We start from the raw sequence: 112799 nt of genomic DNA, 5'->3' as shown, positions 1-112799 counted from the left end.
TAGACCGCCTCCTGCGGCAAAGTCGCCCCGCTCAGCGACGAGACCAGCGCGGCAGCGACTGCGACATCGGCCGCCGGCTCGTTGACGCGCAGGCCACCCGCGACGTTGAGATAGACGTCGTGCTGGCCGAGCCTGAGGCCTCCATGCGTCTCGAGCACCGCCAGCACCATGGCGAGCCGGCTGTTCTCCCAGCCGACGACGGCGCGCCGCGGCGTGCCGAGCGCGGTCGGGGCGACCAGCGCCTGGATCTCGACCAGAACCGGCCGCGTGCCCTCCATGCCCGCGAAGACGGCCGCGCCCGGCGCCGGCTGGTCGCGGCCGGCGAGGAACAGTGCCGAGGGGTTGGTGACTTCCGACAGGCCCTTGCCGGTCATCTCGAAGACGCCGATCTCGTCGGTCGCGCCGAAGCGGTTCTTCTGGCCGCGCAGGATGCGGAAGGAATGCGCGCCTTCGCCTTCGAAGGAGAGCACGGCGTCGACCATGTGCTCGACCACGCGTGGTCCGGCGATCTGGCCGTCCTTGGTGACGTGGCCGACGAGGATCAGGCAGACGCCTGACGTCTTGGCATAGCGGATCAGCGCCTGTGCCGAGCCGCGCACCTGCGTCACCGTGCCCGGCGCACTCTCGACCTCGCCGGACCACATCGTCTGGATCGAATCGATCACCACCAGGGCAGGGCGCTCGCCCTGATTGAGGGTCGCGACGATGTCCTCGACATTGGTCTCGGCCGCGAGATCGACCGGCGCCTCGGCCAATCCCATGCGCTCGGCCCGGAGCCTGACCTGCCCGGTCGATTCCTCGCCCGAGACATAGACGACGCGCCGCCCGCCCATCGCCAGCGCGGCGCAGGCCTGCATCAGCAATGTCGACTTGCCGATGCCGGGGTCGCCGCCGATCAACAGCACCGAGCCCGGCACGAAGCCGCCGCCGGTGACGCGGTCCAGTTCCCCGATGCCGGAGACGATGCGTGGCGCATCCTGCGTCTCGCCCTTCAGCGTCTCCAGCACGAAGACGCGGCCACGCGCCCGGCCGCCTGAGGAGGGGCGGCCGCCGCCGGGAACGGGTGCCGCCTGCGCATCCTCGACCAGCGAGGACCATGTCCCGCAGGCGTCGCACTTGCCCTGCCAGCGGTGATAGACCGCGCCGCAGGACTGGCAGTGATAGGTCGGACCGCGCTTGGCCATCGCTAGATTGTCATTCCGGGGCGCGGCACAGCCGCGAACCCGGAATCCACGACGGGCCGCGACTTATTCCGAAGGCGGTGGCAACCGCTCGCCCGGTCGTGGGTTCCGGGTTCTTCGCTGGTGCGAAGCCCCGGAATGACAAGGGAATGCCCCACCTTCTACAGCCCCACATAACGCCGGTGATAGCGACGGCCGAGGCTGGTCAGTATCTCGTAGCCGATCGTCTTGGCGCCGCCGCCGACCGTCTCCAGGTCGAGCGGGCCGCCGATCAGGGTCACGCTCGCGCCGCGCCTGGCCGCGTCAGCCGGCGCCTCGGTCACATCGATGATGATCAGGTCCATCGAGACCGAGCCGACGAAGGGGCAGGAGACACCGTCGATCAGCACCGATCCGCCGGTCGATGTGTCGGTCCAGCTGCCGTTGCGCGGGTAGCCGTCGGCATAGCCGAGGCAGATCGTGGCGAGCTTGCGCCTGCCCTTGGCCGTCCAGCGCCCGTTATAGCCGACTTGCGTGCCGTCCTCGACCTCGCGGGTCTGGATGATCGTCGCCTCCAGTCCCACGACCGGCTTCATCGGGTTCGGCTGCCCGGGCGTCGGATTGCCGCCATAGAGCGCATAGCCCGGTCGCGTGAGCTGGTAGGACGGGCAGTCCTTGAGGAAATGGCCCGACGAGTTCTTGAGCGAGGCCGGCACATCCGGCAGCGCCGCGGCGATCTCGGCGAAGGCGGCGATCTGGCGGGCATTGGCCGGATCGGTCTCGTCCTCCGACGAGGCGAAATGGCTCATCAGCAGTCCGATTCCCGCCGCCGCGATCACGCCCGAGCGCTCGCGGGCGAGGTTGAGGCCTTCGCCCGGCCAGAGGCCGAGCCGGTTCATCGCGGTGTCGACATGCAGCGCCGCCGGCCGGACCTGCGCGCCGGTCTGCCGGAACGAGGCCCATTCCAGCAATTCCTCATGCGAGCCCAGCACCGGCGACAGCCCATGCGCGGCGAAGGTCTCGGCGGCGCCGGGCAGCAGGCCGTTCAGCACATAGATCGTGGCGTCCGGCGCGACCTTGCGGGCGCGGATGGCTTCAGAGATGTGGGCGACGAAGAAGCTCTTGCAGCCGGCCTTGGCCAGCGCCGTCACGGCCGGCTCGATGCCGATGCCGTAGGCATCCGCCTTGACCACGGCTCCGGCCTCTGTGCCGGCACGTTGTCCGAGCAGGCGCCAGTTCGAGACCAGCGCGTCGAGATCGATGGTGAGGGTCGCGCCGAAGGCGGCGGAATCAGGCAGGTCGGCAGGCATCATTCACGGTCCGGCAGGCGCATCTCATCGGCGCGATCCGAGAAGCGTGTCACATCCGCGTCGAACTGCAAGGCCACCGCGCCGGTCGGGCCGTGACGCTGCTTGCCGATGATCAGTTCGGCGACGCCGTGCATGGCTTCCATCTCGAGCTGCCACTTGTTGTGCTCTTCGGTGCCGGGGCGCGGCTCCTTGCCCTTGAGGTAATACTCCTCGCGGTAGACGAACATCACCACGTCGGCGTCCTGCTCGATCGAGCCGGATTCGCGTAGGTCGGAGAGTTGCGGGCGCTTGTCGTCGCGATTCTCGACCTGACGCGAGAGCTGCGAGAGCGCGATGATCGGGACGTTGAGCTCCTTCGCCAGCGCCTTCAGGCTGGTCGTGATCTCGGTCAGCTCCTGCACGCGGTTCTGGCTGTTCTTGGACGAGCCGGAGAGGAGCTGCAGGTAGTCGATGAACAGGACGTCGAGCCCCTTCTGGCGCTTCAGGCGCCGGGCGCGGGCCATCAGCTGCGCGATCGAGATACCGCCGGTCTGGTCGATATAGAGCGGCAGCTTCTCGATCTGGGCGGCGACATCGGTAAGGCGAGCGAAATCGCCCTCGGTGATGCGGCCTTGCCTGATCTTGTAGGAGGAGATGCTCGACTGCTCGGCGACGATACGGGTCGCGAGCTGGTCGGCCGACATTTCGAGCGAGAAGAAGCCGACGATGCCGCCGTCGACCGACTTGATCGAGCCGTCCTCCTGCCGCTCGCCGCGCCACGCCTTGGCGATGTTGAAGGCGATGTTGGTGGCGAGCGAAGTCTTGCCCATGGCGGGGCGTCCGGCGAGCACCAGCAGGTCCGAGCGCTGCAGGCCGCCCATGCGCTGGTCGACGTCGCGCAGGCCGGTTGAGATGCCGGAGAGACCGCCGGCGCGCTGGTAGGCGCTGGCCGCCATGTCGATCGCGAGGCGCAGCGCCCCGTCGAATTTCTGGAAGCCGCCCTCGTAACGGCCCTTTTCGGCAAGCTCGTAGAGCTTGCGCTCGGCATCCTCGATCTGCTCGCGCGGCGCCATCTCGACGGGCGCGTCATAGGCGACGTTGACGAGGTCCTCGCCGACGCCGATCAATTGCCGGCGCACGGCGAGGTCGTAGATCGTGCGGCCGTAATCGGCGGCGTTGATGACGGTCGTCGCCTCGGCCGCGAGGCGGGCGAGATACTGGCTCGGCGTGATCTCGCCGAGATCGAGGTCGTTGACGAAGGTCTTGAGCGTGATCGGCGTCGCGATCTTGCCGGCGCGGATCATGCTCGACGCCAGCTCGTAGATGCGCTGATGGATCGGCTCGAAGAAATGGTCCGGCTGCAGGAAGTCGGAGACGCGATAGAATGCGTCGTTATTGACCAGGATCGCGCCCAGCAGCGCCTGCTCGGCCTCGATATTGTGAGGCTGGACGCGGAATTCCGCCTCGCGGTTGTCGAGGCGGGCGACGAGAGCTGTAGCGGTGGCCATGGCCGTCCCGATAAATCAATGCTGACTGATAATTCAAGCCGACAATCAGCCGCGGAAGCTTGCGCTCCGGCATGGCTGAGTCGGGCAGAAAAATTACCTTAACATTCTGACAATCGGCGCCAGCAGGCTTCGGTTCCATCCACCACTTTGCACAGCCTCCGAAATGAAAAAGGCGCCGTGTTGCCACGGCGCCCTTGACTCGATTCGGGAGCGATAAGGCTCAGAGCTCGACGTCGCCGGCCTCGGCCAGCGCCGCGCCGACCTCGAGGCCGAGATCGTCGAGATCGAACTTCTCCTGGGCCGTGACGTTCTCGCCGGCAGCCTGGCGCTGAGCCTCTTCGGCCGAGCGGGCGATGTTGACGGTGATCGTGACCGAGACTTCCGGATGCAGCACGACCGGGACGGTGTGCAGGCCGAGCGTCTTGATCGGGGTGTTCAGCGTCACCTGGCCGCGCGAGACGTTGAAGCCGTCCTTGGTCAGGGCTTCGGCGATGTCGCGGGTCGAGACCGAGCCGTAGAGCACGCCGGACTCGCCCGACTGGCGCAGGATGGTGACGCTCTGGCCGTCCAGGCGCTCGGCGACGGCGTCGGCCTCGGACTTCAGCTCGAGGTTGCGGGTCTCGAGCTCGAGCTTCTGGCTCTCGAAGCGCTTCTTGTTGTCCTCGGTGGCGCGCAGCGCCTTGCCGCGGGCGAGCAGGTAGTTGCGGCCGAAGCCGTCGCGAACCTTCACGATGTCGCCCATCTGGCCGAGCTTGGCGACGCGTTCGAGCAGGATCACTTCCATGGGTCTTCTCCTTGTTTTTGTCTTCAGACGTGGGTTTCAGGAATGGTTAGGCGGAGGCGGCAGCGCGGCCCGCTTGCGTAGGCCGAGCAGCGTGTCGATGACGCCCGCGATCGCGAGCAGCGGCGTCAGAACGGCCTGCATCACGACGAGGGCGACATAGATCGAGATCAGCATCGGCAGCCGCCAGGGACGGCCGCGCGAGATGTCGTGCAGCGTGGCGAGCCCGCTGAACATGAAGGCGGCGAGCAGCGCGCCGGCCATGGCCATGGCGGCGACGCCGATGAAGCCGCCGGTCGTCGCGACGAAACCCGTGGCGATCAGCAGCAGAAGCGCCTGACGCGGCAGCGTCGTCGACGGGATGAAGGGCCAGGGCCGCGGCAGACGGTCTGACATCTTCACGGTGCGGGCTGCGAGCCAGAGATTGGCGGTGATGGTGGTGACGAAGGAGGCGCCGATGCCGAGCGGAACGGCCGGGGCCAGGCTCTGCGCGAGTTCCTTGACCTGCACGTCACCGGGCAGCGCGATCAGCTTACCGCGCACCATCTCGTTCAGCAGGTTCTCGATCATGCGGGCGATCACCGAGCGATAGGTCTCGTAATCGGTGGTCATCACCAGCGCGCTGCCGACGGTGGCGAGCGCGGCGGTGGCCGCGATCCAGAGCAGCAGGTTGCCGAGCGGATACCATTCGACCCGGCCATCGGTGTCGCCGCGGGCAAGAAGTGCGAGATAGGCGATCCACCAGGCCGGCAGGCCGATGATCAGGGCAAAGGCGATGCCGCCGGTGGGGGCGAGCGCAATCGCGACAGCGAGCGCGCCCGCAGCCGTGGCGAACAGCCCGGAGCGGTGGTTCCAGCCCAGCGATGCGATGAAGATCGGGAGGGGAGCGGCCGAATACAGCACGGCAGCCAGCGGCGATCCGGTGATCACCACTGAGAAGAGCAGGGCCGAAACGAGGCCCGCGCCGATGCCGACAATCGGAATCATAAGTCCGTCCTGCTGTCCCGCTGCTCGCAAGCCTTGCGGCTCGGCAGGGTGAGAGGCTTCTGGCCTCAACGAACCCGAGGGAGTTTCACCGACGGGCGACTGGTTGATCTTGAAAGCGAGAACCGGAGGCGCGTGAGGCGCCTCCGGGATTTATCGGTATCCGGAACCGGTGAACGGCTCAGCGGATGACGTAGGGCAGCAGGCCGAGGAAGCGGGCGCGCTTGATCGCCTGGGCGAGCTCGCGCTGCTTCTTGGCGGAGACCGCCGTGATGCGGGACGGAACGATCTTGCCGCGCTCGGAGATGTAGCGCGAGAGCAGACGCACGTCCTTGTAGTCGATCTTCGGGGCGCCTTCGCCCGAGAAGGGGCAGGACTTGCGGCGGCGGAAGAAGGGGCGACGGGCGCCAGCGGATGCAGTCGACATTCTCAGGCCTCCGCTTCGGTGGTTTCGGTCGCTTCGTCGTCACGACGCGGACGGTCACGGCGCGGGCCGCGATCGAAACGGTCGCCGCCACGCTCCGGACGGTCTTCGCGGTCACGCTTCTGCAGCATGGCCGACGGACCTTCCTCGAGCTCCTCGACCTTGACGGTCATGAAGCGCAGGACGTCTTCGTTGATGCGCATCTGGCGCTCCATCTCCAGCACGGCGGCGGAGGGAGCCTCGATGTTCAGCAGCGTGTAATGCGCCTTGCGGTTCTTGCGGATGCGGTAGCCGAGGGACTTGACGCCCCAGTACTCGACCTTGCGGATGGCGCCGCCATTCGCTTCGATCACGCCCTTGAAAAGCTCGACAAGAGCTTCGACCTGCTGCGCGCTTACATCCTGCCGCGCGAGCAGCACATGCTCGTACAATGCCATATGTGGCCTTCCTTGTTTCACCCTGCTTCGCCCGGCGCGGAGCCCTCCGAGCCCTGGATAAGGCCCGACAGGATTTCATCGAAGGCGGAGACACGGGATGACGGTTCGGGAAACGAGCCTGCGCCGATCCTTGCGGACATGCGCCATCCGTTCAGCCTCCGGCCGAACAAGCAGATGGCGGTGGTTACAGGGTCCGATGCGTCATGGCAACCGGAATCTGGTGTGGAAGACCGCCCATCCGACGGAAAAGATGGGCCTTGTGCTTGACTTGGCTGCTAAACCGATGTGACAGCCCCGTCATAATACATAAGTAGTGAAGAACGAGGCGTTCCGCGCATGACCACAGCCTTCATCTTCCCGGGCCAGGGTTCGCAGGCCGTCGGCATGGGCAAGAGCCTGACCGACAACTTCGCCGTCGCGAAGGCGGTTTTCGACGAGGTCGATGCGGCCCTGTCGCAGAAGCTCTCCGCCGTGATGTGGGAAGGTCCCTCCGAGGAACTGACCCTGACGGCCAATGCCCAGCCGGCCCTGATGGCGGTCAGCCTCGCGGTCGTGCGCGTGCTCGAGGGCGAAGCCGGGCTCGATCTGAAGCGCGATGCTGCCTTCGTCGCTGGCCATTCGCTCGGTGAGTACTCGGCGCTGGCCGCCGCCGGCACCTTCACGATCGGTGATGCCGCCCGCCTGCTGCGCATTCGTGGCGACGCCATGCAGAAGGCCGTTCCGGCTGGGCAGGGTGCCATGGCGGCGCTGCTCGGCGCCGAGCTCGATCTCGCTCGCGAGATCGCGGCCGCCGCGGCCCAGGGCGAAGTTTGTGAAGCGGCCAATGACAATGGCGGCGGCCAGGTCGTGCTTTCCGGTGCGAAGGCCGCGATCGACCGCGCCATCGCGCTGGCCGGCGAGCGCGGCGTGAAGCGCGCCATGCTGCTGCCGGTTTCCGCGCCCTTCCATTGCGCCCTGATGCAGCCCGCCGCCGACGCCATGCGCGACGCCTTGGCCAAGGTTACGATGCAGGCGCCGGTCGTTCCGGTCGTCGCCAATGTCGGCGCCGCGCCGCTGAGCGACCCCGATGCGATCCGGGCCTCGCTTGTCGCGCAGGTCACCGGCACGGTGCGCTGGCGCGAATGCGTGCAGGCGATGGCGGTTGCCGGGGTCGCCGATTTCGTCGAGGCCGGCAGCGGCAAGGTGCTGGCCGGGCTGGTCAAGCGTATCGTCGCGGGCGCCGCGCCGGTCTCGATCGGCACGGCTGAGGACATCGCGGCCTGGAAGGCCCGCAAGGCTTGATATCGTCGCATCAAACCGAGAAGTGGTTCCCACTTTCGGTCTGATGCGGAGTGCAGAAACCCAGGACGGGCTGCAGCGGCAGGATGCCGAACAAGGGGAGCGAACATGTTTGATCTGACCGGCCGCAAGGCCCTGGTCACCGGCGCGACCGGTGGTCTCGGCGGAGCCATCGCCCGGACGCTTCATGCGCAGGGCGCCAGCGTCGCGATCTCGGGGACGCGCGCCGAAGCGCTGGAAGCCCTGGCGGTCGAGCTCGGCGAGCGCGTCGTGATCGCGCCCTGCAACCTCTCCGACAAGGATTCGGTAGAGGCCCTGGTGCCGACCGCCGAGGAGAAGCTCGGCGGGCTCGATATCCTCGTCAACAATGCCGGCATCACCCGCGACAACCTGTTCATGCGCCTCAAGGACGAGGACTGGGACAGCGTGCTCGCGGTCAATCTGACGGCGGCGTTCCGCCTGTCTCGCGCCGCCGTGAAGTCGATGATGCGTCGGCGCTATGGCCGAATCGTCTCGATCGGCTCCGTCGTCGGCACGACCGGCAACCCCGGCCAGGGCAACTACGCTGCCGCCAAGGCGGGCCTGATCGGCATGTCCAAGGCTCTTGCCGCCGAGGTCGCCAGCCGCAACATCACCGTCAACGTGGTCGCTCCGGGCTTCATCGAGTCGCCGATGACGCAGGCCCTCAACGACAAGCAGCGCGAGGGCATTCTCGCCGGCGTGCCGATGGGCCGCCTTGGCGAGGGCGCCGATGTGGCCGCGGCCGTGGCCTTCCTCGCCAGCACGGAGGCCGGTTACGTGACCGGGCAGACGCTCCACGTCAACGGCGGAATGGCAATGATCTAGGGGCGTTAGCGCTCATTCTAGATCGGTTTTGATAAGTCTGCGGCGCACTCGCCAGCCCGTAAAGGGTGTGTTAACTAGCGCCGTCGCGCTGCCGCTGGGCGATCCGAGGGGACTTGACGAAACCTCGGTTGTTGCGTTTGTGCAGGCTTCGAGCTTTCCGGATCGCGGACATCGTCAGGTGGCGCGGCGGCTCGGAATGAGATCCCTCCACCGCGTCGCATCCCTGCGATGCGTTTTCAGTTTCTAAGTCTAAGGAAAAGACCCATGAGCGATGTTGCCGAGCGCGTGAAGAAGATCGTGGTCGAGCACCTCGGCGTCGAGGCCGACAAGGTCGTCGACGGCGCCAACTTCATCGAGGACCTGGGCGCGGACAGCCTCGACACCGTCGAGCTCGTGATGGCCTTCGAGGAAGAGTTCGGCGTCGAGATCCCGGACGATGCGGCCGAGACGATCGTGACCGTCGGCGACGCCGTGAAGTTCCTCTCCGCCAAGAGCGCCTGATCGGCCCTCAGGGTCGGTCCACGCAGAAAGAGCCATGGCTTCTCGCAGTTATCCGATGCGGCGCGTCGTCGTGACCGGGCTCGGTATGGTGACGCCGCTTGCATGCGGCGTCGAGCCGACCTGGTCGCGCCTTCTGGCCGGCGCCAGTGGCGCTGGCCCCATCACCAGTTTCGACGCCAGCGACCTGCCGGCGCGGATCGCCTGCAACATCCCGCGGGGTGACGGCAGCGACGGGACCTTCAATCCCGACCAGTGGATGGAGCCGAAGGAGCAGCGCAAGGTCGATGACTTCATCGTCTTCGCCATGGCGGCGGCCACGCAGGCGTTGCAGGACGCCGGCTGGAAGCCTGAAAGCTACGAGGATCAGATCCGCACCGGCGTCGCCATCGGCTCCGGCATCGGCGGGCTCGGCGGCATCTACGAAGCCTCGCTCCTGCTCAAGGAGCGCGGCCCGCGCCGCCTCTCGCCCTTCTTCATCCCCGGCCGCCTGAGCAATCTGGCGGCGGGCTACGTCTCGATCGAGCACGGGCTGAAAGGTCCGAACCATGCCGTCGTGACCGCCTGCTCGACCGGTGCGCATGCGGTTGGCGACGCTGCCCGCATGATCGCGCTGGGCGATGCCGAGGTCATGGTCGCGGGCGGCGCCGAATCGGCGATCAACCGGATCGGCATTGCCGGCTTCTGTGCCTGCCGCGCGCTCTCGACCGGTTTCAACGATACGCCCGAGAAGGCCTCGCGCCCCTATGACAGGGACCGCGACGGCTTCGTGATGGGTGAGGGCGCTGGCGTGCTCGTGCTCGAGGAGCTCGATCACGCTCTGGCTCGCGGCGCGCGCATCTATGCCGAGATCGTCGGCTACGGCATGTCGGGCGATGCCTATCACATCACCTCGCCCTCCGAGGATGGCGATGGCGCCTATCGCTGCATGCAGGCCGCGCTGGATCGCGCCGGCATCACGGCTGGCGATCTCGACTACATCAACGCCCATGGCACCTCGACGCCGCTCGGTGACGAGATCGAGCTGCGCGCCGTCGAGCGCCTGCTGGCCAATGCGCCCAAGCGCCCGTCCATGTCCTCGACCAAGTCTGCGACCGGCCATCTGCTGGGGGCTGCCGGTGCGATCGAGGCGATCTTCACTGTGCTCGCCATCCGCGACCAGGTTGCGCCGCCGACGATCAATCTCGACAATCCGTCCGTCGAGACCGAGATCGACCTGGTGCCGCATGTCGCCCGCAAGCGCGAGATCGACTACGCGCTGTCGAATTCCTTCGGCTTCGGCGGGACCAATGCCTCGCTGGTGATGCGGCGCTATCGACCCGAACAGTGAGCCGCTGCGAGATAGCGCGGTTTCGCCATATTCTTGGGTAGAGTCTGTAGCCGATGCGGCCGAATGCGTGATTCCGCGTTCACAGCCGCGAGGAAACCGGCTCTAATGCGACCGTCCGGCTTCGGTGCGGTCGCCTGCCCACTCCGGCAGGCGCGGTCAGGTTGCACCGTGCCGAGATCATCTACCCAGTGCTGCGAGCGTCTTGATCGTGAATGATACGCCCCGCGTCGCCCCGAAGAGTCCGAGCGAGGCCCTCAAGCCCGTAGCGCCGCCGGCGCCGCCGCCGAAGGTCCGTCGCCGTCGGCGCAGCCCTTTCCTGTCTATGCTGAGTGGTCTGTTCACGGTCGCGCTCGTCGGCGCCGGCGTGGTCGGTGCCGGCATCGCGATCGTTTCGAACCAGAGCAAGGCGCCGGGGCCGCTCGCCAGCGACCGCACCCTCATCATCCCCAAGGAAAGCGGGCTCACCGAGATCACGGAGCTGCTGCAGCGCGAAGGCCTGATCGAGCATCCGCTGAGCTTCCGCATCGCGGCCATCGTCAGCGGCGACTGGCACAAGCTGAAGGCGGGCGAGTACCTGTTCAAGGCGCGCGTCAGCCCGCAGGAGATCCTCGGTGTCATTTCCAGCGGCAAGTCGGTCGAGTATTCGATCACCATCCCCGAGGGGCTGACGAGCGAGCAGATCGTCGAGCGGCTGCGGAACAACGAGCTTCTGACCGGCGATATCGCGGAAGTGCCCAAGGAAGGCTCGATCCTGCCCGACACCTATCGCTTTCCGCGCGGCTTCTCCCGGAAGGGCATCCTCGACGTGATGGCGCGCAGCCAGGTCGCGGTTCTCAGGAATATCCGCATTCCCGCCGGCCTGCCGATCAAGACGACCGACGAACTGGTCATCCTCGCCTCGATCGTCGAGAAGGAGACCGGCCGCGCCGACGAGCGCCCGCGTGTCGCCGGCGTCTTCATCAACCGCCTGAACCAGAAGATGCGGCTGCAATCCGACCCGACGATCGTCTACGGCCTCGTCGGCGGCAAGGGTACGCTCGGCCGGCCGATCATGCGCAGCGAGATCACCCAGGCGACGCCCTACAACACCTATGTCATCAACGGCCTGCCGCCGGGTCCTATCGCCAATCCCGGCCGTGCCGCCATGGAGGCGGTGGTCAATCATTCGCGGACCAAGGACCTCTACTTCGTCGCCGATGGCAGCGGCGGCCACGCCTTCGCCGAGACCCTGGAGCAGCACAACCGCAATGTCGGGCGTTGGCGCCAGATCGAGACGACGCGCTCGCAGCAGCAGGGCGGCAAGCCGCCCGCGGACAGCGTCGACAAGGTCGAGCCCCCGGCCGGCCCCGACAATCGCACCGAGGCGCCCGCCACGACGCAGCCTGCGGCCGACAATGCCGGCTCCGCTGGCGTTCCGGTCGCCCAGCCGGTCGGAACGGTGGCGGGCACGCGCGCCCGCGCCTTCGACGCTTCGGAAGGCACGACACGGGACCCGCTGCTCAACAAGAGCTTCGACTTGAACTCGCCGAAGCAGGTTCCGCAGCTCAAGCCCTGATCTGCCGGCCGGAAGGCTCTCAATCCCCATTTTCCGGCAGCGGGCCGCTTGCTGTCGCGGATGCGCGCCACTACGGTCCCGCCCGATCTTACACGAAGGCGGCAGGGGCAATGGCCATCGAAAGCATGACGGGGTTTGCCCGTGCGGCAGGAACGGCCGGGGTTCATGGCTGGGCCTGGGAAATTCGCAGCGTCAACGGGCGTGGCCTCGATCTGCGCGTCCGTGTCCCACCCGGTTTCGAGGTCCTCGCCGAGGCGGCCCGCAAGCGGCTGGGCAGCGCCTTTTCGCGCGGCACGCTTCACGTCAATCTCGCCGTCACCAGCGATGCCGGCCCGCCGCGCCCGCGCGTCAACGAGGCGGTTCTCGCTGCGCTGCTTGAGGCCGTGGAGCGGCTGCCGCCCGCCGCCGGCATCAACCCGCCATCCTATGACGGACTGCTCGGCATCCGCGGCGTCGTCGATTATGCCGACGAGGCGCAGGATGCGCTGGGCGCGGTCGAGGCGCCGGCTCTGGCCGGCCTCGAGGCCGTTACCGACGCCTTGAAGGACGCGCGGGCCGCCGAAGGACGCGCGCTTGAAACGATTGTCCTTGGCCATCTCGAAACCATCGCCCGGCTCGCCGGCGAAGCGGAGCATCACCCCGCCCGCAGCAGCGAGGCGATCCGCGCCCGGATCGCGGCGCAGGTCGAGACGCTTCTGGGAGCCAATAACGGCTTCGACCCCCAGCGCCTTCACCAGGAGGCCGCGCTGATCGCGGTGCGCGCCGATATCCGCGAGGAGATCGACCGCCTGCAGGCTCATGTCGTGGCTCTGCGCGAGCTCCTGTCCAAGGGCGGCCCGATCGGCCGCAAGCTCGATTTCCTGGCGCAGGAATTCGGCCGTGAGGCCTCGACGCTTTGCGCCAAGGCCAACGATCCCGGCCTGTCGCGCATCGGGCTCGAGCTGCGCACGGTCGTCGACCAGATGCGCGAGCAGGTTCAGAACGTAGAGTGAGCCCGATGGCCGATACCCTTCATCCGGCCCGCCGCGGCCTCATGCTGATCCTGTCCTCGCCCTCGGGCGCCGGCAAGACGACGCTCACCCGCAATCTCAAGAGCGAGAACAATCTCGACCTCTCGATCTCGGTGACGACCCGCGCCAAGCGCCCTTCCGAGATCGAGGGCGTGCATTATCGCTTCATCGATCGCACGGCCTTCGACACCATGCGCCAGCACAACGACCTGCTGGAGTGGGCCGAGGTCCATGGCAACGGCTACGGCACGCCGCGGAAGGAGGTCGAGGCTTCGCTGGCGGCGGGGCGCGACGTGCTGTTCGACATCGACTGGCAGGGCACCCAGCAGATCGTGAAGAAGGCGCGGGCCGACGTCGTCACCATCTTCATCCTGCCGCCCTCGATGGCCGAGCTGCGCTCGCGCCTGATCCGCCGCGCCGAGGATGCCGAAGAGGTCATCGTCAAGCGCCTCGCCAATGCTCGCGACGAGATCGCGCGCTGGAGCCAGTACGACTACGTCATCGTCAACCACGATCTTCAAACGGCCTATGAGCAGATCAAGGCGATCCTGACGGCCGAGCGCCTGAAGCGCAGCCGCGCCGTCGGCCTCACCGATTTCGTCGACCAGCTCCTGACCGAACAACTGCCCTGATCAGCGGGCGCCACAACCCCTGTCATTCCGGGGCGGCCGGAGGCCGAACCCGGAACCCACGACTGGGTGAGCCCTTTCAGCCGCATGATCGCCAACACTCGCCCAGTCGTGGGTTCCGGGTTCTTCGCTAAGCGAAGCCCCGGAATGACGAGGATGTACCTAGCGCTGCGCGGCCAGCGCGTTCGCCAGCCTGACGAATCCCGAGACCGGGATCTCCTCGGCTCGCGCCGTCTCAGCGAGGCCCGCGGCTTCGATGATCGGCGTCGGGTCCGGCAGCACGGCCTTCAGGCTCTGCCGCAGCATCTTGCGCCGCTGTCCGAAGGCGGCGAGCGTCACCCGCTCCAGCAGGCGCCGGTCGCAAGGCTCCGGCTGCGCGCGTGGTATGAGCTGGACAATCGACGAGGTGATCTTCGGCGGCGGCACGAAGGCACTGCGTGGTACGTCGAACAGGATCTTCGTCTCGCAGCGCCAGTTCGACAGCACCGCGAGCCGGCCGTAATCGGCCCGCTCGTCCGGCGTCGCGACGATGCGCTCGGCGACCTCGCGCTGGAACATCAGGGTCAGCGAATCCCACCAGGACGGCCAGGGCTCGAGGCTGAGCCAGCCGACCAGCAGCGGCGTGCCGATATTATAGGGCAGGTTGGCGACGATCCGCGCCCGCCCGCCGCCGAGATGGGGCGTCAGGTCGACCGCCAGCGCATCGCCGTCGATGACCTCCAGCCGCCCCGGATAATACGCCGCGATCTCGGCAAGCGCCGGCAGACAGCGTCGGTCGCGTTCGATCGCGATGACGCGGCCCGCGCCATTGGCCAGCAGCGCCCGTGTCAGCCCGCCGGGGCCGGGACCGATCTCGACCACCGTCTGGCCTTCGAGTGGCCCGGCCGAACGGGCGATGCGGCTCGTCAGGTTGAGGTCGAACAGGAAATTCTGGCCGAGCGCCTTCTGCGCCATCAGCCCATGGCGCTCCACCACGTCGCGCAGAGGCGGCAGGTCGTCGATCTGACTCATGAAGCGGTGTCCGCGAGATTGCGTTCGGCCATCCGGGCGGCGAGTTTCAGCGCGGCGCAGAGGCTGTCCGGTCGCGCGATGCCCTGGCCTGCGATGTCGAAGGCCGTGCCATGGTCCGGCGAGGTCCGGATGAAAGGCAGGCCCAGCGTGACATTGACGCCCTCGTCGAAGGCGATCGTCTTGATCGGGATCAGGGCCTGGTCGTGATACATCGCCAGCGCCGCATCGTAGCCGGCGCGCGCCCGCGCATGAAACATCGTGTCGGCGGGGTAAGGGCCGCGAGCGTCGATACCTTCGGCCTGCAGCTGGGCGATGGCCGGCGCGACGATCGCCTCGTCCTCGTGACCCATCGTGCCGTTCTCGCCGGCATGCGGATTGAGCCCGCTGATCGCCAATCGCGGCCGGGCGACACCGAAGCGGCTGCGCAACTCCGCCGCGACGATCCGGCCGGTTTCGACGATGAGCGCCGTGGTCAGCAGCTCGGGCACCCGGCGTAAGGGTTCGTGGATCGTCACCGGAACGACGGCGAGCTCCTCGCACCAGAGCATCATCACCGGGCGCGGCGCGATGCCACCCTGAGCCGCGAGATGCGCGAGGTATTCGGTATGGCCGGGATGCTTGAAGCCGGCTTGGTAAAGCACTGATTTTGCGATCGGATTGGTCACGACGGCGGCGGCCTCGCCGGCCCGGACGGCCGCGACCGCCCGGTCGATCGAGCCGATCGTGCCGCCGGCCGTCGCCGGATCGGGCTTGCCCGGAATGGCCCTGCCTGCCCCGGAAGCGAGCGGGATGACGGGCAGCATCTCGGCAAAGGCGGCGCCGGCATCGCCCCAGTCGCAGACGCCGAGCGGCACGCTCCAGCCGAGCCGGCCGGCGACAGCGGCGAGATGGTCGGGGTCGGCGATGCAGGCGAAAGCAGGAAGCGCGCGCTCGTGACGTTCAAGCCAGGCACGCAGTGTCAGCTCCGGCCCGATCCCGGCCGGATCTCCTTGTGTCAATGCGAGCGGCGTTGCCGGCAAGACGAACTCCGCGGCCTGAAGGGAGGGCCGACCCGCTGATCCGGGCCGGCGCTGCGACTAGTTCGAGCTGACACCGTCGCTCGACGAGCTCGAGCTGAGGTTCTGCGAATAGCTGATCTCGCCAAGCGTGCGCAGTTCGAGGCGGAACATGACTGTACGCGTGTCTTTCGTCGATCCGGCCTGGCGATCAGCATAGCTCTGCGAATAGCTGATGTCGAAGACCGTGCACTCGTCGGTATAGTTGAGGCCGAACGAAGTCGACGCGGTCTGGAACGGACCCGTATTCGGGTAGATCGGCACCGCGGCCACGGCCGGAGCCGCCAGATAGGATGCGTAGGCATCCCGGTAGCGTTCGCGGTCGTACTTGTACTTGTCGAGGTCGAACAGCACGCCGGCGCGCAGGCGCCAGTTCTCGGCCACGCGCAGCGAGCCGTTGAGCGACAGACCCTCGCGGCGCCGCGAGATGCCGAGATCGGGCTGCGGCTCGTAGCGGCCATAACCGACCGAGGCGGTGATGATGCTGTTGGCATAGGTCGCGGCGGCGTCGATCCGCTGGGCCTCGAAGGTCGTCGCGTTGAGGCGGGTCGCGCCGGTCAGGAAGAAGCCCTTGAACGGCGAGAGCTGGGCGCGGGCGACATAGTCGGAGTTGCGGGTTTCGAGGCCGGAATTCAGGCCGGTATTGAGCATGTCGCCGCTGGCGAAGGAATTGCGTCCGCCGAGCTGGAAGGACTGGCCGATGAGCAGGTTGGCGAACGCCTCCTTGCCGAAACGGCCGGTATAGAGCGCGCCGACATTCGCGCGCGTCCCGCCTTCGACGCGGTCGAAGCCGGAGAACTTGCCGCTCCATTCGAACAGGTTGTTGGCGTCGAAGACGAGGCTCTGCGCATCCTCGTTGGCGACGCGCAGGCTGTTCGTCTCGTTCGGGCGGGCAACCACCTGGGCGACCGGCTCGATGATATGGGTGCCCCAGCCGGTCTTGGCGACGAACGGGTAGCGGTACATCAGCCCGATCGCCGGCATGACCCGGCCGAAGACCTCGTCCGAGGTGTCGGCGATGGTCGCGACGCGCGCGTTGATCAGCCCGGTGGTGTCGGGGTTGACCGAGAAGATATCGGCCCGCACCGAGGCGTAGGGCGTCCACATCTGGCCGAGCGGGTCGATGAAGTTGCGCCGCCAGGCAACCTGTGCCGTGGCCCGGGAGACATTGCCGGCCAGCCCGCGCACCAGGCAGTGATTCTTGTCGTAAACGGCGCAGCCGTCATAGAGCGAATAGCTCGGCGTCGTGATCAGGTAATTCTTCTGCTGCGGCAGCTGCGTGAAGGCAGCTGTATCGCGCGTCAGGCTCGTGACGTTGGCGGTGAACGAGAGCTCGCCACCCAGGAAGGACGGCTTGTGGACGCGCTTGTCGTAGTCCAGCACCGGCAGCACGACGGGCTGCTGCTTCTGCCAGTCCTGGTAGTTCAACGGCTGGAAGTAGTAGCCGCGCAGGTCGAACCAGGCGCTCTCGCTCTGGCCGTTCAGATAGGCGGTCGAGATCGCTTCCTGCAGATAGGTGGTGGTGCTGAGGCTCTCGTTGCGAATGCGGTAGTTCTTGTAGAACCAGCGATCCGTCGACATCGAGGCGTTCCAGCCCACCGTCCAGCGCGGGTTGATGAAGAACTTGCCGTTCGTCTCCACCGAGCCGCGGAACTCCTTGTCGCGCGGGCCGAGCGGGCTCGGCAGGAAGGCGTTCTTGTCCTGTTGGAAGATGCCCGAGGCCCGGATCGTATAGGACCCGTTCATCAGGCGATGCCGCCATTCCGTCTGCCCCAGGAAGCCCTGGCGGCTGAAATAGGTCGGCGTGAACGTCAGGTCGTAATTCGGTGCCAGATTGAGGAAATAGGGCAGGCCGACGCCATAGCCGAGCGCCGAGGTGTTGATGAATTTCGGCGACAGGAAGCCGGACTTGCGCTTCACCGTCGAATCCGGGCCCGACATATAGGGGATATAGGCCATCGGAATGCCGGCGAATTCGACCCGGGCATCCTCGTAATAGATGGTCTGCTCGGACTTCTTGTGGATGATCCGCGCAGCGCGGACCTGCCAGAGCGGCGGCCGCTCCGGGTTGTCCTTGCAGGGCTCGCAGGCCGTGTAGATGCCCTTTTCGAAGACGAAGGTTTCGCCGTCGGTGCGTTCGGCGCGCGGTGCCGAGAAACGGGTCTTGTCCGGGTTCACGACGCGCAGCGAGTCGATGAAGCCGTCGCGGAAATCGTCGGTCAGGTTGAACTTGTCGCCGGTGATGACCGTGCCGTTGGATTCGGTGATCCGGGCATTGCCGATGGCGGTGACGCGCTTGTTGCCCTGGTCGTAGATGACGCGATCGGCCTCGATCGTCCGGCCCTGGTACAGGATCTGGACGTCGCCGACGGCCGCGACCGTCTTCTTGTCGTTGTCGTAGACGAGTTCGCGCGCATCCACGACCATCCGGTCCTGCGGCTTGGCCGCAGCGGCGGTCGGAGGCTTGGGCTGCGCACCGGCCGCCCGATTCTGGGCGTGGGCCGGCCCGGCCAGCAGATAGGCCAGGCTGGAGGCGAGAGCCGTCGCCGCAGCGAAGTGCGCTAGCCGGTTCACACCCGGACCCATCTCGTAAACTCGAAATTAACCATAGGCACAGTACGTTTCACCCATCTTCCTGATGGAGGAGGGCGAGTGCTCCCAGCATTGCCCCCAATGCTGCAGGCAACCACGCCGCGACGATCGGATTGACGATTCCCGACGATCCGAGTTCCTCCGACAGTTGTGTCGCCACATAGAGCACGAACCCCGCGGCGACGCCACCTATCACCAGTTTGGTCACACCACCAAATCTGAAAAATCTTAAAGAAACGGATGCTGCCACCAGCACCATCGCGATCAGCAGCAGCGGGCGCGCCATGAGCGATTGGTAGCGCAGCTCATAGGGCGTCGTGTCGAGCCCGGCGCGCTGCGTCCGCTCGATCACCGCAGGCATGGACCAGAAGCCCACCGCGTCAGGTGGGGTGAAGCTCTGGCGCATCTGTTCAGGCTCCAGCGTCGTTGCGAGCACGTAGCTCTTATAGCTCTGTGGCTCTTCCGTGGCGGAGGTGGAGCGCGCGTCGCTCAACTCCCAGTGCCCCGGGCGCAGCACGGCCTGCCGGGCGTCGATTCGCTCCTTGAAGCTGCCGTCGGGATTGAAGATGAAGAAGGCGACCTGGGACAGGCCGTCCTCGTCGGGCAGGGCGCCGGCGGCGCGGATGATCGCCTGGCCGTCGACGCTGCGCTGCCTCAGCCAGATTTCCTTGGGCAGGCCGGATTTGCCGCCCGAACGCACGAACAGGCGTGTTTCGAGGGCCGTGGCCTTGCGCTTCAGCTCGGCGGCGACGGGGTTGTAGATCATGATCGAGACGAGCCCGATCACGCCGGCGACCGTGGCGGCGGGTTGGAGGAACTGCCAGGCCGAGACGCCGACGGAGCGGGCGACGACGAGCTCGAGCTTCCGGCTCAGCGTCAGCAACGCGAACATGCCGCCGAACAGCGCGGCGAAGGGGAAGATCTGCTCGGCCACGGCCGGGGCCCGGAACAGGGCGAGCTGCACGATTCGCGGCGTCGTCGCGATCGGGGAATCGCCGGCGCGGCGCATCAGCTCGACGAAATCGAGCGTCCCGATCAGGAAGAAGAAGGTGCCGAAGACGCCGACGATGGCGCGCGCGAAGCGCTTCGTCAGATAGCGGCCGAAGGTCGTGAGCAGCAGCATCAGGCGCGCCGGAAACGGGCCGCGAGGTTGACCAGCGGCGTTGTGAGGGGGGCAAGGAGGCGGGCCAGCATCGGCTGGATCCGCGCGCCGTAGAAGATGAAGCCCGTCGCCAGGACGATGGCCATGATCGGCAGGATGTAGAGCAGCGCGGCGGCAAAGGGCGAGCGCACGCTCGCGGTCCAGGCGGCATAGGCCGCGATGCGGGTTGCGCCGACGATCATGACCGCCGACTGGATCGCCAGCGCCCGGCCCTGGCGGGTGGTGCGCGCCTCGCCGATGGCGGCGAACGCAATCAGCATGAAGGCGAACGGATAGAGCGGGGACGACAGCCGGTTGTGCAGTTCAGCCCGGAAACGGCCTTCCTGGATCTTGTAATAGGCCTCGTTCGTGTCCTGCCGGAGGAGCTCCCAGGTCGAGCGCTCGCGCGGCTTGTAGATCACCTTGTCGCCGTCGCCCTCGCCGGGGCCGCCGCTGGAATCGCCGGTCAGCGCCGAGAGGTTCAGGGCATAGCGCTCGAAGGAGATGATCGAGGTCGTGCTGGTGTTCTTGGTCTCGCGCTGGATCGTGCCCTTCTCCAGCATGAGGAAGCTCTGGCCCTCGGCTTCCACCGTCCGGCCGCGCTCGGCGAGATAGATCGAGGGCTGCGACGGGTCGCGGCGATCCTGCATGAAGATGCCGACCAGCGCGTCGCCGGCCTTTTCGCGGTAGTGGAAGGTCACGCCGGAATCGAGCGAGACGAACTGGCCTTCCTTGACGACATTGGCGACGAAATCGGCGCGGATCAGCGTGATCAGGTCGCGCAGCATGCGGAAGCTCGCCGGCATCACCGAGATCGTCATCCAGGCGACGATAAGCGAGGTCGCGATCGTCAGCACGATGAAGGGGCGCGTGATGCGCTGCGGTGCGACGCCGGCGGCGTTCATCACGATCAGCTCGGAATCGCCGTTGAGTCTGTTGAGCGTGTAGAGCGTCGCCATGAACAGCGCGACCGGCGCGATGCCGGCGATCAGCGCCGGCAGCGAAAGCAGCGTCACGGTCAGGAAGATCAGGACTGTCTGGCCCTTGCCGGTGATGAGGTCGACCTCGCGCAGCGCCTGCGTGACCCAGATCACGCCGGTCAGGCCGAGCAGGAGCACGATCGCCGCGACCGCCGCGATCTTCAGGATGTAGCGATCGAGGCGGTTGAGAAGCACGCGTCGGTTCCGGAGCTGGAGAGCTTGCGCCCTCCGAGGTGGTTCGTCGGACACACCCTATGGTATAGGCGCGGCGAGGGCGCAAACGGGAATCGTTTGTCGTCTGCCGTCTAGTGTCCTTCCCCTGTCATTTTCGCAAGATTGTGAGCGGATCATGTCGCAGCGCCTGAAGCTCGAGATCAAAGCCCTGGATGCCGTCGAGGGGCAGGATCTCGTGATCCTCGTTTCGGATGCGCTCGCGGTGCCCGGCGCGGCGCTGCAATGGACCGGCGAGGGCGCCCAGCCGCTGCTGACGCGGGCTGCCGCTGCCGAACGTTTCAAGGGCAAGGCGCTGGCGGGGCTGACATTGCCTTCGCCGGAGGGGGCCTCCTACGAGCGCCTGATCGTCGTCGGAATCGGGCCTGAGGACGAGCGCGCCAAGCTCGATTTCGTCAAGCTGGGCGGCGCCATCGCCGGCCGCCTCGGGGCCGGCCGCAGTGCCGACATTGTTCTCGCTCTGCCCGAGGGCGCGATCGCGGCGAAGCAGGCCGCCGACATCGCACTCGGTCTCAGGCTGCGCGCCTATGCCTTCGATCGCTACAAGACCAAGAGCAAGGATAAGGATGAAGCCGAGCCGCTGACGGTCACGCTGCGCGCGCTCGACCCGTCCGCGGTCAAGAAGGCGGTCAAGACGGCTGACGCCATCGCCGCCGGCGTCACCCAGGCTCGCGACCTCGTGAACGAGCCACCGAACGTGCTCTACCCCGAGGAATTCGCCGACCGCGCCGCCAAGCTCGAAAAGCTCGGCGTCGAGATCGAGATCCTCGATGAGAAGGCGCTGAAGAAGATCGGCATGCGCGCGCTGCTCGGCGTCGGCCAGGGCTCGCGTCGGGAAAGCCGCGTCGCCATCATGCGCTGGAACGGCGCTAAGAAGGACGAGAAGCCCGTCGCCTTCGTCGGCAAGGGCGTGACCTTCGACACCGGCGGCATCTCGCTGAAGCCCGGCGCCGGCATGGAGGACATGAAGGGCGACATGGCGGGAGCGGCCTGCGTTGTCGGCCTGATCCAGGCGCTGGCCGGCCGCAAGGCCAAGGTCAACGCCATCGGCGTGATCGGCCTCGTCGAGAACATGCCTGACGGCAACGCCCAGCGCCCCGGCGATATCGTCACCTCGCTCTCCGGCCAGACCATCGAGATCATCAACACCGACGCCGAGGGCCGCCTCGTGCTGGCGGATGTGCTCTGGTACACACAGGAGCGCTTCTCGCCGCGCTTCATGATCAACCTGGCGACCCTGACCGGCGCGATCCTCGTTGCCCTGGCGCAGGAGAATGCCGGGCTGTTCAGCAATAATGACGAGCTCTCGGAGCGCCTGACGGCAGCCGGCCTCGCCACCGGCGAGACGGTCTGGCGCATGCCGCTCGGCAAGGCCTACGACAAGCTGATCGACTCGAAATTCGCCGACATGAAGAACTCGGCCGGCCGCTATGGCGGCTCGATCACCGCGGCGCAGTTCCTGCAGCGCCATGTCAACGACACGCCCTGGGCGCATCTCGACATCGCGGGAACCGGAATGGCCGCGGCGAATTCGGAGATCAACCGCTCCTGGGGGCCGGGTTGGGGCGTGCGCCTGCTCGACCGGCTGGTCGCCGACCACTACGAGGATTGATTCGATTCCTGCGGTAATGCTGGTAACCCGTTAGAGGATAAGGGTTTCGATGGCCGAGATCCTGTTCTTCCATCTGCAGTCCCGCCCGTTGGAGCAGGTCCTGCCGACGATCCTCGACCGCGCCCTGTCGCGCGGCCAGAAGGTCGTCGTCGAGGTCGGCGGCCAGGAGCGGATGAGCGTGCTCGACGACCACCTCTGGACCTATGCGGATGAGAGCTTCCTGCCACATGTCACGGCGCTGGAGGCCGATGCCCCGAGCAATCCGGTCGTGCTGACGACGCAGGCGCATAATCCGAATGCCGCCCAGGTCCGGATCTGCGCCGACGGGGTCCGCATTCCCGACGCAATGCAGGACTACGAGCGCGTCGTCCTGATATTCGATGGCGACGATCCCGAGGCGCTTGCCGCGGCTCGCGAGGATTGGAAGAAGGCCAGGGCCTCGGGCCATGCCGCCAGCTACTGGCAGCAGGACGATTCCGGCCGTTGGGAGAAGAAAGCGTGAGACTGCCTGTTCTGTTGCTCTGCACCGCGACCCTTGCCGGCTGCTCGGTCGATATGGGCGGCTTCGCCTTCCAGTCCGAAACCAGGGGCGGCGTCACCACGACGAAGACCGCCTCGGCCAGTGCCGGCATCTCGACGCAGGAGCCGGTGCTGACCCCGGAGGGTGAGTGCAGCGTCGGCGTCTCGCTCGACCCCTCGACCCGGCCGCTGCCGAAGGAGATCGCGCCCGGCATCACCGAATGCGAACTGGTCAAGCTGAAGGGCGGGCGCCCGACCGACGTGCTGGTCGGCGAGAGCGGCAAGGGCCAGCGCGAGGTCCAGGTGCTCTATTCCGAGCCCGGCGGCCGCGAGATCTACCTCTTCACCGACAACCGCCTGACCCGGATCGTGAAGCCCGGGCAGGGGTGAGTTGAAAGGCTGCGGGCGGCCACTGGAGTGGAAGAGGTCCGCTGACAGCCACTTCGGTCATGTGAGCATCGACTGGGCCCGGCTCTGTGATACTGGCTTTGTCATCGGCAGCGGTGGATGAGCATGGCCCCTATACCTCCTTGTCGGATGATGACCGAGCGCCTCGTTTTGCGCCCGACGAGCGTCTCCGACGTGGAACGTGCCTTCGAAATTCAGTCTGACTGGGACGTGACGCGAATGCTGCGCATGGCCGCGTTCCCTCCGGATCGAGAGCGCATCGAGGCCTGGTTCGCGGACCATGGGCGCGAATGGGGGGCCGGTGAAGCCTATCGGTTCGCTGTCGAGCTGGAGGGGCGCTTCATCGGCGTCGTCGATGTCGACGAAATCTCCGGGCAGGAAGGCGAACTGGGGTATTGGTTCGAACAGGCGTCCTGGGGACGCGGCTACGCCCGTGAGGCAGCACAGGCGGTCGTGGATTTTGCTTTCGAGAAGGTCCGGCTGCGGGGCCTCCGATCCGGGCACGCTGCCGAGAACGCGGCATCCGAGAACATCCTCCTCAAGCTCGGATTTCAGCCGCTCGACATCGTTCGCGTCGAATCGCGCTCACGGGGGCAGGACATCCAACAGCAGCGTTACCTGCTGTCAGCGCCGCTGCTCGGCGTCTGAGCGATGGCGCTCGCGCCAGCTCGTCGCTCAGTTCGCGAGCCTGTCATATCCGACAAATCGGAACATACTCCGCCCGTTTTCGAGCGGTTGAGGCTCTCCCGAGAAGCGATGCACGCCGACGCCGAGCTCCGTATCGTCCCCCGACAACCAGCACTGCTCAAAACCCAGCGCTTCGAACTGCTCGCAGATCGACGGCACGCGATCGGGCGAGCGACGATGGCGGGTCCAGATCACATGCCCGCCGATCGCGCAGAGCTGCGGGCAGGTGTCGATCGTGCGTTTGATGTCCGCATCGGAGATGTTGCCGAACAGGCCGCAGATCAACACGAGATCCGCCGGCACCATGCCATGATACTGGTCGGTCAGCGAGGCATCGCCGGTCACGATCTCGATCTGATCGAGCGTGTTGGCGCGCGCGAATTCTGCGGCGACCGCCGTGTTGTTTCCATCCAGTTCCACGAGTCGTGCCCGGACGTCGCTGCGTCTCGGATGATCGCAGAGGACCTCGAGCAGATCGCGCCCTTGCCCCGCGCACAGGCTGACGACCAGGAGCGGTCCGGGCCGGCTGTTGTCCAGCACGGTTCGGATTTGATCCTGAACGGTCCGCAGCCGTCGCGACATCCGGGAATCCGGACTGTCGTATTTCTCGTGCCAGGCCCGCCAATCCATGGCCGGAAGCTCCATGCTCGCTCGTCCAGGCGAGCTTACGGCCTCGCTGAATGTCGAGATAGCGCTCGTGCTTCTTCAATGTCGTCGTCCGGCCCGTTCAGGCGTCCCGGCTAGGAAAGCCACCCGGCGCCCGTCCACTTGTTTCCATCGAAACCGTCACGCATCATCGCATCATGACGAAATACCTCATCTCCTTTCCGAGCGAGGCGATGATCGTCACGGACGAGCAGTTGGCCGCCGCTGGCGTCGACTCTCGCGCCGTGATCGAGGAGGCGAAGGCTGCCGGCGTTTATGTCTTCGCCGGTGGGATCAACGAGCCGGTTGCCCCCGTGCTCGTCTCCGCGGATGGATCGGTGTCGGGGCAGATTTATCCCGGCAGCCGCCTCAATGGCGGCTTCGCTGTGCTGGAGCTGCCGTCGCGCGAAGAGGCGGTGAAATGGGCGGCGAAGCTCGCGCGGGCCTGCCGCTGCGCGCAGGAACTCCGCGAATTCATGTACGATCCGGCCAGCTAGGCCTTACGCGTTCTCCAGCTCCTCGCCGAGCAGCAGCCATTCCTCCTCGGCCGCGGCCAGCGCCTCCGACAGTTCCGCGCGCTGGCGCGAGATCTGAACAGCCTTGTCGGGGTCGCGCGCGAAGGCGCCGTTGGCGAGCGCCGCATCGACCTTCTCGATCAGCCCTGTCAGCTTGGCGATGCGTGCCTCGGCGAGGTTGAGCTTCTGCCTGAGCGGCCCCTGTGCAGCGCGCTTCGTCGCTGCTTCCTTGCGTTCGTCGGCCTTGGGCTTGGCGGCTGCGTCCGGCGCGGGCTTGCCGCGCTTCTCGGCCTTGGCGGCGCCGAGCACATAGGTGCGGTAGTCGTCCATGTCGCCGTCGAAATTCTTCACCGTGCCGCCGCCGACGAGCCAGAGCCGGTCGGCGCAGGCCTCGATCAGGAAGCGGTCGTGGCTGACGAGGATGACGGCGCCGGGATAGTCGTTGATCGCGGTGACCAGCGCGGTGCGGCTGTCGATGTCGAGATGGTTGGTCGGCTCGTCGAGGATGAGCAGATGCGGCCCATGGAAGGTCGCGAGCCCCAGCATCAATCGCGCCTTCTCGCCGCCGGAGAGCAGCTTCACCGGCGTATCGGCCTTGCTCGCGGGGAAGCCGATCTGCGCCGCCTTGGAACGGACCTTCGCCTCGGGCGCGTCCGGCATCAGGTCGCGCAGATGGCCGACTGGGGTGTCCTCGATGCGCAATTCGTCGAGCTGATGCTGGGCGAAGTAGGCCGTCTCCAGCTTGCTCGACTTCTTCATCTCGCCGGACATCGCGTCGAGCCGGCCGCCGATGAGCTTGCAGAAGGTCGACTTGCCGTTGCCGTTCGAGCCGAGCAGCGCGATGCGGTCGTCCGGCGCCAGCGACAGGTTGAGCCGCGACAGAACCTTGCGCTCGCCATAGCCGGCGGCGGCATCCTCCAGCACGATCATCGGCGGCGAGAGCGGCTTTTCCGGGCCGGGGAAGGAGAAGGGCTGCACGTCGCGGTCGACGATCGCGGCGATGGTCTGCATCTTCTCCAGCCGCTTGACGCGCGACTGCGCCTGCCGGGCCTTCGTCGCCTTGGCCTTGAAGCGGTCGACGAAGGATTGGAGGTGCTTGCGCTCGGCGTCCTGCTTCTCCTTGGCGCGGGCGAGCTGCATCTGCTTCTCGGCGCGCTGCTTCTCGAAGGAGGAATAGCCGCCGCGATAGAGCGTCAGCTTGCCCTGGTCGAGATGCATGATGTGGTCGACCGAGGTGTCCAGCAGTTCGCGATCGTGGCTGATGACGATCACGGTATGCGGATAGCGCTCCAGATAGTCGTAGAGCCAGAGCGTGCCTTCGAGGTCGAGATAGTTGGTGGGTTCGTCGAGCAGCAGCAGGTCGGGCTCGGAGAACAGCACGGCCGCGAGCGCGACGCGCATGCGCCAGCCGCCCGAGAAATCGGAGCAGGGGCGCTGCTGCGCCTCCTCGTTGAAGCCGAGCCCGTGCAGCACCATCGCGGCGCGCGCCGGGGCCGAATGCGCGCCGATATCGGCGAGCCGCGTGCCGATCTCGGCGATGCGGTGCGGATCGGTCGCGGTCTCCGCCTCCGTCATCAGGGCCATGCGCTCGGTATCGGCGGCGAGCACGACTTCGATCAGCGTCTCCGGGCCGCCCGGCGCTTCCTGCGCGACGCCGCCGATGCGCCGGCCCCTCGGCAGGCTGATATTGCCGCTCTCGGTGCCGAGATCGCCGGTGATGATCTTGAACAGGGTGGTCTTGCCGGTGCCGTTGCGGCCGACGAAGCCGACGCGCGCGCCGTCGGGGATGGCGGCACCGGTATGGTCGAGCAGCAGGCGTTCGCCGAGGCGATAGGTGATGTCGTTGATCGTCAGCATGGCGCGATCGTTTAGGCTTGCCGGGCCCAAAAAGGCAATCGAAAGCCGGAACAAGCGGCCGATGTCACCGTTTCGTCAAAATCTCGCCTTGCGACGGCCCGCACCGGCCATCACCCAAGGGAAACCGGATCAACCGCGATTCGCCGAGGTTATCTTCATGGATACCCGCCTGTCCTTTGCCAGCTCCCGCCGCGCTTCCGCTGCGGCTTCGCTCATGGTTCTCGTCTCGATCATCATCGGCAGCGCCGCAGCGCTTGCCGCGCTGGTGCCGCTGTCCTGAGAGCGCCAAGCCTCTGATGCGGCTTGTCCTTTTTCGGTTCAGCCGCTAACGCTGGCCCCATGGCACGCATCGCTTTCTACACCGGTTCCTTCGACCCCGTGACCAACGGCCATGCCGACGTCATCGCCGCGGCCGCCGGCCTCTGCGACAGGCTCGTCCTGGCGATCGGGGTCCATCCCGGCAAGACGCCTCTGCTCTCGGTCGAGCAGCGCGCCGAATTGCTGCGCGCCGTCGCCGGGCCGTTGCTGGCGGCGAAGGGCGCCGCGCTCGATGTCGTGACCTTCGACGATCTCGCCGTCGATGCGGCGCGCCGGGCAGGGGCCTCGATCATCATCCGCGGCCTGCGCGACGGCAGCGACCTTGATTACGAGATGCAGATGGCCGGGATGAACGGCACCATGGCGCCGGATGTGCAGACCGTCTTCCTGCCGGCCTCGCCCGGCGTGCGCCACATCACCGCGACCTTGGTGCGCCAGATCGCGGCGATGGGCGGCGACGTCTCGCCCTTCGTGCCGGCCCCGGTGCTCGCCGCGCTGAAGGCGCGCTTCGCCAAGGGCTGACGGGGCGATCCCGGCGAAAGGCACATAACTTCGCCATCTTCCGCCGCTTCCTGCTGATTTTGGTTTGCTTTTTGCCGAGAGCGATGGTGTCTCTCAGGCAGGCCGACTCGCTCTCCGATCTCCTGGCGCGATTCCGCGCGCAGGGCCCTCCGACAGGTTTTCCGATGCGTCTTTCCCGCTATTTCCTGCCCCTTCTGCGCGATACGCCCAAGGAAGCGGAGATCGTCTCGCACCGGCTGATGCTGCGCGCCGGCATGATCCGCCAGCAATCGGCGGGCATCTATTCCTGGCTGCCGCTCGGCCTGCGCGTGCTGAACAAGATCAGCAATGTCGTCCGCGAGGAGCAGAATCGCTCGGGCGCCATCGAGATCCTGATGCCGACCATCCAGTCGGCCGATCTCTGGCGCGAGAGCGGGCGCTACGACGCCTATGGCAAGGAGATGCTGCGCATCAAGGACCGGCATGATCGCGACATGCTCTACGGGCCGACCAACGAGGAGATGGTCACCGAGATCGTCCGCTCCTACGTCAAGTCCTACAAGGACCTGCCGCTCAATCTCTACCACATCCAGTGGAAGTTCCGCGACGAGGTCCGCCCGCGCTTCGGCGTGATGCGCGGCCGCGAGTTCCTGATGAAGGACGCCTATTCCTTCGATCTCGACAAGGACGCGGCGCGCCACGCCTATAACCGCATGTTCACGGCCTATCTGCGCACCTTCGCGCGGCTCGGCCTGAAGGCGATCCCGATGAAGGCCGATACCGGCCCGATCGGCGGCGATCTCAGCCACGAATTCATTGTGCTCGCCTCGACCGGCGAGAGCGAGGTCTTCTGCCACAGCGACTACCTGAATTTCGAGACGCCGGCCGCCGATACCGATTTCGACAGCGTCGCCGGCCTGCAGGGCGTCTTCGACAAGTGGACGAGCCTCTACGCCGCGACCGAGGAAATGCACGACAAGGCCGCTTTCGAGGCGGTTCCGGAAGACAAGCGCGTCTCGGCGCGCGGCATCGAGGTCGGCCATATCTTCTATTTCGGCACGAAGTATTCCGAGCCGATGGGCGCGACCGTTGCAGGCCCGGACGGCCAGCCCGTGCTGCTGCATGGCGGCTCCTACGGCATCGGGCCGAGCCGCCTCGTCGCGGCGCTGATCGAGGCCGGCCATGACGACGCCGGCATCGTCTGGCCTGAGGAGATCGCGCCCTTCGACGTGGCGGTCATCAATCTCAAGGCCGGCGACGCGGCGACCGATGGCGCGGCCGAGCGAATCTACCAGCACCTGCTCGCCAAGGGCTACGACGCCGCGCTCGATGACACCGACGACCGGCCGGGCGCCAAGTTCGCCACCGCCGACCTGATCGGCGTGCCCTGGCAGATCATCGTCGGCCCGAAGGGGCTGGCCGAGGGCAAGGTCGAGCTGAAGCGCCGCGCCGGTGGCGAGCGTGAGCTCGTCTCGCTGGAAGCCGCGCTCGATCGCTTCAAGGGCAGGGCGGCGTGACGGCGGGCACCGTCATGAAGTCGCACCTGATGGGAGCTGCCGCATGAGCGCCGTCGCCGACAGCGCCGAGGTCCCGGCCGGCGAGATTCCGACCGGAACCAAGGCCTTCGCCGGTTTCGAATGGCAGCTCGCCGGGCGCTATCTTCGCACGCGCCGCCGCGAGGGGTTCGTCTCGGTCATCGCCGGCTTCTCCTTCCTCGGCATCATGCTCGGCGTCGCCACGCTGATCATCGTGATGTCGGTGATGAACGGCTTCCGCATCGAGCTGCTCAGCAAGATCGTCGGCGTGAACGGCCATATCTTCGCGACGCCGATCGACCGTCCGCTCGACGATTACGACAGCGTCGCGGCGCGGCTCGCCAAGATCTCCGGCATCAGCCACGCCATTCCGCTGGTCGAAGGGCAGGCGCTCGCCTCCTCGCAGACCGGCAATAACGGCGTGCTGGTGCGGGGCATTCGCGAGAAAGACATCAAGGCGATCCCCTTCATCGGCGGCAACATCAAGTCCGGTACGCTCGACGGCTTCGACGGCGGGACGCCTGGCGTCGCGATCGGCCGCCGCCTCGCCAATGCGCTGGGCATCCAGGCCGGCGACATGATGACGCTGGTTTCGCCGCAGGGCGCCTCGACCCCCTTCGGCACCGCGCCGCGCATCAAGGCCTATCCGGTCAAGGCGATCTTCGAGATCGGCATGACCGAGTTCGACGGCACCTTCGTCTATATGCCGCTCGGCGAGGCCCAGGCCTATTTCAACCGCGACGGCGACGTGAACGTCATCGAGATCTTCGTCGACAATCCCGACAAGACCCAGGCCGTCCGCGACGCGATCGAGGCCGATGCGCCGCGCCCGCTCGTGCTCTCCGACTGGCGTCAGAGGAACCGCAGCTTCTTCAATGCCTTGGAAGTCGAGCGGAACGTGATGTTCATCATCCTGACGCTGATCGTGCTGGTCGCGGCTTTGAACATCGTTTCCGGCCTGATCATGCTGGTGAAGGACAAGACCGCCGACATCGCGATCATGCGGACCATGGGCTGCACGCGCGGCACGGTGCTGCGCATCTTCCTGATCACGGGCGCCGCGATCGGCGTGATCGGTACGCTCGCCGGGCTCGCTCTCGGCGTCGCCTTCGCCAAGAACATCAAGTCGATCATGGCGGCGCTGAACTGGATCACGGGCGCCAATCTCTGGGACCCGACCGTGCGCTTCCTCAGTGACATCCCCTCCGTCACGGATTGGCGCGAGGTGGTGAGCGTGGTGCTGATGGCGCTGACCCTGTCGCTGCTGGCGACGCTCTATCCGGCCTGGAAGGCTGCCCGGCTCGATCCGGTCGAAGCGCTGAGGATGGGCTGAGCACATGGCACAGGAGATGCCCGCGCTCTTCCTCTCCCAGGTCGAGCGCTATTACCCGCAGAGCGACGCGCCGCTCGAAGTGCTGCGCAAGGCCGATTTAGCGCTCTGGCCGGGCGAGGTCGTAGCCCTGGTGGCGCCCAGCGGCACGGGCAAGTCGACTCTGCTGCATGTCGCCGGCCTCCTGGAGAAGCCCGATGCCGGCGAGGTCTTCGTCGGCGGGCTTGCCACGACCAAGCTGGACGACAAGGGCCGCACGCGGCTGCGCCGCACCGAGATCGGCTTCGTCTACCAGTTCCACCATCTCCTGCCGGAATTCACCGCGCTGGAGAACGTCGTGCTGCCGCAGCGCATCCGCGGTCTCGCCCGCGGCCTTGCGGAGGAACGCGCCTCGGAGCTCCTGACCTTCCTCGGCCTCGGCGAACGGCTCGACCATCTGCCGGGCGAGTTGTCCGGCGGCGAGCAGCAGCGCGTCGCCATCGGCCGCGCCGTCGCCAATGGGCCGCGGCTGCTGCTGGCCGACGAGCCGACCGGCAATCTCGACCCGCAGACCGCGCAGCATGTCTTCGGCACGCTGATGGCGCTGGCTCGCGCCTCGGGGCTGGCGGCGCTGATCGCGACGCACAACCTCGACCTCGCCCGCCAGATGGACCGGCAGGTCACGATCCGCGACGGGCTCGTCGTCAAGCTGTAGCCTTCGGGCGCCCGCCGGATCGCTCCTTGCGAGCACCACCCTTGTCATTCCGGCGGGAGCGACGCCACGTCATGCTCGCCCTTGTGGCGAGCATCCACGTCTTGAACGCCGTCATCAGCGAAGGAAGACGTGGATGGTCGGGACAAGCCCGACCATGACGAGGGTGCAAGTTCGAGAGAGGCGACAATAACCGCCAACGCCTGCATCGGAACGGCGGTAGGATTTCGTTAACCTCCGCGCCGGGTTCGCGTTCCAGGCTTCCGTATCGACATTGACGAGAACAAAAAGAGAACTAAACTGAACCTATCGCGAACACAGGAGGTTCTCATGACTGCAGCGCGTAAACTCGCCGCCGGCCTCGCCGAGATCGCCTCGCTCGGCGTCTTCCTCGGCATGATCTGGCTCTGGGCTGCAATCTTCTCCGGCCCGCATGTCTGAGTGCGGCAGGAGCCATCCACAGACCGGGCCGCAAGGCCTCGACGCCGGCCCCGCCCAGGACGCATAAGAAGGGCTGGGTACGGACGAGTCGCCAGCGCGGCGACAGGAGTGGGACATGGGTCAGGAAGCTGGCGAGGCGCGCGTTCTCCAGGAGATCGGCTTCGTCCACCTGCATGTCCATTCGAGCTATTCGCTGCTCGAAGGCGCGATGACCATCGCGACGCTGGCCAAGATGGCGGCGGCCGACGGACAGCCGGCCCTGGCGCTGACCGACACCGACAATCTCTTCGGCGGCCTCGAATTCTCCGAGAAGCTGGCGGGCTCAGGCCTGCAGCCGATCGTCGGCGTGCAGCTCTCCGTCGATTTCGCCGATGAGGGCGAGGGCGGCCGCAAGCCTGCGCAGTTGCAGCGCCTGCCGCATATCGTCCTGCTCGCCATGGACGAGGCCGGTTACGGCAATCTGATGAAGCTCGTCAGCGAGGCCGCGTTGGCGACCGGCGGCTCCGGCCAGCCGATCACCACGGTCGAGCGCCTTGCCGCCTATAATTCCAGCCTGATCGCGCTGACCGGTGGGCAGGGCGGGCCGGTCGACGTTGCGCTCCGCCTCGGTCAGCTTCCGCAGGCCGCCTCGCGCCTCGCGACGCTCGCCGGCATCTATGGCGACCGGCTCTATGTCGAGATCCAGCGCCATGGCGGCGATGGCGAGGCGGCGCGGGAGGCTCATCTCCTGCGCCTCGCCTATGACGCCGATCTGCCGATCGTCGCGACCAACGAGCCCTTCTTCGCCAAGCCCGCCGATTTCGACGCGCATGACGCGCTGCTGGCGGTGGCGGAAGGCCGCCTTGTTTCCGACGGCACGCGCCGCCGTGTCACGCCCGAGCATTATTTCGCCTCGCGCGCCGAGATGAAGAAGCGCTTCGCCGACCTGCCTGAAGCGCTGGCGAACACGGTCGAGATCGCGATGCGCTGCCATTGGCGCGTCACCACCCGCAAGCCGATTCTGCCGCGCTTCGGCGAGGAGGGCCGCGACGAGGCGGAGGAGCTGCAGGAGCAGGCGCGCGCCGGCCTGGCCGCGCGGCTCGCCAAGCACGGCCCGGCCGAGGGCTTTACCGTCGAGGATTACGAGAAGCGGCTCGATTTCGAGCTCTCGATCATCACGCGGATGAAGTTCCCGGGTTACTTCCTGATCGTCTCGGACTTCATCAAATGGGCGAAGAACCACGACATCCCGGTCGGGCCGGGCCGTGGCTCGGGCGCGGGCTCGCTGGTCGCCTATGCGCTGACCATTACGGACGTCGACCCGCTGCGCTTCGGCCTGCTCTTCGAGCGCTTCCTCAATCCCGACCGCGTCTCGATGCCCGACTTCGACATCGACTTCTGCCAGAACCGGCGTGAAGAGGTGATCGACTACGTCAAGCGACATTACGGGCAGGAGCGCGTCGCCCAGATCATCACCTTCGGTACGCTGCTCGCCCGCGGCGTGCTGCGCGACGTCGGCCGCGTGCTCGAAATGCCCTATGGCCAGGTCGACAAGCTGACGAAGCTCGTGCCGCAGAACCCGGCCAAGCCGATCTCGCTGAAGGATGCGATCGAGGGCGAGCCCAAGCTGCAGCAGGCGGCCGAGGAGGAGCCGATCGTCGCGCGGCTGCTCGAAATTGGCCAGAAGCTGGAAGGGCTTCACCGCCATGCTTCGACCCACGCCGCAGGCGTGGTGATCGGCGACAGGCCACTCGAACAGCTCGTCGCGCTCTCGGTCGACGCGCGCACCGGCATGCGCGTCACCCAGTTCAATATGAAATGGGTCGAGCAGGCCGGGCTGGTGAAGTTCGACTTCCTCGGCCTGAAGACGCTGACGACGCTGACGACGGCGGTGAAGCTCATCGCCCAGCGCGACATCCATATCGATCTGGCGCAACTGCCCTTCGACGATCCCACGACCTACGCCATGCTGGCCCGCGGCGAGACGGTCGGCGTGTTCCAGGTGGAATCGGTCGGCATGCGCAAGGCGCTGGTCGAGATGAAGGCCGACCGGATCGAGGACCTGATCGCGCTGGTGGCGCTCTACCGGCCGGGCCCGATGGACAACATCCCGACCTATTGCCGCCGCAAGCTCGGGTTGGAAGACCCGACCTATCTCCATCCCGGCATGGAGCCCTATCTGCGCGAGACCCACGGTATCATCGTCTACCAGGAACAGGTGATGCAGGTGGCTCAGGCGCTTTCGGGCTATTCGCTCGGCGAAGCCGACCTCTTGCGCCGCGCCATGGGCAAGAAGATCAAGGCGGAGATGGACGCCCAGCGCGACCGTTTCGTGAAGGGCGCGATCGAGGGCGGCATCAAGAAGGAGATCGCCTCCGAGATCTTCGACCTGCTCGCCAAGTTCGCCGATTATGGCTTCAACAAGAGCCACGCGGCGGCCTATGCCATCGTCGCCTTCCAGACCGCCTATCTGAAGGCGAATTACCCGGTCGAGTTCCTGGCCGCGTCGATGACGCTCGACATGGGCAATACCGACAAGCTCTCGGAATTCCGCCGCGATGCCGAGCGGCTCGGCATCAAGGTCGAGCGGCCGGCGATCAACCAGTCCGGCGTCGAGTTCGACGTGGCCGACGGCAAGATCTTCTACGCGCTCGGCGCCATCAAGGGCGTCGGCACGGCGGCGGTGGAATCGCTGGTGGCGGCACGACAATCCGCCGGCCCGTTCCGCGACCTCGCCGATCTCGCCCGCCGCATCGACACCCGGCTGGTCAACCGCCGCACGCTGGAAGCGCTCATCGCGGCCGGCGCGCTCGACGAGCTGGAGGCGGATCGCGCGCGGGCGGTGGCGGCGCTCGACGGTATGCTGGCGCTCTCGAACCGCACCCGCGACGAGGCCGCAGCCGGCCAGTTCGATCTCTTGAGCGGCGGCGTGGTGCAGGAGGCCTTCCGCATCCCGCAGGTCGAGCCGTGGGCGCCGGCCGAGAAGCTCAAGCGCGAGCACGAGGCCGTCGGCTTTTTCCTCTCCGGCCATCCGCTCGACGATTACGAGCATGTGCTGAAGCGCCTGCGCGTGCAGCGCTATGCCGATTTCGCCCAGACCGTGCGTGTCAACGGCACCGGCGTCGGCAAGGTCGCGGTTTCCGTCATCGACAAGTCGGAGCGGCGCACCAAGTCCGGTTCCAAGATGGGTATCGTCAACCTGTCCGATCCGAGCGGCCAGTTCGAGGCCGTGCTCTTCTCGGAAGGGCTGATGAAATTGCGCGATTTGCTCGAGCCGGGCAGGGCGCTGGTGCTGCGTCTCTCCGCCGTGCTCGATGGCGAAGAGGTGCGTCCGCGCATCGAGGATGCCGAGGAACTCGACGGCCTCGCCGCGCGCCAGAAGCAGGATCTCGTCGTCTATCTGCGCGACGAGAAGGCGGTGGCCTCGGTCGCCGAGCGCATCCGCCCGCGCGAGGCGACGCGCGCCGAGGGCAAGGTCTCGATCGTGATGATCATCGACGACGGCGCCCAGGAGGTCGAGATCGAGTTGCCCGGCAAGTTCCCGGTCAATCAGCAGATCGCCAATGCCGTGCGGGCCGCGCCCGGCGTGGTCGATGTCAGGCTGCAATAGGAGCTAAACCGATGGCCGACGACCGGACAGTGCTGCTCGTCGTCGACGTCCAGAACGATTTCTGTCCGGGCGGCAGCCTCGCGGTGCCGGATGGCGATGCGGTCGTAGCCGTCGTCAACGCGCTCGGGCGCCGCTTCCGCCATGTCGTGCTGACGCAGGACTGGCACCCGGCGGGACACGCCTCCTTCGCTTCCAGCCATCCCGGCCGCAAGCCCTTCGAGGTCGTCGAGCTGGCCTATGGCCCGCAGGTGCTCTGGCCGGATCATTGCGTGCAGGGTACGACCGGGGCCGCCTTCCATGCCGGGCTGGACCTGCCTCATGCCGAGGCGGTGATCCGCAAGGGCTTTCGCCGGGGCATCGACAGCTATTCCGGCTTCATCGAGGCCGATCGCCGGGCGCGGACGGGGCTGGAAGGCTATCTGCGCGAGCGCAGCATCGCGCGAGTCGTCATCGCCGGCCTTGCGACGGATTTCTGCGTGAGCTGGACGGCGCAGGATGCCGCTCGCGCCGGCTTCGAGACCATCGTGGTCGAGGATGCCTGCCGCGCGATCGATCTCGACGGTTCGCTCGAGCGCGCCTGGGCCGAAATGGCGGCCGCCGGAATCAAGCGGGTGACTGCCGCCACCTTGATGCTCTGAGGCTGAGCCCGGCCTCAGGCCGCGGGCTTGAGCTGCGCCTGGACGCGATCGCGCCCGAGCCGCTTGGCGCGATAGAGTGCTTCGTCCGCCTCGACCAGGAGATCGTCGAGCTCGCGCCCGCCGAGCTCGGCCTCGGCCACGCCGATGCTGAGCGTCGGCTGCAATCCGATCTCGGCGAGATCGGCGAGCTTGTCACGGAAAGCGCCGCGGAGACGCTCGGCCACCCGCACCGCCTCCCGCACGCCGACGCCGGGGAGGATGATCGTGAATTCGTCACCGCCCTGCCGGGCCAGGATGTCGGTGCTGCGCAACTGCTCCCGCACCGCATCCGCGAACAGGCGCAGGGTCCGGTCGCCGGCCACATGGCCGAGCGTATCGTTGAGCTTCTTGAAGTGGTCGATATCGACGAGCAGCAGCGCAGCCCGCCTTTCGCCGTGCGACTGCTGCGCCAGCCATTGCTCGAGGCCGGAGCGGTTCATCGCTCCCGTCAGCGGATCGCGGCGGGCGAGCGTCGCGAGAATGCGGTTGCTGCGCTCGGCCGCGAGCAGCAGCAGGGCCTGGCCTCTCAGGATGACGAACGTCACGCCGATCGCGGCGAGCCAGCCCGTCGCTCCCGAATCGGCCGGGAACAGCGTCGTGCCGACCCGGTCCAGCGCTCCCAGCGCGATGCGGCCGGCATAGATCATCACCGTCGGCGAGAACAGCGCGACGAGCAGCCAGGCCGAGCGCAGTTTCTCCTGCCGGCCGAGCCGGACGGCTTCGCGGACGATGGCGGCATCGCAGAGCGCCATGACCGTCGCCACGACCATGACGCGTGTCGAATAGCCTTCCGCCCCGGGCGACAGCGCGAGCAGGGTCCAGATGCCGAGGAGCACCACCCCGAAGCCGAACCAGTTGAGTTCGCGGCCGGCGAAGTTGCGGATGCCGAAGAGCAGCAGCAGGCAGCCCGCCAGCATGGTGGTGTTGGCAAACTCGATCGAAACGATATCGGGTATCGCGCCGCGGAAAGCCGCGCCGAGCAGGCCGGTCCCGATGCACAGGCTGCTGGCGCCCCACCAGACCGGGCTGCGGGTGAAGCGGCCGGTCGCGAAGGTCATCAACTGCAGCGCGCCGATGATGAAGCAGGTCAGCGCGCCGGTGACGAAGATCGTTCTCAGGTCGAGGGTCACGCCGATTCCGGCCTCTCGCGGTCGATTCGGCGAAGGAGCCGGCCCGCGGCTCGGTCAGCCTGCCTCGAACGCGAATCCTGCCCGCGAGGCCGGGCATGCCGCGGCGTTCCGGGTTGTCCGGCCCGGCTGCGCACGTCAGGCAGTCCGGGGTGGGGGGAAGTGCCTCTTGGCATGCTTGAGAACATGATAGCGTGAGGATATTCCCCATGAACTTTTATAAGTCGTTGATGGCCGTGTCCGCGGTCGCATTTTTGGGCTCGGTCGCCCCATCTTTCGCCCAGACGCAAGCCGACCAGCTCAAGGTCGTCTATCAGTGACGGGCTCCGGCGCCCTCGCGCCCAGCCCTCTCGCAAACAGGCTCATGCGGTATCCGCATGGGCCTTATCACGACGCGTTGCCGGCTTTCTCGGTCGAGCCGGCTTGCAATGAAGCGCCATCCCCTGTAAGGCGCAGCCCATCCCACATGGAGCGCATCGCCTCGATTTCCCGAGGCGTTCCGGTGACGTGGCAGCTCATGCCTTGTTCATTCGCGCTCCAGAGGCTCAACCGGAAGGACTAGAACACCATGGCTCTGCCTGATTTCTCCATGCGCCAGCTCCTCGAGGCCGGTGCCCATTTCGGCCACCAGGCCCACCGCTGGAACCCCAAGATGTCCCCGTACATCTTCGGCGTCCGCAACAACATCCACATCCTCGACCTGTCGCAGTCGGTGCCGATGCTGCACCGCGCCCTGCAGGCCGTGTCGGACACCGTCGCCCGTGGCGGTCGCGTCCTCTTCGTCGGCACCAAGCGCCAGGCGCAGGATGCCATCGCCGATGCCGCCAAGCGTTCGGCCCAGTATTATGTCAACTCCCGCTGGCTCGGCGGCATGCTGACCAACTGGAAGACCATTTCGGCTTCGATCCAGCGCCTGCGCAAGGTCGACGAGCTGCTCAACGGCGGCGGCTCGGGCCTGACCAAGAAGGAGCGCCTGATGCTGTCGCGTGAGCGCGACAAGCTTGAGAAGGCTCTGGGCGGCATCAAGGACATGGGCGGCACGCCGGACATGATCTTCGTGATCGACACCAACAAGGAAGCGCTCGCGATCAAGGAGGCCCAGCGCCTCGGCATCCCGGTCGCCGCGATCGTCGACTCGAACTCGGATCCGGATGGCATCACCTTCCCGGTCCCGGCCAATGACGACGCCGGCCGCGCCATCCAGTTCTATTGCGACCTGATCGCCCGCTCGGCGATCGACGGCATCGGTCGCGCCTCGGGCGACCAGGGCATCGATATCGGCGCCGCCGAGGCGCCGGTCGTCGAGGAGGCTCTCGAGACCGCTTCGGGCGCCTTCGAGACGCTGACCGCCCCGCGTGGCGCTCCGGACGATCTGACCAAGCTCTCGGGCATGGGCCCGGACGCGGTCCAGAAGCTGAACGACGGCGGCATCTACCACTTCTGGCAGATCGCTGCGATGACCCCGGCCGACGTGACCAAGATCGACCACGACCTGAAGCTCGGCGGCAAGATCGACCGCGAGGGCTGGGTCGCCCAGGCTCGCGATCTCGCCGACGCGTAATTCGGTTAGCGGTTGCGGCGCGTCATCGGCGCGTCGCAATCGGGCCTCTCGATTGACGCCGGCTTCTAGACGTTAAGAGGACGCGCCGACGGCCGGAAACGGAGCGTCGGCGTTTCCCCATGCAGGCGTCCGCATCATTCCGATCCGTGGCCGGCCCTCGGGCCCGCGCCGCACCGACAGCAAGGACAAGACAGATGGCAGCGATCACCGCCGCGATGGTGAAGGAACTCCGCGACAAGACCGGCGCGGGCATGATGGATTGTAAGACCGCCCTCTCGGCGACCGACGGCAACATGGAAGCCGCCGTCGACTGGCTGCGCGCCAAGGGCCTGTCGAAGGCCGCCAAGAAGGCCGGCCGCGTCGCCGCCGAGGGCCTCGTCGCCGTCACCGTGCAGGGCACCGAAGGCGTCGTCGTCGAGGTCAACTCCGAGACCGACTTCGTCGCGCGCAACCCGGAATTCCAGGCGCTCGCCAAGACCATCGCCGATGTCGCGCTGGAGCGTGGCGGTGACGTCGAGGCGCTGCTCGGCCATCACTATCCGGGCGGCGGCACCGTCCAGGAGGCGGTCTCCAACGCCATCGCCACCATCGGCGAGAACATGACGCTGCGCCGCGTCGCTGCGCTCAAGGTCTCCTCGGGCGTGGTCGGCTCCTATGTCCACGGCGCGATCACCGAGGGCCTCGGCAAGATCGGCGTCATCGTCGCCCTCGAGTCGACCGGTAAGTCGGACGAGCTCGCTACGCTCGGCCGCCAGCTCGCCATGCATGTCGCCGCGACCAACCCGGTCGCGCTCGATCTCGCTTCGGTCGCCCCGGAAGTCCTGGAGCGCGAGAAGGCGATCCTGGCCGAGAAGAATGCCGGCAAGCCCGCCCATGTGCTCGAGAAGATCACCGAGAGCGGCCTGAAGAGCTACGCCAAGGAATATTGCCTGCTCGAGCAGGCCTATATCCATGACGGTTCGAAGTCGGTCGCGCAGGTCCTCAAGGAGATCGAGGGCAAGGTCGGCGCTCCGGTGGCGCTGAAGGGCTTCGCCCGTTTCGCGCTCGGCGAGGGCATCGAGAAGGAAGAGCAGGATTTCGCGGCCGAGGTCGCTGCCGCCGGCGGCACCACGGGCTGATAAGCTCCGTATCAAGTCACAGAAAGGCCGCGCATCGCGCGGCCTTTTTTGTAGGAAGATAGGGCTGCGTCGAATCGCGGCCGGCCCCCAACATGACGGAGAGACATCGATGAGACCCCAACGCGTTCTCGTGAAGCTCTCCGGTGAAGCCCTTGCGGGGCCCGTCGGAAACGGCCTCGACGGCGTCACGCTGACGGCGCTCGCGGCCGACATCGCCCATGCCTCGCGCGAAGGCGTCGAGATCGGCATCGTCGTCGGCGGCGGCAATTTCTTCCGCGGCGTCCAGGGCCTGAACAAGGGTCTCGACCGCACCACCGCCGATTCGATCGGCATGCTCGGCACGGTCATGAACGCGCTCGCGCTGGAGCATGCGATCGAGGCGGCCGGCGCCCCGGCGCGCGCCATGTCGGCGGTGCCGATGCCCTCGCTCTGCGAGAGCTATGCCCGCAAGCGCGCGCTCGACCATCTCAGCAACGGCAAGGTCGTCATCCTCGGCGGCGGCACCGGCAATCCGTATTTCACCACGGATACGGGCGCGGCCCTGCGGGCGGCCGAGCTCGGCTGCAGCCATCTCCTCAAGGCGACGCAGGTCGACGGTGTCTACAGCGCCGACCCGAAGAAGGATCCGGCCGCGACCCGTTACGACACGCTGACCCATGAGGACGCGATCAAGCGCGACCTCAAGGTGATGGACACGGCCGCCTTCGCGCTCGCCCGCGATGCGAGCCTGACCATCGTCGTCTTCTCGATCGCCGAGCCCGGCATGCTGGCCGCCGTCCTGCGCGGCGAGGGCAGGGCGACCTACGTCACGCCCTGAGGCGCTGACGGACAACACCGCGAGCCCTCATCCTGAGGAGGCATTTCGTCAGAAATGGCGTCTCGAAGGATGCTTCAGGAGGCTCCTGGACCCTCTGGAGCATCCTTCGAGACGCGCCTGCGGCGCTCCTCAGGATGAGGGCTGCGGAAGATCGGAGTCATTGTCAGTAGGTCCGCCACAGGCCCGGCGTCGCCAGCTCCAGCAGATGCCCGTCCGGGTCGCGGAAGTAGAGACTCGTGCCGCCGCGCTCCCATTGCATGCGCCCCTCCACGGCGATGCCGCGTTCCTCCAGCCTGGCCTCCCAGGCCGGGAGTTCGTCGGCATCGATCGCAAAGGCGATGTGAAGCGGCCCGTTGCCGTCATGCGGCGGGATCGTTCCCCCGGCCGCGCTCTGGGTCTGGAGCGAGGCGCCGCGCTGGAACAGCAGCAGCACATTCGCGCCGCCGACATCGTAGGCGAAGAGCGTTTTCGTCTTGAGCAGCGGCGCAAGGCCGAGCTTGTCCTCGTAGAAGGCGCGGGCGCGCTCGAGATCGTCGACATAGAGCGCGGTCTCGACGATGCGGTTGAGGCGAGGCACGTGTTTTCTCCATGGTCCCGCGCAGGCGGTGCTGGCCGGCGAGCGGGCCGGCCTCTAGGATGAGATGGGCATCCGGGGGGCTGCGAACCAGCGGGTTGCGCTGCCAACCGGCCCTGATCCGCCCGCATCGACGCTTTTCCCTTGCCCAATCCGGGGGAACATGCTGTTCGAACATGTAAATCTTGACCCTGCGCGGCCCCGCCGCCATGGTCTCGCCGATTTTGAATTACCTGCAAAGGTTCCGATTGAAATGGCCCAGACGACGTTCGACCTCGCCGACATCAAGCGCCGCATGGCCGGTGCGGTGCAGTCCTTCAAGGGCGATCTCGCCTCGCTGCGCTCCGGCCGCGCATCCGCCAACATGCTCGACCCGATCATGGTCGAGGCCTATGGCGCCCGCACCCCGCTCAGCCAGCTCGCCACGGTGAGCGTCCCCGAGCCGCGCCTGCTCAGCGTGCAGGTCTGGGACCGCTCGATGGTCAACGCCGTGGACAAGGCGGTCCGCGAATCCGATCTCGGCCTCAACCCGCAGACGGAAGGGCAGGTGCTGCGCATCCGCATCCCCGAGCTGAACGAGCAGCGCCGCAAGGAGATGGTCAAGGTCGCGCATAAATACGCCGAGGAGGCCAAGATCTCGGTGCGCCATGTCCGCCGCGACGGCATCGACGTGATCAAGAAGCTCGAGAAGGACGGCGACATGACCAAGGACGATGCCGCCCGCAATTCCGACCTCGTCCAGAAGGCGACCGACCAGCATATCGGCGAGATCGACCAGGCGCTGGCGGCGAAGGAAAAGGAAATCCTGCACGTCTGATCTCCTGCACGTCTGATCTCCTGCAAGTCTGATCTCCTGGACGTCTGATTTCCTGGACGTTTGATCTCCCGCGCGGGGACCTCCCGCGTTCCTTCGGCCGAAGCCGAGCGAGGCTCATCCGCATGTCATCCGGTCAGCGCGACGCAGGCGTGTCCAACCCGGCCCATGTCGCCATCATCATGGACGGCAACGGGCGCTGGGCGCAGATGCGCGGGCTGCCGCGGCAGGAGGGACACCGCCGCGGGCTCGACGCGCTGCGCCGCACCGTGCGCAATGCCAGCGATCTCGGCATCCAGGTCCTGACGCTCTACAGCTTCTCCACCGAGAACTGGCGCCGGCCCTATGCCGAGGTTTCCTTCCTGATGGGGCTGCTCAAGCACTTCGTCGAGAAGGACCTCGCCGAGCTCTCGGCCGCCAATGTCCGGGTCCGGATCATCGGCAGCCGCGACGATCTGGCGGCCGACCTGCGCCGTCTCGTCGAGCACGCGGAAACCAGCACCCGCGCCAATACCGGTCTCGTGCTGGTCATCGCCTTCAACTACGGCTCGCGCGATGAGATCATGCGCGCCACGCGGCGGCTGGCGGCCGATGCCGTGGCGGGGCGGATCGACCCGGCCGCGATCGACGAGGCCGCGATCGCCCGTCAGCTCGATACCCATGACCTTCCCGATCCCGAACTGGTCATCCGCACTTCGGGCGAGACTCGGATCTCGAATTTCCTGCTCTGGCAGGCGGCCTATGCCGAGTTCATCTTCGCGCCGGTGATGTGGCCCGATTTCGATCGCGCGGCCTTCGAGGATGCGTTGGCCCAGTACCGCCAGCGCGACCGCCGTTTCGGCGGCCTGTCCGCTCCCTCCGACCGCAGCGTGGGCGTCGCGTGAATGCGCCGAACCCCTCCGCGCCGCGAACGAACTCCGAGCTGAAGCTCAGGGTCGCCTCGGCGCTGGTCCTCGGAGCCCTGATCCTGCTGGTTACGCTCTGGGGCGGCTGGCCCTTCCGGCTGGTCTGGATTCTGGTCGCGGGGCTCGTGGCCTATGAGTGGCTGGCGATCATCGGCCGCGGCAATGCGATTCCCGCCGGCATCGCGGTGGTCGCCACCGGCCTGGCGCTGACCTTTTCCCCGGCAAGTCCCGCAGCGCTCGCGGGCACGGCTTCGGCCGCTGCCCTTCTCGGCGCACTCGCGACGCCTTTCGTGCGCTCGCGCCTGACGCTGGAGCTCTGCGGTGTCGCTTATGCGCTGGCCTTCGCACTGATCACGCCCGCATTGCGCGATCTTCCGGGTGTTGGCCTCGCCTTGATCCTGTGGAGCTTCGCTGTCGTCTGGCTCACCGACATCGCCGCCTATTTCACAGGCCGCAAGCTTGGCGGTCCCAAGCTGATGCCGGCGGTCAGCCCCAAGAAGACCTGGTCGGGCGCGATCGGGGGGGCCGTGGCGGGGATGGTCGGCGGCTATCTCGTCTGGCGCCTGGTGCCGGCGCTGCAGGGCATGACGGCGGCAGGGCCGGTGGTTGCGGCCTCCCTTGCCGGTTCGATCGTCAGCCAGGCGGGAGACCTGTTCGAATCCGCGCTCAAACGCCGCTTCGACACCAAGGATTCGAGCAAGCTCATTCCCGGCCATGGCGGTTTCCTCGACCGGCTCGACGGTTACTGGGCTGTGCTGGTATTGGCCGGCTTCGCGCTCTTCGCCCTGCATCTCGACGTTTGATCCCGATGCCCTTGCGCAGCGTCACGCTTCTGGGAGCAACCGGCTCCGTCGGACGTTCGGTCCGCGACGTCGTCGCCGAGAATCCCGGGCGCCTGTCCATCGCGACCGTGGTCGGCGGCCGGGATGCGCAGGCGCTGGCTCGTACCGCGGTCGAGACCGGCGCATCCTTCGCAGCTTTGGCCGATGCCGCAGGCGGCGCGGCGCTCAAGCAGGCGCTCTCCGGCACGGGGATCGCGTGCGGGGCCGGGCGTTCCGCCGTGCTGGAGGCGGTCGACCGCCCGGCCGATATCGTGGTCAGCGCGATTTCCGGCGCGGCCGGGCTGGAGGCGACTTTCGCCGCGCTCCAGCCGGGGCGCGCGATCGCGCTCGCCAACAAGGAAAGCCTGGTCTGCGCCGGTGGGGCGGTGATGGCGCGTGCTGCTGAGGTCGGTGCCCGTTTGCTGCCGCTCGATTCCGAGCACAACGCCCTGTTCCAGGTCCTGGGGGCCGAGCCTCTCTCATCGATCCGCAGCATGACGCTGACCGCTTCCGGCGGCCCATTCCGGACCTGGAGCGCCGAGCGCATCGCCGCGGCGACGCCCGAACAGGCGTTGAAGCATCCGAACTACGCGATGGGCGCCAAGATCACGATCGATTCCGCCAGCATGATGAACAAGGGGCTCGAGCTGATCGAGGCCCGCTTCCTGTTCGATCTGCGGCCGGATCAGCTCGAGGTGCTCGTCCACCCCCAGCAGATCGTCCACGGCCTCGTGACCTTCCGCGACGGTTCGGTCAGCGCCGGCATGGCGGTGCCGGACATGCGGGTCGCGGCCGCGCATTGCCTCGGCATCGACGGCCGCCTCGACGCGCCGCCCCCGCGCTTCCTCGATCTGGCATTGGCAGCGCCGCTCAGCTTCGAGCGACCCGATCTCATCCGCTTCCCGGCACTCGGCCTCGCCATGGCTGCATTGCGCGAGGGCGGAGCGATGCCGGCCGTGCTCAACGCCGCCAATGAGGTCGCCGTCGCCGCCTTCCTGGAGCGGCGGCTCCGGTTTTCCGACATCGCCGTATTGGTGGAAGCGGTCTGCGCGGCGTCCGCCGCCGGATCGGAGGGGCCGGGCGATGTCGCGGCCGCGCTCGCCATTGACCAAGACTCCAGGCGGCTGGCTGCCTCGCTCTTGTCGCAAGCGCGGTTCACTGTCACCTAAAGGCTGTCATTGCATCGGACCGAAAAGCGGAATCCACTTTCCGGACAAGTCCGATGCAGCACCAATGAGTAGATCATCGTGATCGCATCCGATGCGGTGCGCGATGATCCAGGACCCCCGGGGGAATAGGTTCATGGAATTCGCAGCGTCGCTCTGGAATGCCGGGCAATTCGTGCTCGGCTATCTGCTGCCGTTCCTGTTCGTCCTGACCATTGTCGTTTTCGTCCACGAGCTCGGGCATTTCCTGGTCGGCCGCTGGTGCGGCGTCGACGTCAAGACGTTCTCGATCGGCTTCGGCCGCGAGCTCTTCGGCTTCAACGACAGGCATGGCACGCGCTGGCGTTTCGCGCTGATCCCGCTCGGTGGCTACGTCAAGTTCTCCGGCGATGCCGACGCCTCCAGCGCCCCCGACGATGATGCGGTCGGTCGGATGTCGGCGCAGGAGCGCGCGCGCTCCTTCCCGGCACAGTCGCTCGGTGAGCGGGCGGCGATCGTCGCGGCCGGCCCGGTCGCGAATTTCCTGCTGGCGATCCTGATCTTCGCCGGCTCGGCCTTCTTCTTCGGCAAGCAGGTGCTGATCCCGCGCGTCGACGCCGTCGTCGCCGGCAGTGCCGCGGAGCGGGCGGGCCTGAAGGCGGGCGACATCGTGATCGCCATCGACGGCCAGAAGGTCGCCAGTTTCTCCGACATGCAGCGCATCGTTTCGACCCGGCCCGAGGAACGCCTCGAGGTTTCGATCGAGCGCGACGGCGGGACCGTAACCTTGCCGGTGACGCCCGCGCTCACCGAGATGAAGACCCAGCTCGGCACGCAGCGCATCGGCGTGATCGGCGTCAGGGCCTCGCCGCGCCCGGAGGATTGGAAGGTCCAGCGATTCGGATTGCTCGAGTCCACCAAGGCCGGTTTCGTCGAGACCTGGTTCGTCGTAACCCGGACCTATGACTACATCGCCAAGCTGGTGACGGGGCGCGAATCCACCGACCAGCTTTCGGGGCCGATTCGGATCGCGCAGGTCTCCGGCATCGTCGCCTCGAATGGGGGGCTGCTCGGGCTGATCAACCTTGCCGCGATCCTTTCGGTCTCGATCGGCCTGATGAATCTCGTGCCGGTTCCCATGCTCGATGGCGGGCACCTGCTGTTCTATCTCTACGAGGCCGTGCGCGGCCGGCCGCTGAGCCCGCGGGCACAGGAGATCGGTTTCAGGGTCGGTCTGGCGCTCGTGCTGATGTTGATGTTGTTCGTAACCTGGAACGACATCGTGCACGTCCGCGGGATGCTCTGAAACCGCCGACGGGGCGGTGATTTGCGGCGGAAAAACGGCATGCTGCGTGGCCCGCCGGCAACGAGATTCCTAAAAACGCTTTATTAACGATGATCGCGGTTTGCACCCTGCTGGAAACTTTGTAGAAGCGTTTGAACCGCAATGTCCCCGTGCTGCCATCGGTTGATGGCGGTCCCCGTTTGGGGTGGTGACCAGAGAGATGGAATAGGCGACCCGATGACGTCGACCCAAAAGAGCCGGACGACCAAGCTGCGGCTCTCTCGATCGATCGGACTTTCGGCTTTGATGCTGGCCGTGAGTGGTGGTGTGGCTTTCGCGCAGGCCGTGGTTGTCCACGGCAATCGGCAGGTCGATGCGGAGACGATTCGCTCCTACGCCGTCGGCCGCGAAAATCCCCAGGAGATCCGCGAGAGCCTGCTGGCGACCGGTCTGTTCAGCAGCGTGCAGGTCAGCCGGCGCGGCTCGCAGACCGTCGTCTCGGTCAAGGAGCAGAGCGGCACGGTCAATCGCGTCGCATTCGAAGGTAACCGCAAGCTGAAGGGCGAGCAGCTGTCGCAGGTCGTGCAGTCGCGCGCCGGCGGCCCGGTCAGCCAGGCGCTGATCAACTCCGACGTCGAGCGCCTGCGTGAAGCCTATCGCCGGGTCGGCTACGGACTGTCTTCGGTGAGCGGCCGCGTGGCTCCGCTGCCGAATGGCCGCCAGGACATCGTCTTCACCATCAACGAGAGCGGCAAGACCGGCATCAAGTCGATCAATTTCAGCGGCAATCAGGCCTATTCGGCCGGGCGCCTGCGCGGGTTGATGACGTCGACGGAGTCGAACTTCCTGAGCTGGGTCAAGACCTCCGACGTCTATGATCCTGATCGCATCAATTCCGATATGGATCTCATCCGCCGCTTCTACCTGAAGAACGGCTATGCCGATTTCCAGATCGTCAACAGCGGCGCCCGCTTCGATGAGGCTGCCGGCGGCTGGGTCGTCGATATCCAGGTCGAGGAAGGTCAGCGGTATCAGGTCGGCAATGTCACGGTCGATTCCGCGCTACGCGATGTCGATGCCGCTGCCCTGCAGCGCTATGTCGCGACGTCGACGGGCGACACCTACAACGCCGAGGCGGTCGAGAAGTCGCTGGTTGCGCTCACCACGGAAGTGGCGCGCCGTGGCCATGCCTTTGCTCAGGTTCGTCCGCGCGGCGATCGCGATGCAGCGGGTCGCGTGATCGGCATCACCTATGTCGTCGACGAGGGTCCGCGGGTCTATGTCGAGCGCATCAACGTGCGCGGCAACACCCGCACCCGCGACTATGTCGTCCGTCGCGAGCTCGATCTCGGCGAGGGCGATGCCTACAACAAGGTCATGGTCGACCGCGCCGAGCGCCGCCTGAACAATCTCGGTTTCTTCACCAAGGTCCGCATCACCAACGAGCCGGGCTCTGCTCCGGATCGCGTCGTCGTCAATATCGACGTCGAGGACAAGGCGACCGGCTCCTTCTCGGTGGCCGGCGGCTACTCGACCTCGGACGGCGTCATCGGCGAAATCTCGCTGTCGGAGTCGAACTTCCTCGGTCGCGGCCAGTTCGTCCGTATCGCCGGCACGCTCGGCCAGCGGACGCAGGGTGTCGATTTCTCCTTCACCGAGCCCTATTTCCTGGGCTATCGCGTGGCGGCGGGCATCGACCTGTTCTCGAAGTTCAACGACAACTACAACACCGGCCGCTTCGAAAGCCGCGTGACCGGCGGGCAGGTGCGCTTCACCTTCCCGATCACGGAAGAGTTCTCGATCACGCCGCGTTACTCGCTCTACACGACCGAGATCGACATCCCGAACGAGATCAACCGGCCCTATAACGACTGTACCTACCCGATCCCGGGCGTCACGCCGAATGCCGGTGCCGGTGCGCTCTATAACTGCGTGACCAACGGCGAGGCGACGGTGGCGGTCAAGGAGGCCCAGGGCACGACCCTGACCTCGCTCGTCGGCCTGAACTTCAACTACAACTCGCTCGACAACGTCCAGAACCCGCGCAACGGTTTCTCGGCCGAGCTGAAGCCGGAATTCGCCGGTCTCGGCGGCGACTCGAAGTTCTTCCGCATCTCGGCCGATGCCCGCTACTACCGCGAGATCTTCGACGACGTGGTTGGCTTCCTGCGCGTCCAGGGCGGTCACGTCCAGGCGACCAGCGGCAACCTGCGCATGGTCGATCACTACTTCCTCGGCCCGTCGCTGGTGCGTGGTTTCGCGCCCTCCGGCATCGGTCCGCGCGACGTGCTGAACGACCCGACGGCGAACGCGGTGGGCGGCACGACCTATTTCGGCGGCACCGTCGAAGTGCAGTTCCCGCTCTTCGGCCTGCCGCGCGACCTCGGCCTGCGCGGTGCGCTCTTCGCCGATGCCGGTACACTGTTCAACTATGACGGCGGCTCGAAGTCGGTGGCCTTCGCTTGCCCGGCCGGCTCCGAGGCGCGCCAGTACAACGTCATCACCGGTGGCGCGCAGTCGAATATCGGCTGTATCCGCGACAAGAACATCCTGCGTTCGTCGGTCGGCGTGAGCTTGCTCTGGCAGTCGCCGCTGGGACCGATCCGGTTCGACTATGCCTATGCCCTGACCAAGGACGAAGGCCAGATCGGCCTCAATCCGCAGACGGGTCTGGTCGGCAAGTACGGTGGCGATCGCCTCCAGGCCTTCCGCTTCTCGGGCGGCACCCGCTTCTGACATAGCGGGGCTTTGGCATCGACCGGGAAGTGGCTCCCACTTCCCGGGACAAACCGATGCGATAACAATGACCTGGATCGCCATTCTCGCGCCTGTGGGATGGACGGCGATCCCGCTCCGGACCTGATCATGGCAGAGCCCGTTTTCTTTCCCTTCGCGACCTCGCTGGACTTCGGCGAGGTCGCAAGCATTTCAGGCGCAAGCTTGCCTGATGGCGTGGAGCCATCCCGCAAACTTGACGGCATCGCCGCGCTCGAGAACGCCGGCCCTGCCGATCTCGCCTATATGGACAATCCGAAATACACGGAGGCCCTGGCTGCGACCAAGGCGGGCCTGTGCCTCGTCTCGCCGCGTTTCGCCGATCGTGTGCCGGCGGGAACGGTGGCTCTGGTGTCGCCGGCGCCCTACCATGCCTTCGCGAAGGTGATGGCGCGCTGCTTTCCGAATGCGCTGAAGCCTGAATCGATCTTCGCCTCGCAGGGTGTCGCGCCGGGCGCCATCGTTCATGCCACCGCCGTGCTCGAAGCCGGCGTCACCGTCGATCCCGGCGCCGTGATCGGCCCGGGCGCGGAAATCGGCGCCGGGACCGTGGTGGCCTCGCATGCGGTCATCGGGCCGCAGGTCCGGATCGGGCGCAACTGCTCGATCGGGGCGGGCAGCACGATCCAGGCGTCCCTGATCGGCAATCGCGTTATCGTCCATCCCGGTGCGCGGATCGGGCAGGACGGCTTCGGCTTCGCGATGAGCCCCAAGGGGCATATGAAGGTGCCGCAGGTCGGCCGCGTCATCATCCAGGACGATGTCGAGATCGGGGCCAACAGCACGATCGACCGCGGCGCCAGCCGCGACACGGTGATCGGCGAGGGCACCAAGATCGATAACCTCGTCCAGATCGGCCATAACTGCGTGATCGGGCGCCATTGCGTGATCTGCGCCCAGACCGGCCTCGCGGGCTCCTCGACATTGGAGGATTTCGTGGTGCTCGGCGGGCAGGTCGGGTTGGCCGGCCATCTCACCATCGGCGTCGGCGCCCAGATCGCGGCGCAGAGCGGCGTCGCCGGCGATGTTCCGCGTGGTGCGCGCTATGGCGGGTATCCGGCTCAGCCCGCGCTCGGCTGGGCGCGCGAGACGGCGCTGCTCAAGACGCTGGTGGCCAACCGGGGCAAGAAGCCGGGCGCATCCCGGGATTGAGATGGGCGCTTCCGGCGGCGGACAGGGTCTTTCTGCTTCCGATGCTGAGAATTTTGTTGCTCAACCCGCTCTATTTCCGGCAAAGCGACGGCAGGCTTTGAAATCGTGGCAGGTTGCAGGGGCGTTGCCTGCTTCCAGTCGCTGAAGTGAAGACAAGGCGCGGCCCGGCGACGGCACGCGGGAGAAGACAGACCATGACTGAGGCGACGACTTCACTGGGTGTAATCGATATCCAGAAGATCATGGCCAGCATCCCCCACCGTTATCCGTTTCTGCTGGTCGATCGCGTCGTCGAGATCGACGGCGATACCTCCGGTGTGGGCATCAAGAACGTGACGGTCAACGAACCGCAGTTCACCGGCCATTTCCCGGAGCGGCCGGTGTTTCCGGGCGTGCTGATGATCGAGGCGATGGCTCAGACGGCCGGCGTGCTGGTCGTGAATGCCCGCGAAGTCGGCGCGCAGGAGGTTAAGTCCGTTCTTTTCACCACGATCGACAAGGCGAAGTTCCGCAAGCCGGTCACGCCGGGCGACCAGATCCGCTTCCACCTCACCAAGCTCGCCCGCAAGCGCAACATCTTTTTCTATCGCGGCGAGGCGCGCGTCGACGGGGTGCTCGTGGCCGAAGCCGAGATTTCGGCGATGGTCATTTGAGCGTTGCGACGGTTCAGGATCAGGGCAGCGTCTCGATGAGCGTATCCATCCATCCCATGTCGCTGGTCGATCCGAAGGCCCAGCTCGGTGCGGGCGTGACGATCGGGCCGTTCTGCCAGGTCGGTCCGGACGTCGTGCTCGGCGAAGGCGTCGAGCTCGTCAGTCACGCGGTCGTGGCTGGCCGCACCACGATCGGCCCGCGCACGCGCATCTTCCCCTTTGCCTCGATCGGCCATCCGCCGCAGGACGTGAAGTATCGTGGCGAGCCCTCGACACTGACGATCGGCGAGGATTGCCAGATCCGCGAGGGGGTTACCATGAACCCCGGCACGGAAGGCGGGGGCATGATCACCAGCGTCGGTGATCGCTGTTTCTTCCTGGCCAATTCGCATGTCGGCCATGACAGCCGCCTCGGCAACAACATCATCTTCTCGAACAATGTGATGTGCGCCGGCCATGTCACGATCGGCAACTTCGTCATCGTCGGTGGCGGTGCCGGCTTGCAGCAGTTCATCCGTATCGGCGACCATGCCTTCATCGGCGGCGGAGCCGGCGTGCTGAGCGATGTCATTCCGTTCGGTACCATTCGTGACAACCCCGCCCATCTTGTCGGCTTGAATCTCATCGGCCTCAAGCGGCGCGGCTTCACGCGCGAGCAGATCCACGAGCTGCGCCGTGCCTATCGGTCGCTTTTCGCGGCCGAGGGAACTCTGACCGAGCGTGTCGAGGATGTCGCGGCCGAGTTCAGCGATGATCCTCTGGTCCATGAGATCCTGAATTTCATCAGGGAAGGCGGCGACAAGGCGCTCTGCACGCCGCGGGACGCCACCGTCGCGGATCGGTGAACACCGACCGTCCGGCTGATGCAGCCGCGCCGCGCGGCCCGCTCGCGATGATCGTGGGGAGCGGCGACTATCCGCTCCAGCTCGCCCGCATCGTGACGGGCAGGGGCGAGCGCCCCTATATCGCGGCGCTGGACGGGGCGGCCGATCCCGCCGCTTTCGGTGACGGCGCGGATATCAGGACATACCGCCTCGGCCAGCTCGGCAGCCTCCTCGAGGAGCTGCGCCGGCGCGGCATCGTCGACATCGTGATGCTCGGGGCTCTGCCACGGCCGAGCTTCGGCTCCCTGCGCCCAGAGGTTTCGACGCTGAAATACATGCCCCATTTCGCCAAGGCCTTTCTGGGCGGCGATGACCATCTGCTGCGCGGCGTGGTCCGTTTCTTCGAGATGCAGGGCTTTCGTGTCCATGGACCGGCGGATATCGCGCCAGAGATGACCGCGCCGCGCGGGGCGCTGGGCAGCCGGCAGGCCTCGCCGGAGCAGCGTGCCGAGCTCGAGCGTGGCTTCGCCTTGCTGGCGACGCTCTCGCCTTTCGATGTCGGTCAGGCCGCGATCTTGGCCGATCACCGTGTCGTCGCGATCGAGGCCGCCGAAGGCACCGATGCGATGATCCGGCGCGTGGCCGATCTCGTCGCACGCGGGCGCCTCAAGATTGGGAAAGGCGACGGCTTCCTCGTGAAAGTGCCGAAGACCGGTCAGGATCTGCGCGTCGACATGCCAGCCATCGGGCCGGACACCCTACGGAACATCGCCGAAGCCGGGCTCTCCGGTATTGGCGTCCGGGCCGGCGCGGTGCTGGTCGGCGACCGCGCCGCGCTGGGGCGGCAGGCGGACCAGCTTGGCCTCTTCGTCGAGGGCTTTCCCTGATGCGGCCGTTCCGTCTGGCGATCATCGCCGGCGAGGCCTCGGGCGATGCTCTGGCCCTGCGCTTTCTCGTCGCGCTGCGCGAGCGCATGGGCGATCGGCCGATCGAGCTTTGTGGCGTCGGTGATCACGGTTTGCCGGAAGCCGGACTGAAGTCGCTCTTTCCTCAGGCTGATATCGCCGTGATGGGCTTCGGCCCGGTGATCGCGCGCCTGCCTCTGCTGCTGCGGCGGATGGAGGATGCGGCACGCGGTATCGCGGAGTTCCAGCCTGATCTGCTCCTGACGATCGACAGCCCGGATTTCTGCCTGCGCGTCGCGAAGAAGGTGAGGGCGCGGGCGCCTTCCATTCCGATCGTGCACTGGGTCTGCCCCAGTGTCTGGGCCTGGCGCTCCGGCAGGGCACGGCGGATGGCGCCGCATGTCGACCGCATCCTGGCCCTGCTGCCTTTCGAGCCCGCCGCGCTCGCGCAGCTGCACGGCCCGGAAACCGTCTATGTCGGCCATCCCCTGATGGAACGTCTCGCCGAGATGCGCCCCGATGCGGAGGAGCAGCGTCGACGCGACAACGCCGGGCAGCCGGTCGTGCTCGTCCTGCCCGGCAGCCGGCGCTCCGAGATCCACCACCTGATGCCGGTCTTCGGCGAGGCGGTGGCGAAGGTTGCGGCAGCGGTGCCGGGCGCCCGCTTCGTGTTGCCGGCGGTGCAGCGGCTCCAGCCCCTGATCGCGGAAGCCGTGGCGCGCTGGCCGGTCGCTCCGGAGATCGTCACGGGCGAGGCGGCCAAGCTTGCGGCCTTCCGTGAGGCCCGCGCCGCGCTGGCGGCCTCGGGAACCGTGACACTGGAACTCGCCCTGTCGCAGATCCCGACCGTTGCGGCCTATCGCGGTGCCGGCTGGGAGGCCTTCCTGGCGCGGCGCCTCATCAAGCTGCCGAGCGTGATCCTGCCCAACCTGATCCTCGGCCGGAGCGTCGTCCCGGAATTCATCCAGGAAGAGGCGACCGCCGACGCTCTGAGCGGCCACCTGCTTGCCGCGATGGCCGAGGGCGACAAGCGTCAAGAGCAGCTCGACGGTTTCGCCGAGGTCGAGACCATCATGCGTTCGGCCGGACCTAGCCCGGCGGCGAACGCGGTTGCTGCGGCCCTGGCCATCCTGCCGGCGGAGCAGGCCGGCTAAGCGCTCCCGTCACCCATGGCCGCGGCTTCGAACCAAACGCTTGTCATTCCGGGGCGCGCCGCAGGCGCGAACCCGGAACCCACGACCGGGTGAGACATTTTGTGTCCGGTTGTTGCCCGCTCGCCCAGTCGTAGGTTCCGGGTTCTTCGCGCACGCGAAGCTCCGGAATGACAAATGTGGTGGCGTCCTGGACAGCGACCACCACGGCGATCGCAAGCTCTTCAACCCATGAAAAAGGCGCGGGGCTTTCGCCGCGCGCCTTTCCGGGTCGTCGATACCGCAGCGATCAGCGGCGGCCGATCGGGGTATAGTCGCGCTGGGCCGAGCCGGTATAGAGCTGGCGCGGGCGGCCGATCTTCTGGGACGGATCCTCGATCATTTCCTTCCACTGCGCGATCCAGCCGACCGTGCGGGCGACGGCGAAGAGCACCGTGAACATCGAGGTCGGGAAGCCCATCGCCTTCAAGGTGATGCCCGAATAGAAGTCGATGTTCGGGTAGAGCTTCTTCTCGATGAAGTACTCGTCGGAGAGGGCGATGCGCTCCAGCTCGACGGCGACGTCGAGCAGCGGGTCGTCCTTGATCCCGAGCTCGTTCAGCACCTCATGCGTGGTCTTCTGCATGATCTTGGCGCGCGGGTCGTAGTTCTTGTAGACCCGGTGGCCGAAGCCCATCAGGCGGAACGGATCGTTCTTGTCCTTCGCCTTGGCGATGTATTTCGGGATGTTGTCGACCGAGCCGATCTCCTCGAGCATCTTGAGCGCGGCTTCGTTGGCGCCGCCATGCGCGGGTCCCCACAGGCAGGCCGTGCCGGCCGCGATGCAGGCGAAGGGATTGGCGCCCGACGAGCCGGCGAGGCGCACGGTCGAGGTCGAGGCGTTCTGCTCGTGGTCGGCGTGCAGGATGAAGATCCGGTCGAGCGCGCGCGACAGCACCGGGTTGACCTTGTACTCCTCGGCCGGCACCGCGAAGCACATGCGCAGGAAGTTCGAGGTGTAGTCCAGCGAATTCAGCGGGTACACGAAGGGCTGGCCGACGGTGTACTTGAACGCCATCGCGGCAAGAGTCGGCACCTTCGCGATCATGCGCATCGAGGCGATCATGCGCTGATGCGGGTCGGAGATGTCGGTGGAGTCGTGATAGAAGGCCGACATTGCGCCGATCGAGCCGACCATTACCGCCATCGGGTGGGCGTCGCGGCGGAAGCCCTGGAAGAAGCGGGCCATCTGCTCGTGCACCATGGTGTGGCGCGTGATGCGATAATCGAAATCGGCCTTCTGCGCGGCCGTCGGCAGCTGGCCCTCGAGCAGCAGGTAGCAGGTCTCGAGGAAGTCGCCATGTTCGGCGAGCTGCTCGATCGGATAGCCGCGATAGAGCAGAACGCCCTTGTCGCCGTCGATATAGGTGATCTGCGACTCGCAGCTCGCCGTCGAGGTGAAGCCGGGATCGTAGGTGAACATGCCCGTCTGGGCGTAGAGCTTGGCGATGTCGATGACGGCGGGGCCGACAGACCCCTCCTTGATCGCCATGTCGACGGTCTTGTCGCCGACCTGGAGCTGGCTGGTATTTCCGCTCATCGATACCGATCCTTTCAAGGCTCGCTGCTGTTCCGCCCCGGTTTCGCCTCTCCGCGCTTTCGCGCCGGGCATCTCGCATCCGAAGGCCGCGAGGTGACGGCCGGATGTCGGAAGGAGAACGGGAGAGATGGTCCATGTGACTGAATTACAAGCAATATTCGTACACGCCCGCGTTGCCGCACCGCAATGCACTTGCGCGTCACTAGACCATTTGCGCAGTGCATTCAACCGAGCCAAAAGGCGGTTGGAACCGCGCTGCGCTCATATCTGCGCGAGCTGGTGCTCGATGGCCGACAAGGGCGCTTCCGACCCTGCGATTTTCTTGGGCTTGGTGTGGTTGAAGGCGCCGCAGCGGCGGGCCCGGAGGCCTCGCGCCACCGACTTGTCATTCCGGGGCGCGCCACGGGCGCGAACCCGGAACCTACGACTGGGTGAGGCATCAGGTGTTCGGTTGCAGGCGGCTCACCCGGTCGTGGATTCCGGGTTCTTCGCTACGCGAAGCCCCGGAATGACAGGGTGGCCCTGTTCGTCCTGCTTCACGCGGCCTGATCGGCGAGCCGGGCCAGCGTCTCTTCGCGGCCCAGAACCGCCATGACGTCGAACAGGCCCGGCGACATCGCCCGGCCGGTCAGCGCGGCGCGCAGCGGCTGTGCCGCCTGGCCGAGCTTGAGCCCGCTCTCCTCGACATAGGCGCGAACCGCCGCTTCCAGCGGGGCCGGCGACCAGTCGTCGACGGCGGCGAGCTTCTCCGCGATCTTCGGCAGGCGCTGGCGCGCGGCCTCGTCGAGCAGGCCCTTGGCCTTGTCGTCGAGCTGCAGCGGGCGCTGGGCATAGAGATAGAAGGCGCTGTCGAGCAGTTCGATCAGCGTCTTGGCGCGCTCCTTGAGGCCCGGCATGGCGGCGAGGAATTTTGCCTCCAGCTCCGGCGAGAGCGTGGCGCCGAGGCCGCGCGCCGGCCCGATCTCCGGCAGGATGACCTTGAGCGCGGCAAGCAGGTCCGCATCATCCGACTGACGCATATAGAGGCCGTTGAGGTTCTCCAGCTTGGCGTAGTCGAAGCGCGCCGGCGAGCGGCCGATCGAGGACAGCTTGAAGGCGTCGATCATTTCCTGGGTGGAGAACACCTCCTGATCGCCATGGCTCCAGCCCAGCCGCACCAGATAGTTGCGCAGCGCCGCCGGCAGATAGCCCATCGAGCGATAGGCATCGATGCCGAGCGCGCCGTGGCGCTTCGAGAGCTTGGCGCCGTCCGCGCCATGGATCAGCGGGATATGCGACATGCTCGGCACGTCCCAGCCCAGCGCGTCGTAGATCTGGGTCTGGCGGGCGGCATTGGTCAGGTGGTCGTCGCCGCGGATGATATGGGTCACGCCCATGTCATGGTCGTCGACGACGACGGCGAGCATATAGGTCGGCGTGCCGTCCGAGCGCAGCAGCACGAGGTCGTCGAGATTCTCGTTCTGCCAGACGACGCGGCCCTGGACCTCGTCATTGACCACGGTCTCGCCGGTCTGCGGCGCCTTGAGGCGGATGACGGGCTTCGCGCCTTCCGGCGCGGTCGACGGATCGCGGTCGCGCCAGCGCCCGTCATAGCGCAGCGGCTTGCCCTCGGCGCGCGCCTTCTCGCGCATCTCCTCGAGCTCGGCCGGGGTGGCATAGCAATGATAAGCCTTGCCGGCGGCAAGCATCTGCTCGGCGACTTCGCGATGCCGGGCGGCGCGCTGGAACTGGTAGACGGTCTGGCCGTCCCAGTCGAGCCCGAGCCATTCCAGCCCGTCGAGAATCGCGGCGATGGCGGCATCGGTCGAGCGTTCCCGGTCGGTATCCTCGATGCGCAGCAGCATCTTGCCGCCTTGCCGGCGGGCATAGAGCCAGTTGAACAGCGCGGTTCGGGCTCCGCCGATATGCAGGAATCCGGTGGGCGAGGGCGCAAAGCGCGTGACGACGGCGTTGCTCATGGGAGGGAACTCCGGCCGGGCGGCCAGGGCCGTCCGGGGCAAGACAGGGGAAGGGGCCGGATCGTGACATGACAACCGGCGCGCGCCCTGTAACATGGCTTTGCCGGAAACGCTAAGCGGTCAAATCGCAGCGCCGGCGGGGGAGAGCGGGCGATGCAGCCGGCACCGCCGGGGCAGGGGCAGGCACAGGGCCGGCGCGGCGCGCGCGCCGATGCCTTGCCGGCACGGCTCGGTGCCATGGCCCCGCTGGCGGCCAATCTTCGCCCGTTGCTGTGGCAGCTTTGGCTCCATCTCTCGCGGGGTTTCGCGCTGGAGGTCGAGAGGCGCCGGCCCTTCCTATGGCTGCCGATCGCGATGGGCGCCGGCATCCTGCTCTATTTCGCTGCCGATCGTGAGCCGGCATTATGGGCGCCGCTGCTCGGCTTAGGCTTGAGCAGCGCGGCGGCCTTCGCCCTGCGGAGGCGCCCTCTCGCGTCGATGACCTGCCTCGCGGCGGCGGCGGCCTTTCTGGGCTTCGTTGCCGGCGTCTGGCGCACGGACGATATCAAGGCGCCGATGCTGGAGCGGCCGCGCATCGGCGAATTGACCGGCTTCGTCGAGAGCGTCGAGGCGCGCGACAGCGGCGCGCGGCTCGTCATACTGGTGACCGATCTCGCCAATGTGCCGGTGGACCAGCGGCCGAAGCGGGTCCGCGTCAATATCCGGCAGGGCTCCGTCGCACCGGGGGACCACATCGTCGCAACCGCGCGCCTGCTGCCACCTCCGGGACCGGCGCGAGCCGGCGGCTACGATTTCGGCCGCGACGCCTTCTTTCGCGGGATCGGCGCCGTCGGCAGCATCTCCGGCAAGATCGCGCTGGCAGCACCGCCATATCCGCTGCCGGCGCGCCTCGCGCTCGACGTGACGATCGACCGCGCCCGCAATGCCCTGACCAAACGCATCGCCGAGGTCGGGGGCGGGCAGGGCGGGGCGGTTGCCGCCGCGCTCGTCACCGGCAAGCGCGGCCTGATCACCGAGGCCACCAATAACGACCTGCGTGCCGCCGGTATCTATCACATCGTCTCGATCTCCGGCCTGCACATGGTGCTCGCCGCCGGCACGATCTTCTGGCTGGTGCGCGCGCTGCTGGCCCTGTCGCAGACGGTGGCGCTGCACTGGCCGGTCAAGAAACTCGCCGCTGTGGCGGCCATGCTGGGCGCGACCGCCTATTGCATCTTCTCGGGCAGCGATGTCGCGACCGAACGCTCGCTGATCATGACGCTGGTCATGCTCGGCGCGATCCTGGTCGATCGCGCGGCGCTCAGCATGCGCAACCTCGCGCTCGCCGCCATGATCGTGCTGCTGCGCGAGCCGGAAGCGCTGCTCGGGCCGAGCTTCCAGATGTCCTTCGGCGCGGTCGCGGCGCTGATCGCCTTCGCCGAGCGCTGGGAGCGGAGAGATCGCAGCGAGCCGCCGTCGGCATTGCCTTGGCCGCTCGGGCCAATCTGGACGGCGGCGCTCGGCATCCTCGTCACCACCATGCTGGCGACCGCCGCGACCGCCCCCTTCGGCGCCTATCACTTCCAGACCTTCAACCCGTTTGGGCTGCTCGGCAACGCCATGGCGCTGCCCTTCGTCTCGCTTTTCGTCATGCCGGCAGCGGTGTTCGGCGTGCTAGCCTATCCGTTCGGGCTGGACTGGCCGGCCTGGGCCTTGATGGGGCTTGCCTCCGATGTCGTGCTTAAGGTCGCGCACTGGGTCGCGACCATCGACCATTCCACCGTGACGGTCGCAGCCTTCGGCCCGGTCGTGCTGGCCTGTTTCGCGATGGCTTTACTCTGGCTGACGCTCTGGACCACGGCCTGGCGCTGGCTGGCGGCCGTGCCGCTCATCCTCGGGGTCGCCATTGCCGGCAAGCCGGAGCGGCCGGAGATCCTGATCGAGCGCGACGGTTCCGGGCTTGCCGTGCGCGGTCCCGATGGACGCCTCGCCATCGCCGGCAAGCCCAGTCGCTTCGTCCTGCAGCAATGGCTCGCTGCTGATGGCGACAGCCGCTCGCCGGATGATCCGACATTGCGCACCGGCGTCACCTGCGACCGGCTGGCTTGCGTCGCGCAGACGACCGACAAGCGCACGATCTCGTACACGCGCGAGCGTCTCGCGATCATCGAGGATTGCCTGCGCGCCGATCTCGTCGTCACCGCCATTCCCTGGAGCGGGGCCTGCAAGGCCAGACTGGTCGAGCGGATGGCGCTATCACGCGACGGCGCGACCTCGCTCTACCGGACGGCGACCGGGTGGAACAGCCGAACCTCGGAGCCGACCGCAGCCGACCGTCCATGGACCCGCCGGCGCGAGCCTCGCCCTGCAGAGGTGGCAACCCGGCCGGTTGGTCAGCCCGCAACGGTGCAGCCTGCATCAGCCTCCGACAGTGAGGTCGACGCCGATGTCGAGCGCCTTCAGTAGCGTCGCATCAGATTGACGAGGCGGCCCTGGATCTTGACCCGGTCGGGGCCGAGCACGCGGGTCTCATAGGCCGGATTCGCCGCTTCGAGCGCGATCGAGGAGCCACGCTTGCGCAGGCGCTTCAGCGTCGCCTCCTCGTCGTCGATCAGCGCGACGACGATATCGCCGGTATTGGCGGTGTCCTGCTTGCGGATGACGACGGTATCGCCGTCGAGAATGCCGGCTTCCACCATCGAGTCGCCACGCACTTCGAGCGCGTAATGCTCGCCGGAGCCGAGCATGTCCGGCGGCAGCGAGACGGTGTGACTGCGGCTCTGGATCGCCGAGATCGGGGTGCCCGCTGCGATGCGGCCCATGACGGGAATGGCGATGGAATGCCGGCTGTCGTCCTCGACCGCTGCTGGCCGGGGCTTGGCGACGCTCGGCTGGGCGCCGAGACCGCCCTGCACGACGGCCGGGCTGAAGCGGGGTCGCGGCTGCGGGGCGCCGAACCCGTCCGGCATCTTGATGACTTCGAGCGCGCGGGCCCGATTTGGCAGGCGGCGGATGAAGCCGCGCTCCTCCAGCGCCATGATGAGACGATGGATGCCGGATTTCGAGCGCAGGTCGAGCGCGTCCTTCATTTCGTCGAAGGAGGGCGGCACGCCACTTTCGCGCAAGCGTTCCTGGATGAAGCGCAGGAGTTCGTGTTGCTTGCGTGTCAGCATGGTCGCCGCCAGCCCCTCAAAGCGCAGATTCGAAACAAAGCACGAACACCATACGCGTTCTGCTTGTGTTCCGCAAGCTGCTATGCCTTCGCGGAAGCGTGAGATAGCCGTATGGAAAACGCGCCGTCATTCCGGACAAGCCGCGTCAGCGGCGCCGATCCGGAATCCATCATGGAGCGCGGCGTTCTACGATGGATTCCGGGTCTGCGCTTCGCTTGCCCGGAATGACGTCGCGGGGGCAATAAAGAGCGCGCGCTCTACCGCAACGGCAGGATACGGCAGGAATCGCCCTTCTTCGCGGCAGCGGCATGGGCAGGCCGAATCGTCAGGGCCTGCGCCCGCGCGAGCGTACCAAGCATCGAGGAATCCTGCCGGTCGAAGGGCGTCGCGACCCAGCCTTCCGGCGTCAGCGTGAGCTCCGAGCGCAGATAGTCCTCGCGCTCGTCATTGCCGGGCATGTCGCGGCCGAGGATGGCGGGAATGCTGCGGTCGCGATCGGCATCGGCAATGCCGAGCAGCGCCTCGATCAAGGGCAGCACGAAGAGATGGCCGCAAACGATCGAGGAGACCGGATTGCCCGGCAGCCCGACCACGACCATCCGGCCGAGCCGCCCGGTCATCATCGGCTTGCCCGGCCGCATCGCGATCTTCCAGAATCCGAGCGTCATGCCGGCCCGCGTCAGCGCTTCCTGCACGAGATCGTGCGCGCCGACCGAGGCGCCGCCGAGCGTGATCAGCACATCGGCATCGGCTGCGCGCGCCCTTGCGATCTTCGCGGCGAGATCGGCATGGTCGTCGCGGGCGATGCCAAGGTCGAGCACGGTGCCGCCGGCCTTCTCGACGAGAGCGGCGAGCGAAAACGAGTTCGAGGCGACGATCTGGTCGCGGCCGACCGGCTCGCCCGGCGCCACCAACTCGTCGCCCGTGGCGAGAATCGCGACGCGCGGCTTCCGCCGGACCGGCAAAGTCGGATGCCCCATCGCGGCGGCGAGGCCGAGTGCCGCACTGTCGAGCACGCGACCGGCCGACAGCAAAACGTCGCCCTCGTGGAAGTCGAGCCCCGCCGCGCGCAGGAATTTGCCCTTGGCAGGCGGCACGCGGACGCGAATGACAGGGCTGTCGACGCCATCGGCATCTTCCTGCATCAGGATCGTGTCGGCGCCGTCAGGCATCGGCGCGCCCGTGAAGATGCGCACGGCTTGTCCCGGGCCGACCGCTCCCTCATAGGCCCGGCCGGCGGCGGATTCGCCGATCACCGAGAGCGAGACGCCTTCCGCCATCTCGTCGCCACGCACGGCATAGCCGTCCATGGCCGAATTGGCGAAGGGCGGCTGGGTCCTGAGCGCCTTGACCTCGCCGGCGAGCACCCGCCAGGCGCATTGCGCCAATGGCAGGGTTTCCGCTCCCGTCGGCTCCGGAATGCTGTCGAGCAGCGCCTTGCGCGCGACGGGGACCGGAGTGAGCGCCATCAGCTAGCATTCGCCTCGTAATCGCCCGACTGGCCGCCAGACTTGTGCAGCAGCCGGATGTTCTCGATCCGCATCGCCCGGTCGACGGCCTTGACCATGTCGTAGACGGTAAGACAGGCGACGGAGACGGCGGTCAGCGCCTCCATCTCGACGCCGGTCTGGCCCTTCATCTTGACCTCGGCGCGCACGCGCACGCCCGGCAGGGCCTCGTCGATCGCGAGGTCGACGGCGATCTTGCTGAGCAGCAGCGGGTGGCAGAGCGGGATCAGTTCATGCGTGCGCTTCGCCGCCATGATGCCGGCGAGGCGTGCGGTGCCGAGCACGTCGCCCTTCTTGGCGTTGCCGTCGCGCACGATCGCGATCGTCTCCGGCGCCATGACGACCTGGCCTTCGGCGATCGCCATGCGGGTCGTCTCGGCCTTGCCGCCGACATCGACCATATGCGCCTGGCCTTGCGCGTCGAGATGGCTGAGCCGGCTCACGCCGCGACGGCCTTGCCGGTCAGCAGCGCCTGCGTTGCGGCGGTGACGTCGGCCTGTCGCATCAGGCTTTCGCCGACGAGGAAGCTGTTGACGCCGATCCGGTTGAGCCGGGCAATGTCGGCATGCGTGAAGATGCCGCTCTCGCTGATGACGATACGGTCGGCCGGCACGCGCGGCGCCAGCCGCTCGGTCACGGCGAGATCGACATTGAAGCTGCGCAGATCGCGGTTGTTGATGCCGAGCATCCGGCTTTCGAGCTTGAGCGCCCGGTCGAGCTCGGCATCGTCATGGACCTCGACGAGGACGTCCATGCCGAGCTCGCGCGCGGTCTCGTTCAGGGCGCTCGCGGTAGCGTCGTCGACACTGGCCATGATGATCAGGATGCAGTCGGCGCCCCAGGCGCGGGCCTCGTAGACCTGATAGGGCTCGTAGAGGAAATCCTTGCGCAAGGCCGGCAGGCCGGCGGCCTCGCGCGCCGCGGTCAGGAATTCCGGCTGGCCCTGGAAGGATGGCGCGTCGGTCAGGACGGAGAGGCAGGCCGCGCCGCCGGCCGCATAGGCGCGGGCGAGCGAAGGCGGGTCGAAATCGGCCCGGATCAGGCCCTTGGACGGGCTCGCCTTCTTGATTTCGGCGATCAGCGCGGGCGTCCCCAGTGCGAGCTTGCCTGCCAGCGCATCGGCGAAGCCGCGCGGCTTGGAGGCGGCGCGCGCCCGGCGTTCGATTTCGGCCTGCGGGACGGCGGCTTTCGCAGCCGCGATCTCCTGGCGCTTATAGGCTTCGATCTTCGCGAGGATATCGGTCATGCCGGCCTCACGCGTTCGAGGCTTTGACGAGCGCGGCGAGCGTCGCCTTGGCCTTGCCGGAATCGAGCGCGGCCGTCGCCTGGGCGAAGCCGTCCTTCAGGTCCGTCGCCTTGCCGGCGACGAGCAGCGCCGCTGCCGCATTGAAAGCGGCGATATCGCGGAAGCCGGTCTTGTCGCCTGCGAGCACGGCGTTGAGCGCCGCCGCATTCTCCTCCGGCGTGCCGCCGCGCAGAACTTCGGGCTTGGCGGGCTCAAGGCCGACATCGGCCGGGCTGATCGAAAAACTCTCGATCTTGCCGTTCTCCAGCGAGACGACACGGGTCGGCCCCGTCGTGGTGATCTCGTCGAGCCCGTCCGAGCCGTGCACGGCCCAGACGCGGGTCGACCCCAGGGAAGCGAGCACCTTGACCATTGGCTCCAGCCAGGTCTCGGAGAAGGCGCCGATGAGCTGGCGCTTGACGCCGGCCGGGTTGGAGAGCGGGCCGAGCAGGTTGAAGATCGTGCGCGTGCCGAGCTCGGTGCGCACCGGCGCGACATGGCGCATCGAGGCGTGATGCGTCGGCGCGAACATGAAGCCGACGCCGGCCTCGCGGATGCAATGCTCGGTCGCGGCCGGATCGAGCCCGACCTTGACGCCGAGCGCGGTCAGCACGTCCGCCGCGCCGGAGCGCGAGGAGGCCGCGCGGTTGCCATGCTTGGCGACCGGCACGCCGCAGGCGGCGGTGATGATCGAGGCCAGCGTCGAGACATTGTAGGAGCCGGAGGAATCGCCGCCGGTGCCGACGATGTCGATCGCCTCGGGCGGCGCCTTCACCGGCAGCATCTTGCCGCGCATGGCGCCGACGGCACCGGCGATCTCGTCGATCGTCTCGCCGCGCACGCGCAGCGCCATCAGGAAGGCGGCTGATTGGGCGTTCGTCACTTCGCCCGAGAGGATGGTGTCGAAGGCGTCGCGCGCTTCCTCGCGGGAGAGCGTCGCGCCGGTCGCGACCTTGGCGATGAAGGGTTTGAAATCGTCCATGGGAACTCTGCGGAATCAGGCTGAAAGGGTCAGGGCGGAGGCTTCGCGTTCGCTCTGCCATCGCTCCGCGAGATCGAGGAAATTCCGCAGGATCGTCGCGCCATGCTCGGAGGCGATGCTCTCCGGATGGAACTGGACGCCGTGGACCGGCAGCTCCCGGTGCGAGAGCGCCATGATCAGGCCGTCATCGCTCTCCGCCTCGATCTCGAAGACATCCGGGCAGGAGGCGCGCTCGACCACGAGCGAGTGATAGCGCGTCGCCTGCAGCGGGCCGTTGATGCCGCGGAACAGGCCGCGCGCCCGGTGGCGGATCGACGAGACCTTGCCATGCATCGGCAGCGGCGCGCGCACGACATGGCCGCCGAAGGCCTGGCCCATCGCCTGCAGGCCGAGGCAGACGCCGAAGATCGGCTTCTTGCCCGCGCCTTCGCGGATGACGTCCAGACAGATTCCGGCCTCGTTGGGCGTACAGGGGCCGGGCGAGAGCACGATCGCGTCGTGATCGCCGGCAAGCGCTTCCTCGGCGGTGAGCGCGTCGTTACGCCAGACATCGACCTCGGCTCCCAGCCCACCGATGAGATGGACCAGGTTCCAGGTGAAGCTGTCGTAGTTGTCGATCAACAGAACGCGCATGGCCGAACCCGTGAATGCGGGTTGAGGTCATGCACGCTCTGAGGCGGGCTGGTCAAGTTTCGCGGGGGAGAAGGACCCCGCGGAAGCGCTGATACGTCATTGCGAGGAGCGAAGCGACGAAGCAATCCAGGGGGACCGGGTCGAACGCTCCAGCCCAGTCCCCCTGGATTGCTTCGCTACGCTCGCAATGACGGTGGATACGTCTCACCCCCGCACGCTGCGCGGCATGCCGGCCGTGCGCGGCTGGGCCAGTCCCGGCGCGGTCTCGACGCCGAGCGCCGGCAGCGCCAGTGTGCGCTGGCCGCGGAAATCGACATGGCAGACGATCAGCCCGCGCTCCTCGATATAGCTGAGCACGCGCCGCGCGCGGCTCGGCGAAGCGCTGCCATAGACCTCCGCGAGCTCGGCATCGCTGGGGCAGGGGCGGCCTTCGATCGCGGTGCGGGCGATGTAGAGGAACAGCCCTTGCAGGTCTTCCGGCAAGGTGCCTGATGACGCGACGGCGGTCTGCCAGCCTTCGCTCGTCGCGATGCTGTCGCTGACGCCGGCGCGCGCCACCGCAAGCCGGCGGCGGAACTCCTCCAGGCTCAGATGCGTGCGGCCGAGCCGGCGCATCCGGCAGCGCACGGTGAAATCCTGATAGAGCACGGCGACCTGCCGCGAGCGCGCTTCGGGATCGCCCATCAACTCGCGCAGGATCTCGACCATGATCGCCTCGCGCTCTTCCGGCTCCAGCTCGATCTCGGGCTCGGGTTCCGGCTGCGGGGCAGGGCGATAATTCTCGATCCGGCGCAGCACCTCGGTCGGATCGGGCCGCGGGCGCGGCGCGGGGCGGGCAGGGCGGGCCAGCGGAAGCGGCTCGTCCTCGCCGCGCGTGAAGATCAGCTTGCCGGCGTCCTCCGGTGCCTGCTCCGGGAGCGGCATCAATCCCGGCGCGCTGCCGCGATCAACCGAGGAGACTGTGCCGATCCGGATCGGCAGCGGGCGCTTCGACAGGGCAGGGCCGAGCGCGACGAACTGGCCGCGTTCAAGGTCGCGGAACATCTCGGCCTGGCGGCGGTCCATGCCGAGCAGGTCGGCGGCGCGCTGCATGTCGATATCGAGGAAGGTGCGGCCCATCAGGAAGTTCGAGGCTTCTGCCGCGACGTTCTTGGCGAGCTTGGCGAGGCGCTGCGTCGCGATCACGCCGGCCAGCCCGCGTTTGCGACCGCGGCACATCAGGTTGGTCATGGCGCCGAGCGAGAGGCGGCGCGCCTCGTCCGAGGCCTCGCCCGCCATGACGGGGGCGAAGAGCTGGGCTTCGTCGACCACGATCAGCATCGGAAACCAGAGCGAGCGGTCGACATCGAAGAGCCCGCCGAGGAAGGCGGCGGTGGCGCGCAACTGCTCGTCGGCTTCGAGATTCTCGAGATTCAGCACCACCGAGACGCGGTGTTGGCGCACGCGCAGCGCCACGCGCTGCAGTTCGGCCTCGCCGCATTCGGCATCGACCACGACATGGCCGAACTGGTCGGCGAGCGAGACGAAATCGCCCTCGGGATCGATGATTGCCTGCTGCACCAATGGCGCGCTCTGCTCCAGCAAGCGGCGTAGCAGATGCGACTTGCCCGAGCCGGAATTGCCCTGCACCAGCAGGCGCGTCGCCAGCAATTCGGCGAGATCGATCAGACCGGGCTCGCCGGTCCTTGTCGTTCCCATCTCGATTGCGGTGGTCATGCGGGCGATGAATCGTCGGGTTGGGTCGGGCGCGGACTTGCGGCCGGCGCTTCTAGCACGGCCTTCCCTTCGCTGGACGCAGGGCAGCCCTGCCTTCCACAGGCAATCGGTTTCAGCGCGGGCAGCGCAAGGCGCGCTCCTGCCGGAGGATGTCGGCGATCGCCCGGTGGTCATTGGCCGAGAGCGGCAGGTCCTCGACGTTGTCGTACTGGCAGCCGGCATTGCCGAAGGCCGCGATCGCGCGCTTGGTGCGGAAGCAATAGCCCTAAGGGGCGTCAGGCGACCGAAGATCCCTGCCGCTTGCTCACCGTGACGTCCCCGGCCGAATGGGCCTCGATATCGACGATCGCCACATCTGGCCGGTCGATCGCCGGAAGGCCGCGTGGCTCATTGGCCCGGTGGACGAAGACGAGGCTCGCCAGCGCCGGATGCCCGGCGAGCCGAGAATGCGCCAGCGCCGGCTCCATGGCGCCGGGCAGCACCAGATGGACGCTGCGCCCGCCTTCGAGACAGGCTTGTAGGTCGCCGAGGCTGAACAGGCCGAGCGGCAGGAGTTCGAGTCCGCTGAGCATCGCCACGCCCGGTCCGCTTGCCAGCGCGGCAAGGTCGCCGCCGACCAGCGTCGTCACGATCCGCGACGAGACAGTCGGCTTCAGTACACGCGAGATCTCGAGCGCCTTGCCGAGCAATTCCCGCTCCGGCAACACGATTGGCCCCTGCAGCGACACGCCGTCGGCGATCTGCAGCACCGGCCGGTCGGTAAGCTGCGGCAGCGGATGCAGCGTCGGGCTGGCCATCAGCATGTCGAGCGGAGCGACGCCGTCCGGCACGTCCGGACCGAAGCCGCCGACGAAGCGTGTCCCGAAGGCCCGCATGGCGAGATTGCGCAGCATGAGCAAAGGCCGCAGCGGCCCGACCCGGCTGACGCCGAGCGCCATCACCGCGCCGGAAGCCTCGATCAGCTTGAGCAGTTCGAGCTCGTTGCCGTGCAAGGGCAGCATCAGGGGCGACAGGCCCGCACGCAGGCTCGCCAGGATCGAGACTATCGCCTCCGGCCCCAGCGGCGCCAGGATCGCGACACTTGCGCCCGGCGTGCCCTTGTTGATGGCGAGCAGGCGCGCCAGCCGGTCGATGCGTTCGTCTAGGTCGAGGAAATTGACCGAGCCCGGCGTGACGTCGCTCCAGCCGCGCCGGCCTGGCGGATCGCGCAAAGCCGCGTCGTAGCCGCGATTGCGGGTCAGGGCTGCGAGCAGGGTGTCGAGATCGAGACCGTCGAGCAAGGCTGAGGCTTCGTCCTGTTCCGCCCGCATCGGCACGTCCTAGTTCGCCGGGGCTGCCGCCGGGAGGCGGGCCAGCAGCTCGTTGGAGAGGAAATAGGCCGGCTGCCGCCCCGCCAGCACGACGCCACGCGCGAAGGCGATCCAGGTGTCGGGCAGGTAATAGAGCGGCACGACGTAGAAGCCGGAGATCAGCAAGCGGTCGAGCGCCCGCACCGCTGCGACGAAATCCTCGCGCTCGCGGGCGCCGAGCAGGGCCTGCAGCACGACGTCCACGGCGGGCGATTTCACGCCGGCATAGTTCAGCGAGCCGTTGCGGGCGGCATTGGCCGAGCCCCAGCGCCCGATCTGCTCGTTGCCCGGCGAGGCCGAGGCCGGCCAGGTCCACTGGATCATGTCGAAATCGTAGGCCGACAGGCGCCGCCAATACTGCACGTCGTCGATCAGTCGCACGGAGACCGCGATGCCGAGCCGGGCAAGCGATTGCGCATAGTTGAGCGCAAGCCGCTCCTGCGGCCTGCTGGTGACGGTGATCTCGAAGGCGAAGGGCTCAGCCCTGCCGTTGCGCAGCACGCCGTCCTGGAGCGCGTAGCCGGCGGCCTTGAGCAGGCCGAGCGCCTTGCGCGCCTGCTCGCGGTCGCGGCCGGAGCCGTCGGTCTCCGAGGGGCGCCAGCTTCCGGCGAGGATGTCCTCGCGCACGGCGCCCGGAAAAGCGGCGAGCAGCGCCTTCTCCTGGCCATCGGCGGCAACGCCGAGCGCCGAGAGGTCCGAATCGGAGAAGAAGCTGCCGGCCCGGCGATAGACGCCATGGAACAGGTTGCGGTTGACCCATTCGAAGTCGAACAGCAGGCCCAGCGCCTCGCGCACCCTGACATCGGCGAAGACCGGCCGGCGCGTGTTGAAGACGAGACCGGTCATGCCCTTGGGCGTGTCGAAATGCAGGGTTTCCTGCCGGATGCGCCCGTCATGCACGGCCGGCACGTCGTAGCCGGTCATCCAACGCGTCGGATCGCCCTCGATGCGGACATCGTAGAGCCCGGCCTTGAACGCCTCGAACAGCGCGTTCGAGTCCCGGTAGAAATCGTAGCGGATCTCGTCGGCATTATAGAGCCCGCGCGTGAGCGGATGATCCTCGGCCCAGAAATCCTTGCGCCGCCGCAGCACGAGCGATTCGCCGGGACGGACCTCCTCGACGGCATAGGGGCCGGAGCCGAGCGCCGGCTTGAAGCTGGTTTCCCCGAAAGTCTCGGCATTGGTCGCGTGCTTCGCGAAGATCGGCATCGCGCCGATCACCAGTGGCAATTCGCGATTGGAGCCGTCGCCGAGCGCGAATTCGACGCGCCGGGGCGAGGGCGCCGCGACCCTGGTCACGCGGCCGAGGCTGGAGCGATGGAACGGCTTGCCCTTCGCCTTCAGCATCTCGAAGGTGAAGATCACGTCCTCGGCCGTGACCGGCCTGCCGTCCGAAAAGCGCGCGCGCTCGTCGATCTCGAAGGCGAGCTGCTTGCGGTCGGCATCGAGCGAAACGCCGGAGGCGAGCAGGCCATAGGCCGTGAAAGGCTCGTCCGCCGAGCGGTAGAGCAGGCTCTGCTGGACATATTTGGGCACGGCATCGGGCGCGACGCCGAGCACGACGAGGGGATTGAGGCTGTCGAAGGTGCCCTGGATGCCCATGACGATGCGCCCGCCCTTGGGCGCCTTGGGGTCGGCATAGGGCAGATGCGCGAAGCCGGGCGGCAGGGCCGGCTGGCCATGCATCGCGATGGCATGCCGCAGCGGGCCCGAATCGGCCAACGCCTCGCGGCCGCGCGCCAGGACGGCGAACGGGGCCAAAGCCAGTAGAAGAGTAACCCCGCGGCGGCTCACCGCCTGGGGCAATTGAAGAAATTCCATCACGCGACCTGATTCCCTGCGCAAGAATAGCATGGGAGCAGCAGGGTCACGCAGCTATTCGGGCTGGAATCCTCGGGGCGAACTCGCTAAAGGCGAGGGCAAGGTGTCATTCAAACGCCTCAATCAGCCTTGATGTGCACGGCTTGCGATGGCCTGCGCCCCATGCGATTGGGCCATCAGCGGTGACGCGCGCGGCTTGCGAAGTCGTGATCCCGAATTCGCTTGGTAAGGAAAGACAAGAATGTCCGCTTCGTATCGCCTGTCATCTCGTGCGCTTGGCCTCGTGCTCAGCACGGCCATCGGCTTTGCGCCCGTCGCGGGCTTCGCCCAGGCTCCGGCGCAGCGCCCGGCGACGCCGACCCGCCCGGCTGCGCCGGCCCAGCAGCCTGCCGCTCCCGCCCAGCCCGGCGCAGCCGCCGGCCCGACCGTCGTCCAGGTCAAGCCCGAGCCTTCGCAGACGAGCTGGACCAAGGTCTGCGGCAAGGACCAGGGCGCCAACAAGGAAATCTGCTACACCACCCGTGACTTCGTCTCGGACCAGGGCCAGCCGGTGCTCGCCGTCGCGGTCTATGACGTCAAGGGCGACGCCAACAAGATCGTGCGCTTCCTGATGCCGCTCGGCCTGCTTCTGCAGCCCGGCATCCGCTTCGGCGTCGATAATGCGCAGCCGACCGGCGGCCGCTATGCCATCTGCTTCCCGAACGGCTGCTTCGCCGAGGCGCAGGTCAAGGACGACTTCATCAATGCGATGCGGAAGGGCACCAACCTGAACGTCAGCGTCCAGAACCAGGGCGCCCGCGAGCTGACCTTCACCATCCCGCTGGCCGATTTCGCCAAGGGCTTCGACGGCGCCGCGATCGATCCGAAGGTGCTCGAGGACCAGCAGAAGCAGCTCCAGGACGAGCTCGCCAAGCGCCAGGAAGAGCTGCGCCAGCGCCTCGGCGCCGGCGGCGCTGCCGCTCCGGCTCCGGGCGCCGCGCCCGCGACCCCGCCGAAGCCCTGAGCGACGGCGCGACCGCCTGAAACAGAAAAGGCCGGTCCCTCGCGGGGCCGGCCTTTTTCTTTGGGACAGCCAGGGTCTGTGGACGGTTGCCGGATGATTCTGGTCAGCCCTTTGTCATTCCGGGGCTTCGCGCAGCGAAGAGCCCGGAATCCGCGACCGGGTGGGCCACTCGCAACCGAACACTTGATGTTCCGCCCAGTCGTGGGTTCCGGGTTCGCGCCTGCGGCGCGCCCCGGAATGACAATCTTGGGTTACGAAAGACCGCCGAGCTCAGTTCAGATCGGCGCGGTCCAGCTTGTAGCGGCCCTTGCGGTCGCGGCGGAAGAATTCCTTGGCGCGGGGATGGCGCACGGGCGCGCCGGAATCGTCGTCGACGAGGTTCTGCTCGGAGACATAGGCGACATATTCGGCCTCCTCGTTCTCGGCGAAGAGGTGGTAGAAGGGCTGGTCCTTCGACGGGCGCATGGCTTCCGGAATCGCCATCCACCACTCCTCGGTGTTCGAGAAGACCGGGTCGACGTCGAAGATCACGCCACGGAACGGGTAGATGCGGTGCTTCACCACCTGCCCGATCCTGAACTTGGCCGAACGCGCTTCCATGACAGATCCATCTTGCGCCGGCCGATGCACCGCCGGCTTAGGTCTTGCCGCCTTGCTTAAGCAATGCGTCCTAAATGCGTCGAAATCAATCGATTGAGACCGTTTGTCCCATCACATTCCGTAGCGCTGCGCCATATCCGGGTCCCGTGCGGCGACCTGGGCGGCGAGGTCTACGATCACCTTCGCCTGCTTCCAGGTGGCGTCGTCCTGCATCTTGCCGTCGATCATCACGGCGCCGGAGCCGTCCGGCATCGCCTCCAGAATCCGCTTGGCGAAGCCGACCTCGGCCGGGTCGGGGCTGAAGACGCGCTTGGCGATCCCGATCTGCGAGGGGTGCAGCGTCCAGGCCCCGGCACAACCGAGCAGGAAGGCGTTGCGGAACTGCGCCTCGCAGGCCGCCTCGTCGGCGAAATCGCCGAAGGGGCCGTAGAACGGCTTGATTCCGGCCGAGGCGCAGGCATCGACCATCTTGGCGAGCGTGTAGTGCCAGAGATCCTGCTGCGCCACGGCGCGAGATCCGCCATCGGGGGAGGGGTCGGCGATCACCTTGTACTCGGGATGCCCGCCGCCGACGCGGGTGGTCTTCATGGCGCGCGAGGCGGCGAGATCGGCCGGGCCGAGGCTCATGCCGTGCATGCGCGGCGAGGCGGTGGCGATCGCCTCGACATTCTTGACGCCTTCGGCCGTCTCCAGGATGGCGTGGATCAGGATCGGCTTGCTCAAGAGGTGGCGCGCCTCGAACTGGGCAAGGAGTTGGTCGACATAGTGGATGTCCCAGGGCCCCTCGACCTTCGGCACCATGACCACATCGAGCTTGCCGCCGATCTCGCCCATGATCGCGGTGATATCGTCGAGGAACCACGGCGAATTCAGTGCATTGACGCGTGTCCACAGGCCGGTCTTGCCGAAATCGACCGCCTTGCCCATGGTGATGAAGCCGTCGCGTGCCGCCTGCTTGGCCTCGACCGGGATCGCATCCTCGAGATTGCCGAGCACGATATCGACCTGTCCGGCGAGCTCGCCGACCTTGGCACGGACCTTCTCCAGATGCGGCGGAACGAAATGGATCATCCGCTCGAGCCGCAGCGGCAATTCGCGGAAAGGCTCAGGCGCGCCGATCGCGAGCGGGCGGAAGAACTGGCGCGGCGTCCTGGTCGTCATCGGCGGCTCCATGCTGCAATGCAGCGACTGTGGCCGAGACCACACGCGCCGTCCATGGTTCTTTCGGCGGCAGGTAGGCTGGAATGCCTAGGCCATTAATCCTATGGGCGTTGATGGGGAATATTTCCTAGGTATCTCGTCCCTTCGTTGCGCCGAGGGAGGGCAAGCACGCAGCAAAAGCCCTTGCCGCCTCCGAGCCATGCGCTAGATGCAGATGTCTGCCGGGTTCGGGTCGAAAGCGGGCGCCTTCATCGCAGGACGAAAACGCCACCGATGGCCGACCTCCTCAGCATCTTCAATCTGGTCGCGCCGTTCTTCGGGCTGATCCTGCTGGGATTCGCGATCGGCCGTTACAAGCAGTTGCCGGAGGAAGGGCTCGCCTGGCTGCAGTTCTTCCTGATCTATGTCGCGCTGCCGCCACTGTTCTACCGCCTGATCGCCGACAAGCCGCTGAGCGAGCTCGCCAACTGGAAGTTCATCGCCGGCACGACCTTCGCCACCTTCTGTGCTTTCAGCCTGTCGCTGGCGATCGGGTTGAAGGCTGCCAAGGGCGACCTGCCGCAGGCGGTGATGCAAGGCGTCGCCGGGGCCTATTCCAATATCGGCTATATGGGCCCGCCCTTGATCCTGGCGGCGCTGGGGCCCGAGGCGAGCGCGCCGGTCGTCCTGATCTTCGTCTTCGACAGCGTCCTGCTGTTCTCGCTCGTGCCGTTGCTGATGGCGGTTGCCGGCGTCGAGAAGAAGAGCCTGCTCGCCACCGCCGGCGAGGTGGTCTGGCGCGTGCTGACCCATCCGTTCAACGTCGCGACGCTGGCCGGTGTGCTCGCGAGCTATCTCAAGTTCGAACTACCGGTGGCGCTCGACCGGATGGTTTTGTGGCTGTCGCAGGCTGCGGCGCCCTGCGCGCTCTTCCTGCTCGGCGTCACCGTGGCGCTACGCCCGATGAAGCGGATGCCGGCCGGCGTCCCGGCACTGGTCTTCGTCAAGCTCCTGCTGCACCCGCTTTTGGTCTGGGTGCTGCTCTCGGCCGTCGGCGGCATCCCGACAAACTGGATCTACGCCGCGATCATCATGGCGGCGCTGCCGCCGGCGCTGAACATCTTCGTCATCTCGACGCAATACAAGGTCGGGGTCGAGCGCGCCTCGGCCTGTATCCTCGTCGGCACCATCGTCTCGATGGTCACGCTCTCGGGCTTCCTGTGGCTGGTGAAGACGGGCAGGATAGCGGCTGATCTGTTTCATTGAGAGCCTGTTTGGAAAAGCAAGCCCTCATCCTGAGGAGGCCCGCGAGGGCCGCCTCGAAGGATGCTCCAGATGCTTCCGGAGCCTCCTGGAACATCCTTCGAGACGCCCTGTCTGACGACAGGGCTCTTCAGGATGAGGGCTGAGGAACCTTCCAAATCGGCCCGCGCGATAGGAATCCGGATGCTGCCGCTGGACGACCTGCTGGTCCTCGATTTCTCGACGCTCCTGCCCGGCCCTCTGGCGAGCCTCTTCCTCTCCGAGGTCGGCGCGCGCGTCATCAAGATCGAGCGGCCGGGCGGCGAGGACATGCGCGGTTTTCCGCCGCGTTTCGGCGAGACGGCGGCGCCCTTCGCGGTGCTCAATCGCGGCAAGGACTCGGTCGAGCTTGACTTGAAGGCGCCTGACGCGCTCGCACGGCTGACCCCGCTGATCGCGAAGGCGGATATCCTGATCGAGCAGTTCCGGCCGGGCGTGATGGAGCGGCTCGGTTTCGGCCATGAGGCGCTGAAGGCGATCAATCCGCGCCTGATCTATTGCTCGATCAGCGGCTATGGCCAGCATGGCCCGCGGGCGCAGGAGGCCGGGCACGACATCAACTATCAGGCGCTCGGCGGTCTGCTCGGCCAGTCGCTCAAGCGCGGCGAGCCGCCGCCTTTGCCGCCGCCGCTCGTCGCCGACATCGCTGGCGGCACCATGCCGGCGGTGCTCAACATCCTGCTGGCCTTGCGCCAGCGCGACCGGACGGGCCAAGGCTGCCATCTCGACATCGCCATGGCCGATGCGATGCCGACCTTCGCCTGGTATGGGCTGGCACAGGGGCAGGTGACCGGCTCCTTTCCCGATGGCGGCGAGGGCCTGCTGACCGGCGCAAGCCCGCGCTACGGGCTCTATGCCACCGCCGATGGCTGGTTCCTCGCGGTCGGCGCGATCGAACCGAAATTCTGGCAGAGCTTCTGCGAAGGCATCGGCCTCGACGAGAGGCTGCGCGACGACCGCCGCGACCCCGAAGCGACGCGGGCCGGCATCGCCGCCATCATCGCCAGCGAGAGCGCCGCCTATTGGCGCGCGCTGGTCGAGCCGCTCGATTGCTGCTGCACGGTGGTGCGGACGCTGGAGGAGGCGGTCTCCGACCCGCAGATGTCGGCGCGCGGCCTGCTCGATGCGCAGGTCGAGGAGCCCGGTGGCCGGCGCCTCGTCTCGACGCCGTTGCCGCTGGCGCCGGTCTTCCGTGAGCAGGCGGCAGGGTTGCGGAAGGTTGCGGCGAGCGGAGCGGATACACAGAAGGTGCTAGGCAAGGGCTGACGAACGGTTGTCATTCCGGGGCTTCGCGGAGCGAACCCGGAACCCACGACTGGGCGAGCGGCTCGCAACCCGGCGCCGAATGTCTCACCCGGTCGTGGGTTCCGGGTTCGCACCTGCGGTGCGCCCCGGAATGACAATCGTTCGACGTAGTCGTGATCGAATGCCGACCAGCGTCTAACGTGACGCGCCTCCCGCGAGCCCCTGCCGCATCACGAGGCGCCGCAGCGGGCCGATCCGCGACAGTACCAGCAGGCCGGCGCCGCGCATCAGGTCGGCCGGCAGCATGTCGGTCAGCAGCGTGCGGTTGAGCATGTCGACAGCGCCGGTGCGCAGCCGGACATCGGCCTGACGCGCGCCGTCGTAGTCGGCGATGATGCTCGCCGCGCCGGCATCCGTGGCACCTGCCAGTGCCTCGCTCAGTGCCGCGACGTCGCGCAGGCCGAGATTGAGCCCCTGCGCGCCGATCGGCGGGAAGACATGCGCGGCCTCGCCGATCAGCGCCATGCGGCCGGCGCCGAAACGCTCGACCGAAAGTCCGCCCATCGGCACCTTGCCGCGCGGGCCCGAGACCGTCATCGCGCCCAGCAGCGACTGCACCTGTCGCTCGACCCGCAGAGCGAAGGCCGCATCATCGAGCGCGATGAGAGCCGGAGCCTCCTCGGGATCGACGAGCCAGACCAGCGAGGAGCGCCGGCCGGGCAGGGGCACGATCGTGCAGGGGCCTTTGCGCGTGTGGAACTCGGTCGAGGTTTCCCGATGGTCTCGGGCGTGCTCGAAGATCGCGGTCAGCGCGACCTGCGGATAGCGCCAGTCGCGGCTTTCGATGCCGGCCGCCGCGCGCACCTGCGAGTTGCGCCCGTCCGCGCCGACGACGAGCCGGGCCTTCAGCGGTGCGAAGCCTTCGCCGGAAAGGCGCACGCCATCCGCTTCCGGCTCGATGGCCCGGACGAAGCCGGGGATCATGCGCAAGCCGGCCAGCGTATTCGCTTTCTCGGCGAGGAGCGCGGTCAGGTCGGCGTTCTCGATATTCCAGCCGAAGGCCTCGAGCCCGATCTCGGAGGCCCGGAACTCGACCGGCGGCTGGCGGAACAGGCTGCCGCTGTCATCGACGAGGCGCATGACCTCGAGCGGCGCGGCCTTCTCCAGCAAGGCTTCCTGCACGCCGAGCTCGGCCAGCATCCGCCAGGAGCCGTCGAGCAGGGCGACCGTGCGCCCGTCGCGCGGCGTCGCAACCGGGCCGAGCAAGGCGACGCTACGCCCTTCGCGGCTTAGCGCCAGCGCGGCCGCCAAGCCTACGGCGCCGGCGCCCACGATGGCGATATCGACCTGATCGGCAATGTCCGTGCTCATCGCTCTTGGCTAGCCGATGCGCGGCGTCTTGGCCACGGGCCGCAAAGTCGCAAGGTGCGTTCTGCGTTGGGCACGGATGCCTTTCCGGCACGATGAATTATGGTCGGGGCATCCATCCGTAGGAGATGCCTTTCATGGTCAAAGCCATTCGCGCCCACAAGACCGGCGGCCCCGAGGTTCTGCAGTTCGAGGACGTCACCCTGCCGCAGCCGGGTCCCGGCGAAATCCTGATCCGCAATCGGGCGATCGGCCTGAATTTCATCGATACCTATTTCCGCTCCGGCCTTTACCCGGCGCCGCAACTGCCCTTCACGCTGGGCAACGAGAGCGCCGGCGACGTGCTCGCCGTCGGCCCCAATGTCACCGAATTCAAGCCCGGTGACCGCGTCGCGGTGGTCGCAGGCCTCGGCGCCTATGCCGAGGAGCGTATCGTGCCGGCGGCTTCCGTCGTGGCGCTGCCCGAGGGGATTTCCTACGAGGCCGCCGCCAGCATGCTGCTCAAGGGGCTGACGGCCGAATACCTGCTGCACCGGACCTACAAGGTGAAGCCGGGCGACACGATCCTCGTCCATGCCGCGGCCGGCGCGACCGGCCTTATTCTCTGCCAATGGGGCAAGGCGCTCGGCGCGACCGTGATCGGCACCGTCGGCTCGAAGGAGAAGGCCGAACTCGCCAAGGCGCATGGCGCCGATCACGTCATCAACTACCGCGAGGAGGATTTCGCGGCACGGGTGAAGGAGATCACCGGCGGCGCGCTCTGCGATGTGGTCTATGACGGCGTCGGCAAGGACACCTTCATGAAGTCGCTGGACACGCTGAAGCCCTTCGGCCTGCTGGCGAGCTTCGGCAACGCTTCGGGTGCGGTCGAGGCCTTCAATCTCGGCATCCTCGCGGCCAAGGGCTCGCTCTATGTCACCCGTCCGACGCTCAACACCCACACGGCCAAGCGCGAGACCATGATCGCGATGGCGAAGAATCTGTTCGAAGCTGTGACGAGCGGCAAGGTCAAGGTGCCGGTCAACGCGACCTTCCCGTTGAAGGATGCGGCCGACGCGCACCGCCTGCTGGAGTCGCGCGGCACCACGGGCTCGACGGTGCTGATTCCCTGAGCTCGCTTTCCAAAGCTCGTCATATCCGGGCTTGAGCGGCATGACGTCGAACGACATTCACGCGATGCGCCCGGGCTCCCGGGCGCATTTTTTGTGGGTTCGTGAACCTGCAGGCATGGCGCCGCGACGAATGGGTATCAGCAGGAGATGCTGACAACCCTTCGAGGTGACGTCATGGCCAACAGGTTTCAGATCGTCGGTTTTCTCTTTGCGACCCTCACCCTCTCGGGCGTCGCCCTGGCTCAGCAGGGTGGAGGCAACGGCAACGGCGGCGGCGGTAGCGACAGCTCTGGTGGGCAGAACGACAACTCCGTCTTCGCCATTCGCCTGCAGGATCACGAGCGTATGCAGGCCCGGGGCGCGGCCAAGGCCGGCGGAGCCAACTGCACGACCTACGCCTGCAACGAACCGCCTCGCCGCGAGCCGCCCCCTCCGGTCGTGACCGCCGAAAGCTGTGGCGACAATCTCCACAGCGTGCGTGACCGCAACGGCCGCGTCATCCGCCGGATCTGCGAGTTCAGGAACTGACGAACGTTTCGCTCAGACAGCCACGCCGTGGAGGTCGTAGGCGTCGGCACGCTCGATCTTCACAGTAACGATGTCGCCGGCGCGCAGAGGCCGGCGGCTCGCGACATAGACATTGCCGTCGATCTCCGGCGCGTCCCATTTCGAGCGGCCCTTGGCGACCGTCGGTCCGGCCTCGTCGATGATGACCTGGATACGCTTGCCGACGCGGCCCTTGACGATGCGGGTGGAGATTTCCGCCTGCGCCTTCATGAAGCGGTGCCAGCGGGCTTCCTTCACCTCTTCCGGGACGAGGGCGAGGCCGAGATCGTTGGCTGGCGCGCCCTTCACCGGCTCGTACTTGAACGCGCCGACGCGCTCCAGCTTCGCTTCCTTCAGCCAGTCGACGAGGATGTCCATGTCCTCTTCGGTCTCGCCGGGGAAGCCGACGATGAAGGTCGAGCGGATGGCGAGGTCCGGGCAGATGTCGCGCCATTTGCGGATGCGGTCGAGCGTGCGGTCCTGATGGGCCGGGCGCTTCATCGCCTTGAGGACGTTCGGCGAGGCATGCTGGAACGGGATGTCGAGATAGGGCAGCACGAGCCCTTCCTGCATCAGCGGGATCACCTCGTCGACATGCGGATAGGGATAGACATAGTGCAGGCGCACCCACATCCCCATCTGACCAAGTTCCTTGGCGAGCTCGAAGAAGCGGGTGCGGATCTCGCGATCCCTGAACATCGAGGGCGCATACTTGATGTCGAGCCCGTAGGCGCTGGTGTCCTGCGAGATCACCAGCAGTTCCTTGACGCCGGCCTTGGCCAGCTTCTCGGCCTCGCGCAGCACGTCGCCGATCGGTCGCGAGACGAGGTCGCCGCGCAGCTTCGGGATGATGCAGAAGGTGCAGCGGTTGTTGCAACCCTCTGAAATCTTGAGATAGGCATAGTGCCGCGGCGTCAGCTTCACGCCCTGGTCGGGCACGAGATCGACGAAGGGGTCGTGCTTCGGCGGCACCGCCTGATGCACGGCCGAGACGACGCTCTCATAGGCCTGCGGGCCGGTGATCGCGAGCACGTTCGGGAAGACGTCACGGATCTGCTCGGGCTCGGCGCCCATGCAGCCGGTGACGATGACCTTGCCGTTCTCGGCCATGGCCGAGCCGATCGCCTCCAGCGACTCCGCCTTGGCTGAGTCGAGGAAGCCGCAGGTGTTGACGATGACGAGGTCGGCTCCGGCATGGCTCTTGGAGAGCTCGTAGCCCTCGGAGCGCAGCGAGGTGATGATCCGTTCGGAATCGACCAGCGCCTTGGGGCAGCCCAGCGAAACGAAGGAGATTTTCGGCGCGACGGCGTTCATCGGCTGATGGCTCGGTTCAGAATGTCAGGAAGCGCCGCGCGTCAGGGCACGCGATCGGCGCTTCCTTTGAACCTTTTCAAGCTGATTTGCAATCGAAAGCGCGATCAGGCCGCCTTGCCGGTCGCGACCGGGCGGTCCGGATCCTGTGTCCAGTCGGTCATCGAGCCGTCATAGAGCGCGACCTCGTCACGGCCGAGCACCTCCGACAGCACGAACCAGTTCGCCGCTGCCGAGTGGCCGGTATTGCAATAGGAGACGACCGGTCCCTGCGGTACGACCGCGAAGAGCTGTTCCAACTCACTGGCGGCCTTGAGCTTGCCGTTGCCGGGTTCGAAGGCGCCGGCATAGTCGCGCTGGATCGCGCCGGGGATATGGCCGGCCCGCGCGGCTTCCGCCGATTTCTCGCGGCCTTCGAAATAGCTGGGGCCGCGCGCATCGACGAGGCTCGCCTGCTTGCTTCGGGAGGCAACGAGGGTCGAATCCGCGGTGCTGCGCAGGCCCTGCTGCGCCACGACCGGATAGGGGGCTGCGCTCTTCGGAGCCGAGGCACCAGTTGCGACCGGGCGCTTCGGATCGGCCGTCCAGGCCTTGAAGCCACCGTCGAGGATCGCCTGCTGGCCATGGCCGATGAACTTCAGCGTCCAGTAGACCCGCGCCGCCGCGGCGAAATCGGTGGCGGCCGTGCCGGCCGGGACGATGACGACGTCGTCATGCGGCTTGATGCCGAGCCGCCCGGCGAGCGCGGCGAGATGGTCGAGCGGGGGCAGCATTCCGGGCGCATTGCCGATCCTCGCGCGCCAGCCATCGGCGGCATAGTCGGAATGGACCGCACCGGGGACATGGCCGGCCTCGAAGGCCGCCTTCGCACCGTCGGCAGTGGTGCGGATATCGATGATGACGAGGTTCTCGTCGCCGAGCCGCGCGGCGAGCGCGTCCGGCGTGATCAGTCCGGCGAATTCAGCCCGGCTCATTCAGCGGCTTCCTTGTGCAATTCGTCGATCACTTCGAGGCTGTAGCTCATCTCGGCGGTCGCCCCGAGCATGATCGAAGCCGAACAGTACTTTTCCTTCGACAATGTGACGGCCCGCTCCGCCTTGGCATGAGACAGGCCCTTGCCGGTGATGCGGTAGGCGAGGTGGATCTTGGTGAAGACCTTGGGGTCGGTCGTGGCGCGCTCGGCCTCGACATCGACCTCGCAGCCGGTGATGTTCTCGCGGCCCTTCTTGATCATCCCGACGACATCGAAAGCCGTGCAGCCGGCGAGCCCGATCAGCAGCATTTCCATCGGGCGGATGCCGAGATTGCGCCCGCCATATTCCGGCGCGCCGTCCATGATCATGGCGTGTCCGCTGCCGGACTCGCCCATGAAGGCCATGCCATCAACCCATTTCGCGCGTGCTTTCATGGCGATCTCCCGTCCGGATCGAGCGCCGGCTGCCGAGATGGCGGCCGGATTCGCCCGGGAGGCTATGGCATCGGGCCGGAAAGGGGAATCCGGTTTTCGCAGGCCGCGATGCGCGAAATTGCGGGGTCAGGCGGCGGCGAACAGGTTGCCATGCGTGATGCGCAGCCGGATGCGCTCGCCGATCGCGGGGGCGACCTGGCTGGCGAGATCGACCTCGAGCCGCTTCTTCAGCCCTTCGACCGCGACTTCGGCCCTGCGGATGGGCCCGTTGCGGCGCAGGTGCTCGACCGTGCCGGGCAGGGCCAATGGCGTCTCGTCGACGATGCGCAGATGCTGCGGCCGGACATAGAGCGAGGCCGGGCCGCCCTGGTTCTGTGACAATCCGCCCAGCACCGGCCGGTCGCCGAAGAAGGCCTGGCTGCCCACCACCTTGACAGGTAGCTTGTTCACCTCGCCCAGGAACTCGCAGATGAAGGGCGTCGCCGGGTGGTCGTAGACATCGTCGGCCGAGCCGACCTGCTCGATGCGGCCCTCGTTCAGGATGGCGACGCGGTCGGCCAGCTCCAGCGCCTCTTCCTGATCGTGGGTGACGAAGACGGTGGTGTGCCCGGTGCGGCCATGCAATTCGCGCAGCCAGGCGCGCAGGTCCTTGCGGACCTTGGCGTCGAGCGCGCCGAAGGGCTCGTCGAGCAGCAGGACGCGCGGCTCGATGGCGAGCGCGCGGGCGAGCGCGACACGCTGGCGCTGGCCGCCCGAAAGCTGGCTCGGATAGCGCTTCTCCAGCCCCGGCAACTGAACGAGTTCGAGCAAGTCTCTGACACGCTTGCGGATTTCGTCGTTGCTCGGGCGCTCGTGGCGTGGCCGGGACTTCAAGCCGAAGCCGATATTCTCGGCGACGTTCATCGTCTTGAACAACGCATATTGCTGGAAGACGAAGCCGATGCGGCGGTCGCGCAGCGAGAGGTTGCGCGTATCGGTTTCGCCGAACAGCACGCGGCCGCGATCGGCCTCCTCCAGCCCGGCGATCAGGCGCAAAAGCGTGGTCTTGCCCGAGCCCGAGGGGCCGAGCAGCGCCACCAGTTCCCCCGGCTGGATATCGAGCGAGACGCCCCGCAGCGCCGGGAAGTTGTCGAAGCGCTTTTCGATGGTCTCGATGGTAACGGCGACCGACATGGCGAGAAATCCTTCGTCTGTGGGTCAGTGACGGCGGCTGGCGGCGATCACATCGCCATAGTGCCATTCCAGCAGGGTCTTGAGCACGAGGGTGATCAGCGCCAGCCCCGCCAGCAGCGAGGCCACCGCGAAGGCGGCCGCGCCCATGTACTCGTTGTAGAGGATCTCGATATGCAGCGGCATGGTGTTGGTCAGGCCCCGGATCTTGCCCGAGACGACCGCGACGGCCCCGAATTCGCCCATTGCGCGGGCGTTGCAGAGCAGGACGCCGTAGAACAGGCTCCATTTCACGTTCGGCAGCGTCACGCAGAAGAAGACGCGCCAGGGCGAGGCGCCGAGCGTCAGCGCCGCCTCTTCGTCGGATGACCCCAGCGACTGCATATGCGGGATCAGTTCGCGTGCCACGAAAGGGAAGGTGACGAAGACGGTGGCGAGGATCAGGCCCGGCAGGGCGAAGACGATCTTGAGATCGTTTGCCTGCAGCCACGGCCCGAGATAGCCCTGCGCTCCGAAGAGCAGCACGAAGACGAGGCCCGAGATCACCGGCGAGACCGAGAAGGGCAGGTCGATCAGGCTGATCAGCAGGTTCTTGCCGCGGAACTCGAACTTGGCGACGGCCCAGGCCGCGGCGATGCCGACGACGATATTGAACGGCACCGCGATCGCGGCGACGAGCAAGGTCAACCGGATCGCTGCCAGCGCATCGGGTTCGGTGATCGCGGCACGATAGGCTTCCCAGCCCTTGGCGGCGGCCTCGATGAAGACCGTGACCAGCGGCAGCAGCAGGAAGAGCAGCAGGAAGGCGAGGGAAACCGCGATCAACACGAACTGAACGACGGGGCTCTCGCCGCGCGCACGGCTGGGGCTGCGTGTCGGCGCGGCTGTGGCAGCGGAGGGCAGGGTCGCGTCAGACATCGCCGAACCTCCGGCGGGCGCGGGCCTGGATCAGGTTGCCGGCGAGGATCAGCGCAAACGAGATCAGCAGCATCATCGTCGCCACCACGGCTGCGCCCGCATAGTCGAACTGCTCCAGCCGGATCACGATCAGCAGCGGGGCGATCTCGGAGATCATCGGCACGTTGCCGGCGATGAAGATCACCGAGCCGTATTCCCCGACCGCCCGCGCGAAGGCGAGCACGAAGCCGGTCATCAGCGCCGGCAGGACCGGCGGCAGGATAACCCGGAAGATCGTCCGCACGCGGCTGGCGCCGAGCAGGGCCGCGGCTTCCTCGACATCGCTCTGCAACTCTTCCAGCACGGGCTGGACGGTGCGCACGACGAAGGGCAGGCCGATGAAGATCAGCGCCACCATCACGCCGAGGGGCGTATAGGCGACCTTGCCGTCGAAGCCGAAGGAGAGATCGGTGAAGGGGGTGGTCAGCTTGAAGGCGAGCGGTGCCAAGAGCGAGCCGACCCAGCCGTTCGGCGCATAGATCGCCGCCAGCGAGATGCCGGCGACCGCCGTCGGCAGGGCGAAGGGCAGGTCGACGGCGGCATCGATCAGGCGCCGTCCGGGAAATTCATAGCGCACCAGCACCCAGGCCAGGATCAACCCGAAAACGGCGTTGACGAGCGCCGCGAACAGCGCGGCGGTGAAGGAGAGCTTCAGCGCGGCCAACGTCCGTGGTGAGGTCGCCACCGCCCAGATATCGGCGGGGCCGGCGCTGGCAGCCTTCAGGAAGAGTGCGGCCAGCGGAATCAGCACGATCAGCGACAACGCCGTCACGGTGATGCCGAGCGCCAACCCGAAGCCGGGCAGGATGCTCGGCTCACGCCATCGGAAGGTCGTCGTCGCCGCCGTCATGGACAGGTCCTCAGCGCGCTGGCTTGTAGAGCTGGTCGAAGGTGCCGCCATCGCCGAAATGGGTCGGCTGGGCCTTCTTCCAGCCGCCGAACACGTCGTCGATCGTCACGAGATCGACCTTCGGGAAATTGGCGATGTCCTTCGCCTCGGCCGCCTCCGGGTTGCGCGGACGATAGAAGTTCTTGGCGATGATCGCCTGGCCCTTCGGCGTGTAGAGGAAATCGAGATAGGCCTGCGCCTGCTCGCGGGTCTTCTTGGCATCGACATTGGCATCGACCAGCGTGACCGGCGGTTCGGCCAGGATCGACAGGCTCGGCACGACGATGTCGAACTTGTCGGCGCCGAATTCCTTGAGTGCAAGGAAGGCCTCGTTCTCCCAGGACAGGAAGACGTCGCCGATGCCGCGCTGGGTGAAGGTCGTGGTCGCGCCGCGCGCGCCGGTGTCGAGCACCGGGACATTGGTAAGGAGCTTGGCGATGTAGTCGCGCACCTTCGCCTCGTCCTTGTTGAAGGCCTTCTCGGCATAGGCCCAGGCGGCGAGATAGTTCCAGCGCGCCCCGCCCGAGGTCTTCGGGTTCGGCGTGATGATCTGCACGCCGGGCTTCACCAGGTCGCCCCAGTCCTTGATCGCCTTCGGGTTACCCTTGCGGACGAGGAAGACGATCGTCGAGGTATAGGGCGAGGAATTATGCGGCAGGCGCTTCTGCCAGTCGAGCGGCAGCTTTTTCGAGCGCTCGGCGACCGCGTCGATATCGCCGGCCAGCGCCAGCGTCACGACATCGGCGTTGAGCCCGTCGATCACGGTGCGGGCCTGCGCGCCGGAACCGCCATGCGACTGGCGGATCGTCGCGATCTTCCTGTCGGGATTCTTGGCGTTCCATTCGGCGATGAAGGCCGCGTTGATCTCGCGATAGAGCTCGCGGGTCGGGTCATAGGAGACGTTGAGGAGCTCGGTCTGGGCGCGGGCCCCGGCGACGACGCCAAAGCAGAGCGTGAAGGCTCCCAGAACCAGCCCGGCCCGGAGGAGGCGGCTGTAAACGGGTCGCGTCATGTCAGGGCTCCGTTGGTTCACGGCGAGGCTCGGATGAGGCATCGACCCATTCTTAAAAACAAACGAAACGTACTGAATTATCGTCTGCGCCTCAATGACTTAGCGCAAACAGCGCTTTCCAAATTGGGGTGCCGGAGGAGAAAACGCATCTCCGGCGATGACGTTCCACCCGGCAACGAAGCCGGGCCACAGTCAGGCGCGGCGACGATCTTCCGCCGGATTCGCGGCGGAAAGGGCTGGGCCGAAGGCATGGCCGAGCAGGACGAGGACGGGGCCGTTCGTCGGCAATTCGCCGAGTCGTTCCGGCAGGTCGGCGATGGTCGCGGCGACGCGCTGCTCGTCAGGGCGCGTGGCGGCGAGCACGGCGACGGCCGGCGTCTGCGGGTCGAGACCCGCAGCGATGGCGCGCTCGCGGAAGCCGGGCAGGGTGGCCCGCGCCATATAGATCACGGTCGAGGCAGCGGGATCAGCCATGGCGCGCCAGTCGAGATCATCCGGCAGTTCGCCCTTGCGCGAATGGCCGGTGACGAATTGCAGGCGCCGTGCATGGTCGCGATGGGTCAGCGACAGGCCGAGCGAGGCGGCCGCGCCCTGCGCCGCCGATATGCCGGGCACGATCGCTACGGGCACGCCGGCCGCCTGGCAGGCCTCGATCTCCTCGCCGGCACGGCCGAAGATGCCGGGATCGCCGCCTTTGAGCCGCACGACATGTTTGCCTTGGGCAGCAAGCGAAACGATCAGCGCATTGATGTCGCCCTGCTTCACCGAGGGGCCGTAGCCGGTCTTTCCGACCAGCATGCGCTTGGCCTCGCGCCGCGCCAGTTCGAGCACGCCGGGCGAGACGAGATCGTCGTAGAGAATGATGTCGGCGCTCTGCAGCGCACGGATCGCCTTCAGCGTCAGCAGTTCCGGATCGCCCGGCCCGGCGCCGACCAGCGTGACGCGGCCCTTGCCGTTATGCGCGGCTTCGATCTGGGCAAGTCGCGCGAAAAGCTCCGCTTCATCTTCCGGGTTCGGCGTGCGTTCCGGCTCGGCCATGGCCTTGCCGGCGAAGAGCTCCCAGAAGCTGCGGCGCAGCGCGAAGGGCAACTCGCGGGCCTGCACCGCCGGGCGCCAATCGGCAGCCGCCTGCGCCCAGTTCTTCAAGCCGGCAGGCAACAGCGCCTCGATCTTGGTGCGGATCGCCTGCCCGAAGACCGGAGCCGCACCATCCGTGGAGACCGCGACGATCAGCGGCGAGCGGTTGACCAGCGCGCCGAAGGCGAAATCGCAATGCTCCGGCTTGTCGACGATGTTGACGGGCACGCCCGCCTGCCGCGCCGCCGCGACGAAAGACCGGACCGCATTGGCGTCATCAAGATCGGCGACCGCTATCGCCGCATCGGTGAGGTCGTCAGCCTGCCAGGCGCGGTGGTGCACATGCACGCGATGGCCGATTTCGCCCTGCGCCAGCCCTGCGAACAGCGCCTCCGCGCCATCGGCGAAGATATGCAGCTCAGCCCCGGTCGCCGCCAATAACTCCGCCTTCCACAGCGCGCCCTCGGTCCCGCCGGCGAGCACGACCTTGCGCCCGACCAGCTTGTGGAAGAGCGGCAGCGTCGCCAGCGGCTCGATGCGGGCCGCGGTGGATTCGGGCTGTCTTTCGGTCATCGGGTCGTCGCTACGGCCTTCTCGTCTGCCGCGATGCGCTCGTTGTCCGCCGGTGGCGTCAGCAGCCACAGCGCGGCCAGTGCCAGGATGATAAGGCGAAAGCAGAGATCGAACCAGCGCCCGCGTGCCTCGCTCGCAGCCGACCGGGGCAGCAGGGCCTCCAGCTCGGCGTCGGGGCGATCCTCATCGATGCCCAGCGTCGAGCGGGGCTGTTCGATGGAGCCATGTGTCGCGGTCGAGATCGTCATGCCTCACTCCGCTGCGATGGGCGCCGCGGCTCTCGCCGCCCGGCGCTGGTCAAGGACGTTGCGGCCGCTTTCGCCATAGCCGCGCTGGTAGGTCGCGCTGAACGAATCCTTGGCATGCAGCCATTGCGATACCGGCTGGCGGGCCGCGTTCGCCTCCGGCAACTCGATCGTGTCGAAACCGCAGGAGAGGGCATAGGCGAACTGGTCGGCGATCAGCGGGCCGCTGGCGCGGATTTCCCCTGCGAAGCCGGCACGCTTGATCTGGCGGGCGAGGCTGAAGCCGCGCCCGTCCGCATAGGCCGGGAAGGCGATGGCGACGAGCGCCAGCCGCGGCAGGAAGGGCGCGAGCTCGGCGAAGGGCACGTTGTTGGGGATCAGCACGCCGATCACCTGCGCGGGCTCCTGCGTATCGAGCGCCTCGACGAGCACCTCCCAGGGCACGAGCGCGGCCGGGATGTTGCCGATTCCCGCTCCCTCGCTGCGGGTCCAGCGGTCCTCGGCGTTTCCGTTCCGGTCAAGCAGCGGCACGGGCGGTCTCCTGGAATGCGGCCTTGAAGGGCGCGAGGCCGATGCGGCGGACATTGTCGATGAAGCTCTCGCCCTCGCTGCGGGCGGCGAGATAAACGCCGATGATCCGCTCGATCGCGTCCGGCACCTCCTCGGCGGCGAGGCCGGGGCCCAGAATCTCGCCGATCGCGGCATTCTCGGTGGCGTCGCCACCGAGCGTGATCTGGTAGGATTCGATGCCGCGCTTCTCCAGGCCGAGAATGCCGATATGGCCGACATGGTGGTGGCCGCAGGCATTGATGCAGCCGGAGATCTTGATGCCGAGCGGTCCGATCTCGCGCTGGCGGGCCTCATCCGCGAAGCGGCTCTGGATCGCCTGCGCGATCGGGATCGAGCGCGCCGTCGCCAGCGCGCAATAATCGAGGCCGGGGCAGGCGATGATGTCGGTGACGAGCCCGACATTGGCGGTCGCGAGCCCGGCTTCGCCGAGGGCCTGCCAGATCGCGTAGAGGTCGCGCTGGCGAACATGCGGCAGCACGAGGTTCTGCGCATGGGTGACGCGCAATTCGTCGAAGGAATAGCGCTCGGCCAGATCGGCGACGCGGCGCATCTGCTCGCTGGTCGCGTCGCCCGGCGCCTGTCCGGCCGGCTTCAGCGAGATCGTCAGCGCCGTATAGCCCGGCGCCTTGTGCGGGACCGTGTTGACCTCGACCCAGCGGGCGAAGGCCGGGTTCGCCGCCTTGGCCGCTTCCAGCGTGTTGCTGACGGCCGGCAGCACGTCATAGCGCGGCGGCGCGAAATAGGCGGCGATGCGCGCGACCTCTTCCGGATCGGCATTGATCGAGGGGCCGTCGAGCAGGGCGAACTCGGCCTCGACGCGGCGCGTGAACTCCTCGGCGCCGATCTCGTGGACGAGGATCTTGACGCGCGCCTTGTACTTGTTGTCGCGCCGGCCCTCGAGATTATAGACCCGCATGATCGCCTCGAGATAGGCGAGCAGGTCCTTCTTCGGCAGGTAGTCGCGCACGACCTTGCCGATCATCGGCGTGCGGCCGAGCCCGCCGCCGACGCTGATCTCGTAGCAGGTCTCATGCGTGTCGGGGTGCCGACGCAGGCGCAGGCCGATATCGTGGGCCTTGATCACCGCCCGGTCGGCTTCGGCGCCGGTCACCGCAATCTTGAACTTGCGCGGCAGGTAGCTGAATTCGGGATGGGCCGAGGACCATTGCCGGATCAGTTCGGCTGTCGGGCGCGGGTCCTCGATTTCGTCCTGCGCAACGCCGGCGAAATGGTCGGCCGTGACATTGCGGATGCAGTTGCCCGAGGTCTGGATGCAATGCATCTCGACATCGGCGAGCAGGCCGAGGATTTCAGGCACGTCGCGCAGCTTCGGCCAGTTGAACTGCAGGTTCTGGCGCGTGGTGAAATGGCCGTAGCCGCGGTCATAGCGCTCGCCGATCAGCGCGAGCTGGCGCAGCTGGCGCGAATTCAGCGTGCCATAGGGCACGGCGATGCGCAGCATATAGGCGTGGAGCTGGAGATAGACGCCGTTCTTGAGGCGGAGCGGCTTGAACTCGTCCTCGGTCAGCGAGCCGTCGAGACGGCGTGCGACCTGATCGGTGAACTGGGCCACCCGCTCCCGGACGAAACGCTCGTCGAATTCATCGTAACGATACATGGAAATCAGCCCTTCGGCGCGGAGGCGATGCCTTCACCGGCCTGCTTGCCGAGATCGGGACGATTACTGGGGCCGAGCGTCTTGAAGCGCTCGCGGAAATGGCGGGGAACCGGACTGCCGCTCTCGATGGCGACATCGACGAGATAGGCGTCGACGACCTTGTTGCCGCGCAGCTCAGTGGCGGCGAAGGCTTCGAGCCGGTCGGCCGCCGCATCGTCGGCCGCGACCAGCGCGAGCGCAGGGTCGCGGGTCCAGGCCAGTGGATCAGCGCCGTCGATGAAGGCGAAGACGACATCGCCGTCGAGCAGGTCGTTGGCGAGGAGGATCGCCGGCAGGGGAACGCGTTTCGCTGGGGCGGCCATCACGCGGCCTCCGCCAGCGTCAGGGTCAGCCCGTCGAGATCGTCAGCCCAGATGATCTGGCAGGAGAGGCGCGAGGTAGCCTCGATCAGCGGCAATTCGTCGAGCGCGTCGATCTCCTCGTCGCGCGGCTCGGGCAGCTTCCCGGCCCATTCCTGCGCGACGATGACATGGCAGGTACCGCAATCGCAGGAACCGCCGCAGACGCCCTCGATGCCGACCTTGTAGTCGCGCAGGATTTCCATGACCCGCCAGCCTTCCACGGCTTCGAGTTCATGGCTCCGGCCTTGTCGATCGATGACGTTGAGAACTGCCACGATAACGCCCATCCCCGTTCGGTCTTTCGAACAGGGATTTTACGCTACAGGTGGGTTTCGGCTCAATTCACAATGGGTAGTCGGTTTTTTCGAATTATCTGCAAGCTAGAGTAGAATTATCCTGAAGAAGGGTTTTTGGGCCGATCTGCCGCAAATTTATGCCATCCGGGCAGTTTCCAAGGCCACTCTTGTCATTCCGGGGCTTTGCGTAGCGAAGAACCCGGAACCCACGACCGGGCGAGAGGCCTACAAGGCGGCATCGAATGTCTCGCCCCGTCGTGGGTTCCGGGTTCGCGCCTGCGGCGCGCCCCGGAATGACAAGGGTGGCTCTTCCCGAAAACGATCCGTTCGCGCGTCAGGCGCTTTTCAGGATCGTCTCGACGATTTCCTGCACATCGAACGCTTCGCGCAAAGTCGCGAGGTGATGTGGCTCGCCGCGGGTCAGCTTCGCGACGCCTTCGAGCTGGCGCCGCAGCGCCAGCGGGCGTGCCTCGTTCTGGGAGAGCGCCTCCGGATCGGCTTCCCAGCTGCCATCGGGAAGGCGGCGCTCGGCCCGCGACCAGTCGCAGAGCCGGATCGCGCCCTTGTCGCCTTCCAGCGTCCAGACGTTATGGTCGTCCTTCGTGGTCGTACCGACGCTGCCGGTCAGGGTGACGGGCAGGGCGCCCGCGGTCAGCGACGCCTCGATCCGGCGCTCGCTCTTGCCGGCTTCGGGATAGGCCGCCTTGGCGGCAAGCCCGGCGAAAGGCCCGGCGATGCGGCGGGTCAGGAACAGGAAATGCGAGACGACCTCGCGGGTGAAGCCGCCCTGCGCGGTGCGGTCGAGCCAGCCGGCGGCATCGACCTGCCAGGAGCGCGGCCAGCTCGCGAAGGCGACCTCGATCGAGACGTGCTGAGGCGTGCCGATCACGCCCGCGTCGATCCATTCCCGCAAACGCGCGACCGCAGGCGAGGAGGCGAAGGGGAAGTTCACCGCGCCGCGATCGCCGGCCTCGCCGACGAAAGCCCGCGCATCCTCGACATCGACCGCCAACGGCTTCTCGCAGAACACCGCCTTGCCTGCGGCCAACGCAGCGCGCGCATGGCCGAGATGGGAAGAGGGCGGCGAGGCAATGTAGACGCAGTCGCTCGCCGCGATCAGCGCCGCAGTATCGGGCTGCTGCTGGACGACCGGCAGGGCCGCCACGATTCGCGCCATCGCCTCGGTGGAAGGGTCCCAGATGCCGGCGACGCGAAGTGCCGTCGCGGGCTGGTCGAGCGCGGCGCGCAGCATGCGCTCGCCCATGATGCCGGCGCCGATGAGGCCAAGGAAAATCGGGGGTGCGCTCATAGGTCTCTCGCTCGCCTGAAGCCGGGCCGGTCTCGACGGCCCCGTGGAGTGTCCGGTCAGCCTCGGATTAAGACTAACTGCCGGCATGTGTTGAAAGCGGCACGGCCGCCAGTCCATATCGTCACCTGCGCATGATGCAGTTCCGCATCCAGGTGAGGCATGTTCCGGCTCTACCGTTCCCTTCCCAGCGCTGCCGATATCCTGAACCGGAACGGCGGTGAAGGCCCCGGCTTCAATGCGATGCGCCTGATCCTGTCGCTGACCATCCTGGCGGTGCATTCGGGCTGGGTCGCTGGCGCCGATACGAGCCGCGACTGGGAAGGGCTGCACGGCATCTTTCTGATGAGCCTGGTGCCGGCCTTCTTCGCGCTCAGCGGCTTCCTCGTCACCGGCAGCGCCATGCGCACCGATGCTGTTCGGCCCTTCATCACGCTGCGCGCCATCCGCATCGTGCCGGCGCTCTTCGTCGAGATCACCCTGTCGGCGCTGGTGCTCGGCCCGCTGCTGACGACCTGGCTGCTGCGGGACTACGTCGCCGATATCCGGTTCTGGGAGTATTTCGGCAATATCGTCGGGCGCATCCGCTTCGAACTGCCGGGCGTGTTCGAGAGCAATCCCGTCGCGGGCGTGGTCAACCAGAACCTCTGGACCCTCAAGCCGGAATTCTACTGCTACATCCTGATGGCGATCATGATCGCGGTCGGCATCCTCCACCGCCGGCTGCTCTTCGCCGCCCTGTCGATCGCGGTCATCCTCGGCGCCACCATTGCCGCGTTCAAGGTCGGATTCGGCGTCACCGAGGGCAATTACCACTGGACCGTCGTGGTCTTCTATTTCCTGGTCGGCTGCCTGTATTTCCAGTGGCGCGAGCATGTGAAGATGCACTGGCTGCTCTTCGTCGCAGCGCTCCTGGCCTCGGTCGCCCTGATGGCCGCACCGCGCGAATATGCCTTCTTCGTGCCGCCCTTCCTGACCTATTGCGTGGTCTATCTCGGCCTGCTGCCGCTGCATCTGCCGGCGCGGATCAAGAAGCTCGATGTCTCCTACGGCATCTATCTCTACGGCTTCCCGATCCAGCAGGCGATCGTCAGCCAGACCGATTTCGCCCATGGCAATGGACCGCTGCTCTTCGCCATTTCGGCGCCGATCGTCATCGCCTTCGCGCTGGTGTCGTGGCTGTGGATCGAGAAGCCTTTCCTCAAGGTGAAGCCCTACGTGCTCGGCCAGAAGCAATGGCGCAAGGGCAAGGCGGCCGAGCTCGCTCCGGCGGAGTGATCCGCAGCCGGTCAGGACGCTTTCGTCCGCATCCACGCGGCGAGGCCAAGCCCCATCACCGCCATGGCGAACAGCACCCAGAGCGGATCGGCTCGGTTGAGCGGAAAGGACTCCAACATCCCGACATAGGTCATGAAGATCAGGATCATGGCGAAGAGGTCGGCGAGATTACGGTTCGCCGGAATCTGCCGGCTGCGCATGTAGTCGATCAGCGGCCGGCCCATCAGAAACCACGTCACCAGCACCGCGCCGGGCACGCCGAAAGTCAGGGCGGCGTCGAGATAGCTGTTATGGCCGGAGCCGATGCCGCGGATATCCCAGCTCGCCTCGTAGTTTTCTTCGAAACCCGTCACGGCCGGCGTCTGCCAGAAACTGGCATAGCCGTAGCCGAACCAGGGCCGCTCGGAAATACGCTGCAGGGCGAATTTCCAGATCTCGTCGCGGCCCGTGAAGGTCGGATCCGAGATCAGCGCCTTGAGCATGGCATTGAGGGTCGGCGACATTACCGAGCCGACGGTCAGCGCCGCGATCAACGCGACCAGCGCGAGATGGACCAGGACCGCGAGCCCCGGCCGGCCGGTGATGCGCGCCAGCGTGACCACGCCGATGGCGAGCGGCAGGAAGCCCATCGTCGTCTTGGAGCCGCTGTTGAGAACGAAGAGGACGCCGAGCGCAACGACGAGCGCGCCGCGCCAGCGCAGGCCGCTGCGCCAGCCGTAGATGCCGATCATCGCCACGATCGAGAAGACGGGGGCGGCGAAATTCTTGTGCGAGAGATGCCCGCGCCAGTCGCCGGCATGCACGCCCTCGGCCCCCTCCGCGCTGTGGAGGACCAGATGCGGCGCCACGACCAGCATGGCGTAGACCAGAACCAGCAGCACGAGGCAGGCATTGACCGCTGCGGAAGCGAAGCTGCGCTCGTCGCGTGGCAGGACGAGCACGCCCGCGACGACGATCATCACGATCGCGGTGAGCAGAAGCCCGCGCAATGACGCCGTCGGATCGAGCGACTGCGCGATCGAGAGCGCGGCTATGCCGAAGACGACCGCCCAGCGGCCGAAGCCGAGCCGCGCCAGCACATCGCGCTGCGTCAGGCCGAGCATCGCCACGAGAAAAACCAGCCCGAGCCCGAACCAGCCGACCTGGTTGACGATGTTGCCGGTCGACTCACCCGGCGCTGTCTGCTCCGGCACGCCGGCAAAGGGCTGCAGCGACAGCATCAGGATGAACAGCCCGCAGCCGGCGAGGATACCGCCGAGCATGCCGGGTTCGGCCGCGGATCGGGTCGTGTCGCTGATCGTCGAGCCGTGGACGCTGTCGCTCATGGATGTTTCGCGGCCGTCTTCGGAAAGCCCGCCGATGCGGCGGGCCGAGCGCGAACGCACCATAGGCGCGGAATCTTAAGGGGGTCTCACCGTCTCGCCGTCGCCGTCCATGACAGTGACGCAGGCGCACCGCCACGCCGCGCGGTTGACGCGTCCCGCAGCGCTGCCCCATGACACGGGCCTCGACCGAAGGAGGCACGCCCCATGAAAGCCGTCGTCTACGAAGCCTTCGGGCAGGCCCCTGAACTGCGCATCCTGCCGGACCCGACGCCGGAGCCGCACAGCGTTATCATCAAGGTCGAGGCGACCGGCCTGTGCCGCAGCGACTGGCATGGCTGGGTCGGCCACGATCCCGATATCCGCCTGCCGCATGTGCCGGGCCATGAGCTCGCCGGCGTCATCGCCGCGGTCGGCCGCAGCGTCGTGCGCTTCCGCGAGGGCGACCGCGTCACCGTGCCCTTCGTCTCGGGCTGCGGCTCCTGCCCGCAATGCCATTCCGGCAACCAGCAGGTCTGCGACGACCAGTTCCAGCCCGGCTTCACCCATTGGGGCTCGTTTGCCGAGTACGTCCGCATCGACCGCGCCGATTTCAACCTCGTGCGCCTGCCCGAGGAGATCGATTTCGCCACCGCCGCCAGCCTCGGCTGCCGCTTCGTGACCTCGTTCCGCGCCGTGGTCGACCAGGGCAAGGTCTCGGGCGGGCAATGGGTCGCCGTTCACGGCTGCGGCGGCGTCGGCCTCTCCGCGATCATGATCGCCAATGCGCTCGGCGCGAATGTCGTCGCGGTCGATATCTCCGACGACAAACTGCGCCTCGCCCGCGAGGTCGGTGCCGCGGTGACGATCAATGCCAGAACCCAGCCCGATGTCGTCGCCGCCGTGCGCGACGCCACCGGCGGCGGCGCCCATGTCTCGCTCGATGCGCTCGGCCACCCGCAGACCTGCTTCAACTCGGTGGCGAACCTGCGCAAGCGCGGCAAGCATGTCCAGGTCGGGCTCCTGCTGGCGGAGCAGGCGACGCCGCCGATCCCGATGGCGCAGGTCATCGCCCACGAGCTCGAAATCCTCGGCAGCCACGGCATGCAGGCGCATCGCTATGGCGCGATGCTCGACATGATCAGCGCCGGCAAGCTCACCCCGCAACAGCTCGTCGGCCGCCGCATCGACCTCGCCGAATCGATCCCCGCCCTGATGGCGATGGACCGCTTCGAGGGCACCGGCGTGACGATCATCGACCGGTTCTGAACGCCCGGCCTGCGCTAGGCAGGCAGCGGGACCGGATAGAGATGCGTCTCGATGCGCGGGTCGCCGAAGCAGCGCGAGCAGGTCTGGCGCTCCTCGTGGCGCCCGTTCGCGAACTGCTCGTAGACCGTGCGCCGGGCCATGTTCGTGAGCACGCCCGCGAGCGTCTCCTTCGAGAGATCGCCGATGCTGTCGACCCGCTCGAAATCCTGGCAGCAGATCATCACCAGCCCGTCGCTGTCGACGATGAGGTCGTTCACGACATTGGTCCCGCAGCGGATCGGCATCGGCGAGAGCGCCAGGCTGTCGAAGACCGAGCGATCCGAAGCGCAGCGGCTGCTCAGCCCGTCGAGCCCGACCTTGGTGACGTTGCGGTCGTAGAAATACTTCAGGATCGTCGGCAGTTCGCTTTGGTTCACCCGGCTGACGGGTACGCTGACATAGAGATCCTCGCCGAAATCCTCGATCAATTGCTCGACCTTGGGCATGACGCGTTCGAGCCGCAGCGGCGCCATCAGCATCGCATAGGTCTCCGGCACCATCGATTCGATATGCAGCGAGACGCGCACGCCCATCTCGGCCAGCACCTTGTGCTTCGCCCGGTTATAGGCGGCGCCGTTGGTGTTCACCGAGAGCCGGGCATCGGGCAGGAGCTTGCGCGCGATCCGCACCCGCTCCAGCACGAGCGGATCGACCAGCCCGTCGCCGAACAGGCCGAAGGAGAGCTGGTCGTTGATCGACAGGCCGAGCTCGGCGATCTGCTCGATGATTTTCGTGAACAGCGGCATCGGCATCGGCAGGCGCGGGACATGGGCGGTCACCGCCTTGCCGGTCGGGCAATGCACGCAGGAGGCGTTGCACAGGCCGGTGGTGCCGATCGCCACGAAATGCAGCGCCTCGGGCAGGAAATCACCGGCGGGCCCGAGCTGGGCCCGCGCTTGCGCCCGCGCGGCCAGGATCTTGTCGCTCTTCAGCCGCCGGTAGAGCCAGTTCACCTGTTCGTTCCAGGTCTCGGTCTCCATCAGCGCGCTCGCGATGCCTTGCGCCTCGTCGCGCGCGCCGTGCAGCCAGTGATGCAGCCCGAGCATGAAGCGCATCGGCTTGTCGTCCGGGTTGAGCGCCAGCGCCGCTTCGATCTTGCGCAGGGCGGCCTCGCGGCGGCCCCGGCTGGCCGAATCCTGCGGCAGGGCCGGCGGCGCGTCGATGAACAGCTTCTCCGAGACCAGGATCAGCAGATGGTGCACCGGCTCCGGGCTCAGCGACAGCGCCCGCCCGGCTGACCATTTCGCCTCCTCGGCCCGGCCGAGGCGGTTCAGCATCTGCGCCATGAAGAAATGCGGCGCCCAGAATGCGTCCCGCGCCGCGCTGGCCTTGCGATAGGCCAGCAGCGCCTCCGCGAAGCGGCCGTCCTCCTTCAGCGCATGCCCGCATTTCAGCCAGAGCCACGCGCTCGGAAACGCCTCCGCGGCCGGCGGGAGCGCCCTCGCTGCCATAGGCCAGTTCCGCTGACGAAGGGCACGGAGGCCGACATGCAAATCCTTGACCCGCGCCAGAACGTTCAAGTCCAATCCCCGCATCCGTTTCGGCGGGGAAAATAGCTGAAAACCGGAGTCGTACAACCGCGCTGGCGCGCATGACGCTACGAATTCCGGAGATCACGGCGGCAAGACGCCACCAATAGCCTGCGGCAGGGGCCGGCCATCTTGCCGACGTGTCGGGGCGGCCGGCCATGACCGCCCGCGACCGGCGCCGTTTCAGTTCGGCGGCGCGCCTTATTCCCCGTGCCGGGCGCTCTCCCCGGCGACGCGGGCCTCGGCCTGCGCCATCGCCTCGTCGGGGTTAAGCCCGTTGGCGCGGTTCTCCATGGCGTAGGCGAAGGACCTGCGGGTATCGTCCGGCAGTGCCCGCATCACGGCGAGGAAGCAGGCGCCGCGCGCATCCTGGCAGGCGCGCATCCGCTTGCAGGTCCTGTTCGGGCAGACGCGGAAGATTTCGAGCTGGTCGGTCAGCCGGCGAAACAGGGCGGACCGCGCCCTCTGGCAGCTCTCGAAATCAGTGATCGGCGGGGTAGCGGCGGGGGTGTTCCGGCGTTTCGGCATGGCGGGTCTCCCTGGGGTCAGGCACGCAGGATCGTCCGCCCGCGCGGATGCGCGGCGGGAGGGGTGGCTAGACAGGGCTGGCGGAGCGCCGCGAGGCGCGAGGGAATCCGCAACCGTTGAGCCAGGCTGCGGCGCGGCGGGATTGAGCCACCCGTCGCACGCCCCGTGGCGCTCCGCCTCCGGCGATTTTGGGCTCCGGGCCGCGCTTATCGGGCCTAAGCGGTTCAGGATGGGCGGGGTTCGACGCCAGTGTCCCTCAGCGGGTCGTCGCGTCGTAGCCTTGCCCGTCCGTCAAACGGCCGGCCGTTCCCAGCGAGCTCCTCGCACAGGGACCGTAGTGTCCCCAGGGCGGTTCCCGAAGCCTCCCGGGAGCAGGGCGTAACCCCCGCCCGCAGGCGCCGACCCTCACCCAACCTCCAGCATACCTCCGGACGGCCGCCCCGTTTGGGTGATGGGCGAGGGCAGGATAGGGCGGGTGATGAGGGGCGGGGATAAGTTTGCTGCCCGGAACCTCTCCCGTCATGGTCGCCCTTGTGGCGACCATCCACGTCTTCGCGCGGGAACGCCTGGTGGCGCCCTTCATCGTGAGCCGCCGCCCGCCATCAGCGTCGCAAGACGTGGATGGTCGGGACAAGCCCGACCATGACGATGGAGCCCTTGCCCATGCGAAAGCGCAATCGCATCCTGCCGCCATGAAGCAGCAAGGCGGCTGGGTCTACATCATGACGAACCGGCCCAACGGCACGCTCTATATCGGCGTGACGAGCGATCTCGGCCGGCGCGTTCACGAACATCGCGAGGGTCTGATCGCCGGTTTCACGAAGGCATACGGCCTGAAGCGCCTCGTCTGGTACGAATGGCACGACGAGATCGAAGCGGCGATCCAGCGCGAGACATCGATGAAGCGCTGGTATCGCGCCTACAAGACCCGCACGATCATGGCCCGCAATCCCGACTGGAACGACCTCTACGAGGAACTGGCCTGATACACCGGAGGCTCCCGCCCTCACGACCGAGCCTCCGCCGTCATGGTCGCCCTTGTGGCGACCATCCACGTCTTTACGCGGGACCGAAAACGCGAACGCTTCGTGGCTTGCCTGCACCAACCACCAGCGTCGCAAGACGTGGATGCTCGGGACAAGCCCGAGCATGACGGCGAGGCGAGGGAACCGCGGGGCCTCATTCCTTCTCCCGGATGAGGGTGCGCAATTGCCATCTAGGGCGAGGCGGCGCCGTTGGGCGCTGGCCGGGCGCAGAGCGATATGGTTGTCCAACGCGCCTCTTGCGCGTTTAAGATTTCTTCCCTCTAATGAGGGGCCGATTCTTAAACGTGAGATCCGCATGCCGCCGTTCCGGACTGCCGTTATCCAAAAGCTCGAAGACGCTCTCCGGAGGCTGGCAGATTTCGATCTGAATGTGGATCAGATTCTCGCCATTCGTGATACCGCACGAGCAGCATCAGACGATGCCAGCCCGCTCATGCCGCAAAATGCGCCCGGAACGCTGGCCTACATCCACGGCGTAGGTACCCTTCGCGCTCAGATTTTGGGTGGTGAGTGGGTTATTGATCGGACGCTCGGTGTTGAGGCTGTGATCAATCATCGGCTTGGTCTGCGTATCGGCTACCAGAATGTCGATCGAGCCTGCGACGCCCTATTCCCGCCAATGCCTCGTTCGGAGAAAGGCAGCGGTGCGGAGCGCCTATGCCGTTTGCCGCTTTTCGATTTCTATGGCGTCCTTCTCGAAACCGACGCGGATCGGCTGCCTAGTGATGACGTGAAAGACCCTCACAGCGATCAGATCGTCACTTACTTTGTGATGGTTGGGGAGGATGGCAGCGTGGAGCTCTCTTGCCCCGTCATCGCAAACAAGAGGTACTCCGAATTTCGGGAACGGATTTTCATTAGTGGCCCCAACGACGATTGGAAGGTGCGTATCGATCCCGAGAACGATCCCATCGATGATTTCGATGTGCCAGTCGTCTTCAAAGATCGTGCAGCGTGATGTTCTGCGCGGAGAGATTGAAGGTAGCTCGCCACCGGAGAAAGCTATCAGGGAAGGAATTGGCGGCGGTAGCGGGCGTGACCGATGTGACGGTCTCGAAGGTAGAGAACGGCCATCAGCCCGATGATGCGACCGTAGACAAACTGGCCAATGCGCTCGGTTATCCGCGAGCTTTTTTCTTAATGGACAAGCCAGAAGTGCTTGAGCCAATGGCCGTATCGTTTCGCAGCCTGAAGAAAATGAAGGCTGCGGAACGCGATGCGTCGTTGGCAGCGGGGTCGAACGGCATCGCGTTTTATCAGTGGATCGATGTTCGGTTTAGTTTGCCGGCCCCTGATTTGATCGACCTCAGTAGAGAGCAGAGCAGGCCAGAGGTCGCGGCGCGGCTGCTTCGTCAGCACTGGGGCATAGGAGATCGCCCCATTGGAAATATTTTGCGGCTATTCGAGTCGAAAGGTATTCGAGTTCTTTCTCTCTCGGAGAATACGCATAACGTTGATGCTTATTCATTTTGGAAGGCAGACCATCCCTATATTTTCTTGAACCAGAAAAAGTCGGCCGAACGTTCTAATTTCGATGCCGGCCATGAGCTAGGTCATCTCGTATTGCACTTTCATGCTCAAGCAGAGTCAATGCCAGAAGACGATGCGGAACGGCAAGCAAACCAGTTTGCCTCAGCTTTCCTTATGCCTGATGCGGATGTTAAGAGTAATTTATCTCACGTTTACAGCTCGTCGCAGGTCATTAAAGCTAAGGTACGATGGAAAGTTTCCGCCCTTGCTCTCGCTACCCGACTTCACCAGATTGGAATGATTTCTGATTGGACGCATCGATCAATTATTATTGAACTCGGGCAGAGAGGCTACAGGACGGGAGAGCCATTGGGGGTAGAGCGCGAAACCTCCACGCTGCTACCGAAGGTATTCTCTGCGCTCTGGTCAAAGGGGATAACCAGAAACGATATTGCGAACGATTTGAATTTGCCTTGGGAGGAAGTCGAGACCTTGGTCTTTGGTCTTGCCGGTCCAGTTACCTCGCGTCCCGAGCAACCCAAGCTTTCGCTTGTAGACGCGAAAGCGGGGTAGAGCGCGTTCTGCGCCTACTCCGCCGCCTCTCGTTGCACCTTGCCCTTCTTGATCGGCCGCCGCTCCAGCACCTCCTTGAGGAAGCGCGCGGTATGGCCCTTGCCGATGCGGACGATGTCCTCCGGCGTGCCTTCGGCCACCACCTGGCCGCCGCCGTCGCCGCCTTCGGGGCCCATGTCGATCACCCAGTCGGCGGTCTTCACCACCTCGAGATTGTGCTCGATCACCACCACCGAATTGCCTTGGTCGACCAGCTCGTGCAGCACCTCCATGAGCTTGGCGACGTCGTGGAAATGCAGGCCGGTCGTTGGCTCGTCGAGGATGTAGAGCGTGCGGCCGGTGGCGCGCTTCGACAGTTCCTTGGAGAGCTTGACGCGCTGCGCCTCGCCGCCCGAGAGCGTCGTCGCCTGCTGGCCGACCTTGACATAGTCGAGCCCGACGCGCGCCAGCGTCTCCATCTTGTCGCGGATCGAGGGCACCGCCTTGAACAGGCCCTTCGCCTCCTCGACCGACATGTCGAGCACGTCGGCGATCGACTTGTCGCGATACTTCACTTCGAGGGTCTCGCGGTCGTAGCGCTTGCCCTTGCAGACGTCGCAGGTGACGTAGACATCCGGCAGGAAGTGCATCTCGATCTTGATGAGGCCGTCGCCCTGGCAGGCCTCGCAGCGGCCGCCCTTGACGTTGAACGAGAAGCGCCCGGCCTGATAGCCGCGCGCCTTCGCCTCCGGCAGGCCGGCGAACCATTCGCGGATCGGCGTGAAGGCGCCGGTATAGGTCGCCGGGTTCGAGCGCGGCGTGCGGCCGATCGGCGACTGGTCGATGTCGATGACCTTGTCGAGATGCTCGATGCCCTCGATGCGGTCATGCGGGGCCGGGTGGTCGATCGAGCCGTTCAGCTTGCGCGCCACCGCCTTGTAGAGCGTGTCGATCACCAGCGTCGACTTGCCGCCGCCGGAGACGCCGGTGATGCAGGTGAACATCCCCAAGGGGATCTCGACATCGACATTGCGGAGGTTGTTGCCGCGCGCGCCGACGATCTTGAGGCTGCGGCCCTTCGTGGCCTTGCGGCGCTTGGCCGGCACCGCGACCGACATCTCGCCGGTGAGATATTTGCCGGTGAGCGAATTGGGATCGTCGAGGATGTCCTGCGGCGTGCCCTTGGCGACGATCTCGCCGCCATGGATGCCGGCGCCGGGGCCGACATCGACGACATAATCCGCCGTCAGGATCGCGTCCTCGTCATGCTCGACCACGATCACCGTGTTGCCGAGGTCCCTTAGCCGGCGCAGCGTCCCGAGCAAACGCTCGTTGTCGCGCTGGTGCAGGCCGATCGAGGGCTCGTCCAGCACATAGAGCACGCCAGTGAGCCCCGAGCCGATCTGCGATGCCAGCCGGATGCGCTGGCTCTCGCCGCCCGAGAGCGTGCCGGAGGCGCGGGCGAGCGTCAGATATTCGAGACCGACATCGAGCAGGAAGGTCAGCCGGTCGCGGATTTCCTTGAGGATGCGCGGGGCGATCTCGTTCTGCTTCTTCGAGAGCCGGGCGGGCAGGGCGGTGACCCAGTCCAGCGCGTCCTTGACCGAAAGCTTCGAGACCTCGCCGATATGGCGCATGTCGATCTTCACCGCCAGTGCCTCGGGCTTCAGGCGATAGCCGTTGCAGGCCTTGCACGGGGTCTCCGACATGAAGCGACCGATTTCCTCGCGGGCCCAGTCGCTCTCGGTCTCCTTCCAGCGCCGCTCCATATTGGTGATGACGCCCTCGAAGGGCTTCTTCACCTCATAGCTGCGCAAGCCGTCATTATAGGCCATGCGCACGGGCTCGGTGCCGGTGCCGAACAGGATCGATATCTTGGCGTTGTCGGGGAGTTCCGACCAGGGCTTGGTCATCGAGAAGCCGAAATGCTTCGCAAGCGCTTCCAGCGTCTGGCCGTAATAGGGCGAGGTCGACTTGGCCCAGGGCGCGATCGCGCCCTTCTTCAGCGTCAGCGAATGGTCCGGCACGATCATGTCCGGGTCGATGCGCATCTCGTGGCCGAGGCCGTCGCAGACCGGGCAGGCGCCGAACGGGTTGTTGAACGAGAACAGCCGGGGCTCGATCTCAGGGATCGTGAAGCCGGAGACCGGGCAGGCGAATTTCGAGGAGAAGGTGACGCGGCGGGCCTCGCCGTTCTCCTCCTTCTCATCGGCATACTCGAAGACGGCAATGCCGTCGGTCAGCTCCAGCGCCTGCTCCAGCGAGTCCGCGAGACGCGCGCCGAGATCGGGCCGGATCACGATCCGGTCCACCACCACGTCGATGTCGTGCTTGAACTTCTTGTCGAGCGCCGGGGCGTCCGGGATCTCGTAGAACTCGCCATTGACCTTGACGCGCTGGAAGCCGCGCTTCAGCCAGTCGGCCATCTCCTTCTTGAACTCGCCCTTGCGGCCGCGGACGACCGGCGCGAGCAGGTAGCCGCGCGTCTTCTCCGGCAATTCGACCATGCGGTCGACCATCTGCTGGACGGTCTGGCTCTCGATCGGCAGGCCGGTCGCGGGCGAATAGGGGATGCCGGCGCGCGCCCAGAGCAGGCGCATGTAGTCGTGGATCTCGGTGACGGTGCCGACAGTCGAGCGCGGGTTCTTCGAGGTCGTCTTCTGCTCGATCGAGATCGCCGGCGAGAGCCCGTCGATCTGGTCGACATCGGGCTTCTGCATCATCTCGAGGAACTGGCGGGCATAGGCCGAGAGCGACTCGACATAGCGGCGCTGGCCTTCCGCATAGATCGTGTCGAAGGCGAGCGAGGATTTGCCCGAGCCGGACAGGCCGGTGAACACCACGAGCTTGTCGCGCGGAATCGCGAGGTCGACATTCTTGAGATTGTGCTCGCGCGCGCCGCGCACGGTGATGGCGCGGCTGTTCGGATCGGCCGCGCGGTTGCGGTCGAACATGTCTTCCAGCGCAGCAGCCTGGGCAGCGGCGGATTCGGTCTTGCGGGCCATCGGGGCGTCCGTTGCGGTGAAGCGCTAGATGTAGGGCAAATGCCGGGCCTTTCCAGCCTCGCGGCGATCTGCCCGGCATGAATAGCACGCAGCCGTCCCGGCTGCTGCCGTCTTCCTGACAGAAGGCGTCAGGATCGGCGAGGCCTCGATATGGGGATCGTCGCGCCGATCGCAATCGACTCCGCCGCGTGGCCGAATTATCTATAAATCATGACGAAGCCTGCCGAAGACACCATCGCCGTCCGCATCGCCAAAGCCCTGGCCGAGCGGATCATCGCCGGGACGATCGAGCCCGGCTCGCGCCTCAGGCAGGATCATGTCGCCGAGGAATTCGAGACCAGCCATGTCCCGGTCCGCGAGGCCTTCCGCCGGCTGGAGGCGCAGGGGCTGGCGATCAGCGAGCCGCGCCGCGGCGTCCGTGTCGCTTCCTTCGACCTGTCGGAGGTGAAGGAGGTCGCGGCGATGCGCGCGGCGCTGGAGGTTCTGGCCCTGCGCCATGCCGCGCCGCATCTCACCGCCGCGATCCTCGACAAGGCCGAACAGGCGCGACGCGACTGCGACGCGGCGACCGATGTCCGGGCCTGGGAGGAGGCGAATCGTCGCTTTCACCGCATCCTGGTCGCGCCTTGCGGGATGAAGCGCCTGCTCGCGACGATCGACGATCTCCATGCCGCGAGCGCGCGCTTCCTGTTCTCGGCCTGGCGCTCGGAATGGGAGGCCCGCACCGACCATGACCACCGCGCGATCCTGAGCGCCTTGCGCGGCGGCGACCTGGAAGCCGCGATCGCGACGCTGGCGCGGCATGCCCAATGGATCGGCGAGCGCCCGGTCCGCACCGCTTCCGGCGCGACGCGCGGGGCCTTCGCCATCGTCGGGTGAGGGGGCAGGGGCGTGCTCGACCTTTGTCATTCCGGGGCGCGCCACGGGCTCGAACCCGGAACCCACGACCGGGTGAAACCTCGGGGACTTCGGTTGTATGCCGCTCACCCAGTCGTGGGTTCCGGGTTCTTCGCGATGCGAAGCCCCGGAATGACAAGGGGGGCGCAGAAACGATGCTGCCGTCGCCCGCTCGGCTGAGCGGATTTCGTCCCCTGCCAACGGGCATCGCAACGAAGGGCGCGCTTGCCTTTTCCGTCGAGATATGGACTCCCTCATAGATCAAAGATCAAAATTATAGATAATTTTGATCGCGACCCAGGAGTGACCATGACCGATCTTGCCCTCAGCCGCCCGTTCAGCCCGCTGCGGCTGGAAAGCCGCTCGCTTGCCTGGCAGGCCGGCGCCGTGATCGTCGGCAGCCTGCTGCTGGCGCTGTCCTCGCAGATCAAGGTGCCGATGTATCCGGTGCCGATGACCATGCAGACCTTCGCTGTCACGCTGGTCGGCGCGCTCTATGGCTGGCGCCTTGGCGCGGTCACCGTCATCGCCTGGCTGGCGCAGGGCGCCATGGGCCTGCCCGTCTTTGCCGGCGCCGTGGGTGGCGCGGCCTATTTCGCCGGCCCGACCGGCGGTTACCTGCTGGCCTTCCCCTTCGCCGCGGCGCTGACCGGTTGGCTGGCGCAGCAGGGCTGGAACGGCAGCCGTGTTGGCCTCGCCTTCGCTTCGATGCTCGCCGGCAACGTGCTCTGCCTGGTGATCGGCGTTGCCTGGCTCGCTGTCCTGATCGGCCTGTCCAAGGCGATCATGCTGGGCGCCGTGCCTTTCATCCTCGGCGCCGTCCTGAAGTCGGCGCTCGCCGCCGCAACCCTCAAGGCCTTCGCGCCGCGCGGCTGAGACGGTCGAACGATCTGACGACAATGAACCGGCGGGGCTTCGGCCTGCCGGTTTTTTGTTGGACTTTTGGGGAAAGGGCTGACCGCGACCGGTTGTCGGCATCTAGCGCAGGGCGTTTCCGAACGAGTCCGTCTGGCGAGCCGGGGCGCCGATGCCGGGCTGCATATAGGCCGGCCCGTCGGCTCTTGCGCGGGGAACACTGTCCTGCGTGACGCAGCCGACGGGCCCGAGCAGGATGAAGGCCAGGGCGACATAGCGTTTCAGCATGACGAGCTCCATCGCTGCATTCCGGAAGCTGAGCCGGGCTTCTTCGAGCGGCTCCGCTGTCCGCCCGATCCTTGCATGATCTCGAGGCCAGAAAACAGCCCCTTTGACAACCTGCGGCATGGGGCTGGCATTCAGGGAGCGCCGATTCCAATCGCGGACGAAATGGCGAGATCCGCAAACGGCCCCAAGGTCCGGCTTGGGTCGGGAGCGGACGCTAAGCGGTATCATGTTACCCTAGAGCGCGCTAATCCCAATAATCCCAAATATTTCTTGCTATTCGCCTAATTGAAGCGCCTACTAGGAACAGTGCTGCCTTTGCGCACCGCCCTCCCGCCCGAGCATTTCGGCCGGCAATCGTAATCGAGAGCATCATGCAATCCGGCCACGGCAGGTTGATCCTGCGCGACGGTACGGACCTTCTTGTTGGTTATTTCCTTCTGCATTCCCACGCGGCTGGCGGCTGCCGCGGCATTCTTATTGGCAACATCCGGTCAATCGATCGGAGTTCTTTCCTCAAGCCAATTAAGATCGCCTTAGACGAGGGAAATGCCTTCGTTGCGCATGTCATCAGCCACTCCGAGCGTCATATCCGATTTGCAACGGACCTCGGCCAACTCATCTCTCGGGCCGAGGGGCGCTTTGGCCGCCGTTCAAGTCGACCACTGGCCATCGATGCTTAGGGCTCGGCTCACGACAGCCTTAGCCGTCCCCCGCCAGACGAAGCCGTGGACGGCCCCAGCCGGAGAAACTCGCCATGTTCAATGGAATTGGTTCAGTCACTTTGCGAAGTGGTCGGACGCTGCCCGTCACATACCAGTTTGGCGTTCATCAAGAGCATCATTGGGTCGGGTATCTGATTGTCGAAACGGAGCACACCGATCCCAGTGAATTTTCTTACAAAGTTCTGCTCCATTGCGAGAGCGGTGCAGCGGTCGAGCTCGCAGTGACCAACTGGACTGACCGGTACATGGAGGTGGTCGGGCGCCCGTTACCGCGGTTGGACAGGGTTGCTTGAAAGCGCCCTGTGCCCGAACGAACCCTTACTGCACTCACCTTCACAGAGGGAACGCACCCGTGAATTCAGATGGACGATAACGGAACGAAGCGGTCTCCGCTTTGCGGGAGCTTTTACCAAGCCGGCGTCACGGTGCAGGTGGAGATTTATCAGTTGGCCTGGTCTGAAGGATGGACTCTTGAGCTTGTCCACACCGACGGCGGCTGCACGATCTGGCTAACTGAATTTGCAACGGATGAGGCGGCGATGGCCGAGCTCACCGCTCAAATCGCAAAGACCGGCTTACCAAATTTGATAGCGGGAACGCCGTTCCACTTTCCGACAATCCATTGACGGGCTGAGTTCCCTGCATCTGCCTTTTCCAAAGGACGTTCAGCTCGCTCTCGGCTCCAGAGGGCTTTCAAATGGAGGGAAGAGACATGTCGCATCTTTTCAAGGTCGGGGACCGCGTCAGCTTAGCGTTTGGCTTTCATGACCAAAATGCCGCGGGCACCTACGCCATCACCCGTCTCCTACCCACGCGTATGAATGGCGAGCCCCAGTATCGCATCAAGGGGAGCGACGACCGCGAACGCGTCATTGGCGAAGGACAGGTCATTGTGCCGGGAAAAGCCGGTTCATTTTGGCGGCGAAACAACGCCCATAATCCTATCACCGATGCCTTGAACCATATCGCGAGCAAGAAGCGGAACATCACTTAGTGACGCGCTGCGGTTCTCAGGTGGCTGAGAAAGCTGTCGGGCTCCGAACACCGACATCTTGCCTCGTAAGGCTCATTCGGCGAGGCATTCTCGGTTTTTATAACGCCCGCAATGGGTCGAAAACGGATGTTCACTCCCAACACCTCAGTCGCGCGGCGGAACGGTGTCGTATTGCGGCAGGCCGTCTGCGATCTCGTAGTAGTCACCCTTGTCGGCGACGTAGATGTGCAGATTTGCGGCGGTCTCTGTCGGCCCGTCGAAAGCTCCCATCGCCACGGCGATCCAGCTCCGATCCGGCCGATCCCAGAAGAGAGACGATCCGCATGCCGAGCAGAAGCCGCGCCGGACGTTCTCCGACGATTGGAACCATGTCAGCTTCTCCTCGCCGACAATCGTCAGGGCCGTCCTGGGCACATCCGTGGACGCGAAGTAGTGACCCGAATGCTTGCGGCACATGCGGCAATGGCAGAAATTGGGATTTGGCAGGCTGTCAGCCACCGTCAGGGGGACCGCACCGCAAAGGCATGAGCCGCTGTGCATCCTTGTTCCACTCCCGCAGGCGTCTGGTCGGGAAGCATGGCATCGGGGTTGCGACATCAGCAAGAGCGTCCGCCATGGCTCGACCGCGGACATCCCGCTTGACGACAAACATGGGGCGCGACACTGTCCGCAGGCATGCTTGGGAACCACAACCTTTGTGATCGACGTCGACGCCGCTGCACCCGTGCCGCGGCTCTTCGGGCTGTGCGTCGATCTATGTCCCTCCGCGTGGTGACGGCCTCTCCCTAGGCCTCACGCCCCGAAGCGACCTCAGGTCCGCGTTCCCGAACCTCCGCAGCCCTCGGCTCCGGGGGTTTTCTTTTGCCCGAACCTGGAAGGACATCATCATGAGCATCCGCGTCGGCATCGTCGGGATCAGCGGTTTTGGTGGCGGCGAAGCGCTGCGCCTGATCGCGAGCCACCCGTCTTTCGAGCTGGTCTACGCGGCCGGCGAGAGCAGCGCCGGCAGCCGATTGGTCGATCGTTTCCCCGGCGTGCCGGCCAGGCTGGCCGAGCTGGTGATCGAGAAATGGGACCCGGCGACTTTGCCTGAGCTCGACGTGCTGTTCGCGTCGCTTCCCACCGGAGCTTCGGCGGAGGCGCTGGCGCGTGTCCCCGGGAGCGTGAAGATCGTCGATATCGGCGGCGACCATCGCTATGTCGAGGGTTGGGCCTACGGCCTCGCCGACATCTGGCCCGCCCGGATCGAGGGGCAGACCCGCGTTGCCAACCCCGGCTGCTTCCCTGCCGCGACGCTGACCGCATTGGCGCCGCTGCTCGCCGACAAGCTGATCGAGCCCGGCAACATCGTGATCGACGTCAAGACGGGCATCTCCGGCGCCGGTCGGGGCGGCGACAGCAAATTCGGCTACGCCGAGAGCAACGAGAACCTGATCCCCTACGGTCTCCTCAGGCACACCCACATGCCCGAGATTGCCAGGACCATCGAGCGGTTGAGCGGCGGCAGTGCGGCCGGGCTGGTGTTCACGCCGCATCTCGTGCCGATGACCCGCGGCATCCTCGCCACCATCTACTGTCGCGGCAGCGCCAGCACCGAGCAGTGCCTCGAAGCCGCCCGGCGCTTCTACGCCGGCCGGGCGTTCGTCCGCGTCACCGACAAGCCGCCGCAGACTAAATGGGCGACGGGCTCGAACCTCGCATTCGTCAGCTATGCCGCCGATCCGGAGCGCAATCTGGTGATCGCGATGGGCGTGGTCGACAATCTCGGCAAGGGAGCGGCCGGCCAGGCGGTGCAGAATGCGAACCTGATCTGCGGCTTGCCGGAAACCGCGGGGCTGGACGGCGCACCGATCTGGCCCTGACGAAGGCGAGCCTACAGCAGAAAGTGCACGCCAAATCCGAGGATGACGAAGCCGGTCCCGACGAGGAGCGCGACGAACTGGGGTTGCAGGCGCGTCCGCTGCTCCGCGAACAGGCCCGCTTTCTCGGCCCTCGACATGCGGTCGCGGGCCTTGAACTGCTCGGCGATGACAGAGGGATCGACGCCGCTCGGACCATCCTTTTCCAGGTCCATGCGGATGACGATGAAGACGATGACGAGGCCGAGGACGCCGAGGCCGAAATAGCCCACGAGGCGGATGACCCCGTAGAACACCCCGATGCCGCCGGCAGCGAGGAACGGGAACGCGATGTAATCCCATTTTGTGAACCGCATGAGGCATCCTGCGGCGCGCGCGGGCGTCTGTCCAGCGACCGGCCGGCGCGTCGGGCTCGGCGCTACGCCTCCAGCGCTGCGATCATCTCCACCCGCGTCGCATGCCGGCCGCCTTCGAACGTCGCGCCGAGGAAGGCGTCCACGATCTCCAGCGCCAGCCCCTCGCCGACCACGCGGGCGCCGAGCGAGAGCATGTTGGCGTCGTTATGTTGGCGGATCATGCGGGCCGAGAAGGTGTCGGAGCAGACACCGCAGCGGATGCCCCTGACCTTGTTCGCGGCGATCATGATGCCCTGGCCGGTGCCGCACAGGATGATGCCGAGCCGGCAATCGCCGGAGGCGACGAGCCTTGCCGCTGCTTCGCCATGTTTCGGATAGGGCGTGCTCTCCGCCGTCACCGGGCCGATATCGACCACGACCCAGCCCTGCGCCGCGACATGCTTCGCGATGGCCTGCCGGAGCGGGATGGCGGCGTGATCGCTGGAGAGGACGACGCGGTTATCGGCGGGCACGGCGAGATCCTTCCAGGTACCGGCGATCGGGAGCTTGGTCGCGTTGGATCAGGCATGCATGATCCCGTCAATCCGGCGATGCCGGTCTGCCGCGCGGGCGGGCAGGGCGATAACCGGAAAGAAGCGCAGTGCCGATGAAAGCGAGGCCGTCGTGAACACGATCCGCATCATGGGGTTGGCGGCCGCGCTGGCCTTGTCCTGCGCCGCCCAGGCCGCGCCGGGCGTCGAGGTCGGCTTTTCGCCGGAAGGCTCGGCGCGGGCGCTGGTGCTGAAGGTCATCGGCGAGGCCCGGCGCAGCATCCAGGTCCTCGCCTATGCCTTCCAGGCGCCGGACATCACGGAGGCGCTGGTCGCGGCGCAGAAGCGCGGGGTCGAGGTCCGCGTGGTCGTCGACAAGGAGCGCAACACGGGCAAGGCCAGCAAGGCCGCCATGGATTTCGTGGCGCGCAACGGCGTGGCGCTGCGTACGAACGAGCGCTTCCACCTCCACCACGACAAGACCGTCATCGTCGACGGCAGCACGGTCCAGACCGGGTCGTTTAACTACGCCCCGTCGGCGGAAATGAAGAATTCGGAGAACGTCGTCGTCATCCGCGAGATGCCGGAGGTCGCGGTGCGGTACCTCGCGCATTGGCAGTCGCGATGGGAGGGCGGCGTGCCTTATCGCGCCCCGTGATGCCGGCCGGGTTCGGCGCTTCTCCGTTCGGTCCTGACGGGCGCTGACAGGGTCGTGCATCGCCTCGCCGACCGGTTTGCGCGATGTTGGATCGAGAGAGGCCGGGGCGGACGGATCAATTTGCCCGGTCCGGCGTTTCAGCGCGAGCCGCGTGCGCGACCGGCCGGGCGGCGCCAGCCATGAACGATTGGGGGAGCGACAATGATGAAAGCCCTTCTTGGAGCAGCAACCCTTGCGCTCGGCCTCGGCCTTGGCGCGCCCTCCATCGCCTGCGAGCTTGATCGCCCGCTGAAAATGGCCGGGCTCGACTATGATTCCGCCGCCTTCCACACCGCCGTAGCCAGCGCGATCGCCGAGCGCGGCTTCGGCTGCAAGGTCGAGCGCGTTCCGGGCGTGATCGCGCCGCTGGTCAATGGCATGGCGCGCGGCGATGTCGATATCGTCATGGAAATCTGGATGGCCAACCCGGTCGATGCCTGGGTGAAGGCGGCCGAGGCCGGCAAGGTCGAGCCGCTCGGCACCACCTTCCCGGATGCGAGCGAGGGCTGGTTCGTGCCGCGCTATCTCGTCTCGGGCGCAGACGCCAAGGCGCCGGAACTCAAGACCGTGCAGGACCTCAAGCGCTACAAGGTGCTGTTCACCGACCCCGAGGAGCCGGGGAAGGGGCGCTTCTACAATTGCGTCGCCGGCTGGGTCTGCGAGGGCGTCAACACCAAGAAGCTCGCGGTCTACGGGCTCGCCGACGACTTCACCAATACGCGCGGCGGCTCGGGCGAGGCGCTGGTCGCCGCCATCGAGTCCGCGCTCAAGCGCAAGCGTCCGGTCGTGTTCTATTACTGGGGGCCGAGCTGGCTGCTCGGCGCCTATGATCTCGTCAAGCTGGAGGAAGCGCCCTTCGACGCTACGATCTGGGCCGAGCTCAAGGCGAGCGATAACCCCAAGCGCGCCACTGCCTATCCGATGAGCAAGGTCGTGATCGGCGCCAATGTCGATCTGGCCAAGAAGGCACCGCAGCTCGCGAGTTTCTTCAAGAGCTACGGCACGACCAGTGACGTGACCTCGAAGATGCTGGCCGAGGCGCGCGAGAAGGGCGTCACGCCGGAGCAGCAGGCCCTCGTCTTCCTGAAGACGCAGGGCGAAATCTGGAAGAAATGGCTGCCGGCCGAAGTCGCCGGCAAGGTCGCTGCCAGCCTGTGACGACCGCGTTGGTGCCGGAATTCGGCAAGGCGCTACAGGGCGCCGTCAATCGCGCTGTCGATGCGCTCGTCACCGGCTACGGCGACAGGCTCGATGGATTCAGTGCGGTGCTGACGGCGCCGGTGCGGCTGGCCGAGACGTTGCTTCAGCATGTGCCGGTGCCTGCCTTCGTTCTGGCGGTCGCGGCCGGCGCCTGGCTTGCGACGCGACGGCTCGGATTTGCGTTGGCGATGGCGGCCCTGCCGCTGGCTTTGGCGGGCTTGGGCGTCTGGGGCGAGGCGATGCAGTCGCTCGCGCTGGTGACTGTCGCCGTGGTGTTCGTCGTGCTGCTGGGGCTGCCGCTCGGCGTCGCGGCGGCGCGGCTGCCGCGGCTGGGAAGGGCGCTCGCGCCGCTCTACGACCTGATGCAGACCATCCCGAGCTTCGTCTACTTGATCCCGGTCGCGATGTTGCTCGGGCTAGGCCGGGCACCGGCGCTGGTCGCGACGCTGGTCTACGCGCTGCCGCCCTTCGCGCGCTTGACCGAACTTGGCCTGCGCGGCGTCGATGCCGGGCTGGTCGAGGCCTCGCGGGCTCTGGGCCTGCGGCCACGGCAGGCCTTCTGGCTGATCGAATTGCCGCTGGCGCGGCCGACGATCCTGCAGGGGCTGAACCAGGCGATCATGATGGCGCTCGCCATGGTCGTCGTGGCGTCGATGATCGGCGCCAAGGGGCTCGGCGAGGTCGTGCTGCTCGGGCTGCAACGGGCCGATCCCGGCCTCGGCTTTGTCGGCGGGCTCGGCATCGTCCTGCTCGCGGTTCTGCTCGACCGGATGGCGCAGGCGATCCTCGGAGCTCGGCAGCCGCCGCGGTGACTATCGGCGAATCAGCGGGGGAAAACCGGGGCCAAGGCACTTGAACAAAACAGGAACATCATTGATAATGCCTCAATCGGCCGATAGGGTTCGGCTCCGGTCACGAGGCCGGTTTGTGTGAAGTGCGCAGGAAACGGAGCCTGTCATGGCTGGTAGCGTCAACAAGGTCATTCTGGTCGGCAATCTCGGGCGCGACCCCGAAGTGCGCCGCCTCGGCAGCGGCGAGCCTGTCGTCAATCTGCGTATCGCCACCTCCGAGACCTGGCGCGACAAGCAGAGCGGCGAGCGCAAGGAGCGCACCGAGTGGCATTCGGTCGTGATCTTCAACGAGAACCTGGCGAAGGTGGCCGAGCAGTACCTGAAGAAGGGCTCCAAGGTTTACATCGAAGGCCAGCTTCAGACCCGGAAATGGCAGGACCAGTCCGGCGTCGAGAAATACACGACCGAGATCGTGCTGCAGCGCTTCCGCGGCGAGCTCACCATCCTCGACAGCCGCCAGGGCGGCTCGGACGAGTATGGCGAGGGCGGCGGCAGCAGCGGCGGCTACATGGACGACCGCTCGGGCGGCGGTGGCTCCTTCGGCCGGTCCAGCGCGATGGGCGGCGGCGGTTCGCGCCAGCCGGCCATGTCGTCGGGCGGTGGTGGCGGTGGCGGCGGACGCTCGTCCTCCAGCCATCTCGACGACGATATCCCGTTCTAGATATGGATAACCGGGAAGTGTAATCATAATCCCGGTAAGCCACTGATAG

The 112799-nt window shown here is 66.7% G+C and carries 106 protein-coding genes and 1 pseudogene (1 of these 107 running past the window's edge); 54 read left to right on the top strand and 53 right to left on the bottom strand.

The genetic code is table 11. The features are described from left to right. The 7 genes from radA to rpsF all read right to left on the bottom strand — a co-directional run. A protein-coding gene (radA, locus tag ACODTJ_RS06345) for a DNA repair protein RadA (protein ID WP_488847899.1) crosses the window boundary here: on the bottom strand, positions 1-1184 show its 5' portion. It extends 217 nt beyond the left edge of the window; the window shows 1184 of its 1401 coding nt (coding positions 1-1184); its start codon is at positions 1182-1184; its stop codon lies beyond the left edge, outside the window. A gap of 158 nt (positions 1185-1342) precedes the next feature. Continuing rightward, the gene (alr, locus tag ACODTJ_RS06340; RefSeq protein WP_488847897.1) at positions 1343-2473 is read right to left on the bottom strand and encodes an alanine racemase; all 1131 of its coding nucleotides are present in this window, start codon (positions 2471-2473) and stop codon (positions 1343-1345) included. Next, positions 2470-3957 (bottom strand): replicative DNA helicase, encoded by a 1488-nt coding sequence (locus tag ACODTJ_RS06335; RefSeq protein ID WP_454657128.1) that lies wholly within the window; start codon positions 3955-3957, stop codon positions 2470-2472. Before ACODTJ_RS06335 ends, alr begins: the two co-directional genes overlap by 4 nt. Positions 3958-4177: 220 nt before the next feature. Further along, positions 4178-4741 (bottom strand): 50S ribosomal protein L9, encoded by a 564-nt coding sequence (rplI, locus tag ACODTJ_RS06330; RefSeq protein ID WP_454657127.1) that lies wholly within the window; start codon positions 4739-4741, stop codon positions 4178-4180. A gap of 36 nt (positions 4742-4777) precedes the next feature. Further along, entirely contained in the window at positions 4778-5725 is a 948-nt protein-coding gene (locus ACODTJ_RS06325) for a DUF2232 domain-containing protein (RefSeq protein WP_454657126.1), read from the bottom strand. Positions 5726-5903: 178 nt separating this feature from the next. Continuing rightward, entirely contained in the window at positions 5904-6149 is a 246-nt protein-coding gene (gene rpsR / locus ACODTJ_RS06320) for a 30S ribosomal protein S18 (protein WP_038367644.1), read from the bottom strand. 2 nt (positions 6150-6151) lie between these two features. After that, entirely contained in the window at positions 6152-6583 is a 432-nt protein-coding gene (rpsF, locus tag ACODTJ_RS06315; protein WP_454657125.1) for a 30S ribosomal protein S6, read from the bottom strand. Positions 6584-6919: 336 nt separating this feature from the next. On the opposite strand from rpsF, the gene fabD reads away from it, so the two are divergent. The 7 genes from fabD (at position 6920) to gmk (ending at position 13732) form a co-directional block, all read left to right on the top strand. After that, the gene (gene fabD, locus ACODTJ_RS06310; RefSeq protein WP_454657124.1) at positions 6920-7864 is read left to right on the top strand and encodes an ACP S-malonyltransferase; all 945 of its coding nucleotides are present in this window, start codon (positions 6920-6922) and stop codon (positions 7862-7864) included. Positions 7865-7969: 105 nt separating this feature from the next. Then, positions 7970-8707, top strand: coding sequence for a 3-oxoacyl-[acyl-carrier-protein] reductase (gene fabG / locus ACODTJ_RS06305; RefSeq protein ID WP_454657123.1), 738 nt, complete (start codon positions 7970-7972; stop codon positions 8705-8707). Between the two features lie 264 nt (positions 8708-8971). Continuing rightward, positions 8972-9208 carry an acyl carrier protein gene (locus ACODTJ_RS06300; RefSeq protein ID WP_047578895.1) on the top strand — a complete coding sequence of 79 codons (237 nt, stop codon included), beginning with the start codon at positions 8972-8974 and terminating at the stop codon, positions 9206-9208. Between the two features lie 55 nt (positions 9209-9263). Next, positions 9264-10535 carry a beta-ketoacyl-ACP synthase II gene (gene fabF / locus ACODTJ_RS06295; protein ID WP_454659001.1) on the top strand — a complete coding sequence of 424 codons (1272 nt, stop codon included), beginning with the start codon at positions 9264-9266 and terminating at the stop codon, positions 10533-10535. Positions 10536-10743: 208 nt separating this feature from the next. Next, complete coding sequence (gene mltG, locus ACODTJ_RS06290) at positions 10744-12090, top strand: endolytic transglycosylase MltG (protein ID WP_488847889.1); 1347 nt, start codon at positions 10744-10746, stop codon at positions 12088-12090. Positions 12091-12200: 110 nt separating this feature from the next. After that, positions 12201-13082, top strand: a complete 882-nt coding sequence (locus ACODTJ_RS06285; protein ID WP_454657121.1) for a YicC/YloC family endoribonuclease — start codon at positions 12201-12203, stop codon at positions 13080-13082. 5 nt (positions 13083-13087) lie between these two features. Further along, positions 13088-13732 carry a guanylate kinase gene (gmk, locus tag ACODTJ_RS06280; protein WP_454657120.1) on the top strand — a complete coding sequence of 215 codons (645 nt, stop codon included), beginning with the start codon at positions 13088-13090 and terminating at the stop codon, positions 13730-13732. 159 nt (positions 13733-13891) lie between these two features. Here gmk and rsmA read toward each other — a convergent pair whose 3' ends face one another. Genes rsmA through lptF form a run of 5 tightly spaced genes read right to left on the bottom strand, consistent with a single transcriptional unit; the run spans position 13892 to position 20703 of the window. Next, a complete protein-coding gene (rsmA, locus tag ACODTJ_RS06275) occupies positions 13892-14740 on the bottom strand; it encodes a 16S rRNA (adenine(1518)-N(6)/adenine(1519)-N(6))-dimethyltransferase RsmA (protein WP_454657119.1) in 849 nt (282 codons plus the stop codon). Next, entirely contained in the window at positions 14737-15759 is a 1023-nt protein-coding gene (gene pdxA, locus ACODTJ_RS06270) for a 4-hydroxythreonine-4-phosphate dehydrogenase PdxA (protein ID WP_454657118.1), read from the bottom strand. Before pdxA ends, rsmA begins: the two co-directional genes overlap by 4 nt. A gap of 57 nt (positions 15760-15816) precedes the next feature. Then, positions 15817-18381 (bottom strand): LPS-assembly protein LptD, encoded by a 2565-nt coding sequence (locus tag ACODTJ_RS06265; protein WP_454657117.1) that lies wholly within the window; start codon positions 18379-18381, stop codon positions 15817-15819. A gap of 37 nt (positions 18382-18418) precedes the next feature. Continuing rightward, a complete protein-coding gene (lptG, locus tag ACODTJ_RS06260; protein WP_454657116.1) occupies positions 18419-19510 on the bottom strand; it encodes an LPS export ABC transporter permease LptG in 1092 nt (363 codons plus the stop codon). After that, positions 19510-20703 (bottom strand): LPS export ABC transporter permease LptF, encoded by a 1194-nt coding sequence (gene lptF, locus ACODTJ_RS06255; RefSeq protein WP_454657115.1) that lies wholly within the window; start codon positions 20701-20703, stop codon positions 19510-19512. The genes lptG and lptF overlap by 1 nt, the downstream gene beginning before the upstream one ends. Before the next feature lie 154 nt (positions 20704-20857). On the opposite strand from lptF, the gene ACODTJ_RS06250 reads away from it, so the two are divergent. From ACODTJ_RS06250 to ACODTJ_RS06235, 4 genes are all read left to right on the top strand, one after another. After that, positions 20858-22351, top strand: a complete 1494-nt coding sequence (locus ACODTJ_RS06250; protein WP_454657114.1) for a leucyl aminopeptidase — start codon at positions 20858-20860, stop codon at positions 22349-22351. A 49-nt stretch (positions 22352-22400) separates the two neighbouring features. Next, positions 22401-22853: a DNA polymerase III subunit chi gene (locus ACODTJ_RS06245; RefSeq protein ID WP_454657113.1), complete on the top strand. Its 453-nt coding sequence runs from the start codon at positions 22401-22403 to the stop codon at positions 22851-22853. Then, positions 22850-23260, top strand: a complete 411-nt coding sequence (locus tag ACODTJ_RS06240) for a hypothetical protein (protein WP_454657112.1) — start codon at positions 22850-22852, stop codon at positions 23258-23260. The genes ACODTJ_RS06245 and ACODTJ_RS06240 overlap by 4 nt, the downstream gene beginning before the upstream one ends. Positions 23261-23410: 150 nt before the next feature. Then, on the top strand, positions 23411-23926 hold the full coding sequence (locus ACODTJ_RS06235) for a GNAT family N-acetyltransferase (RefSeq protein ID WP_454657111.1): 516 nt from the start codon (positions 23411-23413) through the stop codon (positions 23924-23926). A 27-nt stretch (positions 23927-23953) separates the two neighbouring features. On the opposite strand, the gene ACODTJ_RS06230 is transcribed toward ACODTJ_RS06235, so the two are convergent. Then, positions 23954-24610 (bottom strand): hypothetical protein, encoded by a 657-nt coding sequence (locus ACODTJ_RS06230; RefSeq protein WP_488847882.1) that lies wholly within the window; start codon positions 24608-24610, stop codon positions 23954-23956. A 158-nt stretch (positions 24611-24768) separates the two neighbouring features. Here ACODTJ_RS06230 and ACODTJ_RS06225 point away from each other — a divergent pair, with 158 nt between their 5' ends. Further along, a complete protein-coding gene (locus ACODTJ_RS06225; RefSeq protein WP_488847881.1) occupies positions 24769-25107 on the top strand; it encodes a YciI family protein in 339 nt (112 codons plus the stop codon). 3 nt (positions 25108-25110) lie between these two features. Here the strand turns inward: ACODTJ_RS06225 and ACODTJ_RS06220 are convergent, their stop codons facing one another. Further along, on the bottom strand, positions 25111-26982 hold the full coding sequence (locus tag ACODTJ_RS06220; RefSeq protein ID WP_454657108.1) for an ABC-F family ATP-binding cassette domain-containing protein: 1872 nt from the start codon (positions 26980-26982) through the stop codon (positions 25111-25113). On the opposite strand from ACODTJ_RS06220, the gene ACODTJ_RS06215 reads away from it, so the two are divergent. The 7 genes from ACODTJ_RS06215 to pncA all read left to right on the top strand — a co-directional run bounded on the left by ACODTJ_RS06215 (position 26963) and on the right by pncA (position 36025). Continuing rightward, the gene (locus tag ACODTJ_RS06215) at positions 26963-27262 is read left to right on the top strand and encodes a hypothetical protein (protein WP_454657107.1); all 300 of its coding nucleotides are present in this window, start codon (positions 26963-26965) and stop codon (positions 27260-27262) included. The two genes, ACODTJ_RS06220 and ACODTJ_RS06215, sit on opposite strands and share 20 nt — an antisense overlap. Positions 27263-27321: 59 nt before the next feature. Beyond that, positions 27322-27822: a pantetheine-phosphate adenylyltransferase gene (coaD, locus tag ACODTJ_RS06210; protein WP_454657106.1), complete on the top strand. Its 501-nt coding sequence runs from the start codon at positions 27322-27324 to the stop codon at positions 27820-27822. 164 nt (positions 27823-27986) lie between these two features. Beyond that, complete coding sequence (proS, locus tag ACODTJ_RS06205) at positions 27987-29318, top strand: proline--tRNA ligase (RefSeq protein ID WP_454657105.1); 1332 nt, start codon at positions 27987-27989, stop codon at positions 29316-29318. A 43-nt stretch (positions 29319-29361) separates the two neighbouring features. Beyond that, entirely contained in the window at positions 29362-30669 is a 1308-nt protein-coding gene (locus ACODTJ_RS06200; protein ID WP_454657104.1) for a lipoprotein-releasing ABC transporter permease subunit, read from the top strand. Between the two features lie 4 nt (positions 30670-30673). Continuing rightward, the gene (locus ACODTJ_RS06195) at positions 30674-31360 is read left to right on the top strand and encodes an ABC transporter ATP-binding protein (protein ID WP_454657103.1); all 687 of its coding nucleotides are present in this window, start codon (positions 30674-30676) and stop codon (positions 31358-31360) included. Positions 31361-31913: 553 nt separating this feature from the next. Then, positions 31914-35387 (top strand): DNA polymerase III subunit alpha, encoded by a 3474-nt coding sequence (dnaE, locus tag ACODTJ_RS06190; protein ID WP_454657102.1) that lies wholly within the window; start codon positions 31914-31916, stop codon positions 35385-35387. Positions 35388-35398: 11 nt separating this feature from the next. Next, positions 35399-36025, top strand: a complete 627-nt coding sequence (gene pncA, locus ACODTJ_RS06185; protein ID WP_454657101.1) for a bifunctional nicotinamidase/pyrazinamidase — start codon at positions 35399-35401, stop codon at positions 36023-36025. 14 nt (positions 36026-36039) lie between these two features. Here pncA and ACODTJ_RS06180 read toward each other — a convergent pair whose 3' ends face one another. After that, complete coding sequence (locus ACODTJ_RS06180; protein ID WP_454657100.1) at positions 36040-37194, bottom strand: GGDEF domain-containing protein; 1155 nt, start codon at positions 37192-37194, stop codon at positions 36040-36042. A gap of 565 nt (positions 37195-37759) precedes the next feature. Here ACODTJ_RS06180 and ACODTJ_RS06175 point away from each other — a divergent pair. From ACODTJ_RS06175 to pyrH, 3 genes are all read left to right on the top strand, one after another. Beyond that, positions 37760-38752, top strand: a complete 993-nt coding sequence (locus ACODTJ_RS06175) for a 30S ribosomal protein S2 (RefSeq protein WP_454657099.1) — start codon at positions 37760-37762, stop codon at positions 38750-38752. Positions 38753-38946: 194 nt separating this feature from the next. Then, complete coding sequence (gene tsf, locus ACODTJ_RS06170) at positions 38947-39870, top strand: translation elongation factor Ts (protein WP_454657098.1); 924 nt, start codon at positions 38947-38949, stop codon at positions 39868-39870. 109 nt (positions 39871-39979) lie between these two features. Continuing rightward, positions 39980-40687 carry a UMP kinase gene (gene pyrH, locus ACODTJ_RS06165; RefSeq protein ID WP_257732981.1) on the top strand — a complete coding sequence of 236 codons (708 nt, stop codon included), beginning with the start codon at positions 39980-39982 and terminating at the stop codon, positions 40685-40687. 163 nt (positions 40688-40850) lie between these two features. Here pyrH and ACODTJ_RS06160 read toward each other — a convergent pair whose 3' ends face one another. After that, on the bottom strand, positions 40851-41264 hold the full coding sequence (locus tag ACODTJ_RS06160; RefSeq protein ID WP_454657097.1) for a VOC family protein: 414 nt from the start codon (positions 41262-41264) through the stop codon (positions 40851-40853). A gap of 250 nt (positions 41265-41514) precedes the next feature. Between ACODTJ_RS06160 and frr the strand changes: the two genes are divergently transcribed. From frr to lpxB, 11 genes are all read left to right on the top strand, one after another. Continuing rightward, positions 41515-42078 carry a ribosome recycling factor gene (gene frr, locus ACODTJ_RS06155; protein ID WP_454657096.1) on the top strand — a complete coding sequence of 188 codons (564 nt, stop codon included), beginning with the start codon at positions 41515-41517 and terminating at the stop codon, positions 42076-42078. A gap of 122 nt (positions 42079-42200) precedes the next feature. Further along, positions 42201-42959, top strand: a complete 759-nt coding sequence (locus ACODTJ_RS06150; protein ID WP_454657095.1) for an isoprenyl transferase — start codon at positions 42201-42203, stop codon at positions 42957-42959. Beyond that, entirely contained in the window at positions 42956-43783 is an 828-nt protein-coding gene (locus ACODTJ_RS06145; RefSeq protein ID WP_454657094.1) for a phosphatidate cytidylyltransferase, read from the top strand. The genes ACODTJ_RS06150 and ACODTJ_RS06145 overlap by 4 nt, the downstream gene beginning before the upstream one ends. Before the next feature lie 5 nt (positions 43784-43788). After that, positions 43789-44970: a 1-deoxy-D-xylulose-5-phosphate reductoisomerase gene (gene dxr, locus ACODTJ_RS06140; protein ID WP_454657093.1), complete on the top strand. Its 1182-nt coding sequence runs from the start codon at positions 43789-43791 to the stop codon at positions 44968-44970. 133 nt (positions 44971-45103) lie between these two features. Continuing rightward, positions 45104-46252 carry an RIP metalloprotease RseP gene (gene rseP / locus ACODTJ_RS06135; RefSeq protein WP_454657092.1) on the top strand — a complete coding sequence of 383 codons (1149 nt, stop codon included), beginning with the start codon at positions 45104-45106 and terminating at the stop codon, positions 46250-46252. Between the two features lie 216 nt (positions 46253-46468). Then, on the top strand, positions 46469-48967 hold the full coding sequence (gene bamA / locus ACODTJ_RS06130; RefSeq protein WP_454657091.1) for an outer membrane protein assembly factor BamA: 2499 nt from the start codon (positions 46469-46471) through the stop codon (positions 48965-48967). A gap of 129 nt (positions 48968-49096) precedes the next feature. Then, positions 49097-50158, top strand: coding sequence for a UDP-3-O-(3-hydroxymyristoyl)glucosamine N-acyltransferase (gene lpxD / locus ACODTJ_RS06125; protein ID WP_454657090.1), 1062 nt, complete (start codon positions 49097-49099; stop codon positions 50156-50158). A 194-nt stretch (positions 50159-50352) separates the two neighbouring features. Next, positions 50353-50811 carry a 3-hydroxyacyl-ACP dehydratase FabZ gene (gene fabZ, locus ACODTJ_RS06120; RefSeq protein ID WP_454657089.1) on the top strand — a complete coding sequence of 153 codons (459 nt, stop codon included), beginning with the start codon at positions 50353-50355 and terminating at the stop codon, positions 50809-50811. Positions 50812-50846: 35 nt separating this feature from the next. Beyond that, positions 50847-51656 (top strand): acyl-ACP--UDP-N-acetylglucosamine O-acyltransferase, encoded by an 810-nt coding sequence (lpxA, locus tag ACODTJ_RS06115; protein ID WP_454657088.1) that lies wholly within the window; start codon positions 50847-50849, stop codon positions 51654-51656. Further along, positions 51653-52522 carry an LpxI family protein gene (locus ACODTJ_RS06110; RefSeq protein WP_454657087.1) on the top strand — a complete coding sequence of 290 codons (870 nt, stop codon included), beginning with the start codon at positions 51653-51655 and terminating at the stop codon, positions 52520-52522. The genes lpxA and ACODTJ_RS06110 overlap by 4 nt, the downstream gene beginning before the upstream one ends. Next, complete coding sequence (lpxB, locus tag ACODTJ_RS06105) at positions 52522-53694, top strand: lipid-A-disaccharide synthase (protein WP_454657086.1); 1173 nt, start codon at positions 52522-52524, stop codon at positions 53692-53694. Before ACODTJ_RS06110 ends, lpxB begins: the two co-directional genes overlap by 1 nt. A gap of 286 nt (positions 53695-53980) precedes the next feature. Here lpxB and gltA read toward each other — a convergent pair whose 3' ends face one another. Together gltA and gltX are read right to left on the bottom strand one after the other, a co-directional pair. After that, on the bottom strand, positions 53981-55270 hold the full coding sequence (gene gltA, locus ACODTJ_RS06100) for a citrate synthase (protein ID WP_454657085.1): 1290 nt from the start codon (positions 55268-55270) through the stop codon (positions 53981-53983). A gap of 536 nt (positions 55271-55806) precedes the next feature. Next, positions 55807-57228, bottom strand: a complete 1422-nt coding sequence (gltX, locus tag ACODTJ_RS06095) for a glutamate--tRNA ligase (protein WP_454657084.1) — start codon at positions 57226-57228, stop codon at positions 55807-55809. A gap of 153 nt (positions 57229-57381) precedes the next feature. On the opposite strand from gltX, the gene ACODTJ_RS06090 reads away from it, so the two are divergent. Next, positions 57382-59673, top strand: a complete 2292-nt coding sequence (locus ACODTJ_RS06090; protein WP_488847868.1) for a ComEC/Rec2 family competence protein — start codon at positions 57382-57384, stop codon at positions 59671-59673. Here the strand turns inward: ACODTJ_RS06090 and lexA are convergent. The 10 genes and pseudogenes from lexA to ACODTJ_RS06040 all read right to left on the bottom strand — a co-directional run bounded on the left by lexA (position 59667) and on the right by ACODTJ_RS06040 (position 69674). Further along, positions 59667-60380 (bottom strand): transcriptional repressor LexA, encoded by a 714-nt coding sequence (gene lexA / locus ACODTJ_RS06085; protein ID WP_454657082.1) that lies wholly within the window; start codon positions 60378-60380, stop codon positions 59667-59669. The genes ACODTJ_RS06090 and lexA overlap by 7 nt on opposite strands. 257 nt (positions 60381-60637) lie before the next feature. Further along, a complete protein-coding gene (locus ACODTJ_RS06080) occupies positions 60638-61849 on the bottom strand; it encodes a molybdopterin molybdotransferase MoeA (RefSeq protein ID WP_454657081.1) in 1212 nt (403 codons plus the stop codon). Continuing rightward, entirely contained in the window at positions 61849-62331 is a 483-nt protein-coding gene (moaC, locus tag ACODTJ_RS06075; protein WP_454657080.1) for a cyclic pyranopterin monophosphate synthase MoaC, read from the bottom strand. The genes ACODTJ_RS06080 and moaC overlap by 1 nt, the downstream gene beginning before the upstream one ends. Next, on the bottom strand, positions 62328-63134 hold the full coding sequence (trpC, locus tag ACODTJ_RS06070; protein ID WP_454657079.1) for an indole-3-glycerol phosphate synthase TrpC: 807 nt from the start codon (positions 63132-63134) through the stop codon (positions 62328-62330). The genes moaC and trpC overlap by 4 nt, the downstream gene beginning before the upstream one ends. A 7-nt stretch (positions 63135-63141) precedes the next feature. Next, the gene (gene trpD, locus ACODTJ_RS06065) at positions 63142-64155 is read right to left on the bottom strand and encodes an anthranilate phosphoribosyltransferase (RefSeq protein ID WP_454657078.1); all 1014 of its coding nucleotides are present in this window, start codon (positions 64153-64155) and stop codon (positions 63142-63144) included. Between the two features lie 15 nt (positions 64156-64170). Continuing rightward, complete coding sequence (locus ACODTJ_RS06060) at positions 64171-64788, bottom strand: anthranilate synthase component II (RefSeq protein ID WP_454657077.1); 618 nt, start codon at positions 64786-64788, stop codon at positions 64171-64173. Between the two features lie 204 nt (positions 64789-64992). Beyond that, on the bottom strand, positions 64993-66504 hold the full coding sequence (locus tag ACODTJ_RS06055; protein WP_454657076.1) for a helicase HerA domain-containing protein: 1512 nt from the start codon (positions 66502-66504) through the stop codon (positions 64993-64995). Positions 66505-66616: 112 nt separating this feature from the next. After that, positions 66617-66757, bottom strand: a pseudogene (locus ACODTJ_RS06050) (YARHG domain-containing protein); the annotation flags it as partial. 22 nt (positions 66758-66779) lie between these two features. Beyond that, positions 66780-67814: an AMP-binding protein gene (locus ACODTJ_RS06045; protein WP_454657075.1), complete on the bottom strand. Its 1035-nt coding sequence runs from the start codon at positions 67812-67814 to the stop codon at positions 66780-66782. A 9-nt stretch (positions 67815-67823) separates the two neighbouring features. Beyond that, the gene (locus ACODTJ_RS06040; RefSeq protein WP_454659000.1) at positions 67824-69674 is read right to left on the bottom strand and encodes an extracellular solute-binding protein; all 1851 of its coding nucleotides are present in this window, start codon (positions 69672-69674) and stop codon (positions 67824-67826) included. 241 nt (positions 69675-69915) lie between these two features. Between ACODTJ_RS06040 and ACODTJ_RS06035 the strand changes: the two genes are divergently transcribed. Beyond that, a complete protein-coding gene (locus ACODTJ_RS06035; protein WP_454657074.1) occupies positions 69916-70677 on the top strand; it encodes an invasion associated locus B family protein in 762 nt (253 codons plus the stop codon). Positions 70678-70947: 270 nt separating this feature from the next. On the opposite strand, the gene hspQ is transcribed toward ACODTJ_RS06035, so the two are convergent. Both hspQ and ACODTJ_RS06025 read right to left on the bottom strand, forming a co-directional pair. Beyond that, a complete protein-coding gene (gene hspQ, locus ACODTJ_RS06030; RefSeq protein ID WP_454657073.1) occupies positions 70948-71277 on the bottom strand; it encodes a heat shock protein HspQ in 330 nt (109 codons plus the stop codon). A gap of 111 nt (positions 71278-71388) precedes the next feature. Continuing rightward, positions 71389-72438 (bottom strand): HpcH/HpaI aldolase/citrate lyase family protein, encoded by a 1050-nt coding sequence (locus tag ACODTJ_RS06025; protein WP_454657072.1) that lies wholly within the window; start codon positions 72436-72438, stop codon positions 71389-71391. 273 nt (positions 72439-72711) lie between these two features. Between ACODTJ_RS06025 and ACODTJ_RS06020 the strand changes: the two genes are divergently transcribed. Then, positions 72712-73683: an AEC family transporter gene (locus ACODTJ_RS06020; RefSeq protein WP_454657071.1), complete on the top strand. Its 972-nt coding sequence runs from the start codon at positions 72712-72714 to the stop codon at positions 73681-73683. A 180-nt stretch (positions 73684-73863) separates the two neighbouring features. Then, complete coding sequence (locus ACODTJ_RS06015; RefSeq protein WP_454657070.1) at positions 73864-74985, top strand: CaiB/BaiF CoA transferase family protein; 1122 nt, start codon at positions 73864-73866, stop codon at positions 74983-74985. Positions 74986-75159: 174 nt separating this feature from the next. On the opposite strand, the gene ACODTJ_RS06010 is transcribed toward ACODTJ_RS06015, so the two are convergent. Continuing rightward, a complete protein-coding gene (locus ACODTJ_RS06010) occupies positions 75160-76335 on the bottom strand; it encodes a UbiH/UbiF family hydroxylase (protein ID WP_454657069.1) in 1176 nt (391 codons plus the stop codon). A 134-nt stretch (positions 76336-76469) separates the two neighbouring features. On the opposite strand from ACODTJ_RS06010, the gene ACODTJ_RS06005 reads away from it, so the two are divergent. Both ACODTJ_RS06005 and ACODTJ_RS06000 read left to right on the top strand, forming a co-directional pair. Beyond that, the gene (locus ACODTJ_RS06005; protein ID WP_454657068.1) at positions 76470-77444 is read left to right on the top strand and encodes a quinone oxidoreductase family protein; all 975 of its coding nucleotides are present in this window, start codon (positions 76470-76472) and stop codon (positions 77442-77444) included. Between the two features lie 147 nt (positions 77445-77591). Further along, on the top strand, positions 77592-77972 hold the full coding sequence (locus ACODTJ_RS06000; RefSeq protein WP_488847863.1) for a hypothetical protein: 381 nt from the start codon (positions 77592-77594) through the stop codon (positions 77970-77972). Positions 77973-77984: 12 nt separating this feature from the next. On the opposite strand, the gene rimO is transcribed toward ACODTJ_RS06000, so the two are convergent. From rimO to ACODTJ_RS05930, 14 genes are all read right to left on the bottom strand, one after another. Further along, positions 77985-79304, bottom strand: a complete 1320-nt coding sequence (gene rimO, locus ACODTJ_RS05995; RefSeq protein ID WP_454657066.1) for a 30S ribosomal protein S12 methylthiotransferase RimO — start codon at positions 79302-79304, stop codon at positions 77985-77987. Positions 79305-79408: 104 nt separating this feature from the next. Next, positions 79409-80275: a sulfurtransferase gene (locus tag ACODTJ_RS05990; protein ID WP_454657065.1), complete on the bottom strand. Its 867-nt coding sequence runs from the start codon at positions 80273-80275 to the stop codon at positions 79409-79411. Next, positions 80272-80709, bottom strand: coding sequence for an OsmC family protein (locus ACODTJ_RS05985; protein WP_400506786.1), 438 nt, complete (start codon positions 80707-80709; stop codon positions 80272-80274). The genes ACODTJ_RS05990 and ACODTJ_RS05985 overlap by 4 nt, the downstream gene beginning before the upstream one ends. 126 nt (positions 80710-80835) lie before the next feature. Beyond that, positions 80836-81882, bottom strand: coding sequence for a sulfate/molybdate ABC transporter ATP-binding protein (locus tag ACODTJ_RS05980; protein ID WP_454657064.1), 1047 nt, complete (start codon positions 81880-81882; stop codon positions 80836-80838). A gap of 24 nt (positions 81883-81906) precedes the next feature. Continuing rightward, the gene (gene cysW, locus ACODTJ_RS05975) at positions 81907-82797 is read right to left on the bottom strand and encodes a sulfate ABC transporter permease subunit CysW (protein WP_454657063.1); all 891 of its coding nucleotides are present in this window, start codon (positions 82795-82797) and stop codon (positions 81907-81909) included. Then, entirely contained in the window at positions 82790-83686 is an 897-nt protein-coding gene (cysT, locus tag ACODTJ_RS05970; protein ID WP_454657062.1) for a sulfate ABC transporter permease subunit CysT, read from the bottom strand. Before cysT ends, cysW begins: the two co-directional genes overlap by 8 nt. Positions 83687-83696: 10 nt before the next feature. Then, on the bottom strand, positions 83697-84737 hold the full coding sequence (locus ACODTJ_RS05965) for a sulfate ABC transporter substrate-binding protein (RefSeq protein WP_454657061.1): 1041 nt from the start codon (positions 84735-84737) through the stop codon (positions 83697-83699). Between the two features lie 192 nt (positions 84738-84929). Continuing rightward, complete coding sequence (gene cysG, locus ACODTJ_RS05960) at positions 84930-86387, bottom strand: siroheme synthase CysG (RefSeq protein ID WP_454657060.1); 1458 nt, start codon at positions 86385-86387, stop codon at positions 84930-84932. Then, positions 86384-86635: a hypothetical protein gene (locus ACODTJ_RS05955; RefSeq protein WP_454657059.1), complete on the bottom strand. Its 252-nt coding sequence runs from the start codon at positions 86633-86635 to the stop codon at positions 86384-86386. The genes cysG and ACODTJ_RS05955 overlap by 4 nt, the downstream gene beginning before the upstream one ends. 3 nt (positions 86636-86638) lie before the next feature. Further along, positions 86639-87163: a DUF934 domain-containing protein gene (locus ACODTJ_RS05950; protein ID WP_454657058.1), complete on the bottom strand. Its 525-nt coding sequence runs from the start codon at positions 87161-87163 to the stop codon at positions 86639-86641. Continuing rightward, a complete protein-coding gene (locus ACODTJ_RS05945; protein WP_454657057.1) occupies positions 87150-88820 on the bottom strand; it encodes a nitrite/sulfite reductase in 1671 nt (556 codons plus the stop codon). Before ACODTJ_RS05945 ends, ACODTJ_RS05950 begins: the two co-directional genes overlap by 14 nt. A gap of 5 nt (positions 88821-88825) precedes the next feature. Next, positions 88826-89182, bottom strand: a complete 357-nt coding sequence (locus ACODTJ_RS05940; protein ID WP_454657056.1) for a DUF2849 domain-containing protein — start codon at positions 89180-89182, stop codon at positions 88826-88828. Further along, positions 89182-89496: a 2Fe-2S iron-sulfur cluster-binding protein gene (locus tag ACODTJ_RS05935; protein WP_257732935.1), complete on the bottom strand. Its 315-nt coding sequence runs from the start codon at positions 89494-89496 to the stop codon at positions 89182-89184. Before ACODTJ_RS05935 ends, ACODTJ_RS05940 begins: the two co-directional genes overlap by 1 nt. A 355-nt stretch (positions 89497-89851) precedes the next feature. Continuing rightward, positions 89852-90826 (bottom strand): Gfo/Idh/MocA family protein, encoded by a 975-nt coding sequence (locus tag ACODTJ_RS05930; RefSeq protein WP_454657055.1) that lies wholly within the window; start codon positions 90824-90826, stop codon positions 89852-89854. A 159-nt stretch (positions 90827-90985) separates the two neighbouring features. Here ACODTJ_RS05930 and ACODTJ_RS05925 point away from each other — a divergent pair, with 159 nt between their 5' ends. Continuing rightward, complete coding sequence (locus ACODTJ_RS05925) at positions 90986-92101, top strand: acyltransferase family protein (protein WP_454657054.1); 1116 nt, start codon at positions 90986-90988, stop codon at positions 92099-92101. A gap of 11 nt (positions 92102-92112) precedes the next feature. On the opposite strand, the gene ACODTJ_RS05920 is transcribed toward ACODTJ_RS05925, so the two are convergent. After that, positions 92113-93426 (bottom strand): O-antigen ligase family protein, encoded by a 1314-nt coding sequence (locus tag ACODTJ_RS05920; RefSeq protein ID WP_454657053.1) that lies wholly within the window; start codon positions 93424-93426, stop codon positions 92113-92115. A 204-nt stretch (positions 93427-93630) separates the two neighbouring features. Between ACODTJ_RS05920 and ACODTJ_RS05915 the strand changes: the two genes are divergently transcribed. Next, the gene (locus ACODTJ_RS05915; protein WP_454657052.1) at positions 93631-94671 is read left to right on the top strand and encodes a zinc-dependent alcohol dehydrogenase family protein; all 1041 of its coding nucleotides are present in this window, start codon (positions 93631-93633) and stop codon (positions 94669-94671) included. Positions 94672-94685: 14 nt separating this feature from the next. On the opposite strand, the gene ACODTJ_RS05910 is transcribed toward ACODTJ_RS05915, so the two are convergent. Both ACODTJ_RS05910 and ACODTJ_RS05905 read right to left on the bottom strand, forming a co-directional pair. Beyond that, on the bottom strand, positions 94686-96161 hold the full coding sequence (locus ACODTJ_RS05910; RefSeq protein WP_454657051.1) for a radical SAM/SPASM domain-containing protein: 1476 nt from the start codon (positions 96159-96161) through the stop codon (positions 94686-94688). Between the two features lie 279 nt (positions 96162-96440). Continuing rightward, complete coding sequence (locus ACODTJ_RS05905; RefSeq protein WP_454657050.1) at positions 96441-96767, bottom strand: hypothetical protein; 327 nt, start codon at positions 96765-96767, stop codon at positions 96441-96443. A 521-nt stretch (positions 96768-97288) separates the two neighbouring features. Here ACODTJ_RS05905 and ACODTJ_RS05900 point away from each other — a divergent pair. From ACODTJ_RS05900 to ACODTJ_RS05890, 3 genes are all read left to right on the top strand, one after another. Then, entirely contained in the window at positions 97289-97753 is a 465-nt protein-coding gene (locus ACODTJ_RS05900; protein WP_454657049.1) for a GIY-YIG nuclease family protein, read from the top strand. Positions 97754-98033: 280 nt separating this feature from the next. Beyond that, complete coding sequence (locus ACODTJ_RS05895) at positions 98034-98771, top strand: hypothetical protein (protein WP_488847852.1); 738 nt, start codon at positions 98034-98036, stop codon at positions 98769-98771. Then, the gene (locus ACODTJ_RS05890) at positions 98771-99856 is read left to right on the top strand and encodes a helix-turn-helix domain-containing protein (RefSeq protein WP_488847981.1); all 1086 of its coding nucleotides are present in this window, start codon (positions 98771-98773) and stop codon (positions 99854-99856) included. The genes ACODTJ_RS05895 and ACODTJ_RS05890 overlap by 1 nt, the downstream gene beginning before the upstream one ends. 14 nt (positions 99857-99870) lie before the next feature. Here the strand turns inward: ACODTJ_RS05890 and uvrA are convergent, their stop codons facing one another. Continuing rightward, the gene (uvrA, locus tag ACODTJ_RS05885) at positions 99871-102840 is read right to left on the bottom strand and encodes an excinuclease ABC subunit UvrA (RefSeq protein WP_454657047.1); all 2970 of its coding nucleotides are present in this window, start codon (positions 102838-102840) and stop codon (positions 99871-99873) included. 210 nt (positions 102841-103050) lie between these two features. Between uvrA and ACODTJ_RS05880 the strand changes: the two genes are divergently transcribed. Together ACODTJ_RS05880 and ACODTJ_RS05875 are read left to right on the top strand one after the other, a co-directional pair. After that, positions 103051-103719 carry a GntR family transcriptional regulator gene (locus ACODTJ_RS05880; protein ID WP_454657046.1) on the top strand — a complete coding sequence of 223 codons (669 nt, stop codon included), beginning with the start codon at positions 103051-103053 and terminating at the stop codon, positions 103717-103719. Positions 103720-104046: 327 nt separating this feature from the next. Further along, a complete protein-coding gene (locus ACODTJ_RS05875; protein ID WP_454657045.1) occupies positions 104047-104613 on the top strand; it encodes a biotin transporter BioY in 567 nt (188 codons plus the stop codon). 102 nt (positions 104614-104715) lie between these two features. Here ACODTJ_RS05875 and ACODTJ_RS05870 read toward each other — a convergent pair whose 3' ends face one another. Further along, positions 104716-104880: a hypothetical protein gene (locus ACODTJ_RS05870; protein WP_454657044.1), complete on the bottom strand. Its 165-nt coding sequence runs from the start codon at positions 104878-104880 to the stop codon at positions 104716-104718. A gap of 371 nt (positions 104881-105251) precedes the next feature. Between ACODTJ_RS05870 and ACODTJ_RS05865 the strand changes: the two genes are divergently transcribed. From ACODTJ_RS05865 to ACODTJ_RS05855, 3 genes are all read left to right on the top strand, one after another. Beyond that, entirely contained in the window at positions 105252-105560 is a 309-nt protein-coding gene (locus tag ACODTJ_RS05865; RefSeq protein ID WP_454657043.1) for a hypothetical protein, read from the top strand. 404 nt (positions 105561-105964) lie between these two features. Further along, entirely contained in the window at positions 105965-106228 is a 264-nt protein-coding gene (locus ACODTJ_RS05860) for a hypothetical protein (protein WP_454657042.1), read from the top strand. An 86-nt stretch (positions 106229-106314) separates the two neighbouring features. Beyond that, on the top strand, positions 106315-106596 hold the full coding sequence (locus ACODTJ_RS05855; RefSeq protein WP_454657041.1) for a hypothetical protein: 282 nt from the start codon (positions 106315-106317) through the stop codon (positions 106594-106596). Between the two features lie 144 nt (positions 106597-106740). On the opposite strand, the gene ACODTJ_RS05850 is transcribed toward ACODTJ_RS05855, so the two are convergent. After that, on the bottom strand, positions 106741-107136 hold the full coding sequence (locus tag ACODTJ_RS05850) for a GFA family protein (protein ID WP_454657040.1): 396 nt from the start codon (positions 107134-107136) through the stop codon (positions 106741-106743). A gap of 347 nt (positions 107137-107483) precedes the next feature. On the opposite strand from ACODTJ_RS05850, the gene argC reads away from it, so the two are divergent. After that, positions 107484-108458: an N-acetyl-gamma-glutamyl-phosphate reductase gene (gene argC, locus ACODTJ_RS05845; RefSeq protein ID WP_454657039.1), complete on the top strand. Its 975-nt coding sequence runs from the start codon at positions 107484-107486 to the stop codon at positions 108456-108458. An 11-nt stretch (positions 108459-108469) separates the two neighbouring features. On the opposite strand, the gene ACODTJ_RS05840 is transcribed toward argC, so the two are convergent. Then, the gene (locus ACODTJ_RS05840) at positions 108470-108811 is read right to left on the bottom strand and encodes a hypothetical protein (RefSeq protein ID WP_454657038.1); all 342 of its coding nucleotides are present in this window, start codon (positions 108809-108811) and stop codon (positions 108470-108472) included. 62 nt (positions 108812-108873) lie between these two features. Continuing rightward, a complete protein-coding gene (gene rpiB / locus ACODTJ_RS05835; protein ID WP_454657037.1) occupies positions 108874-109323 on the bottom strand; it encodes a ribose 5-phosphate isomerase B in 450 nt (149 codons plus the stop codon). 151 nt (positions 109324-109474) lie between these two features. Between rpiB and ACODTJ_RS05830 the strand changes: the two genes are divergently transcribed. The 4 genes from ACODTJ_RS05830 to ssb all read left to right on the top strand — a co-directional run bounded on the left by ACODTJ_RS05830 (position 109475) and on the right by ssb (position 112750). Continuing rightward, positions 109475-109999: a phospholipase D family nuclease gene (locus ACODTJ_RS05830; RefSeq protein ID WP_454657036.1), complete on the top strand. Its 525-nt coding sequence runs from the start codon at positions 109475-109477 to the stop codon at positions 109997-109999. Positions 110000-110200: 201 nt separating this feature from the next. Further along, complete coding sequence (locus tag ACODTJ_RS05825; RefSeq protein ID WP_454657035.1) at positions 110201-111196, top strand: ABC transporter substrate-binding protein; 996 nt, start codon at positions 110201-110203, stop codon at positions 111194-111196. Further along, entirely contained in the window at positions 111193-112050 is an 858-nt protein-coding gene (locus ACODTJ_RS05820) for an ABC transporter permease (RefSeq protein WP_454657034.1), read from the top strand. The genes ACODTJ_RS05825 and ACODTJ_RS05820 overlap by 4 nt, the downstream gene beginning before the upstream one ends. Positions 112051-112195: 145 nt before the next feature. Further along, on the top strand, positions 112196-112750 hold the full coding sequence (gene ssb / locus ACODTJ_RS05815) for a single-stranded DNA-binding protein (RefSeq protein WP_454657033.1): 555 nt from the start codon (positions 112196-112198) through the stop codon (positions 112748-112750). The last annotated feature ends 49 nt before the right edge of the window (positions 112751-112799 follow it).

It is taken from the genome of Allobosea sp. FG18 (assembly GCF_057809495.1).
Note: the sequence above shows the minus strand (reverse complement) of the source record. Positions and strands in the feature narration are given on the sequence as shown.

What these genes read in the sequence shown, in the direction of transcription:
- ACODTJ_RS05940 (WP_454657056.1), bottom strand. Translation starts at nt 89,182, where the DNA reads ATGGCCGCCCCAGCGAAACGCGTTCCCCTGCCGGCGATCCTCCTCGCC.
- ACODTJ_RS05930 (WP_454657055.1), bottom strand. Translation starts at nt 90,826, where the DNA reads ATGAGCGCACCCCCGATTTTCCTTGGCCTCATCGGCGCCGGCATCATG.
- rsmA (WP_454657119.1), bottom strand. Translation starts at nt 14,740, where the DNA reads ATGAGTCAGATCGACGACCTGCCGCCTCTGCGCGACGTGGTGGAGCGC.
- pncA (WP_454657101.1), top strand. Translation starts at nt 35,399, where the DNA reads ATGGCCGACGACCGGACAGTGCTGCTCGTCGTCGACGTCCAGAACGAT.
- ACODTJ_RS05855 (WP_454657041.1), top strand. Translation starts at nt 106,315, where the DNA reads ATGTCGCATCTTTTCAAGGTCGGGGACCGCGTCAGCTTAGCGTTTGGC.
- ACODTJ_RS06090 (WP_488847868.1), top strand. Translation starts at nt 57,382, where the DNA reads ATGCAGCCGGCACCGCCGGGGCAGGGGCAGGCACAGGGCCGGCGCGGC.
- rpsF (WP_454657125.1), bottom strand. Translation starts at nt 6,583, where the DNA reads ATGGCATTGTACGAGCATGTGCTGCTCGCGCGGCAGGATGTAAGCGCG.
- dnaE (WP_454657102.1), top strand. Translation starts at nt 31,914, where the DNA reads ATGGGTCAGGAAGCTGGCGAGGCGCGCGTTCTCCAGGAGATCGGCTTC.
- gltX (WP_454657084.1), bottom strand. Translation starts at nt 57,228, where the DNA reads ATGAGCAACGCCGTCGTCACGCGCTTTGCGCCCTCGCCCACCGGATTC.
- rpsR (WP_038367644.1), bottom strand. Translation starts at nt 6,149, where the DNA reads ATGTCGACTGCATCCGCTGGCGCCCGTCGCCCCTTCTTCCGCCGCCGC.
- lpxA (WP_454657088.1), top strand. Translation starts at nt 50,847, where the DNA reads ATGAGCGTATCCATCCATCCCATGTCGCTGGTCGATCCGAAGGCCCAG.
- ACODTJ_RS06300 (WP_047578895.1), top strand. Translation starts at nt 8,972, where the DNA reads ATGAGCGATGTTGCCGAGCGCGTGAAGAAGATCGTGGTCGAGCACCTC.
- ACODTJ_RS05990 (WP_454657065.1), bottom strand. Translation starts at nt 80,275, where the DNA reads ATGAGCCGGGCTGAATTCGCCGGACTGATCACGCCGGACGCGCTCGCC.
- ACODTJ_RS06245 (WP_454657113.1), top strand. Translation starts at nt 22,401, where the DNA reads ATGGCCGAGATCCTGTTCTTCCATCTGCAGTCCCGCCCGTTGGAGCAG.
- ssb (WP_454657033.1), top strand. Translation starts at nt 112,196, where the DNA reads ATGGCTGGTAGCGTCAACAAGGTCATTCTGGTCGGCAATCTCGGGCGC.
- ACODTJ_RS05825 (WP_454657035.1), top strand. Translation starts at nt 110,201, where the DNA reads ATGATGAAAGCCCTTCTTGGAGCAGCAACCCTTGCGCTCGGCCTCGGC.
- ACODTJ_RS05955 (WP_454657059.1), bottom strand. Translation starts at nt 86,635, where the DNA reads ATGACGATCTCGACCGCGACACATGGCTCCATCGAACAGCCCCGCTCG.
- ACODTJ_RS06005 (WP_454657068.1), top strand. Translation starts at nt 76,470, where the DNA reads ATGGTCAAAGCCATTCGCGCCCACAAGACCGGCGGCCCCGAGGTTCTG.
- ACODTJ_RS06265 (WP_454657117.1), bottom strand. Translation starts at nt 18,381, where the DNA reads ATGGGTCCGGGTGTGAACCGGCTAGCGCACTTCGCTGCGGCGACGGCT.
- ACODTJ_RS05915 (WP_454657052.1), top strand. Translation starts at nt 93,631, where the DNA reads ATGAAAGCCGTCGTCTACGAAGCCTTCGGGCAGGCCCCTGAACTGCGC.
- ACODTJ_RS06220 (WP_454657108.1), bottom strand. Translation starts at nt 26,982, where the DNA reads ATGCTGACGATCAACGACATCACCTATCGCCTCGGCGAACGCCTGCTG.
- ACODTJ_RS05875 (WP_454657045.1), top strand. Translation starts at nt 104,047, where the DNA reads ATGACCGATCTTGCCCTCAGCCGCCCGTTCAGCCCGCTGCGGCTGGAA.
- ACODTJ_RS06025 (WP_454657072.1), bottom strand. Translation starts at nt 72,438, where the DNA reads ATGACGACCAGGACGCCGCGCCAGTTCTTCCGCCCGCTCGCGATCGGC.
- rseP (WP_454657092.1), top strand. Translation starts at nt 45,104, where the DNA reads ATGGAATTCGCAGCGTCGCTCTGGAATGCCGGGCAATTCGTGCTCGGC.
- ACODTJ_RS05920 (WP_454657053.1), bottom strand. Translation starts at nt 93,426, where the DNA reads ATGAGCGACAGCGTCCACGGCTCGACGATCAGCGACACGACCCGATCC.
- ACODTJ_RS06250 (WP_454657114.1), top strand. Translation starts at nt 20,858, where the DNA reads ATGTCGCAGCGCCTGAAGCTCGAGATCAAAGCCCTGGATGCCGTCGAG.
- ACODTJ_RS06015 (WP_454657070.1), top strand. Translation starts at nt 73,864, where the DNA reads ATGCTGCCGCTGGACGACCTGCTGGTCCTCGATTTCTCGACGCTCCTG.
- ACODTJ_RS06035 (WP_454657074.1), top strand. Translation starts at nt 69,916, where the DNA reads ATGTCCGCTTCGTATCGCCTGTCATCTCGTGCGCTTGGCCTCGTGCTC.
- cysG (WP_454657060.1), bottom strand. Translation starts at nt 86,387, where the DNA reads ATGACCGAAAGACAGCCCGAATCCACCGCGGCCCGCATCGAGCCGCTG.
- trpD (WP_454657078.1), bottom strand. Translation starts at nt 64,155, where the DNA reads ATGGACGATTTCAAACCCTTCATCGCCAAGGTCGCGACCGGCGCGACG.
- ACODTJ_RS05850 (WP_454657040.1), bottom strand. Translation starts at nt 107,136, where the DNA reads ATGCACAGCGGCTCATGCCTTTGCGGTGCGGTCCCCCTGACGGTGGCT.
- ACODTJ_RS06000 (WP_488847863.1), top strand. Translation starts at nt 77,592, where the DNA reads ATGCTGACAACCCTTCGAGGTGACGTCATGGCCAACAGGTTTCAGATC.
- ACODTJ_RS06020 (WP_454657071.1), top strand. Translation starts at nt 72,712, where the DNA reads ATGGCCGACCTCCTCAGCATCTTCAATCTGGTCGCGCCGTTCTTCGGG.
- ACODTJ_RS06215 (WP_454657107.1), top strand. Translation starts at nt 26,963, where the DNA reads ATGTCGTTGATCGTCAGCATGGCGCGATCGTTTAGGCTTGCCGGGCCC.
- ACODTJ_RS06060 (WP_454657077.1), bottom strand. Translation starts at nt 64,788, where the DNA reads ATGCGCGTTCTGTTGATCGACAACTACGACAGCTTCACCTGGAACCTG.
- gmk (WP_454657120.1), top strand. Translation starts at nt 13,088, where the DNA reads ATGGCCGATACCCTTCATCCGGCCCGCCGCGGCCTCATGCTGATCCTG.
- pyrH (WP_257732981.1), top strand. Translation starts at nt 39,980, where the DNA reads ATGAGACCCCAACGCGTTCTCGTGAAGCTCTCCGGTGAAGCCCTTGCG.
- ACODTJ_RS05840 (WP_454657038.1), bottom strand. Translation starts at nt 108,811, where the DNA reads ATGCGGTTCACAAAATGGGATTACATCGCGTTCCCGTTCCTCGCTGCC.
- proS (WP_454657105.1), top strand. Translation starts at nt 27,987, where the DNA reads ATGCGTCTTTCCCGCTATTTCCTGCCCCTTCTGCGCGATACGCCCAAG.
- ACODTJ_RS06285 (WP_454657121.1), top strand. Translation starts at nt 12,201, where the DNA reads ATGGCCATCGAAAGCATGACGGGGTTTGCCCGTGCGGCAGGAACGGCC.
- ACODTJ_RS05980 (WP_454657064.1), bottom strand. Translation starts at nt 81,882, where the DNA reads ATGTCGGTCGCCGTTACCATCGAGACCATCGAAAAGCGCTTCGACAAC.
- hspQ (WP_454657073.1), bottom strand. Translation starts at nt 71,277, where the DNA reads ATGGAAGCGCGTTCGGCCAAGTTCAGGATCGGGCAGGTGGTGAAGCAC.
- ACODTJ_RS05945 (WP_454657057.1), bottom strand. Translation starts at nt 88,820, where the DNA reads ATGTATCGTTACGATGAATTCGACGAGCGTTTCGTCCGGGAGCGGGTG.
- ACODTJ_RS06150 (WP_454657095.1), top strand. Translation starts at nt 42,201, where the DNA reads ATGTCATCCGGTCAGCGCGACGCAGGCGTGTCCAACCCGGCCCATGTC.
- uvrA (WP_454657047.1), bottom strand. Translation starts at nt 102,840, where the DNA reads ATGGCCCGCAAGACCGAATCCGCCGCTGCCCAGGCTGCTGCGCTGGAA.
- gltA (WP_454657085.1), bottom strand. Translation starts at nt 55,270, where the DNA reads ATGAGCGGAAATACCAGCCAGCTCCAGGTCGGCGACAAGACCGTCGAC.
- ACODTJ_RS05910 (WP_454657051.1), bottom strand. Translation starts at nt 96,161, where the DNA reads ATGGCAGCGAGGGCGCTCCCGCCGGCCGCGGAGGCGTTTCCGAGCGCG.
- lpxD (WP_454657090.1), top strand. Translation starts at nt 49,097, where the DNA reads ATGGCAGAGCCCGTTTTCTTTCCCTTCGCGACCTCGCTGGACTTCGGC.
- fabF (WP_454659001.1), top strand. Translation starts at nt 9,264, where the DNA reads ATGCGGCGCGTCGTCGTGACCGGGCTCGGTATGGTGACGCCGCTTGCA.
- ACODTJ_RS05985 (WP_400506786.1), bottom strand. Translation starts at nt 80,709, where the DNA reads ATGAAAGCACGCGCGAAATGGGTTGATGGCATGGCCTTCATGGGCGAG.
- bamA (WP_454657091.1), top strand. Translation starts at nt 46,469, where the DNA reads ATGACGTCGACCCAAAAGAGCCGGACGACCAAGCTGCGGCTCTCTCGA.
- coaD (WP_454657106.1), top strand. Translation starts at nt 27,322, where the DNA reads ATGGCACGCATCGCTTTCTACACCGGTTCCTTCGACCCCGTGACCAAC.
- ACODTJ_RS05890 (WP_488847981.1), top strand. Translation starts at nt 98,771, where the DNA reads ATGTTCTGCGCGGAGAGATTGAAGGTAGCTCGCCACCGGAGAAAGCTA.
- lptG (WP_454657116.1), bottom strand. Translation starts at nt 19,510, where the DNA reads ATGCTGCTGCTCACGACCTTCGGCCGCTATCTGACGAAGCGCTTCGCG.
- ACODTJ_RS06200 (WP_454657104.1), top strand. Translation starts at nt 29,362, where the DNA reads ATGAGCGCCGTCGCCGACAGCGCCGAGGTCCCGGCCGGCGAGATTCCG.
- frr (WP_454657096.1), top strand. Translation starts at nt 41,515, where the DNA reads ATGGCCCAGACGACGTTCGACCTCGCCGACATCAAGCGCCGCATGGCC.
- ACODTJ_RS06010 (WP_454657069.1), bottom strand. Translation starts at nt 76,335, where the DNA reads ATGAGCACGGACATTGCCGATCAGGTCGATATCGCCATCGTGGGCGCC.
- rimO (WP_454657066.1), bottom strand. Translation starts at nt 79,304, where the DNA reads ATGAACGCCGTCGCGCCGAAAATCTCCTTCGTTTCGCTGGGCTGCCCC.
- ACODTJ_RS06195 (WP_454657103.1), top strand. Translation starts at nt 30,674, where the DNA reads ATGGCACAGGAGATGCCCGCGCTCTTCCTCTCCCAGGTCGAGCGCTAT.
- ACODTJ_RS06175 (WP_454657099.1), top strand. Translation starts at nt 37,760, where the DNA reads ATGGCTCTGCCTGATTTCTCCATGCGCCAGCTCCTCGAGGCCGGTGCC.
- dxr (WP_454657093.1), top strand. Translation starts at nt 43,789, where the DNA reads ATGCCCTTGCGCAGCGTCACGCTTCTGGGAGCAACCGGCTCCGTCGGA.
- trpC (WP_454657079.1), bottom strand. Translation starts at nt 63,134, where the DNA reads ATGACCGATATCCTCGCGAAGATCGAAGCCTATAAGCGCCAGGAGATC.
- fabZ (WP_454657089.1), top strand. Translation starts at nt 50,353, where the DNA reads ATGACTGAGGCGACGACTTCACTGGGTGTAATCGATATCCAGAAGATC.
- ACODTJ_RS05965 (WP_454657061.1), bottom strand. Translation starts at nt 84,737, where the DNA reads ATGACGCGACCCGTTTACAGCCGCCTCCTCCGGGCCGGGCTGGTTCTG.
- ACODTJ_RS06235 (WP_454657111.1), top strand. Translation starts at nt 23,411, where the DNA reads ATGACCGAGCGCCTCGTTTTGCGCCCGACGAGCGTCTCCGACGTGGAA.
- ACODTJ_RS06335 (WP_454657128.1), bottom strand. Translation starts at nt 3,957, where the DNA reads ATGGCCACCGCTACAGCTCTCGTCGCCCGCCTCGACAACCGCGAGGCG.
- ACODTJ_RS05860 (WP_454657042.1), top strand. Translation starts at nt 105,965, where the DNA reads ATGGACGATAACGGAACGAAGCGGTCTCCGCTTTGCGGGAGCTTTTAC.
- ACODTJ_RS06225 (WP_488847881.1), top strand. Translation starts at nt 24,769, where the DNA reads ATGACGAAATACCTCATCTCCTTTCCGAGCGAGGCGATGATCGTCACG.
- ACODTJ_RS05900 (WP_454657049.1), top strand. Translation starts at nt 97,289, where the DNA reads ATGGTCGCCCTTGTGGCGACCATCCACGTCTTCGCGCGGGAACGCCTG.
- lpxB (WP_454657086.1), top strand. Translation starts at nt 52,522, where the DNA reads ATGCGGCCGTTCCGTCTGGCGATCATCGCCGGCGAGGCCTCGGGCGAT.
- ACODTJ_RS05870 (WP_454657044.1), bottom strand. Translation starts at nt 104,880, where the DNA reads ATGCTGAAACGCTATGTCGCCCTGGCCTTCATCCTGCTCGGGCCCGTC.
- ACODTJ_RS05925 (WP_454657054.1), top strand. Translation starts at nt 90,986, where the DNA reads ATGTTCCGGCTCTACCGTTCCCTTCCCAGCGCTGCCGATATCCTGAAC.
- fabG (WP_454657123.1), top strand. Translation starts at nt 7,970, where the DNA reads ATGTTTGATCTGACCGGCCGCAAGGCCCTGGTCACCGGCGCGACCGGT.
- fabD (WP_454657124.1), top strand. Translation starts at nt 6,920, where the DNA reads ATGACCACAGCCTTCATCTTCCCGGGCCAGGGTTCGCAGGCCGTCGGC.
- cysT (WP_454657062.1), bottom strand. Translation starts at nt 83,686, where the DNA reads ATGACGGCGGCGACGACGACCTTCCGATGGCGTGAGCCGAGCATCCTG.
- argC (WP_454657039.1), top strand. Translation starts at nt 107,484, where the DNA reads ATGAGCATCCGCGTCGGCATCGTCGGGATCAGCGGTTTTGGTGGCGGC.
- ACODTJ_RS06040 (WP_454659000.1), bottom strand. Translation starts at nt 69,674, where the DNA reads ATGGAATTTCTTCAATTGCCCCAGGCGGTGAGCCGCCGCGGGGTTACT.
- ACODTJ_RS06325 (WP_454657126.1), bottom strand. Translation starts at nt 5,725, where the DNA reads ATGATTCCGATTGTCGGCATCGGCGCGGGCCTCGTTTCGGCCCTGCTC.
- ACODTJ_RS06045 (WP_454657075.1), bottom strand. Translation starts at nt 67,814, where the DNA reads ATGCGGGCGGAACAGGACGAAGCCTCAGCCTTGCTCGACGGTCTCGAT.
- ACODTJ_RS05905 (WP_454657050.1), bottom strand. Translation starts at nt 96,767, where the DNA reads ATGCCGAAACGCCGGAACACCCCCGCCGCTACCCCGCCGATCACTGAT.
- alr (WP_488847897.1), bottom strand. Translation starts at nt 2,473, where the DNA reads ATGATGCCTGCCGACCTGCCTGATTCCGCCGCCTTCGGCGCGACCCTC.
- ACODTJ_RS06055 (WP_454657076.1), bottom strand. Translation starts at nt 66,504, where the DNA reads ATGACCACCGCAATCGAGATGGGAACGACAAGGACCGGCGAGCCCGGT.
- rplI (WP_454657127.1), bottom strand. Translation starts at nt 4,741, where the DNA reads ATGGAAGTGATCCTGCTCGAACGCGTCGCCAAGCTCGGCCAGATGGGC.
- tsf (WP_454657098.1), top strand. Translation starts at nt 38,947, where the DNA reads ATGGCAGCGATCACCGCCGCGATGGTGAAGGAACTCCGCGACAAGACC.
- ACODTJ_RS05880 (WP_454657046.1), top strand. Translation starts at nt 103,051, where the DNA reads ATGACGAAGCCTGCCGAAGACACCATCGCCGTCCGCATCGCCAAAGCC.
- ACODTJ_RS05865 (WP_454657043.1), top strand. Translation starts at nt 105,252, where the DNA reads ATGCAATCCGGCCACGGCAGGTTGATCCTGCGCGACGGTACGGACCTT.
- ACODTJ_RS06230 (WP_488847882.1), bottom strand. Translation starts at nt 24,610, where the DNA reads ATGGAGCTTCCGGCCATGGATTGGCGGGCCTGGCACGAGAAATACGAC.
- ACODTJ_RS06080 (WP_454657081.1), bottom strand. Translation starts at nt 61,849, where the DNA reads ATGGCGCTCACTCCGGTCCCCGTCGCGCGCAAGGCGCTGCTCGACAGC.
- cysW (WP_454657063.1), bottom strand. Translation starts at nt 82,797, where the DNA reads ATGTCTGACGCGACCCTGCCCTCCGCTGCCACAGCCGCGCCGACACGC.
- lexA (WP_454657082.1), bottom strand. Translation starts at nt 60,380, where the DNA reads ATGCTGACACGCAAGCAACACGAACTCCTGCGCTTCATCCAGGAACGC.